Origin of the sequence: Glutamicibacter sp. 363 (genome assembly GCF_052379505.1) — a bacterium.
GTDB lineage: Bacteria > Actinomycetota > Actinomycetes > Actinomycetales > Micrococcaceae > Glutamicibacter.
In genome coordinates this window covers 1-85,911 of record NZ_JBQSYR010000019.1, presented here as the reverse complement: position 1 = coordinate 85,911, position 85,911 = coordinate 1, and the positions used below count along the sequence as shown (strand labels likewise).

The following is an 85,911-nucleotide window of genomic DNA, read 5'->3' as shown; positions in this document are numbered from 1 at the left end:
TTCCGGTGATAATGACGGAACGCAGAAGGATAAGCAGTCCAATAAGGACCGTCTTGCAGATACCGGAACCAACGGTTCACTGCTGATCGGTGCGGGGGCACTGTTGCTTCTGATGCTTGGTGCTGGAGCTACATTGCTAGCTCGTAAGCGCAAAGCCTAAAGCAGTAGTTATTTAGTCCAGAAATAGGAAGGGGCATCCACGGATGCCCCTTCCATTTCGCATTAAGAATTTCATCAGGTATGAAATTTATAGGAAGGTCCGAATGGGAGAGAATAATCAGATGAGGCAACAAAGAACGAAGCCAAAAGTAGCTACACTGATGGTTCTCCTTTTGGCTGGAATCGCCGCCCTTGGCCATATTGGGGCAACCATGGCATTCACCGGACCTTCAACTCCTATCAAGACCTCGTTGCAACCTGAACTTAATAGGTATTTCCTTGGGCCCTTAGATCAAGGATGGAGCCTCTTTGCACCTGGTCCGTACTCGCAGGATGAATACTTCACGTTCCGTGCGTGTCTTTCTAGCATGGATGTTTGTGCCGGAGGGCAGTCAAAGGGTGCAGAATTTACTGAATGGCGTAACGTGACTGCTGAAGAAATGGCCAAACGAGCAGGCAATATGTTTGCTGATCGGGAAACTAAGCAATCTAAAGTGATTCATGGTCGTTTGTGGGGCGCTACATCAGATTTGAGCAGCGACGCACGCTCTGAAATTGCGAAGCCGTTCATCCAGGGAACCCCCGTTTTCGGGGTGGATCTTAGTTCTCCGGAAGCTATGGATAAATATTCTACGTCGGAGCTATCAAACCTTCGCGCTTATAAGCGACTTGAAGACACAGCGGTTGGATTTGCATCTTTGTACGCCATCGAACAATGGGGTGGGGCCGCCATCGTTGAAATCAAACTGCGACGAGAACCAGTCACATCATTCGCGCAACGGCATAATCTTGATGCAGAAAGCACCCCCATAGAGACCAATATTGGATGGCGTGATACAAGAGAATTTAGCGAAGCGGCGGTAGCGGCATGGAAATGAAATTAGATCAGAAAAATGATCCGTCCATTCGAAGCTGGATTTCTAGAAACAAGAGTTTGCCTGCGGATTCGTTTGCGTGGGTCTATCGTTGGTTCGTCAACGAACGCCATGGTGCATATGGGTTAGCCGTAATGAGAATGGCTTCTGGGCTCATCATTCTGGGATGGTTGTTGATTAATGCACCTATCGCAGTCAAGATTTGGGGTCCTGGCTCGGAATACCTTGAACCTTATCGAGCTGTTCTGGGGTACAACTGGCCACTTGATATCCTTCGTGACGCTGGCCTTGGGTTCTTTGTCAGCTGGTATGTCGTCGCAATCCTCTTGGCTGTTGCATTCACAATCGGCTGGAAGACACGGATAATCACACCCCTGTTCTTCATTTTCTACACCGCTATTAATGCGCAAAACACGCCGATATCCGACGGTGGAAATTATTTCATTCGTATCATGCTGATCTACCTGATTTTTGCGGATCTTTCGAAACATTGGTCGTTCGACGCGTGGTTGAAAAAGCGCAAGGGTAAAGCGAACCGTGAGTTCGAAATAGTAACGGTACTCCACAACATTGCGTTGTGCCTCATAGTTGCTCAGCTATGCATTGTGTACCTCGAAGCTGGCCTCTACAAGGTGCAGGGAAACCTGTGGCAGAACGGCACAGCCATGTATTATCCGATCAGTTCCGAGGCCTATGGTGTATTCCCATGGATGAGTGAGTTGCTATCCTCCAACTCATGGATCGTTGCACTGATCACGTACGTTACGGTCATTGCGCAAATAGCATTCCCATTCATGCTCTTCCATAGGATCAGCCGAAGAATTGCTCTGATTACAATTCTGGGCATGCATATCGGAATTGCTGTGGTTATGGGACTACCATTTTTCTCCGGAATCATGGCTTCCGCAGATGCCGTCCTAGTTTCGGGCGCGACTTGGATCACCATTCAGGCTTGGTTGGCAGGATGTTGGAGGAAGGTCATTCGTCCGCGCAATCGAGATGCAGTCATAAACGAACCGGAAGATTTGAAGACCGAATCGAAGGACGAAATTTCAGCATCCGTGTAGAAAATTAAAAAGATAAACTTGAGGGTGGGCTTCCGATCGGACGCGCACCCTCAAATTTATCTGCAGTACGGGTCTAGAATCCGTAACTCATTATTCGCCGATGTAGAACAGGCGCTTGTTCACAAATTCTTCCATGCCCAGCGGCCCGAGTTCGCGGCCGAAGCCCGAACGCTTCACGCCACCAAAGGGCATTTCTGCACCCTCGGCAGCTGCAATGTTGACGTTCGCCATTCCGGACTGCAGCCCCATAGCGACCTTCGCGGCGCGGGCCTCGTCGGTGGAGTGCACCGAACCGCCTAGGCCGTAGATGGTGTCGTTGGCGAGCTCCAGCGCTTCGTCATCGCTGCTGACCTTGTACACCACGGCTACCGGGCCGAAGAGCTCTTCATAGTAGGCGCGCATGTCCTTGGTGACACCGCTGAGTACCGCGGGGGAGTAGTAGGCGGTTGGGCCCTCGTGCAGCACGCCGCCGGCGTGCAAAGTGGCGCCCTTGGCTACCGCGTCCTGCACCTGGGCGTCAAGGTCTTCGGCGGCCTTGCGCGAGGAGAGCGGGGCGAAGGTGCCTTCAAGTTCGGCCAGCGGGTCACCCGGGGTGAGCCCGTCGGCGCGCTTGGTCAGTTCGGCGACGAAGCCGTCAAAGATATCGTCCATGACGATCATGCGCTTATTCGAGTTGCAGGCCTGGCCGGTGTTGTCGATGCGGAAACCCCATGCGGTTTCGGCGATGCCGGCAACGTCATCGGCGTCAAGAACGACGAACGGATCCGAGCCGCCCAGTTCCAGCACGGCTTTCTTCAGATTGCGTCCGGCCTGCTCGCCAATGATTGCGCCTGCGCGTTCGGAGCCGGTCAGCGAGACACCCTGAATGCGCGGGTCGGCGATGATCGTGGAGATCTGGTCATGGGTGGCGAAGACGTTGTTGTAGACGCCGGTGGGCACCCCTGCCTCGTCCATGATTTCTTGGAGGGCCAGTGCCGAACGCGGGCAGGACTCGGCGTGCTTGAGCACGATGGTGTTGCCCAGCATCAGGTTAGGGGCGGCGAAGCGGGCCACCTGGTAGAGCGGGAAGTTCCACGGCATGATGCCAAGCAGCGGGCCCACTGGACGGCGCTGGACGACTGCCCGGCCTCCGGAGAAGGACTTGATCTCCTGGTCTGCGGCCAGAGTTGGGCCCTCGGTTGCGAAGTATTCGAAGATCTCCTTGCAGTATTCTGCCTCGCCCACGGCCTCGGATAGCGGCTTTCCCATTTCAATGGTCATGATCTTGCCAAGTTCATCTGCGCGATCGGCGAAGAGTTGTGCGACCCGGTTGACGATCTTCGCGCGTTCGTTGATGTCGACGTTCTGCCACGATTCAAAGGCCGATTGTGCCGCGGTGAGCGCCTGCTCGACCTGCTCGTCTGTAGCCGCCGGGAATTCTTCAACGATCTGACCGGTCGCTGGGTTAAGTACCTTGTAGGTCGGGGCGCTCATGATGCTCCTGTCTAGTCTGATTTGAGGTCTGGCGTGGGTATGTGGATTCCACGATACGCACCACGTCCGTAAAATGAATGTGAATCACTTCACGAAGCGTCTTATTCGAGCATATCCTCAGTTCAAAGATTCAGCCACACGCAGATCCGTTGGAACGTCTGGAATTTATGACTGATTCCTCGCGAATGTCTCCTATTCGCCGAGCAATGCAAAACACCCACAATACGTTTGAAGAAAGCGTCTTGTGGGTGTCTTGGCCAAACGCAAGAGTTAGCTGATTGCGGAGTTCTTCCACCAGTCGATTCCTGCGTCGCCCTGGGCGATCTCGGAAATCTCCTTGAGCTCGGACTCGGTGAACTGAAGGTTGTTCAACGCGCCAAGGTTCTCATCGAGCTGCTTGGTAGAGGACGCTCCGATCAGCACCGAGGTGGCCGCGCCCTCGCGCAGCAGCCAGGCCAAGGACATCTGCGCCAACGACTGGCCGCGGCGCTGCGCGATGTCGTTGAGCTTGTGGATCTTGGTCAGGTTCTCATCGGTCAGCTGGGCTTCGAGGGAGCGGCGCCCGCCCTGGCGCTGCACTTCGGTGCCGTTGAGGTACTTATCCGTCAGCAGACCCTGTGCAAGCGGAGTGAAAGCGATGGCTCCCATGTCTTCCTTTTCCAAGGTAGCCAGCAGGCCATGCTCAACCCAAGGGTTCAAGATGTTGTAGGACGGCTGGTGGATTACCAGCGGGGTGCCCAGCTCGACTGCGATCGCTTTGGCCTGCGCGGTGCGTTCGGCCGAGTAGGAGGAGATGCCCACATAGCTGGCTTTGCCCTGGCGCACCAGGGTATCGAGCGCGCCGATGGTTTCCTCCAGCGGAGTCTTCGGATCGTAGCGGTGCGAATAGAAGATATCCACGTAGTCCAAGTTCATTGCCTTCAGCGAAGCTTCTGCCGACGCCAGCAAATACTTGCGTGAACCGTAGGTGCCGAAAGGCCCGGCCCACATCTCGTAACCGGCCTTCGAGGAGATGATCAGCTCATCGCGGTACGGCATGAAATCCTTGCGCATCATGCGCCCAAAGTTTTCTTCCGCCGAGCCGGCCGGTGGGCCGTAGTTATTGGCCAGGTCGAAGTGGTTGATGCCATGGTCAAACGCGTGGCGTAGGACTTCGCGCTGGGTTGCGAAGGGGCGGTTGTCGCCGAAGTTCCACCACAGGCCCAAAGAAAGGGGAGGCAGCACGAGGCCGGAATCACCGACGCGACGGTAGCCGAAGTTCTCATAGCGGCTGGCTGCTGCGACGTAGGGGCGGTGGCTGTCTGGATGCGGATTAACGAGTTCGTACTCCACGTAGAACCTTCCTGTAGAAAGACCTGTTGCTATCTGTGCACAACTCTATGGCAGAATTGCCGGTTCATCACCGATTTAAGGGCCACGAATAAAAGCGAACCCGAGTTCCGGGGGAGGGGCAGCCGAAAACTGCAGAGCATTTATTGGCATGCGCCGCGGATTTTTGCGCGGCGCAGAAGAAGTCACGTCAGCGGAGAATAAGCGAGCCCGCGATAGGGTGAAGTTTGGATATGCTGCAAATAACTGTGAGGACCTTCGTGATTTCCAAAGCGACAAAATCCCTTGCCGCCATGTTGATCTGCGGCCTGTTGGCCGGCTGTTCGTCGGGCGGGTCGGGGCAGAATCCGCAAGAGCCCAACGCCTCAAATTCGGCGGTAGCTTCTCCGCCCAAGCCCACACCCGAGCCGCTGCCGGAGTTCGCGCAGGAGTTCAATAAGCGTTCCGCTGGCAAGGCGGCCACCCTCACGGTGGGAGCCTCGAATCTAGGCACCAGCCTGAGCGATGACAATATCGGTGTGTCCTTCGAGGCAACCGAACTCAGCGACCCGCGCTGGGACCCCGCTGCGGGCAACCTCGATGAAATGCTCATCGGGTTGGGGCAGCCCGGATTGCGCTTCGGCGGCAATGTCCTGGATCGGGAGATGTTCTGGACCTCCACCGGTGAAAAAGCTCCCAAGGGCAAGACCCTGGTTACTCCACAAGACCTTGAACGCGTGATGAAAACCGTCGAGAAGATCGACGCGAAGGTGACCATCGGCATCCCCCTTGGCACCTACGACCCGAAGCGCGGGGCCGATATGGCCAAGTACGCAGTAGAGATTTTCGGTGATCACCTGGTGGGAATCTCCATTGGCAACGAACCCAACGGGTATACCAATGATGCCCGCCCGGGACTTCGGATACGCGAACCTTCCCAGTGGAATGAGAAGAAGTTTGTCACCCAGGTGCGCGCCTATGCCAAGGAAATTGACCAGGAGACCGGACCCGAGGTTCCGCTCGTTGGTCCCGGAGTCTTCGACGGTTCGTGGATGAGCGCATTCCTCGACGCAAAACTGCCCAACACCACCGCGCTGACCCAGCATTACTACGCGACCTACGATTGTTCCTCGGATAATATTCCCGGCCGCGGCCCAGAGTGGCAGAACCTCTTGGACCCGGTGGTGAGCAATAGCGCCAAGAAGATGATTGGCATCGGTTTGGACAAGGCCGAAGCGAAGAAGCTGCCGCTGTGGGTGGAAGAGACCGGTTCAACCAGCTGCCCGGGCACAAACAACACCTCCCGCACGCACGCGAGCGCGCTGTGGACGGTGGACCATATCTTTGACACCGCAAGCATGGGCGTAGAGCGCATGAACATGCACTCGATGCTCGGAGCCTGCCGCGGAGGCGCACCGATGTCTGTGGTTTGCTCCGCAGAAGGCACCGGGGAACTGGGTGCAGGGCAGGTGCTGGCCCAGCCGAACTATCTTGCCATGCGCTTGGCGCGTTTGAGCATCGGTAGCCAGTTCATGAAAACGACGCTCTCCGGAGACAAAAACCTCCAGGGCTACGCGGTCAAGGCGAAAAACGGCCGAGTGCTGGTCACCGTCGTGAACAAGAACGATGCGGCGAAAAATTCGAAGAACCCGGTCACGGTGAACGTTCCTCAGGGATACAAGGCCACCCGGGCGGCACAGATCCATGCCCCAGGCAACGGTGCCATAAAAGCCACCGAGCTGACGGCCATAGCGCCATTCGCCGCCAAGGGCAGTGGCGTGACTAAGAATGCGGCAGGAAAGCTGCAGCTGGATGTGGCGGCAAGCAGCGCCACCACCATCGAGTTCACCAAGTAGCGGGGCAGCTGATTAAAATGAAGAACCGATCCGCGGGGTCAAGGAGGTAACGTCCGCGCGGACCGGTTCTTCTAATTCACTCGCACCCTTGAGAAGGTAATAACCACTCTAGGAGGGGAAACTTACCGCCAGCTGGGTGCCAAGTTAACGCTTCCTAGGATTTAGCGTGCCTAGTAGTTTGATGGTGGGTCGGAGGCAGGGAATGATTCGTCTTCCCATTCCTCCACCATCTCCTCGTCATGATCGTGCTTCACGTGAGCTTTGGCTTGTTCTTGAGTCTCGGCGCCGACTTCTTCGTCTGGATGGTTGCTCATGATGCTCCTTCCCTCGCAGGTCTAGGTGTCTGGGCGGTCAAACCGCCGACCACATACCTTCAGTGTCATACTTTTGCCGGTCAATGTCGATAGAAAACCGGCAACGCCGCCCGCACCGCGCGGCCGTAAATTGCCCGCTGGCCCCCAACAGGATTTAATCGCTAGTATGCCAATGATCAATAACCCCGCAGATAATTCCGAGATCTTCTTTGATGACGACGGTGCCGCGGGCGAGCCGATTCTTTTCCTGCACGGGTCGGCGCTATCCCGCTCGATCTGGCGCGGGCTGGGATACACCAAGGCGCTGGGCGGCAACCGCCGCACCATTCGCATGGACCTGCGCGGCCATGGCAAATCGGTGAAATCCCACCGGGCCGCCGATTACACCATGGAGAAAATCGCCGGCGACATCCATGCGGTGCTCGATCATCTAGGTATTGCCGCCGCACATATCATCGGCTATTCCTTTGGCGCCCGCAGCGGGCTGCAGGTGGCGATGCAGAGCCCCGAACGCGTGCTGTCCTTAACCATGCTCGGCGGCACCTACGAGATCACCGACGGGGAAATCGGCAAGCTCTTCTTCCCCGGCTACCTCGACGTGCTGCGCCAGGGAGACATCGAAGGGTTTGTGACCGGTCAGGAAACCAGAGGACGGCTGGATCCGGCGACCAGGTTTGCGTTCCTTTCCAATGATCCGCTGGCCTTGGCCGCCTACTATGAGGCAGCGGAAACAGTGCAGAATATCGCGCTGAACCAGCTGCCTGAGATCAAGGTTCCCACCTTGCTGCTTATCGGCACGCGCGACCAGCCGCGCTTCGACCAGAACAAGATCATGGCTCGCGCCATGCCCAACGCCCGCATGGTGGCTCTGGCCGGGCGGACCCACGGCAGCACGCTCTACCCCATCGAACCGGTGGTGAGTGCGATCGAAAATTTCTGGACGGCACCGCGAGCATGAGCCGGGCAGCCTTCAACCTTGAACGCATCGCCGCGGGGTTGGCCTTCGGTCCCAGCCGCGCGGAACTGCACGCCGCGCTGCGTGCCCATCCAAACCAGCCGCTGGTGATTCAAGCGCCACCGGGCTCGGGCAAAACCACCATCGTTCCACCAACGGTGGCCGAGGCGCTGGCGGCACAAGGACTCACCGGAAAAATTATCGTCACCCAGCCACGCCGGGTGGCGGCACGTGCCGCGGCCCGGCGCCTGGCCCAGCTCGATGGCTCGGCCCTGGGGGACCGGGTAGGTTTTGCGGTACGCGGGGAACGCCAAAGCTCCGCGGACACCCAGATTGAATTTGTCACCGCCGGCCTGATGCTCCGCCGGCTGCTAGGGGACCCCGACCTGGCGGGGGTCAGCGCGGTCATCATCGATGAGGTCCACGAACGGTCCATCGACACGGACCTCTTGCTGGCCATGGTCAACCAGGTCAGCGAACTGCGTGAGGATCTCAGCCTGATCGTCATGAGCGCCACCCTGCAAGCCCGAGAGCTGTCGCAGCTGCTGGCCCGGCAGACCCCGGCCCCGGTGCTCACCGCCAACACCGCGCAATTCGAGGTGGCCGAGCTCTTCGACAGCTTTTCCGGTAGGCGCAACTCCGAGCGCGGGTTGAGCGACGAGTACCTGCGCCATGTCGCTCAGGTGGCGGTGAAGCATTCGCGCCAGCAAAACCACGGTACCAAGGCAACGGTAGATACCTTGGTCTTCGTTCCCGGAGCACGCGAGGTTGACCGGGTCTGTGCCCAGATCGGGGCCTCGGGCATCCAAGCCTTTGCACTGCATTCGCAGATCCCCACCAAGGCCCAAGACGAGGTGCTCAGCGAGCCTTCGGCTGCACAGGGACCGCGAATTATCGTTTCCACCTCGATCGCCGAATCCTCGCTGACCGTACCGTGTGTCCACCTGGTGATCGATGCCGGCTATGCGCGCGAACCACGCAGGGACGCGGCACGTGGCTTTGGCGGCCTGGTGACGGTTGTCGCCAGCCGTGCCGCGGCCACGCAGCGTGCCGGCCGTGCCGGGCGGCTCGGGGCAGGAACCGTGGTGCGCACCCTTGATCCCAAGTCCTTCGCGGCCGCACCGGCTCATTCGGCCCCCGAGATGCAGACCGGAGACCTGGTGCAGGCCGCGCTTTCTCTGGCCGCTTGGGGTACCCCGCGCGGTGAAGGGCTCGCCCTGTGGGAGGAGCCGCCGCCGGGCACGATGCGCACCGACGAAGAGGTGCTGCGCAGCTTGGACGCGGTGGACGAGCAAGGAAAAATCACCGCCCTGGGCGAACGGATGGTGAAGATCCCGGCCGACCCGCGCACCGCACGCGCATTGCTGGCCGGGGCCGAGCATTTCGGCTCGCGTCCCACCGCGGAAGCTGTCGCTCTGTTGGCGAGCACCGAACGCATCGACAACGCCGATCTGAACGAGCTGCTGAGCTCCATTCGCCGGCCTTCGCATCCGGGACACCGGGCCTGGGTGCAAGAGGCCAAGCGCCTTGAACGCCTCGCCGAGCAGGTTCCGGCCGTGGATCCTGACGGTGCGCTCGCCGGAGTCTGCGCCTTGGCCTACCCGCACTGGGTGGCACGAAAGGTCCAGGACAATGACTACCTGCTGGCCTCGGGCACACGCGCTTCGCTGCCGGGCGGAAGCCATCTGGCCCATTATGAATTCTTGGCCATCACCGAGGTCACCCGGGCCGGGACCAGCACCGGAGCGGTGATCCGCCGCGCCGCGGGTATCGAGTGGGAACAAGTGCTCGGCCTGCTGGGCCACCTGCACCGGATCACGGAGAGCGCGAAACTGGTGGACGGGAAAATTTCGGCACGCAAAGTTGAGTCCTTCGGTGCCATCGAGCTTTCCGCCCACCCGATCAAGGCCACCAAGGAACTCGGCCGGCAGGCGGCGGCAACGGCATTGCGCGAGCAGTCGCTGGCGCTCTTTGGCGAGCAGCCGGCCTTTGAAGCGCTGCGGCGCCGGATGGCTGTGGCCTACCGATTGTTGGGTGCGCCTTTTGTGCCGGTAGATGAGCCGACGCTGGTGCAGACGGCGCAGCAGTGGCTGGCCTCCGGCCTGGAGCAGATCGCCGCGGGGAAGCCCGCGGGGAAGGTCGACCTCGTCGGCGCGTTGCGCACCCTGTTGCCGTGGCAGCATGCGCACGAATTCGACTCGTTGGTGCCCGAGCGTTTGCAGGTCCCGTCCGGATCGCGGATTCGCATTGGCTATCCGCCGGTGGATGAAGGCGGTCCGGCGGTGGTGGCGGTCAAGCTGCAGGAGTGCTTCGGGCTTAGCGAATCCCCGCGGCTGGTGCGCGGGATGCTTCCGGTGCAGTTCCATCTGCTTTCACCGGCTGGCAGTCCGCTTGCGGTGACCGAGGATCTCATCTCTTTCTTCAACGGACCCTACGCGCAGGTACGCGCCGAAATGCGCGGCAAGTATCCGCGGCATCCCTGGCCCGAAGACCCGTGGGAACATCAGGCGACGGCCTACACCAAAAATCGTCTGCGCCGGGAAAGCTCAAAATAGCAGCAATAACCTCGTTGGCCGGCACCGCTGATGCGGTGCCGGCCAACGAAGTTCTCGTATTTTCGGGATCGCGGGTTAGGCGAAGGCCGAAATGCCGGTGATGTTGCGGCCCATCAGCAGCGCCTGCACGGTTTCGGTGCCTTCATAGGTGTGGATGGCCTCGATGTCGGCAAAATGGCGGGCCACGCGGTTGCTGGTCAGGATGCCGTTGCCGCCGAGCAGGTCGCGTGCATTCGACGCGATCTGGCGCGCGGTACGCGTGGCGGTGTACTTGGCCAGCGAGGCCTGCGGACCGGTCAGTTCGCCGCGGGCCTCGCGTTTCGCGGACTGCACTGCGAGCAATTGGATGGTCGCCAGTTCGGACTGCATCCGAGCCAAGCGTTCCTGCACGATCTGGCTAGCTGCCAGGGGGCGGCCGAATTGGATTCGCTGCTTGGCGTAGAGCACCGCGGATTCGTAGCAGGCGGTGGCATGGCCCACGGCCGACCAGGCGACCCCCAGCCGGGTGGCGAACAGCACCCGTGCGGTGTCCTTGAAGCTGTGCGAATCCTCAAGCACCTCAGCGTCGGCCACGAAGACGTTGTCCAAGCGGATATGCGCCTGCCAGATGGCGCGTAGCGAGAGCTTGTGCTTGATGGTCGTTGCGCTGTACCCCGCGGTCTGTTGATCGACCAGGAAGCCGCGGACGTTGCCCTCGTCGTCGCGAGCCCAGATAACGGTGATGCCGCCGATGGAGCCGTTGCCAATCCACTTCTTCTCACCGTTGAGCACATAGCCGCCCGCAACCCGATGCGCGCGGGTTTCCAAGCCAACCGAGTCCGAGCCGTGGGTTGGCTCGGTCAGTGCGAAAGAGCCGGGAAGCTCCCCGGCGAGCATCGGCAGGCCGTATTTGGCTTTCTGCTCCGGGCTGCCGCAGTACATGATCGAGCGCAGCGCCAGCCCGCCCTGGACGCCCACGATGGTGGCCACCGAGCCATCCCCACGGGCCATTTCCAGATTGATCAGTCCGGCGGCCATGGGGCTCATGGAAGGCAGCCCGTCCACGTCCAGGCCATCGCGCAGCAGGCCGTAATCGCCGAGCTTCTTGATCAGATGCACCGGGTAGTCTGCCTTGTCCCAGTATTCGTGGATGTCGTCCTTGACCTCTTCGAGGATGAACTTGCGGGCCCTAGCACGCCATTCGGCGTCGGCCGGATCGACCTCGGCCAGCACTCCGGTGGGGTCGATATCTACCCCGTCTGCCCAGAGGTCGTACTCGGGCTCCACAACACCGGTGGGAAACTCGAATTCGGTGTGCTGCTGGGTCATTTGGGTGCGCTCCTTAGCGGAAGGTCAAAAACTATTCTTCAACCAGCCTAATGGAACGCAGTGTCATGTCAAGAAACTAGGTGTCACTGCTTGTGTTCACGCAGGGCTTTGGCCACCGCATCAAGCACGGTCTGCTCATCGCTGCCTTCGTCGAGCACCGACACCACCACCCGAGGTGACCTGGCCGAGGACTTCGGAGCATTGCCCGGATCGAGCAAGTCGGCGAAGCGGTCCAGGAATAAACGCACATCCCCGGCCAGGCGCTCCCTGTCGGTGGCCGAAGGGTCGCGCAGCCACAACCGCAGGTGGTCATTGTGGATGGCGACCAATCCGGCACTGATGCCCAGGCAGAGGGCTCGGTGCGGGGCGCTGGCGGCAAGCTCCCGGGCGGAAAGGAAATCGTAGAAGGCCCGCTCATAGCGATGGGTGGAAACTAGTTCGCGTTCCCGCAGCGAGGGCACCGAAGACAGCAGGCGGTGGCGCAACTGCGCCGCTTCGGGATTCATGGTGTACTGGTCGAAGACCACATGCGCCGCATCGATCAGCGTTTGGGTTGCGTTGACCGAAGAGGCCGCGAGGGTCGTTTTGATGTGGGTGATGATCATTTCCTGATCCGCGAACACCATGTTTTCCTTGGAGCCGAAACGGCGGAAGAACGTGGAGCGCGACATTCCGGCGGTCGCCGCGAGCTCGTCGACACTTGTCGTGTCGAACCCTTGGGTGATGAGGAGGTCCAGGGCTGCTGAAGGTACGGCGGATGAAGAGATCATGATTCTTGAATTTAGCATGTTTCCACTTTTCAGCTCCGGCTCACGGGACTAAATGATTGTGATCATTCCCCGGGGTGACTACGCTGAGGTCTAAGGCCACTCATTTCAGGAGTGTGGCCGCAAAACAACTTGGAAGAGAAGTGAGGGCCCATGGGAATCTCTATCGCAAACGCCGCTCTACGTTTGGTCAGTGGCGCATTCATTCTCAACAGCGGAATCAACAAGCTGCGCATCGATGAGGCTAGCGCCGCCGGACTGCAGCAGCTTGCCTCCAACGGCATTCCTCAGCTGGGCGAGTTGGAGCCTGCAGCATTCGGCAAGGCGGTCTCGGTATCCGAAATCGCGCTGGGCAGCGCCTTGCTGTTGCCCATCATTCCCTCGCGCCTGGCCGGCATGGGTCTCGGGGCCTTCTCGGGTGTTCTGCTGTCTTCCTACCTGCGTACTCCGGGAATGACCGAATCCGATGGCATTCGCCCAACGAGCGACGGTACGGCCCTGGCGAAGGATGTCTGGCTTGCCGGCATCGCCGTGGCCTTGATCTTTGGCCGCCGCGCAGTCAAGCAGGCCAAGAAAAAGAAGTAGTACTCTCAAGCTATTGAGCAGAGCATTGGGTTCGACGTAAGTTTGACTTAGGGTTGCAGGTTTTCAGTAGTCACTATCAAGTTCCTAACAAGAGGAGAACCCATGGGTTTCTTGGATAACGCAAAAAAGAAGCTGGGCGAAGCAGTCGAAAACGTCAAGGAATTTGCTGGTGATGCATCCGAGAACGTCAAGGAATTCGCTGGTGATGCATCCGAGAACGTCAAAGAGTTTGCTGCCGACGCCACGGAGAATGTGAAGGACCTCGCTGCCGACGCGCAGGAAAAGATTGGCGAGACGGTCGAGAAAGCCAAGGGCGAAGATAAGCCGGACCAGTCCGCATAAGTTTCCTCAGGACCTGAAACAGGTGTGGCTCCGCGTAAAAAATGCGGAGTCGCACCTGTTTTTATTGCCTTGGATGGCTAGCCGGCCGGTTTCTTTTCTGCGGAATTCAAGAACGCAACGACCAGGACCGCGGCGATGGCCACCAGGCCGGGCAGCATGAGGGCCTGGCCCAAGCCCACCGCGGTGGCCTCGTCTATCGCGTCGGCGCCCTGGGCCCGGACCTTGAGGATCTGTGCGGAAACGCGCGATTCCATCATCACGGCGATCAGCGCCGAACCGAGCACCGAGCCGATCTGCCGAGTGGTGTTATAAATGCCCGAACCGGCTCCGGCGTCGCGCGGGGTCAGATCCTTCGTCGCGGCCAGCGAAAGCGAGGGCCAGATCATCGCGGAGCCAAGGCCCTGCACGGTAGAAGGGACCAGCAAGGTCCACAGCGGTGTCTCGGCATGCATCATGAAGGCGTACACCACTGTCGCTCCACCGAGCAGTGCAAAACCGGGAACCGCAAGGGTGCGCGGATTGAGCCTATTAACCGTCTTGCCCAGCACCGGTGCGGCAAAGATCGCCACAATGGCCATCGGCGAGATCATCAAGGCCGACTGCGTGGGGGTCAAGCCTCGCACATTTTGCAAGAAGAACACCATCGGCAGGCTCATGGTCGCGATGCTCAGGCCCATGCAGCTAATGGCGAGATTCGCCAACGAGAAATTGCGAACGGCGAACAGGCGCAGCGGAACCAGAGGTTCCTTGGCCGTTTTCGATTGCCACCAGATGAAGACGCCAAAGAGGACTATGCCCAGAGAGATCAGATGCCAGGAGGATAGCGGGCCGATAAACGGTTCCCAATTCGTCGCCTCGCCCTCCTGGATGCCAAAGACCAGCGCAAACATGGCAACCGCCGAAAGCAGCACTCCGACCCAATCGAAGGAGTGCGCCTGCGGTGCCAAGCGGGGCACGAATTTCAGCAGCATGATGAAGCTGAGGACCGCAATGGGCAGGTTGATGAAGAAGATCCATTGCCAGCCGATGGAATCCACCAGCAGCCCGCCGGCAATCGGGCCGACCAAGGTGGCGATACCGGCCACCGCGCCCCATAAGCCCATCGCAGCTCCGCGGTGCTGGTACGGGAAGAGCCTGGTAATCAGCGTCATTGCCTGGGGTGAGATCAGTGCCGCGCCCAGGCCCTGGACCGCTCGTGCAAAGGTCAGCGAGGCCAGTGAGGTAGACAGCCCGCACCAGAGGGAGGCGAGCGCGAAAACCAGCAACCCGATCAGGTAGATATTGCGCGGACCAAAACGGTCACCCAGACGGCCGGTGATCAGCAGCGGCACCGCGAAGGTCAGCAGATAGGCACTGTTGATCCACAAGATCCCCGAGATGTCTGCATCCAGGGATTCCATGATCGCGGGCATGGCCGTGGACACGATGGTGGTGTCCAACAGGATCATGAAAAAACCAATGACCAGAGCCCAGAGGGCGCTCCATGCGGTTTTTCGATCAAAGTCTGCTTCGGGGCTCACAATTTTTGGCACTGACCAAGAATAATGCTTGCAGGGTGAAACTAAAATAGCGCGGTGGGCTCGGCCCCGGAATCAGTCGAAGCTCACAGTGCCATCGATGCGGGTGGTCACATCGCCACTGACCCAAACCCCGTATTCGGTCGCCTCGATATGCAAGATGGCTTCACGGCCCACACGCGTTCCCTGGCGCACCGTGTAGCGCTGCGGGGCAAGGCCGGATTTAGTCAGCCACACGCCAAACCCGGCATTGAGCGAACCGGTCGCCGGGTCCTCTTGGATGGCTTCGCCCGGAACGAAGGCCCGAACCTCGAAGTCTGCCGGAGGCTGCAGCACCACCGAGCCGAAGCGCTCCTCCGAACGCGTCTGATCGGAGTAGTCCAGGGGACGCAATTCTTCGCGGGTTCCGGAGATCCGCGGCAGCACGGTGGCGTGAGGCTGCCAGACGCCCTGGGCCACGCTTGACGCGGTATACGGGCCAATGACTCCAAGCTCCAAGCCGTCCAAGGCTGCGTAATCCGGTTCGATCCCCAGCACCAGGTCGGCGTCGCGCAACACCAGCCCCGCATGGTGGGGGCCGTTGACCAGCCACTGGTGCGCGATGACGTCTTCTGCGTTGATCCCCAGCCCGGAGATCGCCCACTGCAGCACGTCAGCTTCCAGCGGACCGCTGCGCGTCAGCGGGGGAGCGAGGAAGGCGAGGCGGCGTGCATGGTCTGCGCCGGCCTCGCGCTCGATCCGCACCTGGATCAGCCCTGCATCGCATTGCTGGATCAGATGCCCGTTCGGGCTGGCCTCACCGCCCGCCTCGATCCAGGCGTGCGCGGCCCCAAGAGTTGGGTGGCCGGCAAAGGGCAGTTCGGTGGTCGGGGTGAAAATGCGAATCGCGTAGTCGGCTTCGGCGTTGCTGGGGGAAACGAAGAAGACGGTCTCGGAAAGATTCAGCCACTGGGCAAAGCGCTGCATCTGCTCGGAGTCCAATTGATCTGCCTCAAAGACAACGCCGAGCCCATTGCCATTGAAAGCAGTGGGGGCAAAAACGTCAACCTGCTGATAAGCAAATGTGCGATACATATAAGCATCGTGGCACATTATTCAGCAGGTTGACACGGTGTTACGCGCTTGCACCCGTCATGACGGCAGGCTCATAGCGCGGGCACAGGTTAGTACCAATAGTGGGCTACATCGATCACCAATCGCGATCCCTGATCCGTGCCGGAGAGGACGAAGGCCCTCATGGGCAGGCGTGCCCGCGTGGAGATTCCGACCTTGGTTTGGCCTTCAAAACTTCCCAGCCAAACTTGCTGGCGGAAGGTCTGATAGTTCAGCGTCTTGACGGTGGCGCCCGGGTTGTAGCTCGGGCTGGCCCCGGCCTTCAACAGAATTTCCAGTCGAGCTCCGCCTGTGGTGCTCACTTCCTGCCCCGAGCCAATACCGGTCAGCGCGCTGACGTATTTCACCGAGTAGCCGGCCGGAGTACCGCTGAGGTCCAGGACCATCCGGTCAAAGCAGGTGTGGCGTCCGGTACGGATATTCGTCATCGACGACGTAGTTGAGCTGGTTGAGGTTTTGGCCAAAGAACCCCAATATACGGTTTCGCAAGCGATCGCTGGGCTAGCGGCCGGGGCGGCTGCCGCCACGGGAGCCACCGAGAGCATCGTTGCTGCAGTGAGCGCTGTGAGTAATCCGAGTTTGGTGCGGCGCATGTGGACCACCGGCTTTCTATCGATTGCGCCCTGGAGCCCGGTTCGAGCCCTTGAGACTACTAAAGCCCCGTCGCCAACCAGGTGCAATAGCCCGCAGCGAACTGGAATTCATCTGGTGCGCTTCCGTAATGCGTGCGGGCTCTGCGGGGTTTACCCAAGGTGTCGCACAGCCTTCGGCTAGGGTCTTGTGACATGCTTGAAGGATGTTGCCAAGCCCATCCGCACCAATCGATGACACTGTCGACGAAGTAATTGAAGTTTCCCGCTTCCTACCCGAATCGTTGCAATTTCTGGTGGTTGTCGCCGTTGGATTAACCATTGCCGCGATCCTCGCCTTCGTGATCAGCGGGCTGACCCACCGCATTTTCCAACGCACCGGGCTCGGGGAGATCAACGTCAAGGGCGCGCGGATTCCGATCTTCGGCACCTTCGCTTCGATCATCCTCAAAACCTCGATCCTTGCCTTCCAGCGGGAAGCCGCGGGCTACAAGTTCTGGCAGTTTGCGCTGCTGATCTGCCTGGTCTTCTTCCTCACCTGGCTGATTATTGTGCTGGTGAAGATCGTCGAAGAGGTAGTGCTGGCAAGAATCCGAAGCCGCTTCGGCCCGGGCCGCCGGCTGGCCAAGGTGCAGACCCAGGTGGGACTGCTGCGCCGCGTGCTGATAGCGGTTTTGTGCATCATCGCGGTAGCCGCCGTGCTGCTGACAATCGAGCAGGTCAGGGCGTTGGGCGCAGGTATTCTTGCCTCAGCCGGCCTGGCCTCGGTGGTTGTCGGCCTGGCCGTGCAGTCCTCGCTGGCCAACGTGTTCGCCGGGCTGCAGATTGCCTTTACCGATTCGGTCCGCGTGGATGACATCGTGGTGGTGGAAGCCGAACGCGGCACGGTAGAGGAAATCACGCTGACCTATGTGGTGGTGCTCCTGATCGACGGTCGCCGCATGATCCTGCCCTCGACCTACTTCACCACCACGCCATTTGAGAACTGGTCGCGGCGCAGCACCGAAATCGACGGAAATATCACCCTGCAACTGAAGCTCAACGCACCGATCGAATACCTCCGTACCCGCACCACCGAATTGCTTGAATCCTCGGATTGGTGGGACGGACGAACTAACAGCCTGCTTGTGACCGATACCTACGGCGGGTTGCAAACGGTGACCATTTATTTATCTTCCAGGGACCCGGGGGACCTGTGGAACCTGCGCAATATGCTGCGCGAGAAGCTCTTGAGCGAGCTGGTGCAGGGCTACCCGGAATGCCTGCCGGATCCGCGCACCATGCAAAACCCGAATATGTAGTGCGGGCGCCGGCTCAGAGGCGCAGCGCCGCCGGGCCGTAGTCGAGGTACTGCTGCTCGCGGGAGGTCGACTCGCGCAAGGCCTGGATGAGCAGTTCGGCCTTGTCGATGAGGTCCTGGATCATCGAATCGTCGCGTTCGATCCAGATGAACTCGGGGACGGCCTGCACCGGGACGAAGTTATGGTGCTGTTCCCAGACGAATAAGGTCCGCTGCGCGCCGATGACATGCTGCTGCCAGAGCACCTGGCGCAGGTAGTTCTTCGGAATCTTCTTAAACGGCTTATTGGTGGTCTTGATTTCGGCGAGCACCGGAGAACCGTCCTCGTCGAATCCCAAGCCGTCGGGGGTTGCCAGGTGCAGCCGGGAATGCTGCGCATGGAAAAGCTGGGAGGACGGGAAGATGTTGAAGTTCTCCTGCACCCAGGCGGCGATCACCGGTTCGCGGCGCCGTCCGTGATCGGTGTAGGTATTTCCGGAGAACCCCGAGCCATAGAGCTTGTCCCAGGCCGCGTTGCGGATGGACTTCTCCGTGGAGAGCTTCGCGACGTCGGTGGCGGTGATGCCCTGTGCCCGTGCCCGCAACCATTCGATGCGGTTGGTGGAATCTGCCAACACTCGTTGGAGGCATTCATGGTCAATCCGAGGCACGCTAGTCACCTGATCCATTGTTCCCCATAAAGGGCCCGAACCGGTGCAGCATCGCTGGCGACGGTGCGTGAGCCTAGTCGCTGACGTGGGCGATGGCCGCTAATAATTGCTGCAGCGTTGGGGTGTCGTTGCCCCGGAACTTCTCTTCGCCGTTGGCGAGCAAACGGATCACGGGTGTTGAAGTCACACCCATTTCCTGGCCGCGGGCGACCTGTTCGACCACATCGATTTCTTCGACGGCCAGCTGCGGAAGCAGTTTCGCGGCGCGCAGGACTACCTGCCGGGTCCGCACGCACGGGGCGCAGAAAGGCTGGGTATACAGTTCAAGCTTCATCGCCTTCGAGCCTACTGCGAAATGGCCCCGAACGCGGTGAGCTGGCTCCTACCGCGGGATGAGATCGCCCACCAAGAACTCCATCGGCGCTCCGAGGCGCCCAGCGGGCGGACTTGGGAACATTGGAATATGCTTCAGAACTCGAGGGTTTCCAACCTACTTATTTCGGCCAGAGGGCTCACCCGCAGCTATGGCACCACGCACGCGCTGGACGGCATCGATGTTGCCCTGGAACTCGGGACCGCGGTGGCCATTATGGGCCCCTCGGGTTCGGGGAAGTCCACTTTGCTCCATGCTCTGGCCGGCATCGAATTGCCGGACTCAGGCACGGTGACACTCAACCTTCCCGGCCAGGGGCCAATACAGGTCGAGCAGCTCAAGGACGCCGCGCGCACCAAGCTGCGCCGCGAGGCGTTCGGATTCGTCTTCCAGTCGGGCCTGCTGATTCCCGAGCTCACGGCCGAGGAAAACGTGGCCATGGCCCTGATGATCAATGGCGTGCCACGCGGCGCAGCAATCGCGCGCGCCGTGGACGCCTTGCAGCAATTGGGTCTGGCCGGAATGGAGCAGCGCCGCATCGGCCAGCTCTCCGGCGGCCAATCCCAGCGTGTGGCGATCGCCCGCGCCCAGGTCACCGGGGCCAGCGTGGTCTTTGCCGACGAGCCGACCGGTGCCCTGGATTCGGTCACCGGCACCGAGGTGCTGGACACCTTGCTGCGCTGCACCGTCGGGGCAGGGAAGACCCTGGTGATGGTCACCCATGACCGGCAGGTGGCCGCGCGCTGCGATCGCGTGCTGACGCTGCACGATGGAAAGATCACCGCAGATGATGCGCTGGTTGAAGGGAACCGCTCATGAATATCCTGCATATGGCGTGGCTGCTGGGGCGGCCCACCAGCGCCAGCCGCACCCCGCAGCTGCTCACCGCAGGTGCCTATACGATGGTCAGCGCCATGGTGCTCATCGTGCTCGGCGGAGCCTGGTCCTTCACCAAGCTGGACGGCGATGCGCAAAGCTTCTATGTGCCACTGGCGGCGTTCGCCTTGGTGCTGCTGATCGTTCCCTTGCTCGTGCTGGGTTCCTCGGCCGCCAAGCTTTCGGCGCGGGCCCAGGACCGGGCCTTGTCCTCCCTGCGACTGCTGGGGGCCACCGGATTCCAGGTGCGCGCCGTGGCGGTCATCCAGGCGGCGGTGACCGCGCTGGTCGGCGCCCTGGCCGGAGTGCTGCTGTATCTTGCGCTGGCTCCGGCCGTGGCGCGGGTCCCCTTCCAGGGCCAAGCCATCGGCACGGGGATCTTCCTGCCGGCCGGTGCCGCGGCCTTGGCGGTATTGGCCGTGGTGCTGCTTTCGGTGCTCAGCGCGCTGGCCGGACTGCGCAAGCTGGTGATCACCCCGCTCGCCGTGGCGACCCGGCGCGTGGCCCCGGTGCCTAGCTGGCTGCGCGCGGTCATTGCGGTCGGAAGCATCGTGGTGCTGTATACGCTGTTCAGCAACGTGGGGTTGCTGCCGGTTGGCCTGGGCGTGCTGATCGCGGTCATCATCGGCGGATTCGCGCTGGGCTTGCTGGCGCTGAACCTCATTGGGCCGTGGCTGGTGGCCAAGGTGGGCACCTCGAAGCTGAAGACGGCCACCAGCGCCGAGCAGCTGCTGGCGGCCCGGATGATCCTGGAATCTCCGGTGGCCGCCTGGCGCCAGGTCTCCGGGGTGGCCATGGCCTCCTTCGTGGCGGTGATCGGCGGAACCGGGGCGGCCATGTTCGACTTCGGGGATGCCCAGAGGACCGGTACCTGGGAAGACTATCTCGGCACGGATGTGCTCACCGGCGTGCTGGTGACGCTCGGCCTGGCCCTGATTTGCGTCGCGATCTCGGCGGCCATCAGCCAGTGCGCAGGGACCTTGGACCGCGAAGAGCTGTATTCCGGGCTGAGCAAGCTGGGGATGGACCTGGGGGTGATCAACGCGGCCCGGGTGAAAAGCCTGATGATTCCGGCACTCACCGTGGCGATCGGCTTCACGGTGGCATCCGTGGTGCTGGTGCTGCCTTTTGCCTCGCTGGCGCTGCTGATGAAACCGCTGACCGTGGGCACGGTGCTGGCGGTGCTGGCGGCCGGGCTGCTGATGATCAGGATGTCGCTTAATATTGCAGATCCTCGCCGGTTGTTGCTGGCGGCTTCGCATCGTGACTAATGAACCGGGGAAATATTAGGTGCCGCTAAAGCGATTCCGCGCAAAGAGACGTGGATTACATGTCCTTCGTGTTGCGTATTGAATCGCAATCAGCGTAATGTTGCATGCGGTTCGCATAGGCTAACCTAAGTAACCGCTATCTCATGACAACTCGCTACGTCTGGATTATGACCCATGAACATTTCGCGCCGTGCTGGCCTGCTGGCAGCATCCTCCGCAATTCTGGCACTCGGCCTCAGCGCCTGTGGCTCAGCTTCTTCTTCGGAACCCACCGCCTCGGCGACCGCGGAGGCGAGCTACGCTCCGGTGAGCATTGAGCACATCTACGGCGAAACCGAGATCACCAAGAAGCCAACCAAGGTAGCAACCATTTCATGGGTCAACGCGGACGCGCTGCTGGCGCTGGGCACCGTTCCGGTGGGCATGGATATCGATGCTTACGGGCAGAACGACAACAACTCGACCGATTGGAAGGACGCGAAGCTTGAAGAGCTGGGCGCTTCCATCGGCTCGGAAAAGGCTCCGACCCAGTACGACATCGCGGACGGGGTGAACTTCGACGAGATTGCCCGCTCCAAGCCAGACGTGATCTTCGCGGCCTACTCGGGACTGACCCAGGAGCAATACGACAAGCTCTCCAAGATCGCCCCCACCGTGGGACCGCTGAAGGCCAACTACCTCACCAGCTGGCAGGACACCACCGAAGCGGCCGGCGACCTGCTGGGCAAGAGCGAGCAAGCCGAGAAGCTGGTCTCGGATCTGGAAGGCGAACTGTCGGCGCAGGCGGACAAGTTCCCTGCGCTGAAAGACGCGACATTCGCTTCGATCGATCTCTCCAGTCCGAAGACCATGTATGTCTACGCCACGGGGGACAACCGCCCGCGTTTCCTGACCTCCTTGGGCATGAAGCAGGCCGAGATCGTCACCGAGAACACCCCCAAGGACGCGTTCTTCTTCGAGTGGTCCCCGGAGCGCGCCAACGAATTGGAGGCAGACGTTGTCTTTGCCTCGGCGCTCGCCGGGGACGACATCGACGACGTGGTCAAGAGCAACAAGCTCTACGGCCAGCTTCCTGCGGCAGCTACCGATGCGGTAGCGATCCTCGGTGATGATCAGGCAGTTCTCTCGGTTTCGGCGGCCTCCCCGCTGTCCATCGAATGGGCAATCGACAACGTGGTGCCCACCATCGCCAAGGCCGCAGAGAACGCGGCCAAGTAAGCCTTAAGAATTCATCGCCAAGTAGTGCAATTGCGCTTCCAGGGAACTGCTAGCCGCGCCAGCCAGACGCGGATCCAGGTCGGGGTAGACAAGATCCAGCAACTCCGCTGGTTCGGCGTCTGCCCCGGCCTTGCCGAGTTTCACCAGGGCGCCGCGCACTTGCTCCAGACGAGACTCGCGGTGCTCCCGGTAGGCGTTCAGCAATTTATGCGAGCCAGTATGCTGCTCGCCATGGGCCGGATGCAGCGGCATGTCCGCCAAGGCCGAAAGCCGCGCCAAGGAGTCCAGGTAGTCGGCCAGCGTTCCATCGGGATGCTCAAGAATAGTGGTTCCGCGGCCGAGCACGGTATCTCCGGTGAACAACGCACCTTGCTGGCCTTCACGGACAAAGCACACCGAGTCCGAGGTGTGGCCCGGGGTGAAGAGCACGCGCAGGGTGGTTGCGCAGTATTCGAGCCGCTCGCCATCGCTCAAGGGTTCGGCGTTGCGGCAGAATTCGGCGAGCCGGGCCCGCACCGGTGCTCCGGTCAGCTCATGGAGCAGCGGGATTCCGCCGGAATGATCCCCATGCCGGTGCGTCAACAAAATCATTTGGACATCAAAGGCCGCCAGCGCGTGCAGATGCGCTGGCATGTCGGGACCCGGATCCAGCACGAGGACTTCGGTGTCGTGGCTCAGCTCGGTGGTCTGCGGGTCGAAGAGCAGATAGGTATTTGTCCCCTCCAAGGTCATTTCCGAGGGGTTGTCCGCGCGCAGCACGGCAATACCGGGGGACAAAACGGTGGGAAAAGCAAGATGTTCCATGACAACGAGTGTAGGAAGCAATGACGGCCACCGAAAGTACCAAGCGCAGCAGCGCGCCGAAGATGAAGCTGGGGCGTAAGATTGCCGCCTGCCTGGGCCTGCTGGCCGTGCTGGGGATTGCGGTGATCGCCTCGCTGATTTTTGGGGCGCGACCGGTTCCGCTGGCGACCCTCGCGGATTCTTTGGCAAACTTCGATGACGGCATCTCGGACCATGTGGTCGTGCACTCGCGCATCGCCCGGACGGTGGGCGGAATTGTTGTTGGCGCGGCGCTTGGACTCTCCGGCGCCGCCATGCAGGGGTTGACCCGCAACCCGCTGGCGGACTCGGGAATCCTCGGGCTGAACGCCGGCGCGGCGCTAGCGGTCGTAACGGGGATCGCCTTCTTTGGAATGACCTCCCTGACCGGCACCATGATCGCCGCCTTCCTCGGTGCCGCGGTGGTGATGGCCCTGGTCTATGTGGTGGCCAGCGTGGGTCGCGAGGGCGCCACCCCGATCAAGCTGGCCCTGTCCGGCGCGGCCCTCTCGGTGGGTTTCACCGCGGTGACCAGCGCGGTGCTGATGGTTTCGACCCTGGCCCTGGACGAGTTCCGCTTCTGGCAAATCGGCACGCTGGCGGCCCGGGGCGTGGAGACCTATCTGCTGGTCATCCCGGTTGTTGCCGCCGGTGCGTTGATCGTGCTGGGCACCGCGCGGGTCTCCAACGCGGTGGCCATGGGCGACGATTCGGCGACCGCGCTGGGCTTCCGGCTGGGACGGGCGCGAGTCCTCGGGTCGGTGGGCATCGTCTTGCTGGTGGGAACCGCCACCGCGGTGGCCGGGCCCATTGCCTTTGTCGGGCTGATGATTCCGCACGCGGTGCGGCTGCTGGTCGGGTCGGACTACCGGTGGCTGATGCCGGCGAGCCTCATCGCCGGGCCGATCCTGCTGCTGGTCGCTGACACCTTGGGGCGGGTGATCAATCCGCCGGGAGAAATCCAGGTCGGGGTGATGTGCGCAATTCTTGGAGCGCCGCTATTCATTATCATGATGCGCAGCGGCATGAAGTCGGTGACCCTGTAATGGCACCAGTACAAAGCGTGCTGCCCGCCCGGCGCAAGCAACGAGTGCTCTCCAGCGTGCTCTGGCTGCTCCTGGCTTTCGCCGCAGCCTCCGTAGCCTATATTTTCTGGGGCCGGGACAGGCTGCCGGCCGAAGAGATCTTCGCGGTCTTTTCCGGTGAAACGGTGCCCGGAACCAGCTTCATCCTGCTGGAGGACCGGTTGCCGCGCATTGCGGTGGGTGCCCTCGCCGGGGCCGGGCTGGGAATTTCCGGTTCGCTCTTCCAACGCTGGCTTGCCAATCCGCTGGCGAGCCCGGACGTGATCGGGGTGGGCTACGGGGCGGCCGCTGGCGCCATCGTGGCGCTGATCTACTTCGGCACCACCGGCTGGCAGCTGAATGCCGCCGCGCTGGCCGGCGGCCTGGCCGTGGCGGCTCTGATCTACTGGCTGTCGGCTTCGGGCAAGCGCACCGGTTCCCGGCTCATCCTGGCCGGTCTGGCCATCGGTGCGATGCTGCAGGCAATCATCCAGTACCTGCTCACCCAGGCCCAGCTGAACACCGCCGGAGACGCGATGCGCTGGCTGACCGGGTCGCTCGCGCCGAGCACCTGGGAACGTGCCACGATCCTGCTGGTATCCCTGGGAATCCTGGCGCTCTGCTTGCTTCCGGTGGTGGTGCGGCAGCTGAAGCTGCTGGAACTCGGAGACGATGCGGCCGCGGCGCTGGGCCTGAACGTTTCCAGGGCGCGGATCTTGCTGGTGTTCGTGGCCGTGGCATTTGGCGCCATCCCCATTGCGGTCACCGGGCCGCTGGCCTTTGTCGCGTTTCTCGCCGGCCCGATCACCGCCGCGCTGACTCGCGGGGCAATGAATATCTGGCTCGCCGGGCTGACCGGAGCGGTCATTGTGGTCGTTGCAAACTTTTTCGCCGCAAATCTGTTTTCGGATTTGTCGCTGCCGGTGGGCGTCATCACCGGTGCATTCGGCGCACCATTCCTGATCTGGGTGCTGGTGCGTTCCAACTCAACAGGAAGCGGGGGATAACCCATGGCCCAACTCCAGGCAACCGATCTGACTCTGGCCTATGACAAGGTCACTATCGTGGACGAGCTGTCCCTGGATATCCCCACCGGGCAGGTGAGCATCGTTGTCGGGGCCAACGGCTGCGGCAAGTCCACCCTGCTGCGGGCGCTGTCGCGTCTGATGCGCCCGGCCGGTGGCCAGGTGCTGCTCGACGGGCAGGACATCCACACGCGCCCGGCCAAGGAGGTAGCCCGGACGCTCGGGCTGCTTCCGCAGTCGCCCACCGCGCCGGACGGAATTACCGCCCGCGAGCTCATCAGCCGCGGCCGCTACCCGCATCAGGGGCTGTTCAAGCGCTTCGGCCCCGAAGATGAGGCGGCGGTGAACCGCGCCCTGGACCTGACCGGCACCATGGAGCTGGCGGACCGCGCGGTGGACGAGCTCTCCGGCGGACAGCGCCAACGCGTGTGGATCGCCATGGCCCTGGCCCAGGAGACCGAGCTGCTGCTGCTCGATGAACCCACCACCTTCCTGGACGTAGCCCACCAGCTCGAAGTGCTGGACGTGATCAGCGAGCTGAACCGCACCCGGGGAATCACCGTGGTGATTGTGCTCCATGACCTGAACCTCGCCGCGCGCTATGCCGATCACCTCGTGGCCCTGCGCGGGGGAAAGATCTACGCCGCCGGCCACCCCAACGACGTGGTGACCGAGCGCACCGTCAAGGACGTGTTCGGCATGCCCAGCCGGGTGATCCCGGACCCGGTAGCCGGCACCCCGCTGGTGCTGCCCATCGGCCGCCACCGCGTGCTGCGCACCGAAAACGTGCTGGCCGCACAGGGGATCGTGCGCTCCGCGGAGAGTGCCCGGGCCCCTAAGCCGGCGGCGCAACCGCCGAAGCCTGCGGCCCCCGAACCGGAGGCCGCGCAGGAGACGCGGATGCGTCCGGGCTCCGAGCATCTGGCAACCCTGGCCTACCAGTGCACCGTATTGCGCACCCAGGATCTGGCGCCTTCCTTCCGGAGGATCACCATCGGCGGCGCCGACCTGGCGCACTTCGGAACGAACAGCCACCCGCTGGATATGCGGATCAAGCTGCTGCTGCCGCCTGCCGGAGGTTCGGCATTGACCCCGCAGATCGCGGCGCTGCGTCCACGGGCCCTATCCAGCCCGGCGGACCAGGAAGGCTGGTACCGCCGCTGGCTGTCGATCGACCCGGCGACGCGCGGATATATGCGCACCTACACGGTGCGCGCCTTCCGGGAGATGGGGCACCGCGACAACCTCGGGGATACCGCCGAACTGGATATCGACTTTGTGATGCATGGCGAGGTTGTCGATGGCCGCCTGCGCGGCGGCCCGGCGACCGAATTCGCCGATCGGGCGCAGATCGGCGACGAACTGCTGCTGCTGGGTCCGAACCGGGCGTTGAGCGATGAAACCTACGGGGGAATCGAATTCCGTCCGGGCGGCGCCGGCCGCGTGGTGCTGGCCGGGGATGAGACCGCGGCCCCGGCCATCTGCGCGATTCTCGAGGCGCTGCCATCCAATGTGACCGGCCACGCCCTGATCGAGGTTCCGGAGACCACCGACATCCTGGGTGCCTCCACGCGCTCCGGAGTATCGGTGCAGTGGCTGACGCGTGGCACCAACGAGCATGGGGTGCTGCTTGCGGCGGCGGTACGCGATGTGGTGGCCATTCCGGCGGCCGGCGCGGTGCATACCGATGCGGATCCCGAGGACATCGACGTGGATGCGCAGATCCTGTGGGAAACCGGAGCCGCGCAATCCGCACCGTTCTATGCCTGGATTGCCGGCGAGGCGGGCATGGTCAAGGACCTGCGCCGCTACTTGGTGCGCGAGGCAGGCATTGACCGAAAGCAGGTGGCCTTCATGGGGTACTGGCGTCGCGGGAAGACCGAAAACTAGGCGAAGAAGTTAAAGATGAGGGCGGTTTCCCCGCCGACTTTTGTCCGGTGGGAAACCGCCCTCTTTCATGCTCAATGACCGTGTCTTAGCACCGCGGACTGCCTGCAGCATCTGCAACGAGCAGGCTCAGTATCCGGGTGAGCTCGCTGCGGTCCTGCTCGCCGAGGGGCGCGAAGAATTCCTCGTGGCTCTGCTTGCGTTCGGTATGCAGAATTTTCAACAGCTCGCTGCCCTGTGCGGTCAGCGTGATCAAGCTGGCGCGGCGATCGGCGGGATCCGCAGTGCGTGTGGCCAGCTCCTTGGCGACCAGCTGATCGATGACCTCGGTGGTGGAGCGCGGGGCAATGTGCAGCCTTTCGGCCAGTTGCGAGTTGCGCATACCCTCGGTTCCTTCGCGTCCCAGCAACATCAGCGTTCGCACTTGATGCGGGGTGATGCCGTAGGGCGTGAGGGCATGGCGCCACTTGCCGCGAAGCAAACGCGAACTGCGGTTGAACAGGTCGACCAAGTCAGGGCCGGACTCTTGGGTAGGCATGGTTAAAGAATAGGGTGTTCTTCCCGACAAACTCAAGATGGAACCACATAGTGAGGTAACCTCTGTTATTCTGGGTTGTGAACACAGAGATAAATGGAGGTGCTCATGATTCCAATGGGAATGGGTGGCCCCGGCGGCGGTGGGCGCCCGGGTGATGCAAAACAGGACAAGGAATGGCTGGCGGAGCATCCGGTCTCGCTGCAGCGGGTGGCTGGGCTTTTCCGCCCGCATCTGAAAACCGTCATCGTGGTGATCTTGCTGATCGTCGCCTCGTCGCTGATCGGGCTGGCGCAGCCATTTATCGTTCGTGAACTCATCGACGTGGCTATTCCCGAGCAGAACGTCAAGCTCTTGCTGGCGCTGGCCGGCGGGCTGGTCCTCATTGCCTTGCTCAACGCGGTGCTCGGCGTGATTCAAACGTGGCGAGCGACCCTGATGGGCCAGAAGGTGATGCATGGATTGCGCACCGGGCTGTTCGCTCACCTGCAGAAGCAGTCCCTGGCCTTTTTCACCAATTCCCGCTCCGGGGAGGTGCAATCCCGGCTGACCAACGACGTCGGCCAGATGCAGTCGGTGATCACCAACTCGGCGACTTCGATCGCCTCCAACCTGACCACCGTGGTGGCCACCGCTTGCGCGATGGTCGCCATTTCCTGGAAGCTGAGCCTGATCTCGCTGGTGGTCCTGCCTCCGGCCATCATCCTGGCCAGGCAAACCGCCAGGCTGCGGCGCAAGATCACCGGAGCGCGGCAGCGGGAAATGTCCACGCTCACCTCGATTATCGAAGAACGTTTGAGCATCTCCGGGGTACGCCTGGCCAAGGTGATGGGTACCGGCACGCTTGACGCGGAGCAGTTCACCGAATCCAGTTCGAAGCTCATCGATCTGGAGATGCGTAGCGCTTTGGCCGGTCGTTGGCGCATGGCCGCGATGTCGATCATCTTTGCCGCGGTGCCAGCGGTTCTCTACATCGTGGCCGGTCTTCCGGTCACCGGGGATGGCATGAGCATCGGCACCTTGGTGGCCTTTACCGGACTGCAGGCAGGGATCTTCCGCCCGGTGCTGGGGCTGATGAGCATCTCCATCCAGTGGGTCTCGGCGATGGCACTATTCAGCCGGGTCTTTGAATACCTCGATGCCGATCAGGCGCTCCCGGTCCCGCATAACCCGCGCCAGCTCGTGGCCAGCGAGGTGCGCGGAGAACTGGAGCTCAAGGATGTGAGCTTCCGCTATCCCGGGGCGCGCACCGACACCTTGCGGGAGCTCAACCTCAAGCTAGCGGCCGGTACCGTCACTGCCATTGTGGGCGCCACCGGTTCGGGCAAATCAACGCTGGGCTCGCTGCTGCCGCGGCTCTTGGATCCGAGCTCTGGCAGTGTCACCTTGGACGGCGTAGATCTTCGCGAGGTGAAGCCACAAGAGATCGCCGCGGTGGTCTCCGTGGTGGCGCAGGAAAGCTATCTGCTCCATACCAGTGTGCGCGAGAACCTGCTCTGGGCCGCGCCGCACGCCAGCGAGGGGCAATTGTGGCAAGCCTTGGAGGCGGCGCAGATTGCGGAGCTGATTCGCGGGTTGCCCGAAGGGCTGGATACCCGCGTCGGTCAACGCGGCCACCGTTTCTCCGGCGGCGAACAGCAGCGGCTCGCGATCGCACGCACCATGCTGCGCAGCCCGAAGCTCCTCGTCCTGGACGAGGCAACCAGTGCCCTCGATACGGTGACCGAGGCGCTGGTGCAGCAGGCCCTGGATCGATTGTCTTTCGGGCGCACCACGCTGCTGATTGCGCATCGGCTGAGCACGGTGTTGCGCGCAGATCAGATCGTGGTGCTCGACGAGGGGCGGATAGCCGAGTCCGGGACCTTTGAACAGCTGGTGAAGCTCGACGGGAAATTTGCCCGCCTAGTGCGCAATAGCGAGTTCGCCCAGCAGCCCGGCTAGTCGCAGAGCGGCGTGGTTGGTGCGTGCGGTGCGATTGCGGCTAAAATTTTAGGCAACGCAGTCTCCAGGGCGGCATGCTCCGCTGGCGTGAGCGAATCGAACAGCGTTTGGCGAATGAACTCAACGTGCTTCGGAGCCGCTTCGCGAATCACCTGCCAGCCGAGTTCGGACAACCCGATCTGGTGGCCGCGGCGATCCGAGGCATCTGAGCAACGGGTAATCAGCGACTTGGCCTCCATGCGGCGCAATAGGTGCGAGAGCCGGGAGCGGTCCCAGCGCAGCTCCTCGGCCATCTCGGCGGGGCGAAGGGAAGACTCTTCGGCCTCGGATAGTACCGCGAGGACCGAGTATTCTCCGGACTGCATGGCGGAGTCCTGGGTGAGCTGACGATCCATGGCGCTGGGGAACTGCCAGAGGAACTCGCGAATGGTCCGCCAGAGGTCTTGCTCGCGGTCGTTGAGCCAGCGGGTATTTTCGGTTCCCATGTTTTCTATTCTCCTGAAGCGTTAAGTGCTGCGGGGCAGGCCAGCAAAGTTGTTGACACATCAATTATCTCGTGTAATGTTGTTTTTAGCAAGAGTTGATGACGCGTCAACCATAATGGTTGGGCGTACCGCCACGTAAGGAAGTAGAAACATGCTGAAGATCGCCATCATTACCGGTTCCACCCGCCCAGGACGCAATAACGCCGCAGTGGCGCAGTGGGTGCTGGAGCAGGCGCAGGCGCGCAACGACGCAAGCTACGAACTGGTGGATATCGCCGACTTCAACCTGCCGCTGCTGGACGAGGCCTTCCCGGCCGCGTACCAGAACTACCAGAACGAAGCCACGAAGAACTGGTCGGCTATGATCGCCGAATTCGACGGCTACGTCTTCATCACTCCCGAATACAACCACTCGATCGCACCGGCCCTGGCTAACGCACTGTCCTACCTGAACGCGGAATTCTCCAACAAGGCAGCCGGAATTGTCGGCTACGGCTCGGCCATGGGAGCGCGTGCGGTGGAGCACCTGCGCGGCATCCTTTCCGAACTGCAGCTGGCCCACGTGCAGAAGACCGGCATGTTCTCGCTGTTCACCGACTTCGAAAACTTCTCCGTATTCAAGCCGACCGAACAGTCCGCCGCCTCCGTCCAGCCGATGTTCGACCAGCTGATTTCCTGGACGACCGCCATGAACACCGTGCGCGCCGGCGACATGGCCAACGCCTAAATTTTCATCAAGAGAACTGCGCGAAGCCGGCAAACAAACTTTTCGCAGTTCTGCGCAATTGACTACTTTTTTACCAGCCCAGCGGGTTAACCTGAGAGCTAAGAGCCTCAGAGGAACTACGCCAGATGCTTTAAGGGGAGAAATGACCAAAGAATTTTCGACCAAGGGTGCCTACGTCACCGGAGGCGAGTTCAGCCGGGATACCAACTACATCCAGGACCGCATCGTGGCGGACCCGCGCCCCGAAGCTTTTGCCGCTGGCGTGCCCAATAGCTCGATCGGCCACCCGCAGGCCGGGCTCGGCGACGGTGCGCAGCTGTGGCCGGTGGAAGCCGGGCGCTACCGCCTCGTGGCCGCACGCGCCTGCCCCTGGGCCAACCGCACGCTGATTGTGCGCCGCCTCCTCGGCCTGGAAGACGCGATATCGGTCGGCTTGCCCGGCCCAACCCATGACTCGCGCAGCTGGACCTTCGACCTGGACGCGGGCGGCAAGGATCCGGTGCTGGGTACCGAGCGTGTGCAGGAAAACTATTTCAAGCGATTCGCGGACTACCCGCGCGGCATCACCGTCCCGGCAATCGTGGATATTCCCACCGGTGCAGTGGTGACCAACGACTACCCGCAAATCACCTGGGACATGTCGACGCAATGGAAGGAATTCCACCGCGAAGGCGCGCCGAATCTGCTGCCCGAAGATCAGCTTGAACAGATGCTGCCCCTGATCAAGCGCATCTTCACCGAGGTGAATAACGGCGTCTACCGCGCCGGATTCGCCGGCGACCAGCAGGCCTACAACGATGCCTATGACCGGCTCTTTGACGCGCTGGACTATCTCGAAGAGCGGCTGGCAACCCGCCGCTTCCTCATGGGCGACCACATCACCGAGGCCGATGTGCGCCTGTTCACCACGCTGGCCCGCTTCGACCCGGTCTACCACGGTCACTTCAAGACCAACCGCAACAAGCTGATCGACATGCCTAACTTGTGGGGCTACGCCCGCGACCTGTTCCAGACCCCAGGGTTTGGCGATACCACCGACTTTGAGCAGATCAAGGCGCACTACTACGTGGTTCACGAAGACATCAACCCCACCGGGATCGTGCCGAAGGGGCCGGAGCTGAGCAACTGGCTCGAAGCCCACGGGCGCGAAGAGCTGGCGGATTCCGGACCGTTCCTCGACGGTACCGCACCGGGCGAGGTGCGCGCCGAAGAGCGTGTGGCCGCGGGGCATAACCCGATGTATCCGGCCTGAATGAATCGAAGGCAAACCCGCTGAACCGACGCATCGAGAGGTCCTGGCAATGTCCCGGCGAGAACTCACGGAGTTTTCACCGGGTCATTGCCCGTTAAAAAACGAACATGGCACACCTGGTCATCTGCACTTGTGGGGTGGACATGGCAGGATTATTCATATGACGATCATTGCGGCAGCTGACGGTTCTGCACTCGGTAACCCTGGACCTGCCGGTTGGGCCTGGTATATCGACCACGAAAACTGGGGAGCCGGGGGCTGGGACCACGGAACCAACAACATGGGCGAGCTTCAAGCGGTGCTCGAGCTCTTCCGCGCCACGGCCAAAGAACCCGAAACCGAACTGAAAATCCTGTGCGATTCCCAGTACGCCATCAACTGCATCACCAAGTGGATGCCGGGATGGAAGAAAAAGGGCTGGAAGAAGTCCGACGGCAAGCCGGTGCTCAACCAGGACATTCTGCGAGAACTAGACGCGGTGATCGTTGGACGCAAATACACCTTTGAATGGGTCAAGGGCCATGCCGGCCACGAACTCAACGAGGAAGCCGATGACCGGGCCCGAGCCGCCGCCACCGCATATCAAAGCGGGAAGGACCCGGACGCCGGGCCCGGCTATACCGGCTCCTCGGGCACGATTGCTGGCAACGAACCGGGCCAAGCCCCGCCTCCGGTGGCTGAGGCCGCCGCCGAACCAGCCGTGGACGTGGCAAGCACCGTCTTCGAATTGGAGCAGGGTCTGCTCGACGCGCAGGTGCGCGCGAACTTCACCGAGGTCAGCGATTTTCTGCACCCGAGCTACCAGGAAGTCTGCCGTGACGGTTCGCTGCTGGATGTCTCCACCGTGCGCTCGATCCTCGACGCCGGCGGTGCGCTTCCGGCCACCGGTCCGGTGCAGCTGCTCACCGCGCGTCCGCTGGATTCCAAGCTGGTGCTGATCGCCTACCGGATGAGCCCGGAAGGCTCGCAGGTTTTGGTCTGCTCCTCGTGGTGGCAGCAGACGGAGCGGGGCTGGAAATTGCGTTTCCGCCAGGAAACAGTCGAGAGCCACGCCTAGATTTTTGCCCTTTCGCACTAGTGTTAGTTGACAAGCAGCAAGCACTTTAAGGATTTTCATGGATTCGGTCATTACAGAAGATTTCGCGCCCCTCGCCGAAGCGCTTGACGCCCGAGCGGCGGAAGAAGAGGGCTATTCGGCCCAGCTCGCGATTTATCACCGCGGGCAGCTGGTGCTCAGCCACGCGGTCGGCGATCATCTCGCCGGCGACGCGGTGACCTGCGTCTTCTCCTGCACCAAGGGCCTGGGGGCGCTGGTCATCGCGATGCTGATTCAGGACGGCTTGCTCGATCCGGCCAAGCCGATCGGAACCTACTGGCCCGAATTCGCCAGCGGCGGCAAGCAGCGCCTGACCCTGGGCGAAGTGCTCAGCCACCAAGCCGGCGTGCTCGGCGTCCCCGGGGGAGTTCCAAGCGAGGTTCTGCTCAACTCGGCCGAATACGCCAAGGTGCTGGCCTCGATGCCGAGCATCTGGCCGCAGGGACAGAATATCGTCGGCTACCACGCCATCACCATGGGCGTACTCATGGAAGAACTGGTACGCCGGGTCACCGGCCAGGAACTCAAAGAAGTCTACGAACAGCGCATCCGCAAGCCGCTGGGAGTCGACGCCTTCATCGGCCACGGCGCAGAACTCGAACCGCGCTACCGCGACGTGCTGCCCGCGCTGGATGAAGCACCTGCCTTCATGGACCCGTTCTCGCCGTCCGGGCTCTCGGTCAACTCCACCTCGGGCTTCGCCCTGGAATCCGGACCGGTGTACAACTGGCACGAACTGGCGAACTCGCCACAGGTCCGGCAGCTGGGTCCCGCCTCCATGGGCGCGGTGGCCAACGCCCAGGCGCTCGCCGGGATCTACGCCGCGTCCTTCGGCGCGGTGCCGGAGCTCGGCGCCACCGAGGGGCTGCTCAGCGCAGATACCTGGGCCGAGGTTTCCACCGAACTCGTCTACGGACCGGACCGCACCAACGGTCAGTTGCAGGCCTTCGCCGTCGGTTTCATGAAACCCACCGCGCGCAAGGACTACGGCTCGATCTTCGCCTATGGGCATGACGGGGCGAATTCGTCGCTGGCCTTCGCCGACCCGGCCTACCAGCTGGGCTTCGGCTACATCCCTTCGCGCAATGAAGGAGAAAAGGATATCTCGACCGGCGTGCGCCTGAGCCAGCTGGCCCGCCAGCTCATCTTGGCCAAGGGAGCGAAATGAAATTCCTTGCATTAGGGGATTCCTTCACCGAAGGTGTCGGAGATATCAGCATGGTGCGCCCTAACCGGGTGCGCGGTTGGGCCGACCGGGTGGCCGAGGTGCTGGGCACCCAGGGCGACTGGGAATACGCGAACCTTGCCATTCGCGGCAAGAAGATCTCCCAGGTCATCAACCAGCAGCTCGACGCCGGGCTGGCGTTGGAACCCGATCTGGTGACCATCTATGCAGGGGGCAACGACATTCTGCGCCCCAGCGCCGATCTGGACGCGCTCATGCGCGGTTATGACGGGATGGTCCGCCGATTTGCCGAGTCCGGCAGCACCGTGGTGCTGTTCACCGGGTTCGACACCGTGGATTCCCCGCTATTCAACAAGACCCGTCCGCGGACCGCCATCTACAACGAGAAGATCCGCGAAATCGCTGACACCCATGGTGCGCTGGTGGCCGACTACTGGCGCTGGCGGGAATTCTCGGACCTGCGCTATTGGGCGGGGGACCGGCTGCATATGAACGAATTCGGCCACGCGTTGATGGCGCGCAAGGTGCTCGAACTGCTCGGCAGGCACGGCATCGTTGAGCCCGAATGGGCCGGGCAGATCAATCTTCCGGGGTTGCCGCAGCTGCCGGTCAACTCCCGTGGCGAGAGATTACGCGAGGATATGGGCTGGGTGAAGGAGCATTTGGGACCCTGGATCAAGCGCCGGCTGACGGGCACGTCCTCGGGAGACTCCTTGCCAGCGAGATATCCCGCCTATGTAAAACTCGCTCAAGGCTCCAGTGCAAGTTAATTTGTGAATCTAACCGAGCCGCCGGTCTTGGATAGAAGCATGCGGTGCAGGTAAGATGGTGATGTGTTTTGGATCATCAGATCCACGGCACAGCCTTCGACGGATGGCGGGAGAGACCCGTTCACACCATGGATGGGCGCCGTAGGAGCAATTCCTCCCCAGGAAACTCTCAGGCCCCCGTACCGCCATCACGAGGCAACTCTGGAAAGAAACCGGCCCGTTCCGGTTCACCGAAGGTGCAAGCGCCCGGCTTTGTAGGTCGGATGCGTAAAACTCTCAGGTTATGCAACAGGGATGGGGAGGGACAGAGACCTTCCTTTGGCATGCGCCAAGACAGATCCCCCTGGAGATAACTGCACCATGACTATTACGCAGACCTCGGCATCAACGAGTAGCGAATTCGTGTCCCGCCACATTGGCCCACGTCCGGCCGATGCAAACCACATGCTCCAGACGCTGGGTTACTCCAGCCTCGACGAGCTGATCGACACCGCAGTTCCGGCCGACATCCGCCAGGGTGCGGCATTGGATCTTCCTGCTGCCCTGAGCGAAACCGAAGCGTTGGCTCACCTGCGCAACCTGGCATCCAAGAACGTGATGAAGACCCAGATGATCGGCCAGGGCTTCTACGACACCTTCACGCCAGCGGTGATTCGCCGCAACATCGTGGAAAACCCGGCCTGGTACACCGCCTACACCCCGTACCAGCCAGAAATCTCCCAGGGCCGCCTCGAAGCGCTGCTGAACTTCCAGACCATGGTCATGGACCTGACCGGCCTGCCCATCGCCAACGCCTCGATGCTCGATGAGTCCTCATCGGCGGCCGAAGCCGTGCTGATGATGCGCCGTTCGAATAAGAAGAAGGCCAGCGGCAAGACCGTGCTGGACTCGAACATCTTCCCGCAGACCATCAAGGTCATCGAAGGCCGCGCCGACGCGCTCGGCTTCGAAATCGAAGTTGTTGACCTCTCCCAGGGTCTGCCGGAAGGCGACATCTCGGGTATCGTGCTCCAGCAGCCGGGCAACGACGGCTCGATTGCCGACCACAAGCAGATCATCGCCGCCGCCAAGGACGCCGGCGCGATGGTCACTGTCATCGCCGACCTGCTCTCGCTGACCATGATCACCCCTCCCGGTGAACAGGGCGCGGATATCGCAGTGGGCAACACCCAGCGCTTCGGGGTGCCGCTGTTCTTCGGCGGACCGCACGCTGCCTACCTCGCCGTCGGCGCGGGCCTGCAGCGCTCGATGCCCGGGCGCCTGGTCGGTGTCTCCACCGATGACGCCGGCACCCCAGCCTACCGCCTGGCACTGCAGACTCGCGAGCAGCACATCCGCCGCGAGAAGGCCACCTCCAACATCTGCACCGCACAGGCGCTGCTGGCCATTTGCGCCTCGATGTATGGCGTCTACCACGGCCCGGCGGGCCTGAAGCAGATCGCGACCCGGGCGCACAACCACGCTCGCGTCATCGCCAGCTCGCTGGTTTCCGGCGGCTTCACCCTGGCGTCCGACTCCTTCTTCGACACCGTTGTGGTCAACGTCGAGAACGCGGAAGCGGTCATCGCCAAGGCGGCCGAAGCCGGCATCAACCTGCGCAAGGTTTCCGAAACCCAGGTGGGCATCTCCACCGATGAGGCAACCACCGCGGATATCGTGCGCACCCTGGCCGAGGTCTTCGGCGTTGAGCTGTCCGTACCGGAGGGCTTCGAGATCCCCGAGGCGCAGGTGCGCACCAGCGCCTACATGACCCACCCGATCTTCAACACCATCTCCTCCGAGACCCAGATGATGCGCTACCTGCGTCGCCTCTCGGACCGCGACCTGGCCTTGGACCGCACCATGATCCCACTGGGCTCATGCACCATGAAGCTGAACTCGGCCGCCGAGATGGAATCCATCACCTGGCCGGAGTTCGCCACGATCCACCCCTACGTTCCCGCCGAGCAGTCCATCGGCTGGCGCGAACTGATCACCGACCTCGAAGGCCGGTTGACCGCCATCACCGGTTACGCCGGCATCTCGATCCAGCCCAACGCCGGCTCGCAGGGCGAATACTCCGGGTTGCTTGCCATCTCCGGCTACCACGCCTCGCGCGGCGAATCCCAGCGCGACGTCTGCCTGATCCCGGCTTCGGCCCACGGCACCAACGCGGCTTCGGCCGTGCTGGCAGGGATGAAGGTCGTCGTGGTGAAGACCGCAGCGGACGGCACCATCGACGCAAACGACCTGGATGCCAAGATCGAGGCCAACAAGGACGTCCTGTCGGCCATCATGATCACCTACCCATCCACCCACGGGGTCTACGACGCCGACGTGCGCGAGGTCTGCGACAAGATCCACGCCGCGGGCGGCCAGGTCTACATCGACGGCGCGAACATGAACGCCCTGGTGGGCCTCGCGCAGCCGGGCCAGTTCGGCGGCGACGTCAGCCACCTGAACCTGCACAAGACCTTCTGCATCCCGCACGGCGGTGGCGGACCGGGTGTCGGCCCGGTCGCTGTCGCCGAGCACCTGGTGCCATTCCTGCCCGGCGACGCTTCGGGCAGCTACACCGAACGCGACGGTGTGCCGGTAGTGTCCACCGCTTTCGGCTCCGCCGGCGTGCTGCCGATCTCCTGGGCCTACATCGCGATGATGGGTGGCGACGGGCTGACCGAAGCAACCAAGACCGCGATCCTGAACGCAAACTACATTGCCAAGCGCCTGAACGAGTACTTCCCGATCCTGTTCACCGGCAACAAGTCCCTGGTGGCCCACGAGTGCATCCTGGACCTCCGCGAACTGACCGCGAAAACCGGTGTGACCGCAGAAGACGTGGCCAAGCGCCTGATCGACTTCGGATTCCACGCACCAACGCTGTCCTTCCCGGTCTCCGGCACCCTGATGGTGGAGCCAACCGAGTCCGAGGACCTGGCGGAAATCGAACGCTTCATCGAAGCGATGATCACCATCCACCAGGAAATGCAGGAAGTGCTGTCCGGGGTCTACACCATCGAAGAGTCGCCGCTGCGCAACGCACCGCACAGCGCCACCGCGCTGATCTCCAGCAATTGGGACCGCAAGTACAGCGTCGAGCAGGCCGCCTTCCCGGTAGCCAGCCTCAAGCGGGACAAGTACTTCCCGGCCACCGGGCGCATCGACGGCGCAGCCGGTGACCGAAACCTGATCTGCTCCTGCCCAGCTCCTGAAGCCTTCGAAGACTAGGACATCGCGATGACTGAGACAAGCACCGATATCAAGCACACCGCGCTGCACGGCAAGCATGCCGAGCTTGGCGCTTCGTTCACCGACTTCGGCGGCTGGGATATGCCGCTGAAGTATGGTTCGGAACTTGCCGAGCACAAGGCCGTGCGTTCCACCGCGGGCCTGTTCGACCTGTCCCACATGGGCGAGGTATGGCTCACCGGTCCCCAGGCCGGCGAGGCGTTGAACACCGCGCTGGCCGGCAACCTGTCCATCATGAAGGTCGGCAAGGCGAAGTACTCGCTGATCCTCAACGAAGCGGGCAAGATCCTTGACGACTTGATCGTCTACCGCCTCGGCGAAGAGCGCTTCCTGGTCGTGCCAAACGCCGGCAACGCGCCGGTTGTGGCGGCCGCACTGGCCGAGCGCGCAGCAGGTTTCGACGTCGTGGTGGATGACGCCTCGGCACGCACCTCGCTGATCGCTGTACAGGGCCCGAACGCCGAGGCGATCGTGGCATCGCTGGCGGCGGATGAGCAGACCGCAGCCGCGGTGCAGGAACTGAACTACTACGCGGCCATCGAAGTGGTTCTCGGCGGAATCGACGTGCTGCTGGCCCGCACCGGCTACACCGGCGAAGACGGCTTCGAGCTGATCATCGCCAACGAAGACGCCGCCGCCATCTGGGACAAGACCGTCGCAGCCGGCACCGGCCACGAACTGGTCCCTTGCGGGCTGGCTTCGCGTGACTCCCTGCGTCTGGAAGCCGGCATGCCGCTCTACGGCAACGAGCTTTCCGTCGAGCGCACCCCCTTCGATGCCGGCTTCGCACCGGTGGTGTCCTTCAAGAAGACCGAGAACTTTGTCGGTCGCGAAGCGCTGGAGGCACTGCGCGGACAGACACCGCCACGCAAGCTGGTGGGCCTGAAAGGTCTGGACAAGCGCGCCGGCCGAGGCGGGTACGCCATCGTCAAGGATGGAGCGACCATAGGTGAGATCACCTCCGGCCAGCCATCGCCGACCTTGGGCTACCCGGTAGCACTGGGCTACGTAGATGTTGCATTTAGTGAAGTGGGAACCGAGCTAGATGTCGACCTTCGTGGCAAGACATTGCCATTTGTGGTCGTAGAACTGCCGTTCTACACCCGAGCAAAGTAACGTTTAACCTAAGCGGGCGTTCGTAAGACGCCCACCATTTCCCTTGGGAGAGGAATTATCGTGAGTAAAGTTCTTTCATCGTTGCGCTACTCGGCCGAGCACGAGTGGATCGATGCAGCATCGCCAGCCAAGATCGGTATCACACAGATCGCCGCCGACGCTCTGGGCGACGTGGTCTACGTTGACCTGCCAGAAGTTGGCGACACCGTGACCGCGGGCGAGACCTGTGGCGAAGTCGAGTCCACGAAGTCGGTTTCCGACCTGTACTCGCCAGTGACCGGCACCATCGTCGAGATCAACCAGGAAGCTGCAGACAATCCTGCAATCCTGAACGAAGATCCATACGGCAACGGCTGGCTGTTCACCGTTGAAGTTGAGTCCGAAGGTCCGCTGCTTTCGGCAGCAGACTACGCCAGCGCGAACGGTGGAAACGTCGAGTAATGAGCAACAAGACTTTTGAATCCCTAGCCCCTGCATCATTGACTCAGTCCCTGGCGCAGCTCGATCCTGAGGTTGCCCAGCGGATCGATGCCGAGCTCGCTCGTCAGCAGCGTGGTCTGGAGATGATCGCTTCGGAGAACCATACCGCGCAGGCTGTGATGCAGGCGCAGGGTTCGGTGCTGACCAACAAGTACGCCGAAGGTTACCCGGGCCGCCGTTATTACGGTGGTTGCGAAGAGGTTGACGTTATCGAGACGTTGGCGATTGAGCGCTTGAAGGCTCTGTTCGGTGCGGAGTATGCCAATGTGCAGCCGCATTCCGGTGCGCAGGCCAACGCTTCGGTGTTCCACGCGCTGGTTCGCCCGGGCGATACGGTCATGGGCCTGAACTTGGCTCATGGTGGTCACCTGACCCACGGGATGAAGATCAACTTCTCGGGTCGTCTCTTTAACATCGTTCCTTATGGTGTGAATGAAGAGACCTACGAGGTGGACATGGATGAGGTGGAGCGCCTCGCCGTGGAGAGCCAGCCGAAGATGATTGTTGCTGGTTGGTCGGCGTATCCACGCCAGTTGGACTTCGCTCGCTTCCGCGAGATCGCTGACAAGGTCGGTGCGTACTTGTTTGTGGATATGGCGCACTTTGCTGGTCTGGTGGCTGCTGGGTTGCATCCTTCGCCGGTGCCGCATGCGCATGTGGTGACCTCCACGACGCATAAGACTCTTGCCGGTCCGCGTGGCGGCATTATCTTGACCAATGATGCTGATATTGCCAAGAAGATCAACTCGGCGGTGTTCCCTGGTCAGCAGGGTGGCCCGTTGGAGCACGTGATTGCTGGTAAGGCTGTGGCGTTCAAGATTGCTGGGTCGGCGGAGTTCAAGGAGCGTCAGGCGCGGACCTTGGCTGGGTCGCGGATTTTGGCTGAGCGTTTGGGCCAGGCTGATGTGGCTGCCAAGGGCATTAGCGTGTTGACCGGTGGCACGGATGTGCATTTGGTTTTGGTTGATTTGCGTCATTCGGAGCTTGATGGCCAGCAGGCTGAGGATCTGTTGGCGCAGGTGGAGATCACGGTGAATCGTAATGCGGTGCCGTTTGATCCGCGTCCGCCGATGGTGACGTCGGGGTTGCGTATTGGTACTCCGGCGTTGGCGACTCGCGGTTTCTCGGAGGCTGCGTTTGGCGAGGTTGCGGAGATTATTGCGCAGGCTTTGATTGCTGGTGCTGATGGTAATGCTGGTGTGTTGCCGGAGTTGAAGCAGCGTGTGCTGGATCTGGCGCAGGCTCACCCGCTCTACCCGGAACTCGCGAAGGTTTCCGAGTAGCAGCTTTTAAGTAAGGAAGGCCCGGAAAGCAAAAACATCGCGTTCCGGGCCTTTCGTCTCTTGTGCGAATGCCAAACAGGCCACTATCGTGCATCACCGGGGACGGGGATCATCCTATTCTCTGCCTCACCACACACATTAGGTGTGAGCATCACCTATTGCCCCAAGTTCTAAGGATGTGAACCGTCATGGCGGTTAGCGTATTCGATCTTTTCTCGGTTGGTATCGGACCGTCCTCCAGCCACACCGTGGGACCAATGCGTGCGGCGCACGCATTCATTGCCCAGGTAATTCGCGAGGGGAAGATTGAGGCACTCGAATCCCTGCGCATCGACGTGTACGGTTCGCTTGCAGCGACCGGACGCGGGCACGGGACCTTCACCGCAATCATGCTCGGGCTGGAGGGCTTCGAACCTGAAGCCATTCTCCCGGCACAGGTAGATGAGCGTCTGGCACAGATGGAATCCACCGGTATTCTTCGTCTCGGGTCTCAGCTGGAGGTGCGCAAGGACCTGAATTACAAGGTCAGTGACATGATTCAGCACCCATTGACCGTCCTGCCCCGGCACACCAACGGCGTGAAGTTCATAGCCTTGGATGCAGCAGGCGCAGAACTGCTCAACGAAACGTTCTTCTCCGTCGGCGGCGGTTTCATTGTCCGCGAAGGCACCGAAGAACGTATCGAGAAGAATATCGAAAAGAAGGTCAAGCAGCAGCCGTATCCCTTTACTACTGCTGCGCGCCTGATGGAACATACGCAGGATACCGGCAAGTCGATCGCCGAGATCATGATGGCCAATGAGGAGACCTTCCGTACCCGGGAAGAAATCCGTTCCGGCCTCGTCCACATCTACGAGGTGATGGAACAGTGCAAGGACGCATCGCTCGAACGCACCGGCGTGCTTCCCGGAGGATTGAAGGTTCGCCGCCGCGCACCAGAATGGCACGAACGCTTGCGTAAGGAAGACAAGGACCGCGATCCGGTCTACTGGCAGGAATGGATCAACCTCGTGGCGCTGGCCGTCAATGAAGAAAACGCTTCGGGCGGTCGCGTCGTGACAGCTCCAACCAACGGTGCCGCGGGCATCATCCCTGCCGTCCTGTTCTACGCAACCCACTACGCACCAGGGGCCAAGTACTGGAACGAAGAGGAAAAGAACGACGCCGTGGTTCGCTTCCTGCTCACCGCCGGTGCCGTTGGCGTGCTGTACAAGGAACAGGCCTCGATCTCCGGTGCCGAGGTCGGTTGCCAGGGCGAAGTTGGTTCGGCTTCGTCGATGGCGGCCGGTGGGCTAGCCGAAATTCTTGGCGGTACCCCAGCCCAGGTTGAAAACGCCGCGGAGATCGCCATGGAACATAACCTTGGACTCACTTGCGACCCGATCGGCGGCCTCGTGCAGATTCCATGTATTGAACGCAACGCGATTGCCGCTTCCAAGGCGGTGAACGCGGCCAAGATGGCGTTGATGGGCGACGGCGAACACCACGTCACCTTGGATGAAGTCATCATCACCATGCGCGAGACGGGCAAGGATATGAGCGACAAGTACAAGGAAACCGCAATGGGTGGCCTGGCCGTCAACGTGGTTGAATGCTAATTCAGCACCCCGAATAAGCGTGCGGTGGGCTCTTGCCCGCCGCACGCTTTTTCATCTGGCGGATGTGATCTTGTCGCCTACGTGGCAACTATTGCCCAAGATGATGATAGAACTAAGGAGAAGGTTCTCGGGCGCACGCCCGAACGGATTCCAGGAGGTGAGCTGCATGGACGACGGCTCTAGTCGATCTATGTCCTCGCGACCTCCGCAAATCAGCCGCTGAGCTACACGACAATTCCTGTGCAGCGGTGAGTGAGCTTTGGAGAGCCGCGCTTCAAATCCCTCCTCCACGCATGATTCCCGCCAACGATCACTGATGGACTTTTCACCTAGATTTCGCTAGGTGAACGCCTGCCGGTGATTCGCCCGCACCTCTGGAATGATGCGCCAATACACCGTTTGGGCTGATGACCTTGCACATTTCCAAAGAAGTAGACTTCTCTACTATTTCAACGCTGATCCACGAGCATCTCGGCTCACCGGATTTCAACGAGCTTGCCTTCCTGCTGCGCGGCCTGAGCTTGCAGCAAACCCTCCAGCAGCTGCACCGGCTGCCGGCCAAAGACATGGCAATCGTCTACCGGCTGCTCGCCAAGGATCAAGCCGTTGGTGTTTTCCAACGCCTGGATCCTGCCATCCAGGCCGAACTGATTGGCAGCTTGCAGCAAGACGCGGTCAGCGAAACCTTTGCCGGGATGGCAACCGATGATCGCGTGGCGCTGCTCGATGAACTACCGGCGCAGCTTGCGGCGAAACTGCTGCGAGGCCTAGCCCCGGAGCAGCGCGAAGCGGTCAACGTCCTGCTCGGCTATCGCGCTGGGGTGGTGGGGCACCTGATGAATCCTTACTTTGTCACGACCCGCCCAGAGCTGAGCGTTGCCGAAAGCCTGCAACGGGTACGAGGCCAATTGGATAGCGCAGAGAGTATCTACACGCTGGTAGTGACCGATGAAACGCGTCGCTTGCTCGGGGTAGTTTCACTGCGCGCACTGATGGCCGCCGACGAAGAACAGCGGGTATCGGAGCTGCTCACCGTTGGCGCCGGTCTGCACGCCGAGCAGCCCGCAACCGAGGCGGCTCGCCAAGTGGTGCTTAGCAAGGAACTGCTGATCCCGGTGGTGGATTCCGAACAGCGGGTTGTCGGAGTCTTTAGCTCCACCGACGCGATCTCGATTCTCGCCGCGGCCGATGAGGAACGCGCTGCGCGCGGTTCCGGTGCCGAACCTCTGCGGCGTCCCTACCTGAGCACCGCGGTTGGTTCTCTGGTAAAAAGCCGCATTGTATGGCTGCTGGTGCTTGCCGTCGGGGCAAGCCTCACGGTCCAGGTGCTTTCGAGTTTCGAAGAAACCCTCGAGTCGATGGTGGTGCTCAGCTTGTTCATTCCACTGATCGTCGGCATCGGCGGCAACACCGGAAACCAGGCGGCGACCACGGTCACCCGAGCAATTGCGATGGGCGATGTTCGCGTCGGGGACCTCGGGCGGGTCATGCTGCGTGAGCTCTGTGTGGGGCTCATCCTCGGATTATGCCTGGGAACCCTCGGATTTGCGCTGGCCGGATTCATCTTCGGCGGATCCATTGCGCTGATTATCGGGATCACGCTGGTGGCACTGTGCACGATAGCGGCAGGAGTCGGCGGCATCATGCCGATTATCGGCAAATGGCTGAAAGTCGATCCTGCGGTCTTCTCGAATCCATTCATCTCTACTTTTGTGGATGCCGCCGGGCTGATCGTGTACTTCAGCGTGGCAGTTGCCGTGCTCGCAAACTAGCATGGCCCCAGCTCATGGCAACTTGCCTGTTGGAATAATATCCGGGACTACAGCGTCACACTAGATATGCCTCTAAGTAAATTGTTCACCCCAGTCACCATCCCTACGCGCAGCGGAGCGGGCCTGATGCTGCGCAACCGGGTCGTGCTGCCACCTATGTGCCAGTACGCCGTTGACAAGACAGACGGCGTGCCCACGGACTGGCAGCTAGTTCACCTCGGCTCGATGGCCCATGGCGGTTTTTCGCTGATCGTCACCGAAGCTTCGGCGGTGGTACCCGAAGGCCGGATCTCGGACCGTGACGCCGGAATCTGGAACGAGGAGCAGGTCCAATCATGGGCACGCGTCAACGAATACGTGCACGCGCACGGTGCCGCAACGGCCATCCAGCTGGCTCACGCCGGGGCGAAGGCCTCGACCTATGGCTGGCTCCAGGAGCTCGAAGCAGAGCAGAAGACCGGAAGCCTCGCCGCGTCCGAGGGAGGGTGGGACACCGTCACCTCCACGCCGAGCGAAATTTACGGTCTGAAACCAGCGAGCGGAATGACTCAAGAGCAGATCGCCGACTCCGTCCAAGCCTGGGCCGCGGCGGCGGAGCGTGCCGATGCCGCAGGTTTTGACATGATACAAATCCATGCGGCCCATGGATACTTGATTCACCAGTTCCTCTCGCCATTGTCGAATAAGCGAACCGATGAGTATGGCGGAAGCTGGGAAAACCGCACACGCTACCTTCGCGAGATCGTGCATGCGGTCGCGGCCCGCTGGCCCGAGAACAAGGCCCTGGGCATTCGCTTCTCTGGAGACGATTGGGTCGAAGCCGGCTGGCGCATCGCCGACACGGTTAGATTGGCCGAGGAGCTCTACGCGGCAGGAGTGCGGGCCTTTGACCTTTCCAGCGCCGGAATCGGTGCCTTCCATGGCCCCAGCGGTCCCGGATACCAAGTCCCACTGGCCCAGGCGGTTAAGCAGGCACTGCCAGATGACGCCTTTGTGACCGCCGTGGGCGCAATTACCGAAGCGCATCAGGCCGAGCAGATATTGGTGACCGGACAGGCCGACGGCGTATGCATCGGGCGGGCGGCATTGGGCGACCCGCAGTGGCCAAACCGCGCCGCGCAGGTCTTGGGGGCCAGCAAGTCGCACCCCTCGCATTACTGGCGTGGGCGCTGGTAAAAAACTTAGGTCGGGTGGCTATTTGGGCTTTGCCCATGCGATCTTTTCGCTTTGCTCTTCCAGCTATCGACGCGCGGTGTTAGGTTAGTCACACGGAGCTAGTCGCACGGCGGCCAGGGGTCGCGTGCGGAAGGGAGTCAGCATGGCACTACGCGCGGATTCTAATGGAATCGACGCTTCGCTTTATCGGGAAAATGGTTCGTGGTGCACCGCTTTGGTGGATGCATCATTGGGAACCACCGCGGCGCACGAGGCAGCTGACCGATTGCCGGGGGAAGTGGCCAAACTACTGAAAAGCCAGCAGGCCAGCTCCAATGATATTGAAGCTGTGACCGGGGCTTTGGAACCGGCGAAGGGGCTTCGTGCACCGGTAGCTCGATTCATCGCAGTCCATGACGGGACGGTGGTGCTCAACGAACTCATTCCTGGATTGAAGGTCGAATCCGCCGCCGTGGATGCGGGGCCATTTCCGAATTTCACCGCCCTAGCCAGGGCGCGGGGTGGGGCATTTTCCTATCTTGTGGCCGAGGTCGGGCGCGATGGCGGAGAGGTGCACCTGTACAACACCACATCTCCGGAGCGAGTGGGCAGCCGCGGGATTGTGGGCTCACCGGAAGAAACTCACCATGCACGCAAGGTGCCAGGCGAGTATGACCAGCCGAAGAATCAGTCCGCGGCCGATGAGATGGCGCGACGCAACGCCGAGGAAGTTGCGGAACTGATCACCGAAATGTGCAAGGACACCTATATCAGGCTCATCGTGCTTTCCGGCGACGTGAAATCGCGAGAGGCCATCGCTGGGATGCTTCCGGTGGCGCTCAAGCCGTATGTCGAGGTCTTGGATGCGCACACGCGCACCGGCGGCGCGGATACCAAGCAGGTTGATGACCGCATTTCGCAGTTGGTCTCCGATACGCACGCCGAAGCGATAGCGGAGCTTGAGAAACGGGTGTCGGCTCAGGCTGGCAACGGCCGCGCGCAACTGGCCGTAGGCCTCGCCGAGGTGGTGACAGCGCTTCAATCCGCTCAGGCAGAAGTGGTGCTCGTTGGACAGTATCAAGATGAGCACACCCTGCGGGCGCTATCGGCCGAACCTTGGGTGGCCCATGAAGAGGGCGATGATCATTCGGACCTGGTCATGGGGCAGTGGCCGGCTCCAGAGGTGCTGCTTCGAGCGACGGCGTTGACGGATGCCACAATCCGTTATGTTCCCGACTCGATTCTTCCCGATGGAGTGGGCATCGCAGCCTTGCTGCGCTGGGCCAAGTCCTAAAACCGAGAAAGCTTCGCCGGTGAGAGCGCATGATGCGTGCTCACCGGCGAAGCTTTTTAGTGCCACCCTAGCTACGGGTTAGGTGCGTTATGGTCGTGGGGGTTCGCGTCCGGCTGGCTGGGGTTGGGGTAGCCTTCCTGCGGTGGCTGCGCCGGAGGGTAGGCCGAACCGCTCTGCGGGGCGGGAGGAGCCCAATACGCCGCTGCCGGCGGAACCGGTGGATAGGCCGCCGGCCAAGGCTGCAACAGCTGTGGGGCACGGCGCTGCGGTGCCGGCCCGGCCGTTCTCTCGATATGCCGCCGCTTGGCCACCCAAAGCAGGATGTAGGTCACCAGCGCGGTGAATCCTATCGAAGTAAGCAGGCTAGAGAGCGAAGATTGCGTGGCGTTGATATCGACGGCTCCGACGGCGGCCAGCAGGAACAAGCCCACATTGTTGATCACGTGTATTGCGATGGCAGCTTCCAATCCACCGGTGCGCCAGGTGAGGAAACCTGCGGCTATGGCAAAGAATGCCACGTCAAGCAGCCCGTAAATATCGTACAAGTGACCAAAGGTGAATAGCGGCACCGGAAGCAATATCGCGAACAACGGGTGTTTAAGCCAGCTGCCAATGGTTTGCATGAGCATCCCGCGGAATACGATTTCCTCCGCCGCTGCCTGGAACGGCACCAGCAGCACCACGAGCAAGGCGAAGAAGAGCGGATTCGCGGGAAGGTTCTCTGCGGGGACATTCGTTGGAGCCACGAGGCCGGCGGCCTCGATGCCTAAACTAATCCCAAAATAAACTGCATAGAGCACGACCGCGATCCCGGTGCACAGGCCCAGCCATTTCCAGCGGATCTTGCCGGCCACGGAGATCAAGAGCCCCAGCGGTTTGGGGCCGAGCAGCAGGTAGGCGAAATACGCTACCGGGATCAATACGATCAGCGAGAGCATGGTGAAGAGGAAGACCGCAGGGTCGGCCATGTTCATGCTGTCGAAAGCCATCATCACCGGATCGGTCGGCTCGTCAAGCCGCGTCCCCAGCGAGCTGAAGAGCACGATCATGAGGCCTATGAGCAAGATGACAATTGCCACCAGGTAGAAACCCGTGGCCGTTCCCAGCAATGCCAAGGGGCGCCACCACGCATACTTCGGATCCCGGCGCATCAGACGATGGAACTCGTATCGAGGTTCATCGGCGCTTGCTGCATTGGGTATAGGCCCATTAATCTCTGGCATGCTCATAATATAATTTTCGCCCCGAACAGGTTCATTAGGTATGAACCTTGCGGAGGATTTGTTGGATCATCCTTTAGGGGTGTTCATTACCCGGTGTACAGGTTGGCTGACTAGACTTGGGCGCGACGAGTTCTGAAATTCCTTTGAGGAGTACACCGCACGTGGGGCATCACCATCACGATCAGCCGATTTTGCAAGACCCGAGCCGCAGGCGCCGAGCCTCAATCATTCTGTGGGCCCTGCTCGCCCCCGTTGGGGCGCTCGCGCTGATCATGGTCATCGCGCTCTGGCCGCAGGGCAACTATGATCGCTTTGCACTGAATGGCGCCATGGAGACAACCGGTGGCGCGAGCATGCAGGTCGGCACCGTGACCAGATCGGCGATCGAGGACTGCCCTTCGAGCATCGGGCTTGAAGATGTCGGAGGCAAGACGCTTGAATGCAACGTCACTTACCTGATGCCAGATAGCGGCGGCGCCGAAATTCAACTGGAGATTCCACCGGAGACGCTGCATTCCCGCGAAGCGCGTTCCGGTGACCAGATTCGATATTTGGACCTGTCAAGCGTTGACTCGGGCAGCGGCAGCCCCTATGTCTTTGTGGATTTCGTGCGCACCTTGCCGATGGCCCTGCTGGCGGTGGCTTATGGCCTGGTGGTGGTACTGGTGGCTGGCTGGCGTGGTGCCCGCGCGGTCATTGGGCTCGTCGGCGGCATCGCGTTCATGATCATTTTCATGGTGCCTGCGTTGCTGGAGGGCGGGAATCCCGTGCTGATTGCGCTGACGGGTTCGACCGCGATCATGTTCGTGGCGTTGTATTTCGCCCATGGGCTCAACGCGAAAACGTCCACCGCACTGCTCGGAACGCTCTTTGGGCTGGCGGTGACGGCCGGTTTGGCGGTGTGGCTGACCGACGCCGCGGCGCTCACCGGAGCCAATGATGAACACGCGATGACCCTGTCCACCGTGGTGCCGCAAATATCCCTGCCTGGCCTGCTGATCTGCGGCCTGTTGGTGGGTGGCATGGGTGTATTGAACGACGTCACCATCACCCAGTCCGCAACGGTCTGGGAGTTGGCGGAGACCGCTCCGCACGCTTCGGCCAGGGAGTTGTTCTTCAAGGGCATGCGCATCGGTCGCGACCACATCGCCTCGACCGTGTATACGATTGCCTTCGCCTACGCGGGTGCGGCCCTGCCGATCCTGGCCATCGCGGCATTGAGCGATCAGAGCTTCGGGACCACCTTGAGCTCGGGCTCGATGGCGGAGGAAGTCATCCGAATCCTCATTGGTTCCATCGGCTTGGTCCTCGCGATCCCGGTCACCACCGCTATCGCTGTGGTTGTCGTGAAGGCGACCGGTACCGGCGGTGCGCACGGTAAAAGCAGTGTGCCGCTCGGACGGCGAGCAGCGCTAAGTGCGAATGGTTCTCAAATCTAATGTAGAATAGTTCTCAATAGCGTAATGGGTGAATGGAGACTATTAGATGAAAAACCGTGGAATGCTGGCCTCATTGGTGACGATCCCGCTGACCGGCTTGCTGCTGGCTGGATGCTCGGCAAATACGACCGCCGAGGCGCAGGGCACCGAGGAACCAGCTGCCGGTGGCAAGGTTGAGATTGTCACGACGATGAATGTGTACGGGCAGATTGCCCGGGCCATCGGTGGCGAGCATGTCCAGGTCACCGAAATTATCACCTCCACGGCGCAGGATCCGCACTCCTATGAGCCAACCGCCCGGGACAAGCTCACCGTGTCCAAGGCCTCGGTCGTCTTGGCCAACGGCGGCGGCTATGACCAATTCATGGACTCGCTGGTTTCCTCGTTGCCTGCTGAGCAGGCCGAGCAGGTACACCTGATCCACGCGGTGGACTCCTCTCCGGTAGCGGCGGAGAACGAAGAGGGCGAGGAACATGCCGAGCATGAGGGCGAGGAGCATGCCGAGGAAGCGCATGCCGAGCATGAGGGCGAGGAACATGCAGATGAAGCAGGCGATGACCATGCTGGACATGATCACGCGGAATACAACGAACATATTTGGTACGACCTGGACTCAATGGAAGCCCTCGCATCCAGTTTGGCTACCGAGTTAGGCGAATCCGACCCAGAAAACGCCGAGGCCTTCAAAGCCAACGCGGCAAACTTCGCGGAGGGGATCGGCGGACTGCAGGAGCAGCTTGCATCCGCGAAGCTCGATAAGCGAAGCTACGCCATGACCGAGCCGGTCCCATTCCATCTGCTAGAGGATGCAGGAATGGAAAATAAGACTCCTGCCGGACTGAGCGAAGCGGTCGAAGCCGGTGAAGGAATCGCGCCGCTGACACTCAAGGCATTGAGTGACACGCTGGGCGCAGGCGAACTGGATGTGCTGGCCTACAACGTGCAGACCGAAGGGCCTGAAACCACGGCACTTCGCGCGAGCGCCGAATCCGGCAAGGTGGCGGTAGTGGACTTCCGTGAAACCATCACCGACGACTCCAGCTACCTTGAATGGATGGAGAAAAATATTAACGCTTTGGCTTCCGCGATCGAAGGGTAGTTAAAACGTAGACTAGAGGTATGTCTCTGATTACCTCCCAAGTCAATCAAGTCGCAGGCCGTGCAAGGTCAATTTTCGCTGAACGTGCGGTGCGAACGCAGATTGCCGAGGCCAAGCAGGAATTGGGTAGGGCGGAGAATGTCCTCTTTTTCGCCGAGGGGCCCGGACAGTTCTACCAGCTCGGCGTGTGGCTGGAAACCTTCGAACGATTGGCGGCGCAGGGACAATCTGCCGGTGTAGTGGTCATGGACGCGTTGACGGCCCGGGAACTGCTCAAGGTCAGCAAATTGCCGGTTTATTTCACGCGTTCCATTGAGCAGATCGAGCGAAAGCTTACCGAGCTGGGAACCAGGACCATTTGCTACGTGAATAATTCCCAGCGCAATTTCACCATGCTCCGTTTTAACGGACCGGCGCATGTTCACTTGAACCACGGGGAGAGCGAAAAGGCCTCCATGGTTTCGAACCAGCTCAAGGCCTATGACTATGCCTGTGTTGCCGGTCCGGCAGCCGTGGCACGTATTTCCGAGTCGATTGCTCGTTTCGATGTCAAGCACCTGGTGCAGATCGGACGTCCGCAACTGGATGCTTTGACTCCTGAAAGTCCTTCGACAAAGATTCGAGTGCTCTACGCCCCGACATGGGAGGGCGACTCGGAGGCGATGGATTATTCCTCGGTGGTGCGGTTGGGTGAAAGCATCCTGACCCAGTTCGAGGGAGACAGCCGCTTCGAGGTGCGGTTCCGTCCACACCCCAAAACCGGTGACAATTCTGTAGCGGCCAAACGCGAAATCGCGGCGCTGCGCACTCGCTTTGCCGCGGAACTTGATCCGCTGACCGACCCGGGCCAGTCATTGGTATGGGCAGACGTCGCGATCTGCGACACCTCGGCGATGGCCTACGACGCGGTGGCGTTAAACGTTCCGCTGTTCCTGACCGGAGAACGCCCCTCGCAATTGCGTGATCGCTTACCGCAGGAGCAGCTATTGGGCTCGGCAAATGGGCTGGCACAGCGTGTGGCCGAGCTGGCCAAGGCCGGCGTCTCTGGTCGGCAAAAGCAACTGGCCCAGTATTTCTTCGCCACGACCGCTCCGGGAGATGCCACGAAAAAATTGGGCCAGTTGCTGGGTTCCGTCTAGCGCTGCAGGAACACGGTATTCTGCCACTCGCGGTGAGTATCCGTGTCGTGCGAGATCAGCACGTGCTTGACGTTGGTGTATTCATCAAATGAATACTGGCTCATGTCCTTGCCCATGCCGGAGGACTTGTATCCGCCGTGAGGCATCTCGGAAACGATGATGATGTGTTCGTTAATCCACACGCATCCGGCCTGAATCTGCGCGCTGGCACGCATGGCCCGGTTGAGGTCCTTGGTCCAAGCGCTGGCAGCCAGGCCGTACGGAGTATCGTTGGCCAGCTCGATCGCTTCCTCATCGGTTTCGAAAGGCAAGGCCACGAGCACCGGACCAAAGACCTCGTGCTGGACGATCTCGGAATCTTGGCTGGCCCCAACGAGCAGCGTGGGACGATAGAAATTCCCCGGGCCTTCGAGCCGGCGTCCACCGGCCAGGACGGTGGCACCGGCGTCCACCGCCCGCTGCACCATCGAGGAGACCTTCTGCAGATGGGCAGCGCTGATCAGGGCTCCCATATCGGTATTCGGATCCTGCGGGTCACCGACCGCCATGGCGTCCATCAGCTGGGCAACCCGCCGGGTGAATTTCTCGAATACCGACGAATGCACGTAGGCGCGCGTGGCGGCGGTGCAGTCCTGCCCCGCATTGATCGTTGAACCGGCAACCGCCCCATGGGCTGCCGCTTCGATGTCCGCGTCGTCGAAGACCACAAATGGCGCCTTGCCGCCCAGCTCCAGATGCACCCGCTTACCGGTCTCGGCCGCCATCGTCATGATCTTCAGACCGACTTGGGTGGAGCCGGTAAAGGACGTCATGCGAACTTGCTTGTGCCTGACCAATGCCTCGCCGACGCTTGCGCCGCTACCGACCACAACGTTGATCACGCCGTCGGGCAGACCGGCATCCTTGGCGGCTTGAGCGAAGAGCAGGCTTGTTCCAGGAGTTAGTTCGCTGGGCTTGAGCACGATGGTGTTTCCGGCGGCGATGGCCGGAAGCACTTTCCAAGCGGCCATCTGCAAGGGGTAGTTCCACGGCGAAATAGAGCCAACCACGCCAATGGGCTCCCGGCGAATCATCGAGGTCGTGTTTCCAGCGTAATCTCCGGAAGCCAGACCCTGCAGGTTGCGTGCGGCCCCAGCAAAGAAGTTCACGTTGTCGATCGAACCTGGCACATCAAACTCGGTGGACATGCGCATGCTCTTGCCGGTCTGCGCGGTCTCCACTTCGGCCAGTACCTGTGCGTGGGATTGCAGCTCGCGGGCCAGCGCCAACAGATGATCGGATCTCTCCCCGGGGGTGAGGGCCGACCAGGTCTTGAAGGCATTCGCCGCCGCCTGGACCGCCTCGTCTACCTCGTCCACGCTCGCAGTATCAACTTCTTCGAGTTGTTCTCCGGTCGCCGGATTGATTCGAATAAGTAGCTCACCGGTACCGCGGCGCCAGGAGCCGTTGATGAATTGGTGTCCTTGCGAAAAATTGAAACCTGACATGTTCTATCGTTCCTTGGATTTGTGGATTCTTTGCGGGCTAGAGACTCAGATAGATCTTGCGAAGAGTTTTCGTGACGCGCCATTCGGTATGCATCTGGGCGTGCAGCCGCACCAGGGCACCAGGGAAAAGCTCAATTTCTTGCGCGGCGAAACCCGCGCGCTGCGCAATCTTGATGTTTCCGGACCCGGAGAGCACCACGAAGTATTCGTCCGCTTCGATGTCGCGCATTGCGCCGATCGACATCTCCCAGATCCCGATGGACGTACCGGCTAGGTCACCGACCTCGTATACGGCGGTGCGGGTGCCGGCCGCGCCTAGTTGCAGATGCTCTGGAATGAGTTCGGCCGCTAGCGGGATGCTGGCAGCGTCAACGAGGGTGGCTAGCGGTCTGGTTTCTTCTGCCATTAGGAATCGAAGCCCATGCCGATCTTGTCCATGACCTTGAGGAAGGCCGGCCGTCTGCCCTCATTGCGATCGGCGCTGATCAGCTGGCTGGTCATGAGCTTAACCCCGACGTACGCGGCGGGTTCCGGAGGGAAGGGGATCGGCTTGGTGCGAACCATTTCCAGTTCGGTCAGCTCGGTCTTTTCGCCCGAGAGCAGATCCAGCATGACCTTCGCACCGAATCTTGTGGCGCCGACACCGAGTCCGGTGAATCCTGCGCAGTAGGCCACCTTGCCGCCGTGAGTCAGGTCAAAGAAGGAGAAGAAACGTGAGCAGGTATCGATGGCCCCGCCCCAGGCGTGGGAGAACTTCACGTCCTCCAGCTGCGGGAAGTTTCCGAAAAAATGGGCTGCGAGCTTCTCGAATGTGGAGCTATTGGTGTCGTAGCTCGAACGGACTTTGCCACCGAAATGGTAAATGGCATCGTAGCCCCCGTAGAGGATCCGGCAGTTGCCATTTTCGTCTACGGTCGGTCTGGCGTAGTGGAATCTATTGTTCAGATCGGCCAGCCCGACGGGCTCTTTCCAACCCAGCGAACGGCGTTGCGCTTCGGTCAGCGGCTCGGTCATCAATGCGTAATCGTAGACGGGGATGACCCTTGCCCGGTGACGTTTGAGCAAGGAGGGGAAGACATTGGTGGCTAAGGCCACGCGCTGGGCCCGAATGCGCCCGGCTGCCGTCAATACGAGTATTTGCCCATTGTTTTCTTTCAGCTCGGCCGCGTGGGTGTGCTCAAAGATGCGCACTCCCAGCTCACGGCAGACCCGGGCCAGTTCCCAAGCGAGTTTTGCCGGGTGCACCAGCGCCGTGGACGTTCGATCCAAGGAGCCCGCGAGGAAATCCGGGGAGTTGATGACTTCCTTGACTTGCTGGCCATCGAGATACTCGATGCCTTCGGACTCGGCAGCTTCGGCAACCCAAGGGACCTGATGCGGCTCGATAGCCACTTCGAGTACGCCAGCACGAGTGAACTCCACATCCATGCCATAACGCTCGACGGTGGCTTGGAACTCATCGAGATTTTGAGTTCCCAACTTTCCGAGCAGAGCATTTTCCTGAGGCAAATGGTTTTCGCCGTTGGCCTCACCATGTACCAGTGAGGCTTCGCAAAAACCGCCATTGCGCCCCGAAGCAGCCCAGCCGATGCGTTGCCCCTCGATGAGGACCACATCCCGGTGGGGGTCTCGTTCTTTAGCTTGAAGCGCCGTCCAGAGGCCGGTATATCCACCGCCGACAACGAGCAAATCCGCCTCGATCGAACCGTCCAACGCCTGCGTTGCATCGGGGCGGTGCTCGTTATCAAGCCAGTATGAGGTGTGCTTGGCACCGGACAGGGATTCTTTGATGTGCCCGGGCGAGGCATTCGCTTCGTGCCGGTCAAAGGTAAGGGGAAAATTCTTGCTCATTGGTGGTCCTCGAGTCGCATAAGTATGAAGTTTGCTGTGTTGGGTTGCGACAGGGGAATCACGAGCGGGCACAGGATGGCAGCGGGGATCTGGTCCCCAGGGATTGCAGGCGTAACGGATGCCGATTGCCGAAGGGCAGAATCGCGTATTGCGGCAAAGCGGGGCGCGGCATGATTCGATAGCCATTGGCTGGCCACGGATATCCCTCTTCTCGGAGTGCTTGCCTCGCAGTGAACGTCATTCATTACTTATCTAAGCCCGGTTTTTCGGGCAGGTCAAGGGAAAATTCAATTCTCTGTACAGCGAAGTGATGACATGAAACGGCTGAGGACCAGATCCATGATCTGATCCTCAGCGACTAATTTGCCGCGTATTGCGGTTTTGGCGTCCGACTTCGTGAACGATTGAGCAACACGGCCGCGAAGAACATCAGCAGGAGCTCGGCGGCTCCCACCACGAGCATTGGCACGGCGTGGGCAACATGTTCAGGTGCGGCACCTGAAGAGTGATGGGCGGCGCCTCCGGGGAGTCCTAGCACCATAATGATGTGCGCCAGCCCCATCAACGCGCTCATCAGCATCAGCGCCTGCGGTGACTCGCCTTGCGCCACCGCTAGTGCGCATTTTATGCACCATGCGGTCATGAGGAGCAGCGCCAAGGACCAGCCAAGGTTATGCGGTGCCGCGATGAGCAGCACCAGGTGGGAAGCTGACATGATGAGGGTCGCGGCCACCAGGACCCGGAGACCCGCCGGCACGGGATTAGCTGTCCGTTGAGCAGCATCCACCGGCGGAGTCCGATTCGGTTGAGCAACAGCCGTGCTTGGCTGGTTCCGGGACGTCCAGCGCCGGTGAACGGTCAAAGAACCCCTCGGGGCGGATCTTGAATCCAACGGTGTCCACCGGCATGATCGGCCAGTCTTCGGTTCGCGGGAAATGGGTCAGCGCAAAGGTGTGCCAGAGGCTCACCTCCTCGCCGTCGATGTTCTTGTCCGCCTCGATCCAAGAACCGATGCCGGCAACTCCCGGGTTCTGGTTGACAAAATCTCCGGTGGGGTAGCGCTGTGCCGCATTGCGCTGGGTAACCCAAAGCGCTTTGGAGGCAAATTCGGCACGCTTCTGCACCGAGGAGCCCTCGGCGGCGAGCAAGGTTGGAAGCCCCTGCGGCATGAGCTTGTAGCCTACCGGCTTGCCGAGGTAGTTCTTCGACTCTGGATTGGTCACTACCCAAGAACGCCCCGCGGCCATATTCGCGTCGCGAACCGCTTGCTGTTCGGTGGCCAGCACGGTGTGTGAACGGCTGAAGGCGTTGCCGCGCGGGTTCTCTGCGTTGATCGGCAGGCGGACGGCTTCCTCCTCGATGACCTGGCTGGGGCCGCCGTCCAGGGCAAAGTCGAGTCGGGCACCGAAGATGTGCTGGTGGAATGGTGCCCCTAGGCCCGGTGCCATTTCCGAGGCGAAACGCTCATCGAGCATGGCGGAGGTGAAGACGACGCCGGTGGCCTTGGCCTCGAATTCGATGGTGCCATCCAGGTAGAGGTACCAGTAGAAGCCGTAGTCGTAGTTGCCCACGGTGGTGAAGAAGCTGATCACCAGGCGACGGTTGCGCCGGGTGTACTTGACTCCGGACCAGTCATCGGAGTGCTTGGCGAGGATCGAGGCGTCCTCCTCGTGCATGCAAATGCCGTTGGTAATTGTCTGTGCTTCGCCGTTGGCGTCGGTGATGACCGGGGAGATGTAGTGGATCTCGCCGAGGCAGTCACAGCCCAGTTCCAGCGAGTTGGCGAATCGGCCCACCAGGTATTCGCCGGTGTCAAAATAGTTCTGCCAGCTGCGCACCGGAGAAGGGTCGCCATAGGGGACCACCATTTCGGCAATGGAGGCGCGATCCAGGATGCGGCGGCGCTGCTCCTGGTCGTCAAAGGCGATGTTGTAGAGCACTAGGCCTTCGCGCATATCGAAGCCGATATCCAGCGACCATTTCTCCCACTCGACGTGGTTTCCCTCGGTTACCGTGAAGCTTGCGCCCTCGGGCTGCGTGATTTCGATAGGGCGTTGGGTGGTGCGGACCGGACCGGTGAGTTCCGGGTCCGTGTAGTTTCCATGGGTTTCCGGCACCGGAACGATGCCAAAGTCCAGGAGCTGGTCCACGGTGCCGGCGATGGTGTCGATGTAGACCACGAGCCCGTCCACCGGGTGGGCCCAGGCGGAATCTTCGGCGAAGTCCTGACGGAAGGCGAGGCCGCGCAGGATGCGGCGGCCGGATTCCTGCGGGTACTCGAAGACACCGGCGGATAACGGCGCGACGCGAACCTGCTCGGGTTTCAGATTTCTTTTGGCCAGCGCCGCGGCCCACTGCTCGCTCTTGGCCAAGATTGCTTCGACCATTTCGAATTCTTCCACGAGCACCGGGAGCTGGCCGGTGGCACCCGGGTCCAGCTCTACGAGCGTTTCGATCTTCCCAGTGGAGAGGTCAAGGACTACATCCTTCGGCTCATTCTCCAGCCGGTCCAGCAGCATGGCGCGGACCCTGCGCCCAGGGGCCTGCGGGTTTGGATCTTCTAGTCCCATGTAGGCGATGCGGGTGTTCTGTCCGTAAATCCCCGCGGTCACCAAGATCTTCTTGGCCGCGGCAATTTCTTCTGCAGAGAGCAGGGAGAAGTTAGTTTTTGTATCTTGCATGACAAACGCATCCTTTGGATTGATGTGAGTCGAACCACTTTTTATTCTCTGCTTGTAGAGAATACGGAAAATGGCGACTCGTGGCAATAGCGCGCCGAAGAAAACTTGTCTTAGCTAGGCTGGGTGCATGCCAAGAATTGTTGACCACAACCAGCGGCGCCGCGAGATCGTCGAAGTCACCTGGCGCTTTATTGCCAAGCAAGGCTTTGACAAGCTGAACCTGCGCGACCTGTCCGCCGCGGCCGGCTACGCCAACGGTGGATTGAAAACCTATTTCCCGAACCGTGACGCGATTCTGGTCGCAACATTCAATTACGTCGCCGACTCCACTAGTCAGCGCATTGCCGAAAAGACCGCGACGCTCAATGGCGTAGATGCGATTCGCGCCTTTGCACTCGAGGTGCTCCCCTTGGATGAAGAGCGTCGCGACGAGGGGCGTGTTGCCGTGCATTTTTGGCATCTAGCGCTCGGCGAGCCGGATCTGGCCGAGGTGAATGCGGTGGCGATGGACCGCTGGCGCACAATGCTGGACGGCTGGCTAGTCGACATCTTGGGCAACGGACACCCGGGTGCGATGGTGGCACGTGACTCGCTGCTCAACTTCATGCTCGGCGCGCAGGGTGCGAGCGTGCTCGATGCCCGGACGAATACCGCGCAATCGCTGGTTGAGCAGCTGGAATACCAGCTGCATGCACTCCTGGCCCTGTCGCGATAAATAATCTTTATTCTCCACCTGAAGAATAAAGGTGACTTTGGAGTAGATCTGCCGTACCCTCAAACGTGACGCCCGACACAGCAGGGGTGCGTTCCAGAGAGGTCTCGATGTATCAGATTCAACATGTTGACTCGTTCAGCGCATGGTCCAGGCTGATCTCTGATGCCTTCGTGCAATTACGCAGCGAGCAGGTAACCTCCGGTCACTTCACGGCCAGCCTCGGGATCAATATGCTCGGCGACATCGGCCTGATGCGAGTTAATGCCAAGGCGCACACCGTCTTGCGCACCGAGGACCTGACCTCCACCGGAGACGGGGAATTCTACAAAGTCTCTTATCAGCTTGCCGGGCACGGCCTGTTGATTCAAGATGGACGCGAAACCGTGTTAGCCCCCGGAGACTTGGCAATCTACGATACTCAGCGACCCTACACGCTGAGCTTTGACCAAGCGGCTTCGGTGATGGTGGTGCTCATTCCACATCAGCAGTTTCGGCTCTCGCGCCATCAGGTCGGAGAAATCACCGCTACTCGCATGGAAGCCGGACATCTGCTTACCGGAACGGTTACGCCACTGCTGCGGCATCTGGGCGAAAACCTGGCACAGTGGGATCAATTTGGCGGCGCGGGACTTGCCCGCAATACCGTGGATCTGCTGGCGACCTCGCTGGGCGGGGTGCTTTCCCACGCCCATGCGGTGGACCCGCGGATTGCCCAGCGCGAACGAATTATCGAATTCATAGAGCAGCGACTAGAGGCTCCGGAGCTAACGCCCGCTTTTATTGCAGAAGCCCACTTCATCTCGGTGCGAACCCTGCATGCTCTCTTCGCGGAGGAGCCACGCAGCGTTGCCGCCCTCATCCGGCATTATCGGATGAAATACGCTGCCGAGCTTTTGAGTGACCCATTGCTGGCACAGGTGCCGGTCCAGAGCGTCGGCACGCGCGTAGGCATCGTCGATGCACCCGGATTTACCAGAGCCTTCGCCCGCGAATACGGGCTGACTCCCGGTAAATTCAGGCTCAAAGCGCTGGCCTGAGCCATCGTATGCGCGCATGGGCAAGAGCCCTGCACGCAATGGCAACGTGAATGTGAACCCCGTCATGGATCCTTGGGATATCGACAGATTGAGTGGGGAAACCAATGGGACTCGAACAACGCACCTTATCGGTGCCAGCACTGGTAGTCATGATTATCGCGGCCAGCGCACCGCTGACGGTTGTCGCCGGCGGCGTAACGACAAACTATGCGGTGACAGGCATGGATTCGGTGCCGCTGTCATTTGTCATTCTGGGAATTATCCTGCTGATCTTCAGCATCGGCTACACCGCGATGAGCCAGCATATACCCAACGCGGGCGCCTTCTACGCCTATATCGCCGGAGGCCTGGGCCAAGCCGCCGGCGTCGGCGCGGCTATGGTCGCGGTGGTCAGCTACAACCTCATGCAGATCGGCATCTATGGGCTCTTCGGGTTCGCGGCGGCTTCCTTCGCTTCCGCCCTCTTAGGCTCCACCATCCCTTGGTGGGTTATGGCGCTCGTCGCCTGGATTCTGGTCGGTGTGCTGGGGATGAACCGGGTCGATTTCTCCGTCAAAATTCTTGGATTCGTCGTCGCGCTGGAATTCCTCGTGGTCATTATCTACGATGCGATGACCTTCGCGGTTGCTCCGGAAGCACCAGAATTCAGTGCTGCATTTAATGCCGGTGACGCGATTGCTCCGGGCATGGGCGCGGTCATGGCGTTCAGTATCGCGGCCTTCATGGGGTTCGAGTCTGGAACCATCTACAACGAAGAGGTTAAGGATCCAAAGCGGACGGCCCGCCGTGCCACGCTGATTGCCGTCACGATCATCGCGGTATTCTATGCCTTCTCCGCGTGGGCCGTTGCCGTGGGCGAGGGGCAGGGAAATGTCGCCGCGGCCTCGGCAGAATTCGGACCCGATCTGATCTTCGTATTCCTCGGTGCCCATGCGCCGGGCTGGTTCGTTGACATCGCTAACCTGCTGTTCATCACCAGCCTGTTCGCCGCGCTGCTTGCCTTCCACAACGTGGTGGCACGCTACTTCTACTCCATGGGCCGCGGTGGAGCCTTGCCGAAGTTCCTCGCGAAGACCTCACGCCGAACCCACGCGCCGGTCGCCGGCTCCCAGGCCCAGTCATTGCTTGCCTTGCTGGTGATCGTGGTGTTTGCGGTGGTCTCCGCCGGCAAGGACCCGATATTTATCGTCTTCACCATGTTCACTTGGATGACAAACTCCGCCGCCTTCGGGCTGGTGCTGCTGATGGCGCTGACTTCATTCGCGGTGTGCGGATACTTCGCCCGGAACCGTACGGCAGATTCGCTGCTCACCCGTGTTATCGCCCCAATTGCTGCCGGGCTCGCGCTGAGCTTTGTCTTTGTCCAGATCGTCATCAACTTCGATGTTCTGATCGGCTTGGAGGAACCAGGGGCGTTGCCCTATATCCTGCAGGCGATAGTCATTGTGCCCGGTATCCTCGGCTTCCTGCTTTCTTGGTGGGTGCGAAAGCTCCGGAATAAGTCTGTTCAACCTCAAATCCATGAAACAACTCTGAACTAACCAAGGGAGATCTTAATGTCTTACTCCAACGCCCAAGAACTGCTGTCCGCCATTCAGCCGGCCTCCGGTGGCACCGAAATCTTTGACCCGGCCACCGGAGAGCTCGTCGGACGGGTGGCCCAGAGCAGCGTGGCAGATTTGGACGCTGCGGTGAGTGCCGCCCGAACTGCGCAGCCTGCATGGGATGCACTCGGCCACGAAGAACGCAATCGTCTGCTGAACCTGGCGGCGGATCGTATCGAAGCCAACGCCGAGGCCTTGGCCGAGCTGCTTTCCCGGGAACAGGGCAAACCGCTCAACGGTCCCAACGCCCGGTTCGAAATTGGTGGATGCGCGGCTTGGCTGCGCGCCGCCACCGCCTATGAGGTGGAGCCGGAGGTCGTGGTGGATGACGGGGAGACCTATGCCGCCAAGCACTACCGGGCCTTAGGCGTGGTCGGCGCCATTGGACCATGGAACTGGCCAATGATGATCTCCATCTGGCAGCTGGCGCCTTCGCTGCGCATGGGCAATACCGTGGTGATGAAGCCCAGCGAATACACCCCGTTGTCGGTGCTGGCCTTGGGGCATGTCCTCAACGAGGTCTTGCCAGCGGATGTGCTGCAGGTGGTGGCCGGTGGCCGTGAAGTAGGAGAGAAGCTCTCCGGGCACCCGGAAATCAATAAGATCATGTTCACGGGGTCCACCCCGACAGGAAAGGCGATCATTCGCTCTTCGGCCGACACGGTCAAGCGGCTGACCCTCGAGCTCGGCGGAAACGATGCGGGAATCGTCATGGAGGACGCCGATCCGAAGGCCATCGCCGAGGATCTGTTCTGGGGCGCATTCATCAACACCGGCCAAACCTGTGCCGCCTTGAAGCGCCTGTACGTCCCGGAATCCATCTACACGCAGGTCTGCCAGGCCTTGACCGAGGTGGCCGCCAAGATGCCAATGGGCGTGGGTCTTGATGAAAACAACGTCCTCGGCCCGCTGCAGAATAAGGCCCAATACAATATCGTCGCCGACTTGGTCCAGGGTGCAGTGGACTCCGGCGCGACGGTGCTGCTGGGGGCCAACCCGGATAGCGAAGCTGCCGGATACTTCTACCCAACCACCCTGGTGGCAGATATCGATCCGCAAAACGACCTGGTGACCAAGGAGCAATTCGGTCCGGCCTTGCCGATTGTCAAGGTCAAGAACGTGGAAGAAGCCATAACCCACGCCAACTCGTTGGAGACCGGACTGGGCGCTTCGGTCTGGGGCTCGGATCGCGAGCAGGCTCTTGCCGTGGCGGCACGGATTCAGGCCGGCACGGTCTGGATCAATTCGCACGGCACGATCGATCCGCGCATTCCGTTCGGCGGGGCCAAGCAGTCCGGCTATGGGTTGGAATTCGGGCTGGATGGGCTCAAAGCACTGGCTCAGCCGCAGCTGATCAAGGGCTGATAAAAAGCGCAAAGGGTCCGCAACTCCGGCAAGGAGCTGCGGACCCTTTCGGCGCATCTGGCAGTTTCCCGCTAGCCGCGCAAGACCACCTCAACCGGCTCCATATCTTGGCCGGCCTTGTACTGGCCGTTGAACAGGGCCGAGCCCTGTTCGGTCAGCGATGCCGCGAAGCGGGTTTTGACCAGACCGAAGGCATTGGACACGGCGGTTTCGACCAGCTCGGCGATGGGCAGGCGCTCGCCGTTTTCGTTGGCGACGCTGAGCAGGACCAAATCATCGTGTTCTTCGATACGCGGTTCGATGAGGTCCAGCTTCATCATCCCGCCATGGCCCACGAAGGAGACGCGGCCGTTGAAGCGCAGCTCGCCTTCGGGGGATTTGGCATCCACGGCGACCGGGAACGCAAGGTTATTGCCAACCTGCCACACCCCGTTGGATGCTTCGATGCGACCGTCGGGAAGCGAAGAAATATAGCCCACAAAGGAAGCCTTCAGGCCCCACTCAAGGTGAGGCTGGAACGGATCACCCGCCGGTGCACCATTCATACCCATCATCGTGTTCATTCCCCTTTGCGGCTTGAGGTCGCGCGCGGTGCGCAAATTAGATCCGGGGATCAGTATTGCATATGCACTAGCTTGAAAGAGACTACTGGTTACCTTGTTTGCGCTCGTGGTACCAAATCTCCTCGATAAATGGTTCGCCGGTCTCACGAACCTCAACGACGACGTCGCTGAATGACGCGCCGTCTGGCAGCACCAAGCTGGTGGTAGCCCAGGAACCATTCCAATAGCCCAGATCCAGGCTTGTCGGCTCGTATTTCAGCGCAATGTTCGCCTCGAGGTGCTTCATAGAGGCGAAATAGCCGGTGGCGGCGACGATCGTGCACACGATGGCAAGCGCGCCGGAAGTGCCGGCAACGATCAGTTCGGTGCGGATCGAGGACTTCAAGGCATAAGTTTGCAGCCCGTCGGGCTTCCGCTGGAAGTCGCCGCGGCGGATCAGCCCGTGGATGAGCGTGGGGAAGCAGATCAGCAGCAAGGTGACCGCGACACCAAATAATACTAGTGGCCGCAGAAAATCGATCGGTTCGTATCCCAGCATCTCCATAATTCGATTCTAGCTAAAGGTACGCTTGCTGACCAGAAGAATTAAACACCAGCAGATTGTCCAATGGGTGGGGCCCGAGGTCGCCGCGGGCACCATGCAGGACGCGCCTAGATCCCCTTGCCGGGGTTGAGGATTCCCTGCGGATCGAATACCTGCCTGATGGAATGCTGCAGCCGAAGCGAACGCGACCCGATTTCTTCCTCGAGCCAGTCCTGCTTGAGCAGGCCGATGCCGTGCTCGCCGGTCAGCGTGCCGCCCAATCGTTGGGCCAGATGGAACATGTCGCCCAGTGCAGCCTTGGGTGCCCCGGAGGTGATGGACTGCCCCGGATCCACCACGATGACCGGGTGCAGATTACCGTCTGCGGCGTGGGCGATGGTGAAGATGCGCACGCCGCGATGCTCGCCGATTTCGGCCAAGCCGGCCAACGCCTCAGCGAGTTTGCTGCGTGGCACCCCGATGTCGCAGATCGACACCGTGCCCAGCTGCTCCATGCTGGGGATCGCCTGGCGCCGTGCCTCCATCAGCTGAGCCGCCTGCGCTTCGTCCTCCGCGCGGTCGATGCGCGATGCCAGCGGCATAATGGCCTCCACCAGCGCCTGCATTTCCAGTTCGGCGCCGAACCCGTCGGTTTGCGCCAGGAGCAGGGCGCCACCTAGCTCCCGGTGCCCGGTGCCCAGGGCGCCATCGATGGCCCAGAGGCTGGGCCCGTCCATGAGTTCCAGGACCGAAGGCTGCAGCCGAGCGGAAATAATCGCCGCGGCAGCCTGCGCGGCGCGGGACTCATCGGGGAAATAGGCGGCGGCGGTCGCGGTGCGAATCGGCTTGGGGCGCAGGCGCAGCACGGCCTCCACCACAATGCCCAAGGTTCCCTCGGAGCCGATGAAGAGGGCATTCATGTCGTAGCCGGCCACGCCCTTGATGGTGCGGCGCCCGGTGCGCAGCAGCTGCCCATCGGGGAGCACCACGGTCAGGGCCAAAACCGATTCGCGGGTCACCCCGTACTTGGCGCACCACATGCCCCCGGCATTGGTGGCGATATTTCCACCGATGGAGCAGATGGCGGTGCTTGCCGGATCCGGGGCATAGAACAGTCCGAGCTCACCGGCGGCGGCATTAACCGCCGCATTGATGACGCCGGGCTGAACCACCGCGATCTGCTCGACGGGATCGATGGAGATGATCCGATCCATTTTCGAGACATCCAGGACCACCTCGCCGCGCCGTGCCGTGGCACCGGCCGCCAAACCGGTTCCGGCGCCGCGCGGCACAATCTTCACCCCGAACTCGCTGGCCAGCTCCATGGCCAGCACCACATCCGCGGTGCTCCGGGCAAAAACCACGCCGTCGGCGAAAGAGTCCGGCAGATAACCCGAACGGTCGATGCTGGCCCGCTGGCAGTCCTCCGGAAGTGTCGAGGCCTGTGGATGCGCGTCTAATAGCTGCTTGCTGGACTGGTTGGCTTCTCCGGGGATCACGTGGACGTCCTTGGCTCGAGAGGGGGTGAGGGGTGTTAAAAAGGCCCGGCGGGAGCGCATAATGCTCTCCCGCCGGGCCCGATACAACTCATGGCTAGCCGGTCACGAACTTATCGGCGACAACCAGCGCCTGCTCCAGACGGTCCAGGGCTTCGACCAGCACATCGTCCGGGATGTTCAGGGCCGGAACCACATGCAGCCGGTTGAAGTTGGCGAAGGGCAGCAGCCCGGCAGCCTTGGACGCGGCCACCACCTCGTTCATCTCGGGGGAGGAGCCGCCGTAGGCCGCCAGCGGCTCGCGGGTTTCACGGTTCTTGACCAATTCGATGGCCCAGAACACCCCGGCTCCGCGGACCTCGCCCACCGAGGGGTGCTCCGCGGCGAACTGCGCCAGCCGCGGACCGATGATCTCATCGCCCAAGCGCTTGGCATTGGCCACCATGGACTCGTCCTCCATCGCGTGGATGGTAGCAACCGCCGCCGCGCAGGCCAGCGGGTGGCCCGAGTAGGTCAAGCCGCCAGGGTAGGGGCGTTCGCGGAAGGTCTCGAAGATCTCGTCGTTGATCGCCACGCCGCCCAGCGGCACGTAGCCCGAGTTCACCCCCTTGGCGAAGGTCAGCAGATCCGGGGTGACGCCCCAGTGGTTGACCGAGAACCACTGGCCGCTGCGCCCGAATCCCGCCATCACCTCGTCGGCGATGTACACGATCCCGTACTTGCGGGTCAGCTCGCGCACCCCGGCCAGATAGCCGGCCGGCGGCATATAGATGCCAGCGGTGCCCGGAATGGATTCGAGGATCAACGCGCCGATGGTCGAGGCGCCCTCCAGGACGATGGTGTCTTCCAGGTGCTTCAGCGCCCGCTCGGTTTCCTCCGCTTCGCTGGTTGAGCCGAAGTAGGACCGGTAGGGGTAGGCGGGGAAGAAATGCACCACCCCGTCGGTGGCGTGGTCCGAGGCGAAGCGCCGCGGGTCGCCGGTCGCATTGATCGCCAGCTGCGTGCCGCCATGGTAGGAACGGTAGGCGGAAAGCACCTTGTGCTTTCCGGTGTGCAGCCGGGCCATGCGGATGGCATGCTCCACCGCATCGGCACCGCCGTTGGTGAAGAAGATCCGATTCAGGTCTCCCGGGGTGCGCTCGGCGATGAGCCGGGCCGCCTCGGAACGCGCATCGTTGACATGCTGCGGGGCGATGGTCGCGATCTTCGCGGCCTGCTCCTGGATGGCCGCGATCACCTTGGGATGCTGATGGCCGATATTCGTGTTGACCAGCTGGCTGGAAATGTCGATCAGCTTCCGCCCCTCGCCATCCCAGACGTAGGAGTCCTGCGTCTTCAGAATGGTCATCGGGTTGAACGGTCCCTGCGCCTGCCACGAATGGAAGACGTGCTCGCGGTCCAGCTGGTAGGCGCGCTTGCCTGCTTCGATCTCTTCCGCCGAGATGTCGGCGGTGAGCTGTTCGGTCATGAATCTGGATCCTTCTACTCAAACCACGTGGGTACGCGGCGAAAATTAGTCGTTCTGCGGGAAGCCGAGGTTGATGCCGCCGTGGCTCGGGTCCAGCCAGCGCTTGGTGACCACCTTGTTGCGGGTGAAGAACTTGAATCCCTCCGGGCCGTAGGCATGCTGGTCGCCGAACAGCGAGGCCTTCCAGCCGCCGAAGGAGTGGTAGCCCACCGGGACCGGAATGGGCACGTTCACACCCACCATGCCGACCTGGATCTCGTTCTCGAAGCGGCGCGCGGCGCCGCCGTCGTTGGTGAAGATCGCGGTGCCGTTGCCGTACTTCGAGGCGTTGATCAGCTCGATGCCCTCGTTGAAGGTCTCCACGCGGACCACCGAGAGCACCGGGCCGAAGATCTCATCGGTGTAGATGGACATGTCGGTGCCGACGTTGTCGAACAGGGTGGGGTGCAGGAAGAAGCCGTTGCCGTCCGCGTCCAGCGCCCCGGTGCGGCCGTCGACCACCAGCGAGGCGCCGGACTCGATGCCCGCCTCGATGTAGCCGGCGACCTTGTCGCGGTGCTCGCCGGTGATCAGCGGGCCCATATCGCAGCCGCGGGTGCCGTCGCCCACGCGCAAGTTCTTGGCGCGCTCGGCGATCTTGGCGACCAGCTCGTCGGCGATGTTCTCCAACGCCACGACCACGCTGATCGCCATGCAGCGCTCGCCGGCCGCGCCGAAGCCGGCGTTGATGGCCATATCCGCGGCCAAGTCCAGATCGGCGTCGGGCAGCACGAGCATGTGGTTCTTGGCGCCGCCGAAGGCCTGGACACGCTTGCCGTTCGCGGTGCCGGTGGAGTAGACGTACTGGGCAATGGGGGTGGAGCCGACGAAGGACAGCGAAGCGATGCGTGGATCGTTCAGCAACGTGTCCACGGATTCCTTGTCACCGTGCACCACATTGAGCACGCCCTCTGGCAGGCCCGCCTCGGCGAACAGCTCGGCCATCCACTGGGCCGCCGAGGGATCCTTCTCCGAAGGCTTGAGCACTACGGCGTTGCCCGAGGCGATGGCGACCGGGAAGAACCACAGCGGCACCATGGCCGGGAAGTTGAAGGGGGAGATGATGGCCGAAACGCCGACCGGCTGGCGCTGGGACTGCACGTCCACCCCGGTGGAGGCGTTCTCCGAGTACTCGCCCTTGAGCAGGTAGGGGGCGTTGCAGCACAGCTCGACAACTTCCATGCCGCGCGCCACTTCGCCCAGTGCGTCATCGAGCACCTTGCCATGCTCCGCGGTGATGATGGCCGCCAGCTCGCCCTTGCGCTCGGCGAGCAGCTGGCGGAAGTTGAACATGATCGCGGTGCGGCGGGCCAGCGAAGTATCGCGCCACTTGGGGAATGCCGCGTGGGCTGCGGCGATGGCGGCTTCGGTGGTGCTCTTGGACGCCAAGGCGACTTCGCGGGCGATCTCGCCGGTGGCAGGGTTGTAGACCTTGCCGGTGCGGGTGTCGCCTTCGCCGGAGAACGGTGCGTTATTGACCCAGTGCTGCAGAGTTTCGGTCAGCGTAGTCGTCATGAGAAAGTCCCTTCAAGTGCGTTCGTGGTTATCTGATTCCATCTTGCGCCACCAGTATGACAAGCAACACAAGCGATGTGTCATGATTTAGGCAGAAGGTCTTACGCTTTGTAAAGGTTGACGGATGAGTGCTGAAACAACTGGTTCCCTGACCATGGCTGACGTGCTGGCGCTGAAGGTCGTGCAGAACGCCGAACCGCTGGTCCTTTCGGGGGAGAAGAACCTCGACGTGAGGCTGCGCTGGGTGCATGTCACCGAGTCGGCAGAGAACGTCGACCTGCTCTTCGGCCGGGAAGTAGTGCTCACCACCTTGCGGAATGTGGAGCCCACCGTGGCGCGGCTGCGTGCGTTCATGACCAAACTGGAGGATTCCGGAGCGGCCGGGGTGGTGGTGGAACTGCTGGAGGATCCCGGCGAGGCGGAGGCCGGCATCGGCGCACGCTTGGCCGAAGCGGTGAAAGCCCTGGCGCTGCCGGTGATCCGGCTGCGCAAGAAGGTGCGTTTCGTGGAGATTACCGAGGTCATCCACGAGCGCCTGGTGGCGGAACAGCTGGCCGCGGTGCAATTTTCCCGAAATGTCCACGAGATCTATACCGAACTTTCGCTGCATGAAGCCAACGAACAGCGCATCGTGGAGCGCACGGCGGAGCTGTTGCAGGCTCCGGTGGTCTTGGAAGATGTCCGGCACCATGTGCTCGCCCACGCCGGTGCCGGATACGGGGCCGAGTCGGTGCTGGAGCACTGGATCAATCGCTCGAAATTCGTCGGATACGCCGAACAGACCGGGCGCGGCCACGGCGCCGAGAGCTGGTTGCAAACCCCGGTCGGTGCGGTCCGCAGCCGTTGGGGCAGGCTGGTGGTTCCGGCCGAGCTCGAGGACGAGCATAACGCCGCCCTGGTCCTCGAACGCGCCGGCCAAACCTTGACCATCGCGCGGCTGGCCGGACGCGACCAGCGCGAACTTCTCTACCAGGCCCGCACCTCGATGCTGCACGAGCTGCAGCAGCACCACTCCTACACGGATAAGGAAGTGGCCGTACGCGCCGAGTCCCTTGGCCTGGATGCCGGAGCGCACTATGTCCCACTGGTGGTCGCGCTGGCCGTGGGGGAGGCCCACAGCCCCACGGACATCCAGCTGCGCGAACGAGAAGTGCTGGAGGTCGTGGACCAAGTGGCCGAGAACATGCGTCTGGGAGTGCTCGCCGGGTCGCTGCGCTCCGGATACCTCGGGGTCATTCTCCCTGTCGCGGCGAAGCAGCTGGTGGAAAACTCGCTGCAGCGGTTCACCCGACAGCTGACCGAGATGCTCTCCGCTCAGGTCGCCGTCGGGGTGGCGGCCGAAGAATTGAGCATCAGCGCGAGCGCTCGCCGGTTGGAAGAAGCGGCCCACGTCGCGGAGATCGTTCCCAACCTCCCGACCCGGGCCCGGCCCTACTACCGCTTCGCGGACCTGCGCTTGCGCGGGGTGCTCTCGGCCATGGGCCAGGATGCGCGCATGCGCAGCTTCGCGATGACCGAACTATCCGGGCTGCTGAACCCGCCAGATGTATCCGGTCTGGAGCTGCTTCAGCTATATCTGGAGCAGGCAGGCAATAAAAGCGCGTTGGCCAAACAGGGCTATCTTTCGCGGCCAACCCTGTATGCCCGGTTGGCGAAGCTCGAAGAGAAGCTTGGGGTATCGCTGGATTCGGCAGAATCCCGAGCCAGCTTGCAGGTAGCGTTGCTTTGGTATCGCATGCACGGATAACTGGATCCAGCAGTTGCACCCACCACGAGGCCGGCGGAGAAACGGAGCACCCATGCCCATCCTGAACAAAGATATGACCCTGTGTATTTCGCTCTCGGGGCGTCCTTCGAATCTCGGCACGAGATTCCACAATTACCTCTACGAGGAACTCGGGCTGAACTTCATCTACAAGGCGTTTGATACCCAGGATCTGGCCGGCGCCATCGCCGGGGTTCGCGCCTTGGGCATCCGCGGTTGTGCCATCTCGATGCCGTTCAAAGAAGAGGTGATGGAGCTCGTGGATGTCATCGAGCCCTCGGCAGCGTCCATAGAATCGGTGAACACCATCGTCAATGACCAGGGTGTGCTTCGCGCGTCGAATACCGATTACGAAGCGATAGCGACGTTGATAACCCGCCACGGGCTGAACCCGAACGCCTCGGTGCTGGTCCGGGGATCCGGAGGCATGGCGAAGGCGGTCAGCGCAGCATTCCGCGACGCGGGATTCGAAAAATTGACGGTACTTGCCCGCAACGCAGCTAGTGGAAAGGAACTGGCCGCGAAGTATGGCTACCGCCATCAGGTCGGCGACCCCGAACCTGGACACGATATTTTGGTGAATGTGACCCCGTTGGGAATGGACGGTCCGCACCAGGAGGAACTGGCCTTCGAAATGCCGCATCTAGCGGCCGCAGAAACCGTCTTCGACGTGGTAGCTTTTCCGGCGCAGACACCGTTGATCCGCGCCGCAGAACAGCTGGGGAAACAGGTCATCACCGGTGCCGAGGTGATCGCCTTGCAAGCGGCGGCGCAATTTGAAAAGTACACCGGAATTCGGCTCAGCGAGGACCAGGTGCGACGCGCTTCGGAATTCTCCCGCAGCTAGTCCTTGCTGGGGCGCTGCACGGGGACACCGTAGGGTCTGCGGACATCCTCGCGAGGTTCCTTCGACCATTCGGCGATCCACGGGCCGGTGCCTTCCGAGACATCACGCACTCCCTCTTCGAGCCATTGGAAGTCACCGTCCAAGAGCTTGGCGGCAACCTGTTCGTCGCGGTGCGTAGTATTGCTCCACAGATGGCTGAAGTGCTCTTCGCAGCGTTTGGTTGCCTGTTCGCAGAATGCCTGGGCCAGGGTTTCGGCCGAGAATCTTTGAGCGGCGCCCGAATCGTGGAGCGACAAGGTCTTGGTGATCGTTGCGGACATGGCGAATAGTTCGGCGCCGATGTCCACGATGCGTCCCAGGAATACCTGCTGCTTTTCCATGCTGGCCTGCCACCTCGCCATTCCGGCAAAGGTCTGGCGTGCCAGGCGGCGTGAACTGCGTTCGATGTACCGCAGGTGCTTGGCCAGCGGCCCCTGGTCCGCAAAGGACCCCGGCACGGTACCGGCTCCGACCATCAGTTTTGGCAGCCAGCGGGCATAGAAGCCGGAGGCCTCCATGGCTGCTCGGGCCTTTTCTTCCAGTGTGGAGTCGGTCTGCGCCAATGCCCCGGCGGCTTGGAGGTGAGCGTCCACCGCCTCGCGGGCAATCAACAGGTGCATGATTTCGGTGGAGCCCTCGAAGATGCGGTTGATGCGCAGGTCGCGAAGCAGCTGCTCGGCCGGGACAGCCCGTTCGCCTCGGGCGGCCTGGGAAGCGGCGGTTTCGAAACCACGCCCACCGCGGATCTGAATGAGCTCATCGGCAATCTTGCACGCGGCTTCGGAACTGTAGAGCTTGGCGAGTGCCGCTTCGATGCGGACATCTTTCATTCCCGCATCGGCAAGGCTCGCGCTCAGTTCAAAGACCGCCTCCAGCGCGTAGGTGCTTGCCGCTATATAGGAGAGCTTGGCGGCCACCGCCTGGTGCTTGCCCACAGGGTGGCCCCATTGCACCCTGGCTGCGGACCATTCGCGAGCAATTTTTGTGGCCCATTTCCCGGCGCCCGCGCACATTGCGGGAATTGATAACCGTCCGGTGTTCAAGGTGCTCAGCGCGATTTTCAGTCCCGAGCCTTCTCTGCTCAGCCGGTTCCCCACCGGCACCTTGACGGCGGAGAAACGGGTGACACCGTTTTCAATCCCGCGTAGTCCCATAAATGCGTTGCGATTTTCCACAGTGATGCCCGGGGAGTTCGCCTCGACGACGAACGCGGTAATTCCGCCTCCGCCTGCCGGTTCGGTTCCGCAGGCCTCGTGAGGCTTCACCGCTGCCATTACCACCAGCAGGTCGGCCACAACGCCATTGGTGGTCCAGAGCTTCGAGCCTTCCAGTTGGTAGTGCGTACCGTCCTCGCTCAGCGTTGCATGCGTCCCCAAGCGCGCCGGGTCGGAGCCGACATCGTTCTCGGTCAGGAGAAAAGCGCTGATTTCCCCTGCTGCGCAGCGCGGCAGATACTCGCGTTTCTGGGCCTCCGTGCCGAAGCGCTTCACGGGCTCAGGGACACCGATGGACTGGTGCGCCGAAAGCAGCGCTCCGAGTGCGGGGGACACCGAACCGACGCGCATCAAAGCGCGCCCATAGTCGAGCAAGCTCAGTTCCAACCCGCCGTATTCCTCAGGGATTTTCATGCCGAACGCGCCCACATCCCGTAGCGCGGCAATGTATTCATCCGGTACGCGTGCCTCTTCTTCAATACCGGAAACGTTGAAACCATCCAGCACAGTTTTCAGCTCCGCAAGGAATTCTTCCCCTCGTGCCGCGGCCTTCGGTTCCGGAACTGGCATCGGGGTGATCAGCGAGAAATCTACCTCACCCATATAGAGGCCCTTGGCGAAGCTAGGCCGTTCCCAGCCTTGCTCGCGAGAAGTCTCGGCAATTTCTCGGGCTTGGGCTGCGCCGACGCTTGCGCTTGATGGTTCCGGATTCGGGCACATGGCAGATCCTTTGCACTCCAGGCGCGTTTTGCCCTGGTGGCATCTGCGCCTGTCCTTTGGTTGGCCCAAGCCTAACCCTGAATTAGCAGACAAGAAAGGGGGCATGCCTTGGCGTGCAGAGGAGGAACCACGACTCGATGGAGAAGCCGAACAACACCGATGGCTGCGGCTCAGCGGGCACCACGGAGCATGAAGCGAAAATACTGCAAGGCCTGGCCCTGGCCTTGCCGCTCGCTAGGTCAGCGGATCAAAACGTACACAGCAATGCCCGGTTTCCGGTGTGACAGGACAGGCTCGGTAGAGGGCGTCGCCGGATTCGACGACCGCCCCTAACAGCTCTCGGTTCATCAGGCATACGGTGTCCCGGTGTTGCGCCGAAAGCTGGTGGAATGGGCAATCGGTGAGGTGAATTGAACCTGCGGCATCCGTCTGTGGCAGGTAACCGCCATTTGCCAGGATCTGTTGCAGGGAGTCTTTGGAGGCCGCAATGCTCCGTCCGGTTTCGCGCGATACTTCGGCGAGTAATTCATTGACCGGCCGTTGTTCCTGTGTCGCCCGTTCGATGGCTTTTGCCATGATTTGGGCGGCCAGGGTGTATTCGCGGTGCGGGACGCTCGCCTCGATCTCCTGGGCGACCGGGGAATACAGTTTCGCGGGACGTCCCGAGCCGGGGCCGGTGTTTTCGCGCAGCTTGCGAAACTCGTAGCTCAGCAGGCCTTCCTTGACCAGCCGTTCAAGCTGAAATGACACCGTATTTCGTGGCAGTCCCAGCGCCTGCGCTACCGCATCGCGGCTGGCCGGCTCCGCGGCGCGGGAGAGATATTCGTAGATTCTCGCGCGGAGCGGATCGGCTAGTGCGGAGACCGCCTGGACCGAACGTTTACGGGGAAAGAACTGCATAAGTTAAGTGTAAATCTAAAATTGGTTTTTGTTGACTTAGAGTGTGCGGAGTTCTAAAATCAGATTAACTGCTTTTAGAAAGGAGGGGTGGACATGGCTTCGACAGCTATGAGCGCAGCGGAGGTCCGCTCGCGCACATTGGAGCATCAGGCGTTTTTGCTGCTGCGCACAATCTTTACAGTGGCCCCGATCTTGTTCGGCTTGGACAAGTTCTTCAACTTGCTCACCGACTGGACGGTTTACCTCGCACCGTTGGCCACCGACATCATTCCGGTGTCGGCCCAACAGTTCATGTACGCCGTCGGCATCGTGGAAATTGCCGCCGGCCTCTTGGTGGCTCTGCGGCCCAAACTGGGTTCTCTCGTGGTGAGCCTCTGGCTACTGGGGATCATCGTGAACTTGCTGATCCTGCCCGGGTACTTTGATGTTGCCTTGCGCGACTTCGGACTGCTGGTCGGCGCGCTGGCGCTCAATCGGCTGGCTGCGGCGCGGGCTGCGGCGCACCGATAAAACCGACTCCCAGATAAATATAGCGACCGGCTCCGTGACGGAACCGATCGCTATATCCGGGTTGGAACCGGTTACCTTGGTATCGACTAGATCTTGTTGGCGGCCTCAGAGAGCACCGCCCGCAAGATCGATTCGATTTCATCGAATTCCGGTTGCGCGATGGTTAGCGGGGGCGCAAGCTGGATGACTGGGTCTCCTCGGTCATCGGCGCGGCAGTACAACCCGGCCTCCCATAACGCAGGGGAGAGGTACTGGCGGAGCAGCCGTTCGGATTCTTCGTCGTTGAAGGTCTCCTTGGTGCTCTTGTCCTTGACCAGTTCGATCCCGTAGAAGTACCCGGCACCGCGAACGTCGCCGACGATATCCAAGTCCTTGAGTTTGTCCAGGGTCGACTTGAAGTTCTCGGCATTGTTCTTGACGTTCTGGTTGAGTCCCTCGCGCTCGAAAATGTCGAGGTTTGCCATGGCTACGGCTGCCGCCACAGGGTGGCCGCCAAAGGTGTAGCCGTGATAGAACGTGGTGTCGCCCTTGGTGAATGGCTCGAAGAGCTTGTCCGAAACCACCATGACGCCCAGGGGCGCGTAGCCGCTGGTGAGCGCCTTCGCCGAGGTGATGATATCCGGGACGTAGCCGAAGTCATTGCAAGCGAACATCGAACCGATGCGGCCGAAAGCGCAGATGGTTTCGTCTGAAACGAGTAGCACATCGTGCTCGTCGCAGATTTCGCGTACGCGATCGAAGTACCCCGGAGGCGGTGGGAAACAACCGCCGGAGTTCTGCACCGGTTCCAGGAAAACCGCCGCGACGGTGTCGGGGCCCTCGAACTCGATAGCCTCGCGGATTCTTTCCGCCGCCCACAGCCCGAAGTCCTTTTCATTGTCCGCAAACATTTCCGGTGCTCGATAGAAGTTGGTATTCGGAACCCTGAAGGTTCCCGGAACCAGCGGCTCGAAGGGTGTCTTCATATCCGGCAAGGAAGTAATCGCCAACGCACCTTGCGGAGTGCCGTGGTAGGCCAAGGCGCGTGAAATGACCTTGGTTTTTCCTGGCAGGCCCTTCATCTTGAAATGTTGCTTGGCAAGCTTAAAAGCCGATTCCACCGCTTCGCCGCCACCGGTAGTGAAAAAGACCCTGTTCAGGTCTCCCGGTGCATAGTGTGCTAACCGCTCGGCCAGGTCGATTGCGGGCTCGTGCGCGTAGGACCAAAGCGGCATGAAAGCCAACTTTTCGGCCTGTTTGGCGGCCGCCTGCGCAAGCTCGGCGCGCCCGTGTCCGGCGTTGACGACAAACAGGCCCGAGAGTCCGTCAATGTATTCCTTGCCCTGACCGTCATAGATCTTGTGCCCCTCGCCGCGGGAAATAATTGGCACATTGCCACCATTGTGAAGGCCTGAGTGGCGGGCCATATGCATCCAAAGATGATCGCGAGCTGCCTGCTGGCGATCGGTACCGCGTGGAGTTGTACTCATCGTGTTCCCCAGTTGTATTCCTGTTTTTTCAAAGAAAGGTACGTGTACGTATTCGTGCTGACGACGCCTTCGGTGCCGCGGATCTTGCTGATCACGCGCAGGAGGTCTTCATCGCTGGAACAAATGACTTCGGCCAGGATGTCGGCGCTTCCTGCGGTCACCACGCAGTAGTCCACTTCTTGAACCGCTGCGATGCGGTCCGCGGTCCCGTTGATGTCGCTTGACGCGGTAATTCCGATCATTGCTTGACGGGTGAAGCCCAGCTCCAATGGGTTGGTTACCGCCACAATTTGCATGGCTCGACTGTCCACCAATTTCTGCACGCGTTGACGTACTGCAGCTTCGCTCAGACCCACAGCTTTGCCTATCGCCGCGTAGGATCGACGGCCGTCTTCTTGCAGCTGTTCGATGATTTCCTTGGAAATCTCATCGATTACCGCCGGCGCGTGGCCATTCGGTGGCATGGTCATTCGGTATCGACCTCCCAGGTCTTTCGATGCGTATTCGCCACCCAAAAGCTTCCAGCGTTTTGGGTATAGCACCGACCCTACAGCTACTGATCCAGTTGCGAAAGGGGGAAATTTTGATTGTTTCCAGCATTGGAAACACGAAATTAACAAGGATTCTTGCGTCCATCCCTTGTTTCGCCAGCGAAGAACTGACATTATGAACGTCATTGATATGTTGTGTGGCACATCACAGCCACCCAACAATTCGGACAATTCAAGTTAGGGCGGATCCATGTCTCACTCGCGAGGACAACTTCCTGAAGATCCAAAGATCCGAGCTCTCGTGCAAGCGATGAGCCAGCGATCGATGTCTCGACGCGGCGTGCTGGGGGCAGCCGGCGCACTGGGGCTTACCGGCTTGCTGGCAGCTTGCGGAACCGGAGGAACGGGCGGTGGCGGCAACGGGCCAGCGGCTACCGTCAAAGACATTTCGGAAACCGACCCCACGGTCAATTGGGCCAACTGGACCTTGTACTTGGACTACGACGACAAGGAGAAGACCTACCCCACCCTTGACCAGTTCACGAAGCAGACCGGAATCAGCGTCAATTACGTCGAAGACATCGACGGCAACGACACCTATTACGGCAAGGTGCAAGGCCAGCTCAATGCCGGCCAGGATATTGGACAGGATCTGATTACGCTCACCGACTGGATGGCGGGGCGCATCATCCGCCAGGGATACACCCAAGAGCTGGATCATGCGAACATCCCGAACATGGCCAATTTGCTGCCGAATCTCCAAAATGTCGACTTCGACCCTGGACGAAAGAATTCGCTGACCTGGCAGACCGGCTACGCCGGAATCGCGTGGAACAAGAAGAAGTTCCCGAAGGGCCTGAAGAGCGTCTCGGATCTTTGGGATCCTGCGCTCAAGGGCCGCATCACGGTGCTCGACGAAATGCGCGACACCATGGGCCTGCTGATGTTGGAGAATGGCGTTGACATCACCGGTTCGTGGGGTGAAGCGGAATTCGGTACAGCACTGGATGATCTGCGCAAGAATATCGGCAACGGCCAGATCCGACAGGTTAAAGGCAACTCCTACAAGGAGGACTTCATCTCCGGCGATGCGGTGGCAGGCGTTGTCTGGTCCGGGGACATAGTGCAGATGAACTTCGAAAACGATGACCAATGGGAATTCGTCATCCCGGAGGCAGGCGGAGCCCTGTGGAGCGATAACTTGATGGTTCCCATCGCTTCACCGCGAAAGAGCAACGCCGAAGAGCTCATGAACTTCTACTACGACCCGAAAGTTGCCGCGGAAGTGGCAGCCTATGTGAACTTCATCTGCCCAGTTGTCGGCGCCAAGGAAGAAATGGAAAAGATCGATCCGAGCCTGGTGGACAACCCGCTGATCTTCCCGACAGACGAAGACCTGAGCCATGCACATGTCTTCCGTTCGTTGAGTGCTGATGAGGAAAACACCCTCGGCAGTGAATTCCAAAGCGCGATTGGAGCCTAGGGGTACGTATATGTCACGCCAACGCGCCATCAATGAGCAACGAGGCCGACTTGCCCAAGCCATCGGGCAGGCGCAAGCCAGCCGGCGGGGGGTTCTTGCCGGGGCGGCAGGCCTTGCGCTCGCTGGACTGCTCAGCGCCTGCGGAACCAAAGGGGCCAGCAGCGGTCCGGCACAGGCATTAACCCCGGGAATAGATATTTCGGATACCGAAAAACTCGTTCGATGGGCAAACTGGACCCTGTACCTGGACTACGACGACAAGGCCAAGCACTATCCAACGCTGGAACAGTTTAAGAAGTCCAGCGGTTTGGATGTGCGCTACGTCGAAGACATCGACTCGAATGATTCCTACTACGGCAAGGTGCAGTCGCAGCTGGCCTCCGGGCAAGATATCGGCCAAGACCTGATGGTGCTCACCGACTGGATGACCGAACGGGTGATCAGGCTGGGATACGTCCAGGATCTTGACCACGCAAATATTCCGAACCTGAAGAATCTGCTTCCCAGCCTGAACGATGTCCGCTTCGACCCGGGACGCACCAAGTCGCTGACCTGGCAGTCCGGTTACACCGGCCTGGTCTGGAATAAGGAAGAGTTCCCCAAGGGGCTGCGCAACGTTGCAGACCTCTGGGCTCCTGAGCTCAAGGGCCGAGTGACGCTACTCGACGAGATGCGCGATACCATGCCGCTTCTGCTCCTTGACCAGAGTATCGATATCACGGGCCAATGGGGCCAGGAAGAATTCTCCGGCGCGATCGAAATCGTGGAGAAGAATATCCAAAACGGACAGATCCGCCAGGTTAAGGGCAACTCCTATAAGCAGGACCTGATCTCAGGCGATGCCTTGGCCGGGATCGCCTACTCCGGCGATATTACGCAGTTGAACTATGAGGAGGGCAACAAGTGGGAGTTCATCATGCCCGAGCGCGGTGGATTAATCTGGTCGGATAATTTCACGGTTCCCATCGGTGCAACGCATAAGAAAAATGCTGAAAAGCTGATGGATTTCTATTACCAGCCAGATGTCGCGGCGGAGGTCGCCGCCTACGTCAACTATTTGTGCCCTGTGGTTGGAGCGCAAGAAGAAATGGAAAGAATCGACCCGGATCTGGTCAACGATCCGCTGATATTCCCAACCGATGATTTCCTGAACAATGCAAGCACGGAACGCGAACTGTCGGTCGAAGAAGAAAACGACTTCCAAAACCAGTTCCAAGAAGTAATTGGGGTATAGAACGTGATGAATACCAACACCGCAGAACCATCGATCAAGCAGGTGGAACTGCCGCGCAGCGAGGGCGCGGACCTGCATCTTAAAGGCGTCACCAAACGCTTCGCGGAATTTATTGCGGTCAAAGACCTGGACCTCACGGTTCCCTCCGGAACATTTTTCGCCTTGCTCGGACCTTCCGGCTGCGGCAAGTCAACCACCCTGCGCATGATCGCTGGATTGGAAGCGCCAAGCGAAGGCGAGATTTCTATCGGTGGCAAGGACGTCACCGCGCTACCGAGCCATCAACGCGAAGTCAACACGGTCTTCCAGTCCTATGCGCTCTTCCCGCATATGACGGTGCTGGAAAACGTGGCTTTCGGGCTGAAGCGCAAAAAGGATAAGCAGGCCATGGAAAAAGCCAAGGCCGGACTCGACATGGTGGAACTAGCGCACCTTGCAAACCGCCGCCCCGAGCAGCTATCCGGCGGACAGCAACAGCGTGTCGCCTTGGCCCGGGCACTGGTGAACCGCCCCCAGGTGTTGCTGCTTGACGAGCCGCTCGGTGCCCTCGATATGAAGCTGCGCCGGCAGATGCAAATAGAACTCAAATCCATTCAAACCGAAGTCGGCCTGACCTTCATCCACGTGACACACGACCAGGAAGAGGCCATGACCATGGCGGATGTCGTCGCGGTGATGAACGAAGGGCGAATCGAACAGATGGGGGCGCCGCGCGATCTATACGAACTTCCTAAAACAGCCTTTGTGGCAAACTTCCTGGGAAAATCGAACCTTATGCGCGGAACGGTTACCGGGGAACGAGACGGACTGCTGGAAGTTGCGGCCTCCGGGCACAAAATACTCGTTGCCGTGGACCGGGCCGTGCAACACGAGGGAGAGATCGTTGTCGGAGTGCGCCCGGAGAAGCTGCACTTGAACCATGAAGCACCCACCGAGGCGACGGGGTACAACGAGCTCAGCGGTGAGGTTATCGATGTGTCGTTCACCGGAACCACCACCGAGTATCTCATTGACGTGGCTGGCATTGGACGAATCGGAACTTTCGCGCAAAACCGTGGACAACAAGCGGCGGAAGTAGGGAACACCGTGTATCTCAGCTGGGATAGCGCGCACTCCTTCGGCCTGGCCGGCGATGAACTTGTCAATGCCGGAGTTGATAAAACATGAGCAATACGGTGATGACCAAGAAAGGAAAGATCTCGGACCTGCGCAGCCGGGACGAGATCAAGGCCGAACGCCGCAAGGGACGAACCGGGGTGTACCTGGTTGTGCCCGGTATGCTGCTGCTTCTATTGTTCTTCGCAGTTCCGGTCATGGTGCTGCTGTCGATGTCGCTGTACGCGAGACCGGAAGGCGCCGGCATCGGCGAGTTCGTCCCGGCACTTGAATTCCGAAATTATGCGACCGTGCTCGAGGCATACTGGCCCGACTTATTGCGCTCCTTCGGTTTCGCGCTCATTGCCACGGTGCTGGCACTGCTGATCGGCTATCCGATGGCCTACCTCGTCGCCGTGCGCTTGCGCCAGCATGGCTTGCTTCAAGGCATCTTGCTGGTCTTGCTGATCGCGCCGTTCTTCTCCAGCTTCATTCTGCGTACCCAGGCGTGGAAACAAATCCTGGCCGATGAAGGTTTCGTGGCGCAAACATTGAAATTCCTTGCGATCCTGCCCGCGGAAGCGCACCTGACCGCCACCCCATTTGCCGTGGTGGCCGGTTTGACCTATAACTTCCTGCCCTTCATGGTGCTTCCGATCTATGCGAACCTCGGCCGTTTGGATACGAGACTGTTGGAAGCCTCCGGGGATCTTTATGCCGGGCCGATGACCTCGTTCTTTCGGGTGACGCTGCCGTTGTCCGCGCCGGGTGTGTTCGCCGGCACGCTCTTGACCTTCATCCCGGCGGCCGGCGACTACGTGAATGCCGCGCTGCTGGGCAACAACCGAAACACCACGATGATCGGACAAGTCATCGATTCACGATTCTTCCGGGTCATCGACTATCCGGGAGCCGCGGCGCTGAGCTTCGTGCTGATGCTCTCGATCTTGGTGCTGGTCACGATCTATATCCGGCGTTTCGGAACCAAGGAATTGATGTAGGAGGCAATGATGAAACAAAAAATAGGGCGCTGGATCATTCCCGCCATTGCTGGACTGGCTTTCATCTACCTGCTGGTTCCGATCGCGTACATCTTCGTCTTCTCATTCAATGATGCGGGACGTACGAACCTTGAATGGCGCGGATTTACCCTGGACAACTGGCAGAACCCCTGCGGTGCGCCGGCCGTTTGCGAATCCTTGGTCAATTCCTTGCAGATCGGCGTGGTTGCCACGCTCGTGTCCACCGCGCTGGGTACCTGCATTGCCATCGGCCTGGTGCGCTACAAGTTCCGTTTCCGCAAGCTGACCGACGTGCTGATCATTCTTCCCCTGGCAACCCCGGAAGTTGTTCTCGGCGCTTCGCTCCTGGCACAGTTCCTGAACCTGGGGTGGGAGTTGGGATACACCACGATCGTGATCGCACATTCGGTGTTCTGCATGTCCTTTGTGATCGTGACTGTTCGGGCGCGAGTCTCTTCGCTGGATCCGCGTCTGGAAGAAGCAGCAGCTGACCTGTACTCCACCCCACGGGCCGCCTTCTTGAAGGTCACCTTCCCGTTGTTGGTGCCCGGCATCGTTGCGGCAGCGCTGCTGTCCTTCGCGATGAGTTTTGACGATTTCATCATCACGAACTTCAACTCCGGAACGTTCCAGACCTTCCCGAAGTTCATTTATGTTGCGGCAACGCGTGGCATTCCGGCCCAGGCCAACGTCATCGGTTCGGCAATGTTCATCACCGCGTTGCTGGTAGTAGTCATTGGACAGGTGATGGCCTATCGAAAGCGGAAACGTCTAGCGCAGGTTTAGCGCGGCATAAGAATGCCATAACACCCGCCAGTTCCTTCGCGTTGAGGAACTGGCGGGCTTTGCCGGTTAGGGCAAACAATTGGGACTGGATCTGCGAGAACCACCAGGCAGACCGCTGGCAACGGATTGTGCTGCGGCACTCGGTGCTATTCTCCGATTAGTTCTCGAACAGCGGTCTGAAGCATTGAGGCCCCAAGGTTTTGCGGCGTTCGCTGAGCTAGACCTTCGTGAGCATCGTGGCGCAGCGGACGAAGTCTGGCACCTCGCTGCCACTGACCTGCCGTATTGCCGGAGCAGAGCTGGCCTCGGTATCCGGCAGGGGACAGGGTAGGATTCAACCGATTAGAATATTCCCACAATGTGGTAGCGACTTACTGCGCGTGCGGTAGAGGAATGGTGTGAAAATACATGGGTGAACAGGTCGTCTGGCTTTCTGCTCAAGAGCGAAAGGCCTGGCTGGGGCTGAACACAATGATGTCATTGCTGCCCGCCGCATTAGATTCAGACCTTCAAGGCCTCGAAGGGATCACTCTCTTCGATTACCATATGCTGGCGATGCTCTCCGAGACGCCAGACCGTGAACTGACCATGACCGATCTTGCCGCCCGCACCAGCGCTTCACTGTCGCGCTTGTCCCATGTGGTGAAGAAGCTGGAGAAGCGCGGATGGGTGGTGCGTGCTCAATCTGCCGGAGACGCACGTGTGAAGATCGCCTCATTAACCAAGGAAGGTTGGGACGCGGTGGTCAAGATGGCGCCGCATCACGTCGCCACCGTCCGCGCACTTCTCCTCGAAACCTTGGATGACAAGGACGTTAAGGATCTTGCGAGGATTTCGCGCAAGGTTGTGAAGGTTTTGGACGCGGATCACTGGGTCTTAGAGGATTCCACCTCCGATTTGGCTCCCTGAGCAATCCCAGATATTCTTATAGCGCGTTAATCGCGTGTTTCGTTGTGCCGCCATTTCGGTGGAGCAGCGGGTACGCGTAGCCCGTAATACCGAATATTGCGACCATCTGAGTACGGGGAAATTGCTCAACCGGTTGCAAAGTTCACCGACTTACATACTTTAAGGCTCTTCGGTTGGTTCTCACCCAGCCTGGTTACCTTCCTAGTGTGCAGTATTAACGGTGTTTCACTGGTTGGCGGGGCTCATAACGCACTAAGTGGTGTCGTTATTTCGGTAAAGACACTGCGCGCGAGAACCGCCGAATTTTACTACTAACTAACTAAGGAGTGATCATGGCAGCTGTTTGCCAGGTAACCGGTACTACCCCGGGCTTCGGACATAGCATCTCCCACTCGCACCGTCGCAACAAGCGTCGTTTCGATCCGAACATCCAGAAGAAGCGCTACTGGGTTCCGTCCCTGCGCCGCAACGTGACCTTGACCCTTTCGGTTAAGGGCATCAAGCTCATTGACGTTCGTGGCATCGACGCTGTTGTTGCCGACATGCTTGCGAAGGGTGTGAAGCTCTAATATGGCAAAGAAGGATAAGGACGTACGTCCTATCATCAAGCTGAAGTCGACCGCCGGTACCGGATTCACTTACGTGACCCGCAAGAACCGTCGTAACGATCCAGACCGCATGGTTCTGAAGAAGTACGACCCAGTTGTCCGTAAGCACGTTGAATTCCGAGAGGAGCGCTAAGACATGGCCAAGAAGTCCAAAATCGCAAAGAACGAACAGCGCAAGGTCATCGTCGAGCGTTACGCTGAGAAGCGCCTCGAACTGAAGAAGACCTTGGTTGACCCGAACGCAACCGATGAAGCCCGCGAGGCTGCACGCGTTGGTCTGCAGAAGCTTCCACGCGATGCTTCGCCGATCCGCGTCCGCAACCGCGACTCCATCGACGGCCGTCCGCGTGGTACCTTCCAGAAGTTCGGTATCTCCCGTGTTCGCTTCCGCGACATGGCACACCGTGGTGAGCTTCCGGGCATCACCAAGTCTTCCTGGTAAGCCACAAAGTCTTACGGCTTTAGCTTTCTAGCGCGAATGCCGCCTCAATCCCGCAAGGGTGTGAGGCGGCATTCGTCTTTTAATCCGCCAGCTACTTGCGACGCGACCACCAACGCCTCGGCGTAGCCGTTTGCTGCCTCGGTTCAACATGCTGGACGGTTCGGCGTGCTGTCCAGGCCTGCACCTCGGCCTGGATATCGCGCAGTTTGGTGACCACCGGTGGACCGCCGAGTAACTGGCGGCGAGCGTCGACTATGCGCTGATTAAAATCGGCGAGGTGTTCGCGTACCGCGGCGGTAGTGGGCAGGCTATCTAGGGTCTGGTGTAGTTGTTCGTCTTCAACACGCAAGGTCAAGGCCGGCGGACCGAGACCGGAGAGCTGCTCTCGATGCATCATAGATTTTAACCACCAGTCTGGATCGGTAGTGGCCGTGATGTGGTCAATATTCTTGCCAGCCAAGGGCAGGTTATCGAACTCTCCGCGAGCGAAAGCCTCATCCAAGGCGCTATTTGCAACTTCCCATGCTTCATCTTGGGCATAATATTGCAGGGGTGTACGCGCCGGTCCGGTGACACTTGGCTTGCCCGTTTTCTCGGCATACTCGTCTACCGGAACCGGCACATCGGAGGCGGCGGCCATTTGATAGCGGGCGGCATTCAACGCTGCGTGCTGTCCCGATTTCTCCGGTTTGCTGCTCACCCTTCCATGGTGGCATCCCCAGCACAGACCGGCAACAGGGCACGGTAGGCTGGGCTGCTGGCACCGCGATCTGCAGGGCAAGGCATAGTAGCGTTGAGCCATGAGCATTGAAGCCCGTGCCGGAACCCTGGACCGCTTAGGCTATGGAACGCCGCACCATGACGTGTACGCCAATCGAGCCCGTTGGGCTGGCCTCGGAGCAGGGAAAGCCGCCGTCGTAACCGGCGCCAATTCCGGCCTTGGATTCTTCACCAGCCTCGCACTGGCAGAAAGCGGCGCCCATGTGGTGCTCGCCTGTCGTAATGAAGCGAAGGCCGAGGTGGCCATGAAAGAGATCCAACGTCGTGTACCCCACGCGAAATTAGAGTATCTTCCCTTCGAAGCCTCATCCCTAGAATCTGCAACGGCACTTGGAAGCATTTTGCGTCATCGGGAGCTAGATATCTTAATCGCCAATGCCGGGATGATTCGCACCCCGGCAACCCGGGTGGCCGGCAGCCTGGGATACGAGTCAACGATGAGCACAAACTTCTTGGGACACGCCCGACTAGTAGGGGAGCTCGCCGAAAATTTCCGCAGCCGGCCGATGCGTTTGATCGGCCTCGGATCGGTGTCTACGCTGTTGCTGAAAACAGACCCAAATAACTTAGCGCTGGATCACGGCTACCACGCCTATCGGGCCTACGCCCAATCCAAGGCGGCGGTTCAAGCATTCACTTTAGCCATGGACCACCGCCTGAAACAGCTTTCGTGGCCGTCGCGCGCCGTCGCGGTACACCCCGGATATTCCATTTCGGGATTGACCCTCCCTGTGCCTGGAATCAACGAACCGCCCTATTTCAAGCGGGTCCGGGACCAAATGCAGGCCAGTTTCGCGCAGGGCAAACATGAAGGTTCGGTATCCCTCGTGGAAGCGGCGCTAAACCCCGGGATACCAGCAAGTCCCCGGGGGATCTATCTCGGTCCGCGGTTCCTCTCAAAAGGCGAATCTGCGCTGGCCAGACCGGCAAAAGTCACTCGACAGAAGCGGCTTATGGACCCCGTTTGGAAGATCTTTATTGAAGCGAATGAAGGGATGGATCCATTCAAAATTTGAGCTTCAGTGAACTTTCACACCATGTAACTTCACCGAATATCGGCAAAAACCGCGGATCTGTGCGCCTACTGTCGGTAATTGCTGGTAAGTTCTCTCAAGTAAGCCCGTGCGAGCGTGCGGCATCCGGCCCCCGGATTGGGGCGGCGGAT

The 85,911-nt window shown here is 60.8% G+C and carries 78 protein-coding genes and 1 riboswitch; of the genes, 49 read left to right on the top strand and 29 right to left on the bottom strand.

The features are described 5' to 3' along the window. The 3 genes from ACT3UA_RS12940 to ACT3UA_RS12930 form a co-directional block, all read left to right on the top strand. A partial coding sequence (locus ACT3UA_RS12940; protein ID WP_444616828.1) for an LPXTG cell wall anchor domain-containing protein occupies positions 1–160 on the top strand: 160 nt, incomplete at its 5' end. 103 nt (positions 161–263) lie between these two features. Then, positions 264–1,037: a DUF5819 family protein gene (locus tag ACT3UA_RS12935; protein WP_444616824.1), complete on the top strand. Its 774-nt coding sequence runs from the start codon at positions 264–266 to the stop codon at positions 1,035–1,037. Continuing rightward, complete coding sequence (locus ACT3UA_RS12930; RefSeq protein ID WP_096289300.1) at positions 1,028–2,101, top strand: HTTM domain-containing protein; 1,074 nt, start codon at positions 1,028–1,030, stop codon at positions 2,099–2,101. Before ACT3UA_RS12935 ends, ACT3UA_RS12930 begins: the two co-directional genes overlap by 10 nt. A 90-nt stretch (positions 2,102–2,191) precedes the next feature. Here ACT3UA_RS12930 and ACT3UA_RS12925 read toward each other — a convergent pair whose 3' ends face one another. Further along, complete coding sequence (locus tag ACT3UA_RS12925) at positions 2,192–3,574, bottom strand: NAD-dependent succinate-semialdehyde dehydrogenase (RefSeq protein ID WP_096289298.1); 1,383 nt, start codon at positions 3,572–3,574, stop codon at positions 2,192–2,194. 270 nt (positions 3,575–3,844) lie between these two features. Then, positions 3,845–4,906, bottom strand: coding sequence for an aldo/keto reductase (locus ACT3UA_RS12920; RefSeq protein ID WP_096289296.1), 1,062 nt, complete (start codon positions 4,904–4,906; stop codon positions 3,845–3,847). 257 nt (positions 4,907–5,163) lie between these two features. Here ACT3UA_RS12920 and ACT3UA_RS12915 point away from each other — a divergent pair, with 257 nt between their 5' ends. Beyond that, complete coding sequence (locus ACT3UA_RS12915; RefSeq protein ID WP_444616821.1) at positions 5,164–6,738, top strand: hypothetical protein; 1,575 nt, start codon at positions 5,164–5,166, stop codon at positions 6,736–6,738. Positions 6,739–6,908: 170 nt separating this feature from the next. On the opposite strand, the gene ACT3UA_RS12910 is transcribed toward ACT3UA_RS12915, so the two are convergent. Then, entirely contained in the window at positions 6,909–7,052 is a 144-nt protein-coding gene (locus tag ACT3UA_RS12910) for a hypothetical protein (RefSeq protein WP_176484320.1), read from the bottom strand. A gap of 166 nt (positions 7,053–7,218) precedes the next feature. Here ACT3UA_RS12910 and ACT3UA_RS12905 point away from each other — a divergent pair, with 166 nt between their 5' ends. Next, a complete protein-coding gene (locus tag ACT3UA_RS12905) occupies positions 7,219–8,010 on the top strand; it encodes an alpha/beta fold hydrolase (protein ID WP_444616819.1) in 792 nt (263 codons plus the stop codon). Next, a complete protein-coding gene (hrpB, locus tag ACT3UA_RS12900; RefSeq protein ID WP_444616817.1) occupies positions 8,007–10,562 on the top strand; it encodes an ATP-dependent helicase HrpB in 2,556 nt (851 codons plus the stop codon). The genes ACT3UA_RS12905 and hrpB overlap by 4 nt, the downstream gene beginning before the upstream one ends. Positions 10,563–10,637: 75 nt before the next feature. On the opposite strand, the gene ACT3UA_RS12895 is transcribed toward hrpB, so the two are convergent. Together ACT3UA_RS12895 and ACT3UA_RS12890 are read right to left on the bottom strand one after the other, a co-directional pair. Continuing rightward, positions 10,638–11,870 carry an acyl-CoA dehydrogenase family protein gene (locus tag ACT3UA_RS12895; RefSeq protein ID WP_096289290.1) on the bottom strand — a complete coding sequence of 411 codons (1,233 nt, stop codon included), beginning with the start codon at positions 11,868–11,870 and terminating at the stop codon, positions 10,638–10,640. Between the two features lie 83 nt (positions 11,871–11,953). After that, positions 11,954–12,640: a TetR/AcrR family transcriptional regulator gene (locus ACT3UA_RS12890; protein ID WP_176484319.1), complete on the bottom strand. Its 687-nt coding sequence runs from the start codon at positions 12,638–12,640 to the stop codon at positions 11,954–11,956. Between the two features lie 150 nt (positions 12,641–12,790). On the opposite strand from ACT3UA_RS12890, the gene ACT3UA_RS12885 reads away from it, so the two are divergent. Together ACT3UA_RS12885 and ACT3UA_RS12880 are read left to right on the top strand one after the other, a co-directional pair. Further along, positions 12,791–13,222, top strand: coding sequence for a hypothetical protein (locus ACT3UA_RS12885; RefSeq protein WP_096289286.1), 432 nt, complete (start codon positions 12,791–12,793; stop codon positions 13,220–13,222). A gap of 102 nt (positions 13,223–13,324) precedes the next feature. Next, on the top strand, positions 13,325–13,564 hold the full coding sequence (locus ACT3UA_RS12880) for a hypothetical protein (protein ID WP_096289284.1): 240 nt from the start codon (positions 13,325–13,327) through the stop codon (positions 13,562–13,564). 77 nt (positions 13,565–13,641) lie between these two features. Here ACT3UA_RS12880 and ACT3UA_RS12875 read toward each other — a convergent pair whose 3' ends face one another. From ACT3UA_RS12875 to ACT3UA_RS12865, 3 genes are all read right to left on the bottom strand, one after another. Then, the gene (locus tag ACT3UA_RS12875) at positions 13,642–15,096 is read right to left on the bottom strand and encodes a DHA2 family efflux MFS transporter permease subunit (protein WP_096283214.1); all 1,455 of its coding nucleotides are present in this window, start codon (positions 15,094–15,096) and stop codon (positions 13,642–13,644) included. A gap of 60 nt (positions 15,097–15,156) precedes the next feature. Next, positions 15,157–16,155, bottom strand: a complete 999-nt coding sequence (locus ACT3UA_RS12870; protein ID WP_096283215.1) for a PhzF family phenazine biosynthesis protein — start codon at positions 16,153–16,155, stop codon at positions 15,157–15,159. Between the two features lie 89 nt (positions 16,156–16,244). After that, positions 16,245–16,787 carry an AMIN-like domain-containing (lipo)protein gene (locus ACT3UA_RS12865; protein ID WP_444616813.1) on the bottom strand — a complete coding sequence of 181 codons (543 nt, stop codon included), beginning with the start codon at positions 16,785–16,787 and terminating at the stop codon, positions 16,245–16,247. 203 nt (positions 16,788–16,990) lie between these two features. Between ACT3UA_RS12865 and ACT3UA_RS12860 the strand changes: the two genes are divergently transcribed. Next, a complete protein-coding gene (locus ACT3UA_RS12860; RefSeq protein WP_096283217.1) occupies positions 16,991–18,085 on the top strand; it encodes a mechanosensitive ion channel family protein in 1,095 nt (364 codons plus the stop codon). A 13-nt stretch (positions 18,086–18,098) separates the two neighbouring features. Here ACT3UA_RS12860 and ACT3UA_RS12855 read toward each other — a convergent pair whose 3' ends face one another. Both ACT3UA_RS12855 and ACT3UA_RS12850 read right to left on the bottom strand, forming a co-directional pair. Next, positions 18,099–18,734: a YqaJ viral recombinase family protein gene (locus tag ACT3UA_RS12855; protein WP_255248321.1), complete on the bottom strand. Its 636-nt coding sequence runs from the start codon at positions 18,732–18,734 to the stop codon at positions 18,099–18,101. A 73-nt stretch (positions 18,735–18,807) separates the two neighbouring features. Then, complete coding sequence (locus ACT3UA_RS12850) at positions 18,808–19,068, bottom strand: glutaredoxin family protein (RefSeq protein WP_096283219.1); 261 nt, start codon at positions 19,066–19,068, stop codon at positions 18,808–18,810. 129 nt (positions 19,069–19,197) lie between these two features. On the opposite strand from ACT3UA_RS12850, the gene ACT3UA_RS12845 reads away from it, so the two are divergent. From ACT3UA_RS12845 to ACT3UA_RS12835, 3 genes are all read left to right on the top strand, one after another. Beyond that, positions 19,198–19,926, top strand: a complete 729-nt coding sequence (locus ACT3UA_RS12845) for an ABC transporter ATP-binding protein (RefSeq protein ID WP_444616810.1) — start codon at positions 19,198–19,200, stop codon at positions 19,924–19,926. Then, complete coding sequence (locus ACT3UA_RS12840; RefSeq protein WP_444616808.1) at positions 19,923–21,254, top strand: FtsX-like permease family protein; 1,332 nt, start codon at positions 19,923–19,925, stop codon at positions 21,252–21,254. Before ACT3UA_RS12845 ends, ACT3UA_RS12840 begins: the two co-directional genes overlap by 4 nt. Before the next feature lie 174 nt (positions 21,255–21,428). After that, positions 21,429–22,472 carry an ABC transporter substrate-binding protein gene (locus tag ACT3UA_RS12835; protein WP_096283222.1) on the top strand — a complete coding sequence of 348 codons (1,044 nt, stop codon included), beginning with the start codon at positions 21,429–21,431 and terminating at the stop codon, positions 22,470–22,472. 3 nt (positions 22,473–22,475) lie between these two features. Here the strand turns inward: ACT3UA_RS12835 and ACT3UA_RS12830 are convergent, their stop codons facing one another. Then, positions 22,476–23,276 carry an MBL fold metallo-hydrolase gene (locus ACT3UA_RS12830; protein WP_444616805.1) on the bottom strand — a complete coding sequence of 267 codons (801 nt, stop codon included), beginning with the start codon at positions 23,274–23,276 and terminating at the stop codon, positions 22,476–22,478. Positions 23,277–23,296: 20 nt separating this feature from the next. On the opposite strand from ACT3UA_RS12830, the gene ACT3UA_RS12825 reads away from it, so the two are divergent. Genes ACT3UA_RS12825 through ACT3UA_RS12815 form a run of 3 tightly spaced genes read left to right on the top strand, consistent with a single transcriptional unit; the run spans position 23,297 to position 27,273 of the window. Beyond that, positions 23,297–24,340: a FecCD family ABC transporter permease gene (locus ACT3UA_RS12825; protein WP_444616803.1), complete on the top strand. Its 1,044-nt coding sequence runs from the start codon at positions 23,297–23,299 to the stop codon at positions 24,338–24,340. Beyond that, positions 24,340–25,365 (top strand): FecCD family ABC transporter permease, encoded by a 1,026-nt coding sequence (locus tag ACT3UA_RS12820; protein ID WP_096283225.1) that lies wholly within the window; start codon positions 24,340–24,342, stop codon positions 25,363–25,365. Before ACT3UA_RS12825 ends, ACT3UA_RS12820 begins: the two co-directional genes overlap by 1 nt. Before the next feature lie 3 nt (positions 25,366–25,368). Then, positions 25,369–27,273, top strand: a complete 1,905-nt coding sequence (locus tag ACT3UA_RS12815; RefSeq protein ID WP_444616801.1) for an SIP domain-containing protein — start codon at positions 25,369–25,371, stop codon at positions 27,271–27,273. Between the two features lie 85 nt (positions 27,274–27,358). Here ACT3UA_RS12815 and ACT3UA_RS12810 read toward each other — a convergent pair whose 3' ends face one another. Then, positions 27,359–27,808: a MarR family winged helix-turn-helix transcriptional regulator gene (locus tag ACT3UA_RS12810; RefSeq protein ID WP_444616799.1), complete on the bottom strand. Its 450-nt coding sequence runs from the start codon at positions 27,806–27,808 to the stop codon at positions 27,359–27,361. A 105-nt stretch (positions 27,809–27,913) separates the two neighbouring features. Between ACT3UA_RS12810 and ACT3UA_RS12805 the strand changes: the two genes are divergently transcribed. After that, on the top strand, positions 27,914–29,746 hold the full coding sequence (locus tag ACT3UA_RS12805) for an ABC transporter ATP-binding protein (protein ID WP_444616797.1): 1,833 nt from the start codon (positions 27,914–27,916) through the stop codon (positions 29,744–29,746). Here the strand turns inward: ACT3UA_RS12805 and ACT3UA_RS12800 are convergent. After that, positions 29,743–30,231: a MarR family winged helix-turn-helix transcriptional regulator gene (locus ACT3UA_RS12800; RefSeq protein WP_096283228.1), complete on the bottom strand. Its 489-nt coding sequence runs from the start codon at positions 30,229–30,231 to the stop codon at positions 29,743–29,745. The genes ACT3UA_RS12805 and ACT3UA_RS12800 overlap by 4 nt on opposite strands. A gap of 151 nt (positions 30,232–30,382) precedes the next feature. On the opposite strand from ACT3UA_RS12800, the gene ACT3UA_RS12795 reads away from it, so the two are divergent. The 13 genes from ACT3UA_RS12795 to ACT3UA_RS12735 all read left to right on the top strand — a co-directional run bounded on the left by ACT3UA_RS12795 (position 30,383) and on the right by ACT3UA_RS12735 (position 47,188). Beyond that, positions 30,383–30,958 (top strand): NADPH-dependent FMN reductase, encoded by a 576-nt coding sequence (locus tag ACT3UA_RS12795; protein WP_444616794.1) that lies wholly within the window; start codon positions 30,383–30,385, stop codon positions 30,956–30,958. A gap of 142 nt (positions 30,959–31,100) precedes the next feature. Continuing rightward, positions 31,101–32,210, top strand: a complete 1,110-nt coding sequence (locus tag ACT3UA_RS12790) for a glutathione S-transferase family protein (RefSeq protein ID WP_105570301.1) — start codon at positions 31,101–31,103, stop codon at positions 32,208–32,210. 160 nt (positions 32,211–32,370) lie between these two features. Further along, positions 32,371–33,267 carry an RNase H family protein gene (locus ACT3UA_RS12785; protein ID WP_096283231.1) on the top strand — a complete coding sequence of 299 codons (897 nt, stop codon included), beginning with the start codon at positions 32,371–32,373 and terminating at the stop codon, positions 33,265–33,267. A 58-nt stretch (positions 33,268–33,325) separates the two neighbouring features. Continuing rightward, positions 33,326–34,474, top strand: coding sequence for a serine hydrolase domain-containing protein (locus tag ACT3UA_RS12780; RefSeq protein ID WP_096283232.1), 1,149 nt, complete (start codon positions 33,326–33,328; stop codon positions 34,472–34,474). Further along, complete coding sequence (locus ACT3UA_RS12775; RefSeq protein ID WP_096283233.1) at positions 34,471–35,262, top strand: SGNH/GDSL hydrolase family protein; 792 nt, start codon at positions 34,471–34,473, stop codon at positions 35,260–35,262. Before ACT3UA_RS12780 ends, ACT3UA_RS12775 begins: the two co-directional genes overlap by 4 nt. 97 nt (positions 35,263–35,359) lie before the next feature. Beyond that, positions 35,360–35,457, top strand: a riboswitch (glycine riboswitch). 165 nt (positions 35,458–35,622) lie between these two features. Beyond that, a complete protein-coding gene (gene gcvP / locus ACT3UA_RS12770; protein WP_444616790.1) occupies positions 35,623–38,469 on the top strand; it encodes an aminomethyl-transferring glycine dehydrogenase in 2,847 nt (948 codons plus the stop codon). A 9-nt stretch (positions 38,470–38,478) separates the two neighbouring features. Continuing rightward, positions 38,479–39,606 (top strand): glycine cleavage system aminomethyltransferase GcvT, encoded by a 1,128-nt coding sequence (gene gcvT, locus ACT3UA_RS12765; protein ID WP_444616788.1) that lies wholly within the window; start codon positions 38,479–38,481, stop codon positions 39,604–39,606. A 60-nt stretch (positions 39,607–39,666) separates the two neighbouring features. Further along, entirely contained in the window at positions 39,667–40,047 is a 381-nt protein-coding gene (gene gcvH, locus ACT3UA_RS12760) for a glycine cleavage system protein GcvH (RefSeq protein WP_096283236.1), read from the top strand. Further along, complete coding sequence (gene glyA / locus ACT3UA_RS12755; protein ID WP_444616786.1) at positions 40,047–41,369, top strand: serine hydroxymethyltransferase; 1,323 nt, start codon at positions 40,047–40,049, stop codon at positions 41,367–41,369. Before gcvH ends, glyA begins: the two co-directional genes overlap by 1 nt. 188 nt (positions 41,370–41,557) lie before the next feature. Continuing rightward, complete coding sequence (locus ACT3UA_RS12750) at positions 41,558–42,967, top strand: L-serine ammonia-lyase (RefSeq protein WP_105568667.1); 1,410 nt, start codon at positions 41,558–41,560, stop codon at positions 42,965–42,967. Positions 42,968–43,374: 407 nt separating this feature from the next. Beyond that, positions 43,375–44,739 carry a magnesium transporter gene (gene mgtE / locus ACT3UA_RS12745; RefSeq protein ID WP_444616783.1) on the top strand — a complete coding sequence of 455 codons (1,365 nt, stop codon included), beginning with the start codon at positions 43,375–43,377 and terminating at the stop codon, positions 44,737–44,739. A 66-nt stretch (positions 44,740–44,805) separates the two neighbouring features. Next, positions 44,806–45,915, top strand: coding sequence for an oxidoreductase (locus tag ACT3UA_RS12740; protein ID WP_444616781.1), 1,110 nt, complete (start codon positions 44,806–44,808; stop codon positions 45,913–45,915). A 142-nt stretch (positions 45,916–46,057) separates the two neighbouring features. Further along, complete coding sequence (locus ACT3UA_RS12735; RefSeq protein WP_255248322.1) at positions 46,058–47,188, top strand: baeRF2 domain-containing protein; 1,131 nt, start codon at positions 46,058–46,060, stop codon at positions 47,186–47,188. A 71-nt stretch (positions 47,189–47,259) separates the two neighbouring features. Here ACT3UA_RS12735 and ACT3UA_RS12730 read toward each other — a convergent pair whose 3' ends face one another. Beyond that, positions 47,260–48,417 carry a lysostaphin resistance A-like protein gene (locus ACT3UA_RS12730; RefSeq protein ID WP_444616778.1) on the bottom strand — a complete coding sequence of 386 codons (1,158 nt, stop codon included), beginning with the start codon at positions 48,415–48,417 and terminating at the stop codon, positions 47,260–47,262. Positions 48,418–48,572: 155 nt separating this feature from the next. Between ACT3UA_RS12730 and ACT3UA_RS12725 the strand changes: the two genes are divergently transcribed. From ACT3UA_RS12725 to ACT3UA_RS12715, 3 genes are read left to right on the top strand one after another with little or no spacing between them, the layout of a single operon-like run. Continuing rightward, a complete protein-coding gene (locus ACT3UA_RS12725; protein WP_444616776.1) occupies positions 48,573–49,850 on the top strand; it encodes a YibE/F family protein in 1,278 nt (425 codons plus the stop codon). Positions 49,851–49,896: 46 nt separating this feature from the next. Next, positions 49,897–50,949 (top strand): metal ABC transporter solute-binding protein, Zn/Mn family, encoded by a 1,053-nt coding sequence (locus ACT3UA_RS12720; protein WP_096283243.1) that lies wholly within the window; start codon positions 49,897–49,899, stop codon positions 50,947–50,949. Positions 50,950–50,969: 20 nt separating this feature from the next. Further along, positions 50,970–52,088 (top strand): CDP-glycerol glycerophosphotransferase family protein, encoded by a 1,119-nt coding sequence (locus tag ACT3UA_RS12715; RefSeq protein ID WP_096283244.1) that lies wholly within the window; start codon positions 50,970–50,972, stop codon positions 52,086–52,088. On the opposite strand, the gene ACT3UA_RS12710 is transcribed toward ACT3UA_RS12715, so the two are convergent. The 5 genes from ACT3UA_RS12710 to ACT3UA_RS12690 all read right to left on the bottom strand — a co-directional run bounded on the left by ACT3UA_RS12710 (position 52,085) and on the right by ACT3UA_RS12690 (position 58,107). Further along, complete coding sequence (locus tag ACT3UA_RS12710; protein ID WP_096283245.1) at positions 52,085–53,575, bottom strand: gamma-aminobutyraldehyde dehydrogenase; 1,491 nt, start codon at positions 53,573–53,575, stop codon at positions 52,085–52,087. The genes ACT3UA_RS12715 and ACT3UA_RS12710 overlap by 4 nt on opposite strands. Positions 53,576–53,612: 37 nt before the next feature. Further along, the gene (locus ACT3UA_RS12705) at positions 53,613–53,981 is read right to left on the bottom strand and encodes a cupin domain-containing protein (protein WP_096283246.1); all 369 of its coding nucleotides are present in this window, start codon (positions 53,979–53,981) and stop codon (positions 53,613–53,615) included. Next, positions 53,981–55,426, bottom strand: a complete 1,446-nt coding sequence (locus ACT3UA_RS12700) for an NAD(P)/FAD-dependent oxidoreductase (RefSeq protein ID WP_096283247.1) — start codon at positions 55,424–55,426, stop codon at positions 53,981–53,983. Before ACT3UA_RS12700 ends, ACT3UA_RS12705 begins: the two co-directional genes overlap by 1 nt. Positions 55,427–55,784: 358 nt before the next feature. After that, on the bottom strand, positions 55,785–56,141 hold the full coding sequence (locus ACT3UA_RS12695; protein WP_141393442.1) for a hypothetical protein: 357 nt from the start codon (positions 56,139–56,141) through the stop codon (positions 55,785–55,787). A gap of 46 nt (positions 56,142–56,187) precedes the next feature. Then, entirely contained in the window at positions 56,188–58,107 is a 1,920-nt protein-coding gene (locus ACT3UA_RS12690; RefSeq protein ID WP_096283249.1) for a primary-amine oxidase, read from the bottom strand. 127 nt (positions 58,108–58,234) lie between these two features. Between ACT3UA_RS12690 and ACT3UA_RS12685 the strand changes: the two genes are divergently transcribed. From ACT3UA_RS12685 to ACT3UA_RS12670, 4 genes are all read left to right on the top strand, one after another. After that, the gene (locus ACT3UA_RS12685) at positions 58,235–58,822 is read left to right on the top strand and encodes a TetR/AcrR family transcriptional regulator (protein WP_096283250.1); all 588 of its coding nucleotides are present in this window, start codon (positions 58,235–58,237) and stop codon (positions 58,820–58,822) included. Positions 58,823–58,929: 107 nt separating this feature from the next. Next, positions 58,930–59,859 (top strand): AraC-like ligand-binding domain-containing protein, encoded by a 930-nt coding sequence (locus ACT3UA_RS12680; RefSeq protein WP_096283251.1) that lies wholly within the window; start codon positions 58,930–58,932, stop codon positions 59,857–59,859. A gap of 104 nt (positions 59,860–59,963) precedes the next feature. Beyond that, on the top strand, positions 59,964–61,400 hold the full coding sequence (locus tag ACT3UA_RS12675; protein ID WP_096283252.1) for an APC family permease: 1,437 nt from the start codon (positions 59,964–59,966) through the stop codon (positions 61,398–61,400). A 15-nt stretch (positions 61,401–61,415) separates the two neighbouring features. Further along, complete coding sequence (locus ACT3UA_RS12670; RefSeq protein ID WP_444616771.1) at positions 61,416–62,828, top strand: aldehyde dehydrogenase family protein; 1,413 nt, start codon at positions 61,416–61,418, stop codon at positions 62,826–62,828. 71 nt (positions 62,829–62,899) lie between these two features. Here the strand turns inward: ACT3UA_RS12670 and ACT3UA_RS12665 are convergent, their stop codons facing one another. From ACT3UA_RS12665 to ACT3UA_RS12645, 5 genes are all read right to left on the bottom strand, one after another. Then, on the bottom strand, positions 62,900–63,373 hold the full coding sequence (locus ACT3UA_RS12665; protein ID WP_444616769.1) for an HtaA domain-containing protein: 474 nt from the start codon (positions 63,371–63,373) through the stop codon (positions 62,900–62,902). A 100-nt stretch (positions 63,374–63,473) separates the two neighbouring features. Further along, positions 63,474–63,935 carry a hypothetical protein gene (locus tag ACT3UA_RS12660; protein WP_176484062.1) on the bottom strand — a complete coding sequence of 154 codons (462 nt, stop codon included), beginning with the start codon at positions 63,933–63,935 and terminating at the stop codon, positions 63,474–63,476. 107 nt (positions 63,936–64,042) lie between these two features. Then, on the bottom strand, positions 64,043–65,413 hold the full coding sequence (locus ACT3UA_RS12655) for an FAD-binding oxidoreductase (protein ID WP_255248323.1): 1,371 nt from the start codon (positions 65,411–65,413) through the stop codon (positions 64,043–64,045). 94 nt (positions 65,414–65,507) lie between these two features. Further along, entirely contained in the window at positions 65,508–66,878 is a 1,371-nt protein-coding gene (locus ACT3UA_RS12650) for an aspartate aminotransferase family protein (protein ID WP_096283256.1), read from the bottom strand. Positions 66,879–66,923: 45 nt separating this feature from the next. Beyond that, positions 66,924–68,432 carry a CoA-acylating methylmalonate-semialdehyde dehydrogenase gene (locus ACT3UA_RS12645; protein ID WP_096283257.1) on the bottom strand — a complete coding sequence of 503 codons (1,509 nt, stop codon included), beginning with the start codon at positions 68,430–68,432 and terminating at the stop codon, positions 66,924–66,926. 124 nt (positions 68,433–68,556) lie between these two features. Between ACT3UA_RS12645 and ACT3UA_RS12640 the strand changes: the two genes are divergently transcribed. Beyond that, a complete protein-coding gene (locus ACT3UA_RS12640; RefSeq protein WP_096283258.1) occupies positions 68,557–70,179 on the top strand; it encodes a PucR family transcriptional regulator in 1,623 nt (540 codons plus the stop codon). Positions 70,180–70,231: 52 nt separating this feature from the next. Beyond that, on the top strand, positions 70,232–71,044 hold the full coding sequence (locus tag ACT3UA_RS12635; RefSeq protein WP_444616765.1) for a shikimate 5-dehydrogenase: 813 nt from the start codon (positions 70,232–70,234) through the stop codon (positions 71,042–71,044). On the opposite strand, the gene ACT3UA_RS12630 is transcribed toward ACT3UA_RS12635, so the two are convergent. Together ACT3UA_RS12630 and ACT3UA_RS12625 are read right to left on the bottom strand one after the other, a co-directional pair. Then, complete coding sequence (locus ACT3UA_RS12630; RefSeq protein ID WP_096283260.1) at positions 71,041–73,017, bottom strand: acyl-CoA dehydrogenase family protein; 1,977 nt, start codon at positions 73,015–73,017, stop codon at positions 71,041–71,043. The two genes, ACT3UA_RS12635 and ACT3UA_RS12630, sit on opposite strands and share 4 nt — an antisense overlap. A gap of 234 nt (positions 73,018–73,251) precedes the next feature. Next, entirely contained in the window at positions 73,252–73,917 is a 666-nt protein-coding gene (locus ACT3UA_RS12625; RefSeq protein WP_096283261.1) for a helix-turn-helix transcriptional regulator, read from the bottom strand. Positions 73,918–74,010: 93 nt separating this feature from the next. Between ACT3UA_RS12625 and ACT3UA_RS12620 the strand changes: the two genes are divergently transcribed. Next, entirely contained in the window at positions 74,011–74,427 is a 417-nt protein-coding gene (locus tag ACT3UA_RS12620) for a hypothetical protein (RefSeq protein ID WP_096283262.1), read from the top strand. Positions 74,428–74,513: 86 nt separating this feature from the next. On the opposite strand, the gene ACT3UA_RS12615 is transcribed toward ACT3UA_RS12620, so the two are convergent. Further along, positions 74,514–75,896 carry an aspartate aminotransferase family protein gene (locus ACT3UA_RS12615; RefSeq protein WP_096283263.1) on the bottom strand — a complete coding sequence of 461 codons (1,383 nt, stop codon included), beginning with the start codon at positions 75,894–75,896 and terminating at the stop codon, positions 74,514–74,516. Continuing rightward, positions 75,893–76,366, bottom strand: coding sequence for an Lrp/AsnC family transcriptional regulator (locus ACT3UA_RS12610; RefSeq protein WP_444616761.1), 474 nt, complete (start codon positions 76,364–76,366; stop codon positions 75,893–75,895). The genes ACT3UA_RS12615 and ACT3UA_RS12610 overlap by 4 nt, the downstream gene beginning before the upstream one ends. 271 nt (positions 76,367–76,637) lie before the next feature. On the opposite strand from ACT3UA_RS12610, the gene ACT3UA_RS12605 reads away from it, so the two are divergent. The 9 genes from ACT3UA_RS12605 to rpsN all read left to right on the top strand — a co-directional run bounded on the left by ACT3UA_RS12605 (position 76,638) and on the right by rpsN (position 83,966). Next, entirely contained in the window at positions 76,638–77,870 is a 1,233-nt protein-coding gene (locus ACT3UA_RS12605; RefSeq protein ID WP_444616759.1) for an ABC transporter substrate-binding protein, read from the top strand. Positions 77,871–77,880: 10 nt separating this feature from the next. Beyond that, positions 77,881–79,104, top strand: coding sequence for an ABC transporter substrate-binding protein (locus ACT3UA_RS12600; RefSeq protein ID WP_444616757.1), 1,224 nt, complete (start codon positions 77,881–77,883; stop codon positions 79,102–79,104). 6 nt (positions 79,105–79,110) lie between these two features. Beyond that, the gene (locus ACT3UA_RS12595; protein WP_444616826.1) at positions 79,111–80,271 is read left to right on the top strand and encodes an ABC transporter ATP-binding protein; all 1,161 of its coding nucleotides are present in this window, start codon (positions 79,111–79,113) and stop codon (positions 80,269–80,271) included. Then, entirely contained in the window at positions 80,268–81,200 is a 933-nt protein-coding gene (locus tag ACT3UA_RS12590; RefSeq protein WP_217990332.1) for an ABC transporter permease, read from the top strand. The genes ACT3UA_RS12595 and ACT3UA_RS12590 overlap by 4 nt, the downstream gene beginning before the upstream one ends. Before the next feature lie 9 nt (positions 81,201–81,209). Then, a complete protein-coding gene (locus tag ACT3UA_RS12585) occupies positions 81,210–82,007 on the top strand; it encodes an ABC transporter permease (protein WP_096283532.1) in 798 nt (265 codons plus the stop codon). A 408-nt stretch (positions 82,008–82,415) separates the two neighbouring features. Next, complete coding sequence (locus ACT3UA_RS12580; RefSeq protein WP_096283267.1) at positions 82,416–82,916, top strand: MarR family winged helix-turn-helix transcriptional regulator; 501 nt, start codon at positions 82,416–82,418, stop codon at positions 82,914–82,916. Between the two features lie 332 nt (positions 82,917–83,248). Then, positions 83,249–83,485 (top strand): 50S ribosomal protein L28, encoded by a 237-nt coding sequence (rpmB, locus tag ACT3UA_RS12575; RefSeq protein WP_096283268.1) that lies wholly within the window; start codon positions 83,249–83,251, stop codon positions 83,483–83,485. Between the two features lies 1 nt (position 83,486). After that, positions 83,487–83,657: a 50S ribosomal protein L33 gene (gene rpmG, locus ACT3UA_RS12570; RefSeq protein ID WP_022874359.1), complete on the top strand. Its 171-nt coding sequence runs from the start codon at positions 83,487–83,489 to the stop codon at positions 83,655–83,657. A gap of 3 nt (positions 83,658–83,660) precedes the next feature. Further along, complete coding sequence (rpsN, locus tag ACT3UA_RS12565) at positions 83,661–83,966, top strand: 30S ribosomal protein S14 (RefSeq protein WP_060702423.1); 306 nt, start codon at positions 83,661–83,663, stop codon at positions 83,964–83,966. Positions 83,967–84,057: 91 nt separating this feature from the next. On the opposite strand, the gene ACT3UA_RS12560 is transcribed toward rpsN, so the two are convergent. After that, the gene (locus ACT3UA_RS12560) at positions 84,058–84,666 is read right to left on the bottom strand and encodes a J-domain-containing protein (RefSeq protein ID WP_444616752.1); all 609 of its coding nucleotides are present in this window, start codon (positions 84,664–84,666) and stop codon (positions 84,058–84,060) included. 100 nt (positions 84,667–84,766) lie between these two features. Between ACT3UA_RS12560 and ACT3UA_RS12555 the strand changes: the two genes are divergently transcribed. Next, positions 84,767–85,762, top strand: a complete 996-nt coding sequence (locus tag ACT3UA_RS12555) for an SDR family NAD(P)-dependent oxidoreductase (RefSeq protein ID WP_444616750.1) — start codon at positions 84,767–84,769, stop codon at positions 85,760–85,762. Positions 85,763–85,911 lie beyond the last annotated feature (149 nt).

Coding starts and splice junctions, on each gene's coding strand:
- rpsN (WP_060702423.1), top strand. CDS start 83,661: ATGGCCAAGAAGTCCAAAATCGCAAAGAACGAACAGCGCAAGGTCATC.
- ACT3UA_RS12670 (WP_444616771.1), top strand. CDS start 61,416: ATGTCTTACTCCAACGCCCAAGAACTGCTGTCCGCCATTCAGCCGGCC.
- ACT3UA_RS12890 (WP_176484319.1), bottom strand. CDS start 12,640: ATGATCTCTTCATCCGCCGTACCTTCAGCAGCCCTGGACCTCCTCATC.
- ACT3UA_RS12905 (WP_444616819.1), top strand. CDS start 7,219: ATGCCAATGATCAATAACCCCGCAGATAATTCCGAGATCTTCTTTGAT.
- ACT3UA_RS12750 (WP_105568667.1), top strand. CDS start 41,558: ATGGCGGTTAGCGTATTCGATCTTTTCTCGGTTGGTATCGGACCGTCC.
- ACT3UA_RS12740 (WP_444616781.1), top strand. CDS start 44,806: ATGCCTCTAAGTAAATTGTTCACCCCAGTCACCATCCCTACGCGCAGC.
- ACT3UA_RS12850 (WP_096283219.1), bottom strand. CDS start 19,068: ATGAAGCTTGAACTGTATACCCAGCCTTTCTGCGCCCCGTGCGTGCGG.
- ACT3UA_RS12795 (WP_444616794.1), top strand. CDS start 30,383: ATGCTGAAGATCGCCATCATTACCGGTTCCACCCGCCCAGGACGCAAT.
- ACT3UA_RS12660 (WP_176484062.1), bottom strand. CDS start 63,935: ATGGAGATGCTGGGATACGAACCGATCGATTTTCTGCGGCCACTAGTA.
- ACT3UA_RS12645 (WP_096283257.1), bottom strand. CDS start 68,432: ATGACGACTACGCTGACCGAAACTCTGCAGCACTGGGTCAATAACGCA.
- ACT3UA_RS12820 (WP_096283225.1), top strand. CDS start 24,340: ATGGCACCAGTACAAAGCGTGCTGCCCGCCCGGCGCAAGCAACGAGTG.
- gcvP (WP_444616790.1), top strand. CDS start 35,623: ATGACTATTACGCAGACCTCGGCATCAACGAGTAGCGAATTCGTGTCC.
- ACT3UA_RS12800 (WP_096283228.1), bottom strand. CDS start 30,231: ATGGGAACCGAAAATACCCGCTGGCTCAACGACCGCGAGCAAGACCTC.
- ACT3UA_RS12730 (WP_444616778.1), bottom strand. CDS start 48,417: ATGAGCATGCCAGAGATTAATGGGCCTATACCCAATGCAGCAAGCGCC.
- ACT3UA_RS12685 (WP_096283250.1), top strand. CDS start 58,235: ATGCCAAGAATTGTTGACCACAACCAGCGGCGCCGCGAGATCGTCGAA.
- rpmB (WP_096283268.1), top strand. CDS start 83,249: ATGGCAGCTGTTTGCCAGGTAACCGGTACTACCCCGGGCTTCGGACAT.
- glyA (WP_444616786.1), top strand. CDS start 40,047: ATGAGCAACAAGACTTTTGAATCCCTAGCCCCTGCATCATTGACTCAG.
- ACT3UA_RS12860 (WP_096283217.1), top strand. CDS start 16,991: ATGTTGCCAAGCCCATCCGCACCAATCGATGACACTGTCGACGAAGTA.
- ACT3UA_RS12840 (WP_444616808.1), top strand. CDS start 19,923: ATGAATATCCTGCATATGGCGTGGCTGCTGGGGCGGCCCACCAGCGCC.
- ACT3UA_RS12830 (WP_444616805.1), bottom strand. CDS start 23,276: ATGGAACATCTTGCTTTTCCCACCGTTTTGTCCCCCGGTATTGCCGTG.
- ACT3UA_RS12925 (WP_096289298.1), bottom strand. CDS start 3,574: ATGAGCGCCCCGACCTACAAGGTACTTAACCCAGCGACCGGTCAGATC.
- ACT3UA_RS12665 (WP_444616769.1), bottom strand. CDS start 63,373: ATGAATGGTGCACCGGCGGGTGATCCGTTCCAGCCTCACCTTGAGTGG.
- ACT3UA_RS12675 (WP_096283252.1), top strand. CDS start 59,964: ATGGGACTCGAACAACGCACCTTATCGGTGCCAGCACTGGTAGTCATG.
- ACT3UA_RS12715 (WP_096283244.1), top strand. CDS start 50,970: ATGTCTCTGATTACCTCCCAAGTCAATCAAGTCGCAGGCCGTGCAAGG.
- ACT3UA_RS12710 (WP_096283245.1), bottom strand. CDS start 53,575: ATGTCAGGTTTCAATTTTTCGCAAGGACACCAATTCATCAACGGCTCC.
- ACT3UA_RS12695 (WP_141393442.1), bottom strand. CDS start 56,141: ATGTCAGCTTCCCACCTGGTGCTGCTCATCGCGGCACCGCATAACCTT.
- ACT3UA_RS12720 (WP_096283243.1), top strand. CDS start 49,897: ATGAAAAACCGTGGAATGCTGGCCTCATTGGTGACGATCCCGCTGACC.
- ACT3UA_RS12880 (WP_096289284.1), top strand. CDS start 13,325: ATGGGTTTCTTGGATAACGCAAAAAAGAAGCTGGGCGAAGCAGTCGAA.
- ACT3UA_RS12870 (WP_096283215.1), bottom strand. CDS start 16,155: ATGTATCGCACATTTGCTTATCAGCAGGTTGACGTTTTTGCCCCCACT.
- ACT3UA_RS12865 (WP_444616813.1), bottom strand. CDS start 16,787: ATGCGCCGCACCAAACTCGGATTACTCACAGCGCTCACTGCAGCAACG.
- ACT3UA_RS12815 (WP_444616801.1), top strand. CDS start 25,369: ATGGCCCAACTCCAGGCAACCGATCTGACTCTGGCCTATGACAAGGTC.
- ACT3UA_RS12650 (WP_096283256.1), bottom strand. CDS start 66,878: ATGACCGAACAGCTCACCGCCGACATCTCGGCGGAAGAGATCGAAGCA.
- mgtE (WP_444616783.1), top strand. CDS start 43,375: ATGACCTTGCACATTTCCAAAGAAGTAGACTTCTCTACTATTTCAACG.
- ACT3UA_RS12785 (WP_096283231.1), top strand. CDS start 32,371: ATGACGATCATTGCGGCAGCTGACGGTTCTGCACTCGGTAACCCTGGA.
- ACT3UA_RS12610 (WP_444616761.1), bottom strand. CDS start 76,366: ATGACCATGCCACCGAATGGCCACGCGCCGGCGGTAATCGATGAGATT.
- gcvT (WP_444616788.1), top strand. CDS start 38,479: ATGACTGAGACAAGCACCGATATCAAGCACACCGCGCTGCACGGCAAG.
- ACT3UA_RS12705 (WP_096283246.1), bottom strand. CDS start 53,981: ATGGCAGAAGAAACCAGACCGCTAGCCACCCTCGTTGACGCTGCCAGC.
- ACT3UA_RS12580 (WP_096283267.1), top strand. CDS start 82,416: ATGGGTGAACAGGTCGTCTGGCTTTCTGCTCAAGAGCGAAAGGCCTGG.
- ACT3UA_RS12605 (WP_444616759.1), top strand. CDS start 76,638: ATGTCTCACTCGCGAGGACAACTTCCTGAAGATCCAAAGATCCGAGCT.
- ACT3UA_RS12630 (WP_096283260.1), bottom strand. CDS start 73,017: ATGTGCCCGAATCCGGAACCATCAAGCGCAAGCGTCGGCGCAGCCCAA.
- ACT3UA_RS12780 (WP_096283232.1), top strand. CDS start 33,326: ATGGATTCGGTCATTACAGAAGATTTCGCGCCCCTCGCCGAAGCGCTT.
- ACT3UA_RS12835 (WP_096283222.1), top strand. CDS start 21,429: ATGAACATTTCGCGCCGTGCTGGCCTGCTGGCAGCATCCTCCGCAATT.
- ACT3UA_RS12935 (WP_444616824.1), top strand. CDS start 264: ATGGGAGAGAATAATCAGATGAGGCAACAAAGAACGAAGCCAAAAGTA.
- ACT3UA_RS12825 (WP_444616803.1), top strand. CDS start 23,297: ATGACGGCCACCGAAAGTACCAAGCGCAGCAGCGCGCCGAAGATGAAG.
- ACT3UA_RS12615 (WP_096283263.1), bottom strand. CDS start 75,896: ATGAGTACAACTCCACGCGGTACCGATCGCCAGCAGGCAGCTCGCGAT.
- ACT3UA_RS12625 (WP_096283261.1), bottom strand. CDS start 73,917: ATGCAGTTCTTTCCCCGTAAACGTTCGGTCCAGGCGGTCTCCGCACTA.
- ACT3UA_RS12775 (WP_096283233.1), top strand. CDS start 34,471: ATGAAATTCCTTGCATTAGGGGATTCCTTCACCGAAGGTGTCGGAGAT.
- ACT3UA_RS12930 (WP_096289300.1), top strand. CDS start 1,028: ATGGAAATGAAATTAGATCAGAAAAATGATCCGTCCATTCGAAGCTGG.
- ACT3UA_RS12555 (WP_444616750.1), top strand. CDS start 84,767: ATGAGCATTGAAGCCCGTGCCGGAACCCTGGACCGCTTAGGCTATGGA.
- ACT3UA_RS12735 (WP_255248322.1), top strand. CDS start 46,058: ATGGCACTACGCGCGGATTCTAATGGAATCGACGCTTCGCTTTATCGG.
- ACT3UA_RS12690 (WP_096283249.1), bottom strand. CDS start 58,107: ATGCAAGATACAAAAACTAACTTCTCCCTGCTCTCTGCAGAAGAAATT.
- ACT3UA_RS12910 (WP_176484320.1), bottom strand. CDS start 7,052: ATGAGCAACCATCCAGACGAAGAAGTCGGCGCCGAGACTCAAGAACAA.
- ACT3UA_RS12790 (WP_105570301.1), top strand. CDS start 31,101: ATGACCAAAGAATTTTCGACCAAGGGTGCCTACGTCACCGGAGGCGAG.
- ACT3UA_RS12700 (WP_096283247.1), bottom strand. CDS start 55,426: ATGAGCAAGAATTTTCCCCTTACCTTTGACCGGCACGAAGCGAATGCC.
- hrpB (WP_444616817.1), top strand. CDS start 8,007: ATGAGCCGGGCAGCCTTCAACCTTGAACGCATCGCCGCGGGGTTGGCC.
- ACT3UA_RS12600 (WP_444616757.1), top strand. CDS start 77,881: ATGTCACGCCAACGCGCCATCAATGAGCAACGAGGCCGACTTGCCCAA.
- ACT3UA_RS12640 (WP_096283258.1), top strand. CDS start 68,557: ATGAGTGCTGAAACAACTGGTTCCCTGACCATGGCTGACGTGCTGGCG.
- ACT3UA_RS12680 (WP_096283251.1), top strand. CDS start 58,930: ATGTATCAGATTCAACATGTTGACTCGTTCAGCGCATGGTCCAGGCTG.
- ACT3UA_RS12845 (WP_444616810.1), top strand. CDS start 19,198: ATGCTTCAGAACTCGAGGGTTTCCAACCTACTTATTTCGGCCAGAGGG.
- ACT3UA_RS12590 (WP_217990332.1), top strand. CDS start 80,268: ATGAGCAATACGGTGATGACCAAGAAAGGAAAGATCTCGGACCTGCGC.
- ACT3UA_RS12805 (WP_444616797.1), top strand. CDS start 27,914: ATGATTCCAATGGGAATGGGTGGCCCCGGCGGCGGTGGGCGCCCGGGT.
- ACT3UA_RS12595 (WP_444616826.1), top strand. CDS start 79,111: ATGAATACCAACACCGCAGAACCATCGATCAAGCAGGTGGAACTGCCG.
- ACT3UA_RS12635 (WP_444616765.1), top strand. CDS start 70,232: ATGCCCATCCTGAACAAAGATATGACCCTGTGTATTTCGCTCTCGGGG.
- ACT3UA_RS12885 (WP_096289286.1), top strand. CDS start 12,791: ATGGGAATCTCTATCGCAAACGCCGCTCTACGTTTGGTCAGTGGCGCA.
- ACT3UA_RS12585 (WP_096283532.1), top strand. CDS start 81,210: ATGAAACAAAAAATAGGGCGCTGGATCATTCCCGCCATTGCTGGACTG.
- rpmG (WP_022874359.1), top strand. CDS start 83,487: ATGGCAAAGAAGGATAAGGACGTACGTCCTATCATCAAGCTGAAGTCG.
- ACT3UA_RS12895 (WP_096289290.1), bottom strand. CDS start 11,870: ATGACCCAGCAGCACACCGAATTCGAGTTTCCCACCGGTGTTGTGGAG.
- ACT3UA_RS12620 (WP_096283262.1), top strand. CDS start 74,011: ATGGCTTCGACAGCTATGAGCGCAGCGGAGGTCCGCTCGCGCACATTG.
- ACT3UA_RS12810 (WP_444616799.1), bottom strand. CDS start 27,808: ATGCCTACCCAAGAGTCCGGCCCTGACTTGGTCGACCTGTTCAACCGC.